At 56.6% G+C, this 115,343-nt stretch carries 77 protein-coding genes, 1 pseudogene and 1 riboswitch (1 of these 79 cut by a window edge); of the genes and pseudogenes, 63 read left to right on the top strand and 15 right to left on the bottom strand.

The genetic code is table 11. The features are described from left to right. The 9 genes from PV433_RS24235 to PV433_RS24195 all read left to right on the top strand — a co-directional run. Nucleotides 1-569 carry the 3' portion of an MFS transporter gene (locus tag PV433_RS24235; RefSeq protein WP_332074606.1) on the top strand. It extends 667 nt beyond the left edge of the window, so the window shows 569 of its 1,236 coding nt (coding positions 668-1,236); the start codon falls outside the window, past its left edge; it ends in the stop codon at nucleotides 567-569. Between the two features lie 395 nt (nucleotides 570-964). Beyond that, nucleotides 965-2,755: a sensor histidine kinase gene (locus PV433_RS24230; protein WP_332074605.1), complete on the top strand. Its 1,791-nt coding sequence runs from the start codon at nucleotides 965-967 to the stop codon at nucleotides 2,753-2,755. Then, a complete protein-coding gene (locus PV433_RS24225) occupies nucleotides 2,730-3,485 on the top strand; it encodes a LytR/AlgR family response regulator transcription factor (protein ID WP_332074604.1) in 756 nt (251 codons plus the stop codon). Before PV433_RS24230 ends, PV433_RS24225 begins: the two co-directional genes overlap by 26 nt. Nucleotides 3,486-3,684: 199 nt before the next feature. Then, nucleotides 3,685-5,478, top strand: coding sequence for a carbon starvation protein CstA (gene cstA, locus PV433_RS24220; RefSeq protein ID WP_332074603.1), 1,794 nt, complete (start codon nucleotides 3,685-3,687; stop codon nucleotides 5,476-5,478). 314 nt (nucleotides 5,479-5,792) lie between these two features. Further along, nucleotides 5,793-7,631, top strand: a complete 1,839-nt coding sequence (locus PV433_RS24215) for a sensor histidine kinase (protein ID WP_332074602.1) — start codon at nucleotides 5,793-5,795, stop codon at nucleotides 7,629-7,631. Then, nucleotides 7,628-9,118 (top strand): response regulator, encoded by a 1,491-nt coding sequence (locus PV433_RS24210; RefSeq protein ID WP_332074601.1) that lies wholly within the window; start codon nucleotides 7,628-7,630, stop codon nucleotides 9,116-9,118. Before PV433_RS24215 ends, PV433_RS24210 begins: the two co-directional genes overlap by 4 nt. Nucleotides 9,119-9,445: 327 nt before the next feature. Next, nucleotides 9,446-10,720, top strand: a complete 1,275-nt coding sequence (locus PV433_RS24205) for an ABC transporter substrate-binding protein (protein WP_332074600.1) — start codon at nucleotides 9,446-9,448, stop codon at nucleotides 10,718-10,720. A 95-nt stretch (nucleotides 10,721-10,815) separates the two neighbouring features. Further along, the gene (locus PV433_RS24200) at nucleotides 10,816-11,769 is read left to right on the top strand and encodes a carbohydrate ABC transporter permease (protein WP_332074599.1); all 954 of its coding nucleotides are present in this window, start codon (nucleotides 10,816-10,818) and stop codon (nucleotides 11,767-11,769) included. Next, complete coding sequence (locus tag PV433_RS24195) at nucleotides 11,766-12,590, top strand: carbohydrate ABC transporter permease (protein WP_332074598.1); 825 nt, start codon at nucleotides 11,766-11,768, stop codon at nucleotides 12,588-12,590. Before PV433_RS24200 ends, PV433_RS24195 begins: the two co-directional genes overlap by 4 nt. Nucleotides 12,591-12,674: 84 nt before the next feature. Here the strand turns inward: PV433_RS24195 and PV433_RS24190 are convergent, their stop codons facing one another. Continuing rightward, nucleotides 12,675-14,660, bottom strand: coding sequence for a beta-galactosidase trimerization domain-containing protein (locus PV433_RS24190; protein ID WP_332074597.1), 1,986 nt, complete (start codon nucleotides 14,658-14,660; stop codon nucleotides 12,675-12,677). 305 nt (nucleotides 14,661-14,965) lie between these two features. Here PV433_RS24190 and PV433_RS24185 point away from each other — a divergent pair, with 305 nt between their 5' ends. Together PV433_RS24185 and PV433_RS24180 are read left to right on the top strand one after the other, a co-directional pair. Then, nucleotides 14,966-15,841 carry an AraC family transcriptional regulator gene (locus PV433_RS24185; protein WP_332074596.1) on the top strand — a complete coding sequence of 292 codons (876 nt, stop codon included), beginning with the start codon at nucleotides 14,966-14,968 and terminating at the stop codon, nucleotides 15,839-15,841. Nucleotides 15,842-16,020: 179 nt separating this feature from the next. After that, on the top strand, nucleotides 16,021-17,571 hold the full coding sequence (locus PV433_RS24180; RefSeq protein ID WP_332074778.1) for an FAD-dependent oxidoreductase: 1,551 nt from the start codon (nucleotides 16,021-16,023) through the stop codon (nucleotides 17,569-17,571). 26 nt (nucleotides 17,572-17,597) lie between these two features. Here PV433_RS24180 and PV433_RS24175 read toward each other — a convergent pair whose 3' ends face one another. Next, complete coding sequence (locus tag PV433_RS24175) at nucleotides 17,598-18,404, bottom strand: AraC family transcriptional regulator (RefSeq protein ID WP_190931188.1); 807 nt, start codon at nucleotides 18,402-18,404, stop codon at nucleotides 17,598-17,600. A 133-nt stretch (nucleotides 18,405-18,537) separates the two neighbouring features. Here PV433_RS24175 and PV433_RS24170 point away from each other — a divergent pair, with 133 nt between their 5' ends. Then, a complete protein-coding gene (locus PV433_RS24170; RefSeq protein ID WP_332074595.1) occupies nucleotides 18,538-19,815 on the top strand; it encodes an ABC transporter substrate-binding protein in 1,278 nt (425 codons plus the stop codon). Nucleotides 19,816-21,177: 1,362 nt separating this feature from the next. Next, the gene (locus PV433_RS24165; RefSeq protein WP_332074594.1) at nucleotides 21,178-22,017 is read left to right on the top strand and encodes an SDR family oxidoreductase; all 840 of its coding nucleotides are present in this window, start codon (nucleotides 21,178-21,180) and stop codon (nucleotides 22,015-22,017) included. A gap of 157 nt (nucleotides 22,018-22,174) precedes the next feature. Here PV433_RS24165 and alr read toward each other — a convergent pair whose 3' ends face one another. Continuing rightward, entirely contained in the window at nucleotides 22,175-23,341 is a 1,167-nt protein-coding gene (gene alr, locus PV433_RS24160; protein ID WP_332074593.1) for an alanine racemase, read from the bottom strand. Between the two features lie 278 nt (nucleotides 23,342-23,619). Here alr and PV433_RS24155 point away from each other — a divergent pair, with 278 nt between their 5' ends. The 25 genes and pseudogenes from PV433_RS24155 to PV433_RS24035 all read left to right on the top strand — a co-directional run bounded on the left by PV433_RS24155 (nucleotide 23,620) and on the right by PV433_RS24035 (nucleotide 60,530). Next, complete coding sequence (locus PV433_RS24155; RefSeq protein WP_332074592.1) at nucleotides 23,620-24,054, top strand: NfeD family protein; 435 nt, start codon at nucleotides 23,620-23,622, stop codon at nucleotides 24,052-24,054. Continuing rightward, entirely contained in the window at nucleotides 24,055-24,990 is a 936-nt protein-coding gene (locus tag PV433_RS24150; protein WP_332074591.1) for an SPFH domain-containing protein, read from the top strand. Between the two features lie 257 nt (nucleotides 24,991-25,247). Continuing rightward, complete coding sequence (locus tag PV433_RS24145) at nucleotides 25,248-27,113, top strand: MHYT domain-containing protein (protein ID WP_332074590.1); 1,866 nt, start codon at nucleotides 25,248-25,250, stop codon at nucleotides 27,111-27,113. A 50-nt stretch (nucleotides 27,114-27,163) separates the two neighbouring features. Further along, entirely contained in the window at nucleotides 27,164-27,988 is an 825-nt protein-coding gene (locus tag PV433_RS24140) for an AraC family transcriptional regulator (protein WP_332074589.1), read from the top strand. 332 nt (nucleotides 27,989-28,320) lie between these two features. Then, the gene (locus PV433_RS24135; protein ID WP_332074588.1) at nucleotides 28,321-29,601 is read left to right on the top strand and encodes an ABC transporter substrate-binding protein; all 1,281 of its coding nucleotides are present in this window, start codon (nucleotides 28,321-28,323) and stop codon (nucleotides 29,599-29,601) included. A gap of 545 nt (nucleotides 29,602-30,146) precedes the next feature. Continuing rightward, nucleotides 30,147-30,422, top strand: coding sequence for a DUF1294 domain-containing protein (locus PV433_RS24130; protein ID WP_442951571.1), 276 nt, complete (start codon nucleotides 30,147-30,149; stop codon nucleotides 30,420-30,422). A 116-nt stretch (nucleotides 30,423-30,538) separates the two neighbouring features. Continuing rightward, nucleotides 30,539-31,165: pseudogene (locus tag PV433_RS24125) on the top strand (siderophore ABC transporter substrate-binding protein); the annotation flags it as partial. 183 nt (nucleotides 31,166-31,348) lie between these two features. Then, the gene (locus tag PV433_RS24120) at nucleotides 31,349-33,097 is read left to right on the top strand and encodes an ABC transporter ATP-binding protein (RefSeq protein ID WP_332074586.1); all 1,749 of its coding nucleotides are present in this window, start codon (nucleotides 31,349-31,351) and stop codon (nucleotides 33,095-33,097) included. Next, entirely contained in the window at nucleotides 33,081-34,964 is a 1,884-nt protein-coding gene (locus tag PV433_RS24115; protein WP_442951570.1) for an ABC transporter ATP-binding protein, read from the top strand. The genes PV433_RS24120 and PV433_RS24115 overlap by 17 nt, the downstream gene beginning before the upstream one ends. A 604-nt stretch (nucleotides 34,965-35,568) precedes the next feature. Beyond that, on the top strand, nucleotides 35,569-37,137 hold the full coding sequence (locus PV433_RS24110) for a sigma-54 interaction domain-containing protein (RefSeq protein ID WP_332074585.1): 1,569 nt from the start codon (nucleotides 35,569-35,571) through the stop codon (nucleotides 37,135-37,137). 290 nt (nucleotides 37,138-37,427) lie between these two features. Next, on the top strand, nucleotides 37,428-39,686 hold the full coding sequence (locus tag PV433_RS24105) for a helix-turn-helix domain-containing protein (RefSeq protein WP_332074584.1): 2,259 nt from the start codon (nucleotides 37,428-37,430) through the stop codon (nucleotides 39,684-39,686). Nucleotides 39,687-40,678: 992 nt separating this feature from the next. Then, a complete protein-coding gene (locus PV433_RS24100; RefSeq protein ID WP_332074583.1) occupies nucleotides 40,679-41,635 on the top strand; it encodes an ABC transporter permease in 957 nt (318 codons plus the stop codon). 15 nt (nucleotides 41,636-41,650) lie between these two features. Further along, complete coding sequence (locus PV433_RS24095; protein ID WP_442951569.1) at nucleotides 41,651-42,544, top strand: carbohydrate ABC transporter permease; 894 nt, start codon at nucleotides 41,651-41,653, stop codon at nucleotides 42,542-42,544. Between the two features lie 83 nt (nucleotides 42,545-42,627). Next, nucleotides 42,628-44,217, top strand: a complete 1,590-nt coding sequence (locus tag PV433_RS24090) for an extracellular solute-binding protein (RefSeq protein ID WP_332074581.1) — start codon at nucleotides 42,628-42,630, stop codon at nucleotides 44,215-44,217. Nucleotides 44,218-44,238: 21 nt separating this feature from the next. Then, complete coding sequence (locus tag PV433_RS24085; protein WP_332074580.1) at nucleotides 44,239-45,534, top strand: sulfatase-like hydrolase/transferase; 1,296 nt, start codon at nucleotides 44,239-44,241, stop codon at nucleotides 45,532-45,534. Nucleotides 45,535-45,640: 106 nt separating this feature from the next. Then, nucleotides 45,641-48,469, top strand: a complete 2,829-nt coding sequence (locus tag PV433_RS24080; RefSeq protein ID WP_332074579.1) for an alpha-mannosidase — start codon at nucleotides 45,641-45,643, stop codon at nucleotides 48,467-48,469. Nucleotides 48,470-48,524: 55 nt separating this feature from the next. Next, on the top strand, nucleotides 48,525-49,793 hold the full coding sequence (locus PV433_RS24075; protein WP_332074578.1) for a glycoside hydrolase family 125 protein: 1,269 nt from the start codon (nucleotides 48,525-48,527) through the stop codon (nucleotides 49,791-49,793). Nucleotides 49,794-49,861: 68 nt separating this feature from the next. Continuing rightward, nucleotides 49,862-51,382 (top strand): sulfatase-like hydrolase/transferase, encoded by a 1,521-nt coding sequence (locus tag PV433_RS24070; protein WP_332074577.1) that lies wholly within the window; start codon nucleotides 49,862-49,864, stop codon nucleotides 51,380-51,382. Between the two features lie 10 nt (nucleotides 51,383-51,392). Then, complete coding sequence (locus tag PV433_RS24065; protein ID WP_332074576.1) at nucleotides 51,393-54,545, top strand: alpha-amylase family protein; 3,153 nt, start codon at nucleotides 51,393-51,395, stop codon at nucleotides 54,543-54,545. 896 nt (nucleotides 54,546-55,441) lie between these two features. Beyond that, the gene (locus PV433_RS24060) at nucleotides 55,442-56,065 is read left to right on the top strand and encodes a hypothetical protein (protein ID WP_332074575.1); all 624 of its coding nucleotides are present in this window, start codon (nucleotides 55,442-55,444) and stop codon (nucleotides 56,063-56,065) included. Between the two features lie 162 nt (nucleotides 56,066-56,227). Further along, nucleotides 56,228-56,395 (top strand): hypothetical protein, encoded by a 168-nt coding sequence (locus PV433_RS24055; RefSeq protein WP_332074573.1) that lies wholly within the window; start codon nucleotides 56,228-56,230, stop codon nucleotides 56,393-56,395. 542 nt (nucleotides 56,396-56,937) lie between these two features. Further along, a complete protein-coding gene (locus PV433_RS24050) occupies nucleotides 56,938-57,630 on the top strand; it encodes a CoA transferase subunit A (protein ID WP_332074572.1) in 693 nt (230 codons plus the stop codon). Nucleotides 57,631-57,633: 3 nt separating this feature from the next. Then, entirely contained in the window at nucleotides 57,634-58,311 is a 678-nt protein-coding gene (locus tag PV433_RS24045) for a 3-oxoacid CoA-transferase subunit B (RefSeq protein WP_332074571.1), read from the top strand. Nucleotides 58,312-58,365: 54 nt separating this feature from the next. Then, on the top strand, nucleotides 58,366-59,355 hold the full coding sequence (locus PV433_RS24040) for a 3-hydroxyacyl-CoA dehydrogenase family protein (RefSeq protein WP_332074570.1): 990 nt from the start codon (nucleotides 58,366-58,368) through the stop codon (nucleotides 59,353-59,355). Then, on the top strand, nucleotides 59,352-60,530 hold the full coding sequence (locus tag PV433_RS24035; RefSeq protein WP_332074569.1) for a thiolase family protein: 1,179 nt from the start codon (nucleotides 59,352-59,354) through the stop codon (nucleotides 60,528-60,530). Before PV433_RS24040 ends, PV433_RS24035 begins: the two co-directional genes overlap by 4 nt. A gap of 143 nt (nucleotides 60,531-60,673) precedes the next feature. Here the strand turns inward: PV433_RS24035 and PV433_RS24030 are convergent, their stop codons facing one another. Next, complete coding sequence (locus PV433_RS24030) at nucleotides 60,674-61,171, bottom strand: SMI1/KNR4 family protein (protein ID WP_332074567.1); 498 nt, start codon at nucleotides 61,169-61,171, stop codon at nucleotides 60,674-60,676. A 295-nt stretch (nucleotides 61,172-61,466) separates the two neighbouring features. On the opposite strand from PV433_RS24030, the gene PV433_RS24025 reads away from it, so the two are divergent. From PV433_RS24025 to PV433_RS23985, 9 genes are all read left to right on the top strand, one after another. Further along, complete coding sequence (locus PV433_RS24025) at nucleotides 61,467-62,192, top strand: ABC transporter ATP-binding protein (protein WP_332074566.1); 726 nt, start codon at nucleotides 61,467-61,469, stop codon at nucleotides 62,190-62,192. Then, a complete protein-coding gene (locus PV433_RS24020; RefSeq protein ID WP_332074565.1) occupies nucleotides 62,185-63,855 on the top strand; it encodes a putative ABC transporter permease subunit in 1,671 nt (556 codons plus the stop codon). The genes PV433_RS24025 and PV433_RS24020 overlap by 8 nt, the downstream gene beginning before the upstream one ends. 289 nt (nucleotides 63,856-64,144) lie before the next feature. Then, a complete protein-coding gene (locus tag PV433_RS24015) occupies nucleotides 64,145-64,612 on the top strand; it encodes a MarR family winged helix-turn-helix transcriptional regulator (protein WP_332074564.1) in 468 nt (155 codons plus the stop codon). 12 nt (nucleotides 64,613-64,624) lie between these two features. Next, nucleotides 64,625-65,896 carry an MFS transporter gene (locus PV433_RS24010; RefSeq protein ID WP_332074562.1) on the top strand — a complete coding sequence of 424 codons (1,272 nt, stop codon included), beginning with the start codon at nucleotides 64,625-64,627 and terminating at the stop codon, nucleotides 65,894-65,896. Nucleotides 65,897-66,288: 392 nt separating this feature from the next. Further along, nucleotides 66,289-67,677: an extracellular solute-binding protein gene (locus PV433_RS24005; protein ID WP_332074561.1), complete on the top strand. Its 1,389-nt coding sequence runs from the start codon at nucleotides 66,289-66,291 to the stop codon at nucleotides 67,675-67,677. Between the two features lie 16 nt (nucleotides 67,678-67,693). Next, the gene (locus PV433_RS24000) at nucleotides 67,694-67,861 is read left to right on the top strand and encodes a hypothetical protein (protein ID WP_332074560.1); all 168 of its coding nucleotides are present in this window, start codon (nucleotides 67,694-67,696) and stop codon (nucleotides 67,859-67,861) included. Between the two features lie 120 nt (nucleotides 67,862-67,981). Beyond that, a complete protein-coding gene (locus PV433_RS23995; protein WP_332074559.1) occupies nucleotides 67,982-69,319 on the top strand; it encodes an ABC transporter substrate-binding protein in 1,338 nt (445 codons plus the stop codon). A 92-nt stretch (nucleotides 69,320-69,411) separates the two neighbouring features. Then, the gene (locus PV433_RS23990; protein ID WP_332074558.1) at nucleotides 69,412-70,401 is read left to right on the top strand and encodes a Gfo/Idh/MocA family protein; all 990 of its coding nucleotides are present in this window, start codon (nucleotides 69,412-69,414) and stop codon (nucleotides 70,399-70,401) included. 52 nt (nucleotides 70,402-70,453) lie between these two features. Next, nucleotides 70,454-77,302, top strand: a complete 6,849-nt coding sequence (locus PV433_RS23985) for a carboxypeptidase regulatory-like domain-containing protein (protein ID WP_332074557.1) — start codon at nucleotides 70,454-70,456, stop codon at nucleotides 77,300-77,302. 352 nt (nucleotides 77,303-77,654) lie between these two features. On the opposite strand, the gene PV433_RS23980 is transcribed toward PV433_RS23985, so the two are convergent. Beyond that, nucleotides 77,655-79,082, bottom strand: a complete 1,428-nt coding sequence (locus PV433_RS23980) for an extracellular solute-binding protein (RefSeq protein WP_332074556.1) — start codon at nucleotides 79,080-79,082, stop codon at nucleotides 77,655-77,657. Between the two features lie 458 nt (nucleotides 79,083-79,540). Here PV433_RS23980 and PV433_RS23975 point away from each other — a divergent pair, with 458 nt between their 5' ends. Together PV433_RS23975 and PV433_RS23970 are read left to right on the top strand one after the other, a co-directional pair. Further along, the gene (locus tag PV433_RS23975; protein ID WP_332074555.1) at nucleotides 79,541-80,863 is read left to right on the top strand and encodes an ABC transporter substrate-binding protein; all 1,323 of its coding nucleotides are present in this window, start codon (nucleotides 79,541-79,543) and stop codon (nucleotides 80,861-80,863) included. 64 nt (nucleotides 80,864-80,927) lie between these two features. Beyond that, nucleotides 80,928-83,339, top strand: coding sequence for a hypothetical protein (locus PV433_RS23970; RefSeq protein WP_332074554.1), 2,412 nt, complete (start codon nucleotides 80,928-80,930; stop codon nucleotides 83,337-83,339). A 271-nt stretch (nucleotides 83,340-83,610) separates the two neighbouring features. Here PV433_RS23970 and PV433_RS23965 read toward each other — a convergent pair whose 3' ends face one another. Both PV433_RS23965 and PV433_RS23960 read right to left on the bottom strand, forming a co-directional pair. Further along, the gene (locus PV433_RS23965) at nucleotides 83,611-84,783 is read right to left on the bottom strand and encodes a MalY/PatB family protein (RefSeq protein WP_332074553.1); all 1,173 of its coding nucleotides are present in this window, start codon (nucleotides 84,781-84,783) and stop codon (nucleotides 83,611-83,613) included. Between the two features lie 47 nt (nucleotides 84,784-84,830). Continuing rightward, a complete protein-coding gene (locus PV433_RS23960; protein WP_190932303.1) occupies nucleotides 84,831-85,487 on the bottom strand; it encodes a GntR family transcriptional regulator in 657 nt (218 codons plus the stop codon). A 244-nt stretch (nucleotides 85,488-85,731) separates the two neighbouring features. Between PV433_RS23960 and ilvD the strand changes: the two genes are divergently transcribed. The 7 genes from ilvD (at nucleotide 85,732) to PV433_RS23925 (ending at nucleotide 96,121) form a co-directional block, all read left to right on the top strand. Further along, the gene (gene ilvD / locus PV433_RS23955; protein ID WP_332074552.1) at nucleotides 85,732-87,468 is read left to right on the top strand and encodes a dihydroxy-acid dehydratase; all 1,737 of its coding nucleotides are present in this window, start codon (nucleotides 85,732-85,734) and stop codon (nucleotides 87,466-87,468) included. A 13-nt stretch (nucleotides 87,469-87,481) separates the two neighbouring features. Then, nucleotides 87,482-89,020 carry a M81 family metallopeptidase gene (locus tag PV433_RS23950; protein ID WP_332074551.1) on the top strand — a complete coding sequence of 513 codons (1,539 nt, stop codon included), beginning with the start codon at nucleotides 87,482-87,484 and terminating at the stop codon, nucleotides 89,018-89,020. Further along, nucleotides 89,004-89,768: an SDR family NAD(P)-dependent oxidoreductase gene (locus tag PV433_RS23945; RefSeq protein ID WP_332074550.1), complete on the top strand. Its 765-nt coding sequence runs from the start codon at nucleotides 89,004-89,006 to the stop codon at nucleotides 89,766-89,768. Before PV433_RS23950 ends, PV433_RS23945 begins: the two co-directional genes overlap by 17 nt. A gap of 37 nt (nucleotides 89,769-89,805) precedes the next feature. Next, nucleotides 89,806-91,551, top strand: a complete 1,746-nt coding sequence (locus tag PV433_RS23940) for a hypothetical protein (RefSeq protein ID WP_332074549.1) — start codon at nucleotides 89,806-89,808, stop codon at nucleotides 91,549-91,551. Between the two features lie 390 nt (nucleotides 91,552-91,941). Then, complete coding sequence (locus PV433_RS23935) at nucleotides 91,942-93,840, top strand: PAS domain S-box protein (protein WP_332074548.1); 1,899 nt, start codon at nucleotides 91,942-91,944, stop codon at nucleotides 93,838-93,840. Between the two features lie 94 nt (nucleotides 93,841-93,934). Beyond that, nucleotides 93,935-94,681 (top strand): type I methionyl aminopeptidase, encoded by a 747-nt coding sequence (gene map / locus PV433_RS23930; protein ID WP_332074547.1) that lies wholly within the window; start codon nucleotides 93,935-93,937, stop codon nucleotides 94,679-94,681. A 201-nt stretch (nucleotides 94,682-94,882) separates the two neighbouring features. Further along, complete coding sequence (locus PV433_RS23925) at nucleotides 94,883-96,121, top strand: ArnT family glycosyltransferase (RefSeq protein ID WP_332074546.1); 1,239 nt, start codon at nucleotides 94,883-94,885, stop codon at nucleotides 96,119-96,121. An 83-nt stretch (nucleotides 96,122-96,204) separates the two neighbouring features. On the opposite strand, the gene PV433_RS23920 is transcribed toward PV433_RS23925, so the two are convergent. The 4 genes from PV433_RS23920 to PV433_RS23905 form a co-directional block, all read right to left on the bottom strand. Next, complete coding sequence (locus PV433_RS23920) at nucleotides 96,205-96,735, bottom strand: glutathione peroxidase (RefSeq protein WP_190932504.1); 531 nt, start codon at nucleotides 96,733-96,735, stop codon at nucleotides 96,205-96,207. A 3-nt stretch (nucleotides 96,736-96,738) separates the two neighbouring features. Further along, on the bottom strand, nucleotides 96,739-97,188 hold the full coding sequence (locus tag PV433_RS23915; protein WP_332074545.1) for a MarR family winged helix-turn-helix transcriptional regulator: 450 nt from the start codon (nucleotides 97,186-97,188) through the stop codon (nucleotides 96,739-96,741). A 211-nt stretch (nucleotides 97,189-97,399) separates the two neighbouring features. Next, complete coding sequence (gene gpmA / locus PV433_RS23910) at nucleotides 97,400-98,128, bottom strand: 2,3-diphosphoglycerate-dependent phosphoglycerate mutase (protein ID WP_332074544.1); 729 nt, start codon at nucleotides 98,126-98,128, stop codon at nucleotides 97,400-97,402. 131 nt (nucleotides 98,129-98,259) lie between these two features. Continuing rightward, a complete protein-coding gene (locus PV433_RS23905; protein WP_190932501.1) occupies nucleotides 98,260-98,565 on the bottom strand; it encodes an antibiotic biosynthesis monooxygenase in 306 nt (101 codons plus the stop codon). A gap of 284 nt (nucleotides 98,566-98,849) precedes the next feature. Between PV433_RS23905 and PV433_RS23900 the strand changes: the two genes are divergently transcribed. After that, entirely contained in the window at nucleotides 98,850-99,587 is a 738-nt protein-coding gene (locus PV433_RS23900; protein ID WP_332074543.1) for a spermidine synthase, read from the top strand. A gap of 629 nt (nucleotides 99,588-100,216) precedes the next feature. On the opposite strand, the gene PV433_RS23895 is transcribed toward PV433_RS23900, so the two are convergent. Continuing rightward, the gene (locus tag PV433_RS23895; protein WP_332074542.1) at nucleotides 100,217-101,224 is read right to left on the bottom strand and encodes an LLM class flavin-dependent oxidoreductase; all 1,008 of its coding nucleotides are present in this window, start codon (nucleotides 101,222-101,224) and stop codon (nucleotides 100,217-100,219) included. Nucleotides 101,225-101,248: 24 nt separating this feature from the next. Continuing rightward, complete coding sequence (locus PV433_RS23890) at nucleotides 101,249-101,986, bottom strand: DsbA family oxidoreductase (RefSeq protein ID WP_332074541.1); 738 nt, start codon at nucleotides 101,984-101,986, stop codon at nucleotides 101,249-101,251. 464 nt (nucleotides 101,987-102,450) lie between these two features. Here PV433_RS23890 and PV433_RS23885 point away from each other — a divergent pair, with 464 nt between their 5' ends. The 3 genes from PV433_RS23885 (at nucleotide 102,451) to PV433_RS23875 (ending at nucleotide 106,109) form a co-directional block, all read left to right on the top strand. Next, nucleotides 102,451-103,290 carry an AraC family transcriptional regulator gene (locus PV433_RS23885; protein ID WP_332074540.1) on the top strand — a complete coding sequence of 280 codons (840 nt, stop codon included), beginning with the start codon at nucleotides 102,451-102,453 and terminating at the stop codon, nucleotides 103,288-103,290. 112 nt (nucleotides 103,291-103,402) lie between these two features. After that, nucleotides 103,403-104,251: a hypothetical protein gene (locus tag PV433_RS23880; protein ID WP_332074539.1), complete on the top strand. Its 849-nt coding sequence runs from the start codon at nucleotides 103,403-103,405 to the stop codon at nucleotides 104,249-104,251. Then, nucleotides 104,229-106,109, top strand: coding sequence for an FAD-dependent oxidoreductase (locus tag PV433_RS23875; RefSeq protein ID WP_332074538.1), 1,881 nt, complete (start codon nucleotides 104,229-104,231; stop codon nucleotides 106,107-106,109). The genes PV433_RS23880 and PV433_RS23875 overlap by 23 nt, the downstream gene beginning before the upstream one ends. Before the next feature lie 998 nt (nucleotides 106,110-107,107). Here PV433_RS23875 and PV433_RS23870 read toward each other — a convergent pair. Then, nucleotides 107,108-108,454 carry an ABC transporter substrate-binding protein gene (locus PV433_RS23870; RefSeq protein ID WP_332074537.1) on the bottom strand — a complete coding sequence of 449 codons (1,347 nt, stop codon included), beginning with the start codon at nucleotides 108,452-108,454 and terminating at the stop codon, nucleotides 107,108-107,110. A 423-nt stretch (nucleotides 108,455-108,877) separates the two neighbouring features. After that, a riboswitch (cyclic di-AMP (ydaO/yuaA leader) is annotated at nucleotides 108,878-109,048 on the top strand. A gap of 324 nt (nucleotides 109,049-109,372) precedes the next feature. Between PV433_RS23870 and gdhA the strand changes: the two genes are divergently transcribed. Further along, a complete protein-coding gene (gdhA, locus tag PV433_RS23865; RefSeq protein WP_332074776.1) occupies nucleotides 109,373-110,743 on the top strand; it encodes an NADP-specific glutamate dehydrogenase in 1,371 nt (456 codons plus the stop codon). A gap of 114 nt (nucleotides 110,744-110,857) precedes the next feature. Here the strand turns inward: gdhA and PV433_RS23860 are convergent, their stop codons facing one another. Next, nucleotides 110,858-111,766, bottom strand: a complete 909-nt coding sequence (locus tag PV433_RS23860) for a LysR family transcriptional regulator (protein ID WP_332074536.1) — start codon at nucleotides 111,764-111,766, stop codon at nucleotides 110,858-110,860. Nucleotides 111,767-112,069: 303 nt separating this feature from the next. Here PV433_RS23860 and PV433_RS23855 point away from each other — a divergent pair, with 303 nt between their 5' ends. Then, the gene (locus PV433_RS23855) at nucleotides 112,070-113,680 is read left to right on the top strand and encodes a glycoside hydrolase family 26 protein (protein WP_332074535.1); all 1,611 of its coding nucleotides are present in this window, start codon (nucleotides 112,070-112,072) and stop codon (nucleotides 113,678-113,680) included. Nucleotides 113,681-113,823: 143 nt separating this feature from the next. Continuing rightward, the gene (locus PV433_RS23850; RefSeq protein ID WP_332074534.1) at nucleotides 113,824-115,218 is read left to right on the top strand and encodes an MFS transporter; all 1,395 of its coding nucleotides are present in this window, start codon (nucleotides 113,824-113,826) and stop codon (nucleotides 115,216-115,218) included. Nucleotides 115,219-115,343 lie beyond the last annotated feature (125 nt).

Here is a 115,343-nt window from a genome sequence, read left to right as displayed (position 1 = left end):
TTCTTCAATTCCAGCAGCTGTTTCTGCTGATCTTCACCTTCAGCGTGACGGAGAACAAGTTCTGGATTGCGGGGCTGAACGCCTTGTACACGCTCGCCACGCTGCTCGGACTGCTCGCTTACCGGAAGCTGCGGCTTCAGGACCATACGCTGCTGGGGGCCGGCTGTCTGCTGCTTGCGTGCGGCTTTCTGATCGTGCTCGTGCCGGTCAAGCCGGTGCTGATCGTTTCGAATCTGCTGACGGCGGTGGGCATGTTTTGCTTTGGGGCGGCGTGGAATACGATGCAGTTCAAGCTGATCAAGCCTTATTCCAAATCCGGTCAGGCGGGACTGCTGGTATGGAGAGAAACGCTTATCTGCGTAACCCGGATCGCGACGCTGCTGATCGTGCTGTCGGTCGAAAGTCTTCGGGGGCCGATTTTCGTCGGCTTGATCGCGATCTCCTTATTGTGCTTGTGCGCGGTGCCTTACTTCGAATACCGGGCCAAAAAAGCAATGCCGGCCCCGGAGGAACAAGCCAGCCAGTCTGCCGGAAACAGAGCCGGAAGAGAAGAAATTGCTTCCGTATAACCCGTTATCCCTTGCCCTGAGAGCGAATGCCGGCCCCCGCCGGATCGGCGCGCTTCGGGCTTTTTGTATGTTGTTGGCCGCCGAACGCGGCGGGCCAGCGGTTTCGATCGAGCGGATCTGTTGATAGCAGGAAAGGTGGGGTATAATAATAGAACTTTTATAGGAGACTGTCGATTCATTGTATAGAAGTGTTAGCAGGCCGTTTCAAGTGAAAAGTTATCTTCTTCTGCTCAAACAGGTTGTCCGGAATCCCTTGATTGAATAAGGATTGTAAGGTAGGGGATTCCAGACAAAACTCGCCAGAAGGTAATCTGTTCCCTTTCCACTTGGTTGTCCACAATGAATCGACAGCCTCTTATAGACACGTTAACAACCCATGGAGAAGGTGAGAAAGCATGATTAGCTTGCTCCCCCTGATGCTGGAGCGGGTAGGCATCCTGCTGATTGTGGCCATCCTGCTCTCGCGCCTGAAATCGTTCCGGAACATTGTCAACCACGAAGACGGCGTCACGGATAAAATCCGGCTTATTGTCATCTTCGGAGCGTTTGGCGTTATTAGCAATTATACCGGGGTGGAGATCCGGGGAGGCAGCCTGATTGCATCGCAAGCCTGGCAGACGTGGATCGAGACGGACGGCGCGATCGCGAATACGCGCATAATGGGCGTCGTCATCGGCGGCTTGATCGGCGGTCCCGCCGTTGGAACGGGTGTCGGTCTTATTGCCGGTCTGCACCGGTTTACGCTCGGCGGGTTTACGGCAGTGGCGTGCGGCATGTCGAGCATACTCGCAGGGATCGCTACCGGGTATCTCGGCAAACGGATTCGTTTGCGGGAGTCCAGCGCGTTATGGCGTGCCGTCGTCATCGGGCTGCTGATGGAATGTACGCAGATGGCTACGATTCTGCTGGTGGCGCGGCCTTTCGAGGCCGCGGCAGCACTTGTGGAAGTCATCGCCGTCCCGATGATTTTCATTAACGGATTCGGCACGCTGCTGTTCATGCTGATCATTCAGTCGATCATCCGGGAAGAGACGAGAACCCGCGCGCACCAGACGCAGCTGGCGTTTGCGATCGCAGATCAGACGCTTCCTTTTTTCCGTCAGGGACTTAATCCGCATTCATGCCGGGAGGCGGCCGAGATCATTAGGAAACAGACTAATGCCGATGCGATCTCGATCACGGACCGGCATCATGTACTGGCCCATATCGGGGCAGGGTCGGACCATCATGTGGCGCTGCAACCTATATCGACACAGCTGACGAGGCAAGTGCTGGAGGAGGGGAGCGCGGGCAAGGCCGCGACCCGCGAGCAGATTCAGTGCAGCAAGCCGGATTGTGTCCTGCAAGCCGCCATCGTCCTGCCGTTGAAAGTGCTCGACCGGACCGTCGGCACACTGAAGCTGTATTACAAAAAGCCCAGCCGGCTCGATCAAGCCGAGGAGGAGCTGGCCGAAGGGTTAAGCAGGCTGTTCTCCACGCAGCTCGAGCTGGCGGAGGCGGAGAGACAGCGCAGACTGCTCAAGGACGCCGAGATTAAAGCGCTTCAAGCCCAAGTGCATCCCCATTTTCTGTTTAATGCGTTTAATACGATATCCGCTCTGTGCCGGATGGACCCGGAGAAGGCAAGAACGCTGCTGCAGCAGCTCAGCGTATTTTTCCGCAGCAATCTGCAAGGGGCGCGCCAGACGGTCGTCCCGCTGTACAAAGAGCTGGAGCACGTAAGAGCGTACCTCAGTCTCGAACAAGCCCGGTTTCCGGATAAATATTCGATGCGAATGGAAATCGATCCGGCGCTCGAAGAGATCGGCGTCCCGCCCTTTACGCTGCAGCCGCTGGTGGAAAATGCGCTGAAGTACGCATTCCCGGCTCACGCCGAGCCGGGGAGAAGCGAGATCACCCTGCGCGCCTATCGCGAGCAGGACAAAATGGTGCTCGTCACCGAGGATAACGGGAGAGGCATTCCCGGCGAGCTGCTTGCGGCGCTGGGCAGCCGGACCGTCGAATCGCTGGAAGGGACCGGCACCGCTTTATATAATATCTGCAAACGGATCGATGAGTTATACGGGGCGGAAGGAGATTTTCGCATCGAGAGCAAGCCGGGAGCCGGCACGAAGGTAACGATCCGGTTGCCGATTCATCACTCGCACTGGGGGGAGACGCATGTTGAAAGCTTTGATCGTGGATGATGAACCGCTGGCGCGGGGCGAGCTGGCTTATTTGCTGCGGCGGACCGGATTGGTGGAAGTGGTAGGCGAAGCCGACCGGCTGGAACAAGCGATCGAACGGGTCCGGGAGCTGGAGCCCGACGTCGTCTTCCTCGATATTCAGCTCGAGGGAGAGAGCGGCCTGGACGTCGCGAAACGGCTGGCCGAAGGAATGGGCGGACGGCGGCCCGAGATCGTATTCGCCACGGCGTATGACGAATATGCGCTGCAGGCGTTCGAGCTGGAGGCGAGCGATTATGTGCTGAAGCCTTTTGAGGAAAGCCGGATCGAGACGGCTGTGAGCAAAATCGCCAGACGGTTGGAGCGCAAGGAGCACCAGCCGCCGGGTGCCGCATCCGGTCCGTCCGGCAAGCCGCCGGGGCGGATCGAGCGTCTGCCGATCTCGGTCGACGACCGGATCATGCTGATCCCGATCGATAAAATTCTCTACATCTGCTTCGAGGATGGCAAGACCAGCATCGTGACCGAGGATCGCCAATACCGGGTAAACGACGCGCTGACCGCACTGGAGCGCAAGCTGCAGCATTCCCCGATCGTCCGGGTGCACCGCGCGTATCTGGTCAATCTGGACAACGTCATCGAGATTCAGCCCTGGTTTAACTCGACCTGTACGCTGATCGTGCGCAGCGGCAATTCGATTCCCGTTAGCCGGACGTTTATGAAAGAGATCAAGCAGCTTCTGAACTTTTGAATATCAGGCTCTCCACGTTAAATCGTGTTGCGTCGAACGTACACTCTGAGCGATGCCGTTCAAATGCCGGATCATGCATTTCAACCAGTCATCTGTGCAACTCGCCTTCCCTCTCCTGCAACTTAACCTGAAAACGGCCATCGCGCGTTTTCAAGTTTTATAATCGGGTTACAAACGAGAGAAGGGGTGCAGCACGACAATGAATGCGATTACAATCGTCATTGGCTCGATCTGTATACTGATGATTGCGTACCGGTTGTATGGAACGTTTATGGCGGCCAAGGTGCTGAAGCTAAACGACGCCAATCAGACGCCGGCTCATGCGATGAACGACGGAAAAGATTATGTCCCTACGAACAAATGGGTGACGTTCGGTCACCATTTTGCTGCGATTGCCGCGGCGGGACCGCTCGTCGGCCCGATATTGGCGGCGCAGTTCGGCTACTTGCCGGGACTGCTCTGGCTGCTGATCGGAGCGGTGATCGGCGGCGCCGTCCACGATATGGTCGTCTTGTTTGCCTCGATGCGCAAGCAGGGCAAATCGCTTTCCGAAGTGGCCAAAGATGAGCTCGGGCCGGTTGCCGGATTTTGCACCGGACTGGCGATGCTGTTCATCATCACGATAACGATGGCGGGATTGTCCATGGTCGTGCTGCACGCCTTGGAGAACAACCCGTGGGGGACGTTCGCGGTAGCGATTACGATTCCGATCGCGATGGGCGTCGGGCTGCTGTACAAAAAGACGGGCAACCTGAAGGTCGCTTCCACGCTCGGCTTCATCCTGCTTATGGTCGGCGTATTCGCAGGTCCGTCCATTCAAGGTACGGCTCTCGGAGATCTCTTGACGCTCGATTCGAAGACGCTTGGCTACATTTTGCCGATTTATGCATTTTTTGCGGCTGCGCTGCCGGTCTGGCTGCTTCTCGCGCCGCGGGATTACTTGAGCAGCTTTATGAAGATCGGGGTATTCATCGCTCTGATTATCGGCGTATTCATTATTAACCCGTCCATCAACTTCCCGGCGTTCACGGAATTTGTAGGCGGCGGCGGTCCGATCCTCCCCGGTCCGGTCTGGCCGTTTATCTCGATCACGATCGCCTGCGGCGCGATATCCGGCTTCCATGCGTTCGTCGGCTCCGGTACGACGCCGAAGATGATCAACCGCTGGAGCGACATCAAGGTTGTAGGATTCGGCGCGATGCTGGTGGAATGTCTGGTCGGTATTATGGCGCTGATCGCGGCGACGGCTCTGCAGCCGGCCGACTATTTTGCGATCAACTCGACGCCCAAAGTATTCGCGACGCTCGGTATGGATGTCGTCCATCTGCCAGAGCTGGCTGAGAAAATCGGGCTGAACCTCGAAGGCCGGACGGGGGGAGCGGTTACCCTGGCGGTCGGCATGACGTACATTTTCACGAAAATCCCTTGGTTCAGTCATTTGTCATCGTATTTCTTCCAGTTCGTCATTATGTTCGAAGCGGTGTTCATCCTGACGGCGATCGATGCCGGAACCCGCGTGGCGCGTTACTTGATCCAGGACTTCTTCGGCGAAGTATACAAGCCGCTGAAGCGGGTCGATTGGGTGCCTGGCGCGATATTCGCAAGCGCGCTTGCCTGCTTCATGTGGGGTTACCTGCTTACGTCGGGCGATATCGGTTCGGTATGGGCGCTGTTCGGCGTATCGAATCAGCTGATGGCTTCGATCGGGCTGATCGTCGGGGCGACGGTCATTCTGAAAATTGCGGACAAACGCTGGTATATGCTGACCTGTCTCATCCCGCTCGCCTACTTGTTCGTTACAGTCAACTATGCCGGCTTCTGGATGGTTAAAAACGTCTATCTGAACAAAGCCGTCTCGGGCTATAGCGTTCTGAACGCCTCGCTGTCCGTCATCATGCTCGTGCTGGGCATCATCATTATGATCGCGGCGATCAAAAAATGGATCGAGCTGTGGAACAATCCGCAGGTGAAGCTGCAGGCGAAAGCGGCATAAACGGCCAAACCAAGCGTAATCGGCTGCAGCCGTCGGCTAAAACATGAAAGGCCGTCTCTTGATGACGGAGGTTCGCCTCGCCGTCCGAAGGGACGGCCTTTTTTAATGCGCAGAAACGGAAAAGGCTGCAAGTTGTCCGCAAGGCTGACGCAGACTCTCCCGAAACGTTAAGATTTCATAGAGGTATTGTCCGCGGCAGGAGGCGAAGATAGAATAGGGAGAGGTTCTGGCTGCCCGATCATTGATTGTGCGTAAACGGCCGCGGCGGATCTAGCATAATAATCGGCGCAAGTTGACAAGAGGGCGGGGATGGATTGACCAGTTTTTTCAAATCCGATAAACAATCAAAACCGATATCGTTCCAGAGCAAGCTGCTGTGGTCTTACATCCTGATCTTGACCGTGCCCGTCTTGTCGGCGCTGTTGCTGTACGGGGTCAATTTGTATTACCAGACACGGAGCAATTACGAAAACGTGCTGCGTCAGCTGAACAGCCGGACTAACGTTATCCTGAGCGATTTTGTATCGACCGTGTCGAGAAATACGTTTTTTTATTTAACCGATACGAAGCTGCAAGCGATTATGAATAAAAACGAATCACAGACCGGCAAAGAATATTTGGACGATTATTTGTACGTCCAGCACGCGATGGATCAATTCGTGCTTATGAACGGAAACATTTCGGCGATTACGCTGCTTGCTCCGAACGGTATGATTTACAACAGCACAAACGCAAGAGTGCCGGATATCGGTCAGGTCAGTGCGCTGTTTGGCGACAGGGAGACCGTCGGCGGCAAAATTCTGGTATCGGCTCCTTACAAGAGCAGCACCGTAAAAAACGAAGATCAGTTCGTATCCGCGCTCCGAACGTTGACCGATCTGAATGCCGACCGCAAATCGAACAGCTTCATTAAGGTCGACATCAATTTCAAGTCGATCATCAATATTTTGGGGAGCGCTTCCGATCGAAGCTCAAGCCGCTTTTACGAACCGGGAACGATCGTCGTCGCGGGCGATCAGGTGATTTACCACTCGCATGAAGCGGGGGACAACCGGGACTACCGGCAGATGACTGGTATCGCCGCTTTGCTGGAGCGTGACGCGAACTCTGCGGGGATCTCGATGAAAGCCGATCTAGGCAGAGGGGAGCAGCGGTATATGTTCAGCATGGTCGTGAACGAACAGACGAATTGGAAAATTATTCAGTACATTCCGGCTCAAGTTATCGACCGGTCGTTTTTGGTAAACACGGGTAATTATATGCTGCTCAGTCTTGCATGTCTGCTGGCCGCTTTTCTGCTGAGCGTCTGGATGACCAAACGGTTTATTCGCCCGATCAACAAGCTGAACCGGGCAATCAAGCTCGTCGATTCCGACAACTGGGATTTGGTAACGCTCGAGACGAAACGCAATGACGAGATCGGACGGCTGATCGGCAGCTACAAGGATATGATCGCCCGCCTGAAGGAAAGCCGGGAGAAGGAGCTGCTGTCCGGACAGCTGCAGAAGCGGGCCGAGCTGAATATGATGCAGGCGCAGATCAATCCGCATTTTTTGTACAATACGTTAAACACGATTCATTCCATTGCGGAGCTTCAAGGCTCGGAGGAAATCGCAGCCGTATCGAGGAGCCTGTCGAGCATGTACCGGTACAATATTAAAGCGGGCGATAGGGTGGAGATCGGACAGGAGCTGGAACAGATCCGCAACTACATAACGATTCAGCAGATCCGGTTTTTCGGAAAATTCGAGGTCCGCTATTCGATTTCGGAGGAGTTGTACCCGTATAAGATACTCAAATTTCTGCTCCAGCCGCTGGTGGAAAACTCGTTTTACCATGGTCTTGAGCCAAAAGGGGGAAGAGGCCTGCTCATGCTGTCCATGGAGCTGAAGGGGCAGTTCGTCGAGATCCGGATCGAGGACGATGGTGTCGGGATGGATAACGACAAGCTGGAGGAACTGAACGGCATGTTCGCCGAGCCCGGGGCGCCGCAGACCGACAATCCGAGTCCGCACTTGGGGCTGCAAAATATACATGGGAGAATTAAACACTACTACGGACCGGAATATTGGATCAGGGCGTCGCAGCGGCCTGAGGGAGGCACCTGCATCGAGATGGCGATTCCCGCTGTGAAAGGAGATGGCATGCGATGAACATCATGGTCGTCGATGACGAATATTTTGCCCGCAAGGCGCTTGTGCAAACGATACGAAACTGGAATCCCGAGGCGGAAGTAATGGAAGCGGAGGACGGCTTGCAGGCATGGAGCCTGTTGAGCGAGCGTCCAGCCGATCTCGTGCTGTCCGATATCCGAATGCCGCTGCTGGACGGAATCGAGCTGGCTGCACGCTTGTATCTCAGCTATCCGGATACGATCAATGTCATTATAAGCGGGTTCGATGATTTTAATTATGCGCAGCAGGCCATCCGGTACAAGGTGGAGCGATATTTGCTAAAGCCGGTCGACAAGGCGGAACTGTTGGAATTGCTCGAGCAAATTAGGGATAAAGCGCTTACCCTTTCGGAGAAAAGGCTGGAAAGTCAATTTGCCTCCTGCTTGTACGATAACGAAGACCCGCCGGCGGACTTGTCCGGAAGTTATGCGCTTGCGGTCGTTCGATTCGAAGCTGGCGAGCGGGATTGCATCAAACGGCTGCTGATCGGGAAACTTCGCGAAAGCGGCATTCGGGCGGTCGCGACCCACTCGAGACGTTACGGGAATCTGATCGTGCTTCACCTGAAAATTCCGTCATCGCCAGACGGCGGCCGGGAGGACGCAGGAGTCAGTCTGCTCGCCGGTCCGGTTCGCCGCCTTTCTGACCAGGCCGGAGTCAGGATTGATGTCGGTTTAAGCCGGTGCCGGGACGACCCCGGCGAGCTTGGATCGGCGTACCGGGAAGCCAGGGAGGCGCTGCTGCACCGGTTTGTGTGCGACAGGAGACTTGTCGTATACGCTCCCCAGGAGCCAGCGGCAGTAAGCGGCTTCAGTCATACCGAGCTGGACGAGTGGCAGTCCTCCTTATACCGCAAAGCCTGCAGAGGCGCCGGCGATGAGGCCGGCAAGCTGGTCCGCCAGACAATCCGGCAAATCGTAGACCGCGAACTTCCTCCCCGGCTGTTGCTGGAAATTGCGGACCGGACGACCCGCGTCGTCAATCTGCTGAACGAACTCGCAAACGGCAACGGTGAGCCGACCGATTCGTTCATGGACACTCCCGATTGGCACGGATTCGGCAGTGCCGGCGAAGCGGCGGATCTGCTCGGCGACTCGGTGGAAAAGGCGGCGGCCAAATGGAAGCTGTCGATGACGAAAAACGATATGGGCGATCGGCTGATCGGTTATGTCGAGCAGCATTACCGGGACGATATCGTGCTGGAGCAGATCGCAAAAAACGTATTTTTTACCGATCCGACTTATTTGAGCCGAATATTCAAGAAAAAAACCGGAGTCCGCTTCTCACAGTATGTATTGTCGCTTCGCATGAGCAAGGCGAAGGCGATGCTGGAAAGCGACGGTTCGCTTCCGGTATCCGAAGTGGCGTCTTCGGTAGGCTTCAACGATTACTCCTACTTCATCCAGATGTACAAGAAGGTGTACGGCGAGACGCCGGGGCAAACGAGAAAGCAGCCTGTGACGTAAGGGGAGGCATTCGAGCTTCGAGCAAGGAAAGGAGAGATTCCTTACCAAGAAAAACTACAGCTAAATCGCGGTCGTTCACCCGTGCTTTACATCGAATAGTCGTTTTTCTTAACGCTAAGGAATCCCAACGGTTCCCGGGAATAACAAGGGAAAGGAGAGATTCCTTACCAAGAAAAACTACAGCTAAATCGCGGTCGTTCATCCGTGCTTTACATCGAATAGTCGTTTTTCTTATATTCACCCAGTCACTTCTATCCTATTGGCCCATAACGCATTACTCTATACTGAACTTGTCAGACGAACATGAGGAGGAAGGGGTCAAAGGTAATGAAAACATCGCATCAGAAGTGGACGGCAGCCGCACTCGCTTCTCTGCTCGCCGTCGTTACGGGCTGCTCGGGCAGCAGCGGCAGCGGCGAACAGGAGGGAGCTACCAAGTCGGGAGGGTCCGAGAAGGTCAAGCTTGAGTTTTTCCAAATGAAAGCGGATGCCGTCGATATCGACAATCAGCTGATCAAGACGTTTCAGGAGAAATATCCGAACATCACCGTCGAACAAAACAACGTTCCGAATCCGGAGAACGTTTGGACGATGCGCGTGTCTACGAACGACGCACCGCAGGTGTTTACCCATTACCCGCATAACGCGGTCTTTCAGCAAATGTCCAAGGAAGGCAACGTCGTGGATTTGACCAACGATCCGCTGCTTGCCAACGTTCAGCCCGCGATCGTCGAGCTCAGCAAAATCGACGGGAAAAACTATGTAGTTCCCGTAGCGCTGGCAACGCTTGGCGTATATTACAACACGAAAGTATTTAACGATCTCGGTTTGAAAATTCCACAAACGTACGACGAACTGATCAAAACGGCGGAAACGATCAAAGCCGCCGGCATTACGCCTTTTTATTTCCATGACAAGGACTGGAACGGCATCCGGCAGGAGGTCGTCTTCAAAATGGGTCTGATGCTGCCGAACATCGAGTCGTCTCTGGACGATGTTATGAAGGGCAAAGCGCATATTACTGACCGCGCGGATATGAAGCCGTTCGCCCAAAAGCTGTACGAAATGCGGAAGTATTCGCAAAAAGATGCGCTCGGTACCGGATACGACGACGCGCTTCGCGAATTCGCCAACGGTAAGTCGGCGATGTGGTTTACCGGCATTTGGGCCATCAAGTCCATCAAGCAGGCGAACCCGAACCTCGAATTTGCGATGTTCCCGATGCCGCCGGAGAAAGCGGAAAACGCCAAAACGCAAGTGTCCGTCGACACCGCGATCGGCCTGCCGGCCAACGGCAAGCATAAGGAAGAGGCGAGGAAATTCGTCGAATTTATGGTGTCCAAGGAATCGGTGCAGCGTTACGTCGACTTCGGAGGTTACCCGGCGGCGATCAAAGGCGTTAATAACGGCGTGAAGGAATTGACGACTTTGAACAGCCTGATCGAGGCGGGCAAAGTGTATCCGACGATCGAACGTTTATGGCCGGCGGGAGTGAACGCAGACGTCGGCAAGGCTACCCAGGAGCTGTTCGCGACGGGAGACATCGACGCGTATTTGCAAAAGCTGGATTCGATTTTCTATAACAAGCTGAATAAGAAGTAAACGGCGCTACAACAGCCGTTGTTAAGGCCCCCTCGAGCCTTCGGAAGCCGGGTTGCCGGTCCGTGTCCGCAGCTGGAGGGGGTTTGTTGTGCCCGTTGGACTATATCAATATCCGGAGGTGGATGATGGAGGCGATTCGTTCGACCGGGACCAAGGCCCGGAGGAAGAAGCCCTTTGCCGGAATGAAGGCGGGATCAATCTTTTTTCTGCTCACCGTTCCGGCACTTGTCCTGTATGTGCTGTTTTTCGTTTTCCCGGTAGGAATGGGGATTTACTACAGCTTGACCGATTGGAACGGCTTTTCCAAAACGTACCGGTTTATCGGACTGAGCAACTATATCGAGCTGCTCCGTGACAGCCGGTTCCTCCATTCCTTGAAATTTACGTTTGTGTACACGGGACTCGTTGTCGTCCTGAAGCTTGGCGTTGCGCTTGCTCTGGCGCTTTTGCTGACAGGGCCGCTGAAGCTGCGCGGCTTGTTCCGGTCGATATTCTTTTTTCCGGCCGTCTTGAGCATGATTACGGTCGGTCTTATTTTCAACCAGATTTTTTTCTCCGTGCTGCCGCCGATCGGCGAGTCGCTAGGCTTGGAATGGCTGTCCAAGAACATATTGGGGAGCAAGGATACGGCGATATTCGGGATCGTGCTGACCAACGTCTGGCAGGGCTTTGCCGTTCCGATGGTTATTTTTATCGCCGGTCTGGCCAGCGTGCCGAAAGATTTGCGGGAGGCGGCCACCATTGACGGAGCTTCGCCGGTGCAGCGTTTCTTCTCGGTTACACTGCCGTTTCTGATCCCGATGCTTAATGTGAATCTGGTGCTGGCGATAAAGGGCGGGCTTACCGTATTCGATACGATCGTCGCGATGACGGACGGAGGCCCGGCGCAGGCGACCGAGTCGATCGGGTTTCTGATCTACAAGCACGGACTCAGCGAAATGAAGTTCGGTTACGGAACGGCCGAAGCGATCTATGTCTTTTTGCTGATCGCGCTGATTTCTTTTGTCCAATTCAAGTTTTTGAACCGGAAGGAGGCAGGTCAGCAATGAAGAAGGGAGCGCTTCGTTTTTTGCGGTATGCGGTGCTGTCGGTCGGTTCGCTTTTTATTATGTTTCCGATGTATTTGACGATCGTCATTGCGATGAAGACGCAGGCCGAGTCGACCGCCAGCTTTTTCTCGCTGCCTTCCGGCTTTTACTTGGGGAATTTCCGGCAAGTGATTCAGAAGGCGAATTTCAGCACTTATTTGCAAAACTCGGTATCGATCACTGCGATTTCGGTGCTGCTGATGCTGCTGCTGATTCCGATGCTGTCATACGCCATCTCGCGCAATATGAACAAGACGTACTACAAAGCGTTGTACTTTCTTATATTGTCCGGAATATTCGTTCCGTTTCAGGCTGTCATGCTGCCGATCTACCGGCATATGAGCAATTTGCAGCTGCTGGATCAGACCGGCCTCATCCTGATGTACGTGACGCTTTCGTTTGCACAGGGGATGTTTTTGTGCGTCGGATTTTTGAAAAACGTTCCGATCGAACTCGACCAGGCGTCCAAAATTGACGGCTGCGGCGTGTGGCAAACGTTCGTGCGGATCGTATACCCGATGATGCTGCCGATTGTCGCTACCGTACTGATTCTGAACAGCCTGTGGATATGGAACGATTTCCAGCTCCCGCTCATTATGCTGAACCGGCACCCGGATTTCTGGACGCTGCCGCTGTTCATCTACAATTTCAAAAGCGAATACAGCTTCGACTACAATTTGGCGTTCGCCGGATTTTTCCTGACCATGCTGCCGATCCTCGTGCTGTACGGATTTACGCAGCGGTACATTATCGGAGGTCTGGCGGAAGGAGCACTGAAATAAACGTCGGCACTCGAGCCATTATGTGTAGGAACATGAAAACGACCCGCGGCCAAGCGATTGGCCGAACCGGGTCGTTTTTATTTATTAGATGAGCTCGACCACGACCATCTGGTGGCAGTCCAGCTTGGGCACAGTGTACGTAATGACGCCGTCCTGCTCGGAATACGGCAGCGGCTCCATTTGCGGAGCCAGGTAAACGGTCTTCACCGGGCGTTCTGTTCGCAGCGAACAGGAGATGTCGTACAACGGCACGATATCTTCGATTATTTCGATTTTCTCCCCGCGTCTCACCGGCGTTGCGTACAGCAGATGATGAACGAGTCGGTTATGCCCGTCCTGACGCTGTACGGTCGTTACGCCTTGAGCCGGAAGCGTAGTCGTCAAAGTAGGCCTCTCCCCAAGCAGACGGCTTAATGCCGCCGACACGGTGTCGCGTAAAAACAGGCTGCCCTTGGCCGCATAATCCTCGAATACGTCCCAGGCGATATAGATGCCGGCCGATCCTTCCGTCATGCCGGGTCCGCCGCTTTGCTTGCTGTTCGGCGTATGCTGGTGCGAGCAGAAGGCGAAGGCGTCGCGGTTGAAATACGGATTGTGGCGCTCTCCCAGCACGGTGCCCCCGCCTGCCGCCGCGATCTGCTGGCCTTCGCTGTACATGACGTAAGCGGTGCCTTCGGGTGCGGCCGATCCGCCTGGAAGCGCCAACTGCGGCAACCAGTAGTCGGGCCGGTACGGGGCCGTGCCGATCCAGCTGGCGCCGAGATCGATCGCGAAGCCTCCGCCGTCCTCGCGCAGTCCCGAACGGCCGGTAGCGAGCACGCGTCCGCCCTGCTTCACGTAATCGAGCAATTTTGCCTCCAGCGACGCGTTCAGCCGGATCCGATCCGGAAGGATGAGGACGGGGTAACCGTTCCAGTCCGACTCGGGGTCAACGACGTCGAACAGCCAGTTTCCTTCGAGCAGCATCCGTACTGCTCCTTGGTCGGCCTTCGGGCACCGGCCCTCGCCTTCCGCTTTGCAGTCGGCCGCCTCGGTCGTCAGCAGCGCGATGTCCGCCACGTTGGAGACGGCTTCGCACCAGGCTTCCTTCGCCTCCACCTCCCGGTAGGCGGCTCCGATCAGCCGGTACGTCGCTTCATCCATGAGACCGTCCGGATGGAGCTGGTCGCCGATCGAGCAGCGCGCGCCGTTCGCCAGGCTGAGCGCCGTCTCGTAGCGAAGTGCATTCGGATGTTTGTAGCCGCCGAATTCGCCCCAGGTCGTATGGAATTTCCCGGTCATGCCGAGATAAGGCATCCCGAGTCCTTGAACATATCGGGCCGACAGCGGGAAGTGGTCGTATCCCCAACCGCCCGTCGGCAGCGATTCCAGCTCCAGGTGGGTATTGCGCTTCGCCAGATCGCGTCTGCCTTGCGGGATATGTCCGCCGTTGTGGAACACCGGCATGCCGGGTTTATGCTTTTGCGCCGCCTCATTGGTCCGTTCCGTATAGCGGGCATACGTTTCTTCCCAGATCGGCATCATATCCGGCTTCACCCGGGGATCGACGCCCCGTTCGCGGGCGGTCCGGATACAGGAGTGGCAATAACATTCCTTCACGCCGACGATGTCGAGGAAGATACCGTCCGCGTCGTAGTTCCGGACCACTTCTTCGATCTGCTCGACCAGCACATCGAGGTACGGGCTGTTCATGCACAGCGTATGGTAGCCCGGCGACAGAAAGTCGGGCGCCCAGTTTGTCTGCTCGTTGCGTCTGCGGGACAGCCATTCCGGCCGCTCGCGAGCCGTCTTCTCGTCGAGTCCTGCCGATAAATAAACGGGTGTTTTTACCCCGATTTCATGGGCGGCTTCGATCTGCGCGCCGAGCAAGTCGAACGACAGCTGCGGATGCATCCGGTTCGCCTTGGATGGATGATAGGCCCAGCCGTGATGACATTTGGAGAACACGGTGATCGAATCGACATGGCCGAGCTTCAGCATGTCCTGGAACTGCTGTTTCGAGAAGCGGGCGCCGATGCCGGCAATCGCTTCGGACGTATGGAAATCGAGATGCACCTGACGAAATCTCATGTGGACAACCCTCCTGGGCGTAATCGGAGTTAGGATCGTTCTGTTGTGCGTCTAAGGTGAAAGCAAGCCTGCCGGACAGCCCCGTATGAGAGCGATACCTGTCCGAACGGCCGCCGGATGCGATCGTACCCCTGCTGGTACCAGTGTACCTCCGATCCGGGACGTGAAACAGGGACACAACCGACCAAAACTAGCACAATTTCGACTTCCGCAGCCGGCCCGGATCAGGTACGATAGAGCTATCGGCTGTGGACGGACGAGCGATTGCCCGCAGTCTAAAGTTCCGGATAAGGAGAGTCGGACGTATGGAGTGTCTGGAGTGGAGCGTGTCGCCGCTGCCCCAGCTCGTGACCGTGGGACATGCGGTATGGCGGCCCGGGATGCGGCATTTCTCGCGGCAATTCGGGCTGTATGACGTGTTGTTTGTGAAAACCGGCTGCTTGTATATGGCCGAGGAAGGGACGGAATATGTGATCGGCGCGGGGCAGATGCTGATGCTGGAGCCGGGGCGCATGCATGTCGGGTACCGGGAATGCGAAGAGGATACGGAGCTGTTCTGGCTTCATATTCAGCATGAATCTGCACAAAATCGCTTGCCCGCCTCCGACATCCCCTGGTCGCTTGTGCTGCGCAAAGGAACGGATCTCGATCCGGCTCCTCCGAGCCGGCCGATCTATATGCCCAAGTACGGAGCGCTGGAGATGGAGGAAGTATGGGCGATCTTATCCGAGATGGACCGGCTGCACAACCGGCTGAATGTGGATACCGTGCTGCAGCTTCAACTGCACTATGTCCGCCTGCTGGCCAAGCTGCAGGAACTGATCCGCTCCTCCGGCTCGGAGAGCCGTTCCGGCAAGCTGGCTGCAGCGGTGGCGGCTTTCCTGAGACGGTATGAGGACGTCCCGTACGAGGCATCGCAGCTGGCGCGCGAGTTTCACTACAACCCGGATTACATCACGCGTTGTTTGAAGCGCCACACCGGCATGAGCCCGCTCGAATATTTGCGCCATATCCGAATCGGCAAAGCTTGCAGGCTGCTGGAGCAGCGGGCGGAGCTGACGGTGAAGCAGATCGCCGAAGCGGTCTGCATGCCCGATCCGAACTATTTTTGCCGGATGTTTCGCAAAGAGACCGGGATGTCGCCGGCCGCGTATCGGAAAAAACGGTTGGGTTACAGCTGACCTTTTATTTGCGATTCGCATGGTAAATATGTCCAATTGTCCGTCGGGCCTCCCGGCGGTTCTTGATGTTGGAAAAGTGCATAGGACGATTTGAAAAATGCATGGGTTGCCGCCGGGAGCGGATGTATAGTGGGGAGGAGCGTGACGATAGCGGACAGAGAGGGGGCTGCGTGGAAACGATGGCAGCGGATTTTAGCAAACTGTACTATTACAAGCCGGATCACGGAGAGGCGATGCCCGAGACGGTAACCGCCGATTTATGCGTGTACGGAGCGACGCCCGCAGGGATAACGGCGGCGGTGCAGGCTTCGCGAATGGGGCTTGCAGTCGTCATCGCCGAGGCCGGTGACCGATTGGGCGGAGTGACCGCCAGCGGACTGGGCAAGACCGATTTCGGCATCAAGCGGACGATCGGCGGACTCGCCCGGCAGTTTTACCGGGAAATCGGCCGGAAGTATGGCGGCGAGGAGGAAGACGGAGCGGCTTTTCTTCTGGAGCCCAGCGCCGCAGAGGAGATTTTCGGGCGATGGGTGGACGAGGCCGGGGTGCGCGTCATGTACCGGCAGCATCTGCAGCAGGTCATGAAGGTGGCGGACCGGATAACGGGGCTTCGCATGGAGAACGGCAGCGTCATCCGTGCGGCCATGTTCATCGACGCCACGTATGAAGGCGATCTGATGGCAAGGGCGGGCGTATCGTATACGATCGGCCGGGAGGCGAACGCTGTCTACAAGGAGTCATTAAACGGCATCCAGTTCGGCTCGCCGAACCACCGGTTTAATGCGTGGATCGATCCGTATGCCGTTCCGGGCAAGCCGGACAGCGGTCTGCTGCCGGGTGTGTCCGACGAAGCTCCGGGCGTTCAGGGGCAAGGGGATCGTTCCGTTCAAGCCTACAACTTCCGCATCTGTCTGACGAACGTGCCGGACAATCGGCTTCCGTTCCCGGAGCCGCCGGGCTACGATCCGGACCGATTCGAGCTGCTCCGGCGTTATTTACAGGCTGGCGTATGGGAGGCGATGCAGCTCAATCTGATGCTGCAGAACGGCAAAACCGACCTGAACAACCGGGGAGCGGTGAGTACGGACCATATCGGGGCCAACCACGGATGGCCCGGCGGGGATTACGCGGCGAGGGAGATCATCTTCCAGGATCATGTCCGGTACAATATGGGAATGCTGTATTACTTAAGCTACGACGAGCGAGTTTCCGCGGAGATCCGCCAGGAAATGAGCCAGTGGGGGCTTCCGGCCGACGAATTCACCGGGACGGCGAACTGGCCGCATCAGCTCTATATCCGCGAAGGCAGACGGATGGTATCGGATCTCGTCATTACCGAGAATCATTGCCGCCATTATGTAAGCGAGCCGGACTCGATCGGGATCGCTTCCTACAAGATGGACTCGCACAACTGCCGCCGGATCGTGCTGGACGGCTGCTGCGTGAACGAAGGCAACGTCGAGACCCCGACCGCCGGTCCTTATCCGATCCCGTATCGGGCGATCGTACCCAGAGGCGACGAATGCACGAATCTGCTCGTGCCGGTATGTTTGTCCGCCTCCCATATCGCTTACGGATCGCTACGCCTGGAGCCGGTGTTCCTGATCCTCGGCCAGTCGGCCGCAGCGGCGGCGGTACTGGCGCTCGAGAAAGGAACAAGCGTACAAGAGGTCGAGTACGGGGCCCTTCGCGACCGGCTGATCGCGGACGGACAGCTGCTGCATCCGTAGCGAGGGCACGAGCGGGCGGCGGAGATTCAGGGATAGCGCGGGGCGTGCCGCTTCCGGTATTCCGACGGATTCGTGCCGGTCTCCTTCGTGAAGATGCGGCTGAAGTAAAAACCGTTGTCGTAGCCGCACAGCTGGGCGATATGATCGATCGTGTAGTCGGATTGGCAGAGCAGTCTCTTCGCCTTCTCGATGCGGCACTCCGTTACGTAGCGGGAAGGCGTCACTCCGAAGCAACTGCGGAACCGGCGGGCGAAATGGACCGGATGCAGATGAAACCGGGAGGCGGCGTCGGCGATCGAGCTTTCCTTGTCCAAATGGAGCTCCAGCCATTCCTTCGCTTCCAGCATCAGTTTGTCCCGGATGCCGCTAATGCGGGACAGCCGGTTCGATTCGCGCTCGATCTGAAGCCACAGGTCGTTCACCAGATGGTTTTTCCACGCCCTCTCGGGCTCGCTTAACCGTCCTGCCGCTTCCTGGAGGCAGGAATAATTGCTCCGCAGCCGATCCGAATCGCCGATGGTCACCTTGTAGGCGAACAAGTCGTGCAGCCGGTCCTGCAATTCGAGATGCCGATTGGCGTTCGGCGCGGTCCAATTGCATTTGATATAATGAAACGTCAGTGGTGTAAGCGTTTTCCGATGGAAATCGAGATAGGGCGGGCAAACGACAATGTCGCCTGTACCCGCTTCGCCGCGGGCGCCCTGAATCCGGTATTCGAACCGGCCGTGCTCGACGGCCATTAACGTCCAGGCGGGGTTGGCGGCGCAGCGCAGCATGAATTCGCGCTTGTCTTTTAAATATTGGTGATCGCTGAGGGTAACCGCATATTCCATCCATGGTACCTCCATTCGACGCGTTGCTGGTAGTCTCCAGTATACAGACAGAGGAAAGCAGCGGGCAAGATGATTCCTAAGCGGCCGAGAATGCTGCTGGGCCTGCGATGATGATGACAAGGGGGGAACGAAAATGAAGACTTGGTACCGAACATGGGGAGTGGCCGTGATGGCCGCCGCTTTGACGCTGTCCGCCTGCGGTCAGACGGACAACAAGCCGGAGCAGCCTGCGGCGAAGGAAGAACCGGTCACGCTGAATTTTTTCTATAACGGGTTCTCGGAAAGCTTGACCAACCAGTTGAAGGCCAAAATCGAGCAAAAATATCCCCATATCACGATTCATATGATTCTTCACGGCACCGGGACAACGATCGACGACACGATCGCCGCTGGCACAAAGCTTGATTTGGCAGCGTTTACAATGGGGCAGCTGTTTAAAGTGATGGAGCTGAAGCTCGTCTCCGATATGTCGGACCTGGTGAGCAAGCACGGCTTCGATCTGAACCGGCTCGCTCCGGGCGTACTGGATGCGGTGAAGGGCTATTCCGAGAAAGGCGAAATTCTCGTCATGCCGTACGAGCTGAACAACAGCGTGCTTCTGTACAACAAGAGCATCTTCGACAAGTTCGGCGTCGCGTATCCGAAGGACGGCGTTACTTGGGATGAAGTGACCGAGCTGATCCGCAAAACGTCGCGGACGGAGAACGGGGTGGCGTACAAAGGATTCAGCTACAGCGGCGCGAACCCTGTCTACAAAAACCAGTTCGGCCTGCCGTTCGTCGATCCGCAGACGAACAAATCGGCGCTGTCGCACGACGGCTGGCAAAAATGGCTGGGCGCGATGACCTCGTTTTATAAAATCCCGAACAACTCGCTCGAGGGGAACGCCGACAACGCGTTCTTCAAAAACAAAACGATGGCGATGCGCACCGGTCCGAACCCGCTCGATCTGCTGCCCGCCGCTATCGAATCGGGTCTCGATTGGGATGCGGCGACGATGCCGAAGTTTCCGGCTAACGAGAGCAGCGGCTCCCAGTTGAACGCGCCGTTCTATTTGATCCCGCCGGCGAGCCCGCACCGGGACGAAGCATTTCAAGTAATCGCCTACCTGATGTCCGACGAGATGCAGACGTGGAACGCCCGTCAGGGGCGGGTGCCGATCGTCAAGAGCGAAAGCGTCGTTCAGCAGTTCGGAGCCGATCTGCCGTTCCTGCAAGGCAAAAACTATACGAACGCGGTATTTAAGGAAGTGATCGCCAAGCCGGTCCGCGTCACAAGATACGACGGTATCGTCCGAACCGAGCTGGCCGCGGCTTTGGCGGAAGTCGCCCAGAAAGGAACGGACGTCAACACCGCCTTGCGCAGCGCCGAGGAGCGGGCGAACAAACTAATCGCCGAGCAGATGAAGTAAGACCGTTAAGTGTGAAGTGCTGCGCAGAAATGGCAGGGTGAGAAGCGAAGATGTGCTCATTCGGGCCGCTAGGAATAGCGCACTGCAGCCGTAGCGCTTCCATCGGGGGAGCTTAACTGGTGCATCCCTTCTTCATGGGGAGCAAGAGTCGGATAAGAGTGGTTTTGGTACTGGCGGAAAAGGTGGAGGGGTTAACCGAGCAAATCGCAGAGGAAGGCTCCAGCAAAGAGCGGAAGGAGCTGCGCAAACAGCGCAGTGCTTTCAAGAAGCCGCTAAAGCTGATTCAAGAGGGCTTTCTTCCTCGGTTAGCTCTATGCCGCACAGAAAGCCCTTTTTGGTACTGAAATGTTCGCATAATACAGGTAATTATTCCAGAATTTATTTTAGTTTGGCTTAGTGCCAGAGCAGCTCCAACTCATTTAAATCGCCTTCAATTAGTAGGTAAGCTGATCGTTTTTTTGGGTTCATCATCAAAAACCCAAGGCTTGCGTATTTCTACAACAAGTCGATCATCGGGGATTTTATTCCGTAGTATTTGTCGATTAACTCCCCGAGATCTTCGATGCAATCATCGATTCAGCTGCCTCCGGCCATGTAGGCCACTCAAGCATGGCAGCACCACGTTCCGGAATGTGCGGCCGCGATGCGAGTGAACTCGTGTCGCGGCTTTTTGCAGGATCGGAAAGGATGACCGCGAAACGACGAATCCGTATTGCACGGAAAGCGGCGGAACCTGGGAAAAAAGTAAGAATAGGCTGGTGAAGTCGCCTTCAATCACAACTTAGATTGGTTGTATGCGGCCGACCGACTGCTGTATGCAGCGCAACACCGCATGTTAGGGAGCCCGCGTTGTGCGCCGGATTCATCAGCCATTCATCATTAGCGGAAACGTGACTTCCGTAATTCCACAAAGTACGTACTTTTCACGCTATAATGGAAGTTCGGTTTCCTTTATTTTGGCTTTTTTAGGGGATAGAGGCGATTCTACTTGAAATAACGGAACAATTTCTTCCGTTAGATGTCTATAACCTGCTGTGAGCAGCAAATAACGGAAGTAAAGCTTCCGGAAGAAGCTTGCAGGGGCTGCATTGGAGGCCGGTCGTTTCCACAAGGTCCCGAATCTGCAGCACGGCTGTGCATGAACGTCCGGAGCGAAGGGAGCTATTATCTCTTGCACACTCACGTAAGGATTTACACATCAAGGACTATCCGCCGCCCGGCACTTTTCCTGGACGTTTATCTTGCACCCGGGATCTGCGGAAAGGAACGGTGATCGCAGGCGTTTGGCCGAACAAGCAGGAATAGGCCTAGTGGAAGCGAATGATGAGGGAAGGAGTCATAACGGAAAAGGGGGAATCATCGATGGGAAAAGTGGCGTTCATTACAGGCACGTCGAGCGGCTTCGGCTTGCTGACGGCCGTCGTTCTCGCCGGGAAAGGGTACAAGGTTGTCGCTACGATGCGGGATTTGTCCAAGCGAGAGGCGCTGCTTCACGAAGCCGCCCGCGCCGGTGTAGACGCGGACGCGCTAATCGAGACGGTGCGTCTTGACGTGACTGACTCCGAGGAGGCGGCGCGCGTCGTCGCCGATGCGATAGCCCGGTACGGGGCTATCGATGTTCTGGTCAACAACGCCGGATTCGCTCTCGGCGGGTTCGTTGAGGAGGTGCCGCTGGAAGACTGGCGGCAGCAGATGGAGACGAACTTCTTCGGGCTGATCGCCTTGACGAAGGCGGTGCTGCCCTCCATGCGGGAGCGCGGGAGCGGCACGATCGTCAACATCGGCAGCGTGAGCGGACGGATTGCGTTTCCGGGGTACGCCCCGTACGCCGCTTCCAAATTCGCCGTCGAAGGGTTCAGCGAAAGTCTGCGCCACGAGATGGCTCCGTTCGGCGTACGGGTTGTTCTCGTCGAGCCCGGCGCCTACCGGACGGCAATATGGGGGAAAGGGATCGCCGCCATCCGGACGAGCGAGGCTTCGCCGTATGCCGGTCCGATGAAGGCGATGATGAGCTACTCGCAGCGGGCGGCAGAGTCCGCTCCCGATCCGCGCGAAGTCGCCGAGCTGGTCGGCCGGATCGCGGACGCCAGATCGCCCCGCCTGCGCTATGCGCTCGGCAGAGGCTCCGCGCTGCTGCTGGCGGCGAAGGCGGTGCTGCCATGGAGCTGGCTCGAAGGCGCAATACGCCGCGCGCTGCGCTAACCGAGCCCAGCGTCCTTATATGATGCGGCGGCTCGTCCGGCGGCCGCTGCCAGCCAGGGAGCCGGACATCCGTCCCTCGGCTCCGTCCTCACACAGGGAATGCCTGCATTCCGGCGAACACGCTTGCCACCGGCGGGCTAAGCATCCCGCCCCCGGCTCATACGTGCCCGCATCCGGCATATACCCTCGGCACCCGCCGGCCCAGCATACATACGACCTCATAGTGGATCGTATCCAGCTTGTCGGCGACTTCGCCGATCGGGATGTACCGCTCCGGCACGCCTGGCGTTCCGCCGAACAGCACCACTTCGTCGCCGATGCCGGCGTTAGACAGCGCGGAGACGTCGAGAATCGTCTGGTCCATGCAGACGCGGCCGACGATCGGGACCCGCACGTTGCCGACGAGTGCGCTGCCGTTGTTGGACAGCCGTCTGGACCAGCCGTCGGCATACCCGATCGGAATCGTCGCGACGGTCATCTCCCGGCCAGCCGTAAACGTCCGTCCGTATCCAACCGACTGTCCGGCGGGAAGGCGCCGCACGTCGGTTATTCTGGTCTTCAGCTGCATCGCCTGCCGCAGCGGATAGTCGTCCTCCGCTCCGGCCACCGGCGGCAGTCCATATAAAGCGACGCCCACCCGGACCATATTGAGATGCATATCCGGATAACGAACCGTCGCCGCGCTGTTGCAGCAATGTTTGACGGGAATGTCGATCCCGTGACCGGACAAATAGCCGGTCCAGTCCAGAAACGTGCGGAACTGCCGCTCGGTGTAAGCCGGGTCCGGGTTGTCGGCGTCGGCGAAGTGGGTAAACACGCCCTCAAGCCGCACCCGGTCCGACGATAACGCCAGCCGCGCCAGCCGCAGGGCGTCTGTTTTGCTTGTTACGCCCAGCCTGGACATGCCGGTGTCCAGCTTCAGGTGTACAACTGCTGTTCCATTCGCCTTCTCTGCAGCGGATATAACCGCCCGGACGGATTCCTCCGTATACACGGTCAAAGCGATTCGATGCCGGACGGCGAGCGGAATAGCGGCAGGCGGCGTGCTTCCCAGCACCAGAATGGGGCAGCCGAGCCCCGCTTCCCTGAGCTCCAGCGCCTCTTCCAGTATGGCGACTCCTAGCGCTTCGGCGCCTGCGGAGAGCGCTGTTTTTGCCGTTTCCACCGCACCGTGTCCATAGCCGTTCGCTTTCACGACGGCCATCAGCCGGCAGCTCTCGGCGATTCTGGTGCGGAACAGCTTCGTATTGCGGGCGACGGCGTCCAGCGACACTTCGGCCCACGTTTCCCTGTAGAAGAGGGGATTCAGTCCGGTTTCATTCATAACTAACGGCACTCCTGACTTTCCGACTTTCGGTCCTCGTTCCAGTATAGTTCGATTGGAGGGTCAGCGCATTATGGGTCGTCTACAAAAACAGGGTTGGTTATTTGTTAACATTCACAAACGGACGCATACGCCCTTGCTTCATTATACGTATCGGCCGGGTTCCGGCAACACCGGATCGGCTGCACGGCATAGAAACAAAGGGGACGCGTTGCGGCAAAAAAGAGGAAATAAGCGGCTCCGTACCGAATAAACTTAGGCAGAAAGGGGGCGGCTCCATGGAGATATGGGCGATCTGGCTAATCATAGCCGGTGTGCTGCTGATTGTGGAAATGCTGACACTTACTTTTTATTTATTATGGTTCGGTCTGGGCGCGTTGGCTGCCGCTGCAGTCGCCTGGCTGTTTCCGGAGTCGTTCGTCGCACAGGCGCTCACGGGCAGCGTGATCGTTATCGTGCTTACGATCTTTACGAAGCCGCTCACCCGGCGGTTTCGCAAGTCGCGCGGATTCAAGGACGCGGTGGACGATCTGGTCGGCAGGCAGGGAATCGTTGTGGAAGATATCGCGGCGGATAAGCCGGGGATCGTCAAGATCGGCGGCGATACGTGGAGCGCTGTAGCGGATGAGTTTGTGGGCAAAGGGGAGACCGTTGTTATCGTGAATCGCGGCAGCGCGGTACTCGAAGTACGCAGATGGGGAGGCTCGGTATAAATGGGTGTGTTGGTTACTATTATTATTTTGGTCCTTGTGATCGTTATTGCGGCGTTATCGATCAAGATCGTACCTCAGCAAAGGGTCGGAGTCGTGGAGCGGTTGGGCAAATTCAACCGGCTGCTGACTCCGGGCGTCAATATTCTCGTTCCGATCATCGACCATGTACGCACATATCACGATCTGCGCATCCAGCAGGCGAACGTGCCACCGCAGACGGTAATTACGAAGGATAACGTACAGGTGCAGATCGATACGATCATCTTCTATCAGGTGACCGGACCCGAACAGGCGACCTACGGCATCTCCGATTATGTGTACGGGGTGCGGAACATTAGTACGGCGACGATGCGGCAGATTATCGGGAAGATGGAGCTGGACGAGACGTTGTCCGGCCGGGAGAAAATCTCATCCGACATTCGTATAGCTCTGGACGAAGCGACGGAAAAATGGGGCGTTCGCATCGAGCGGGTCGAAGTCATCGATATTCAGCCGCCCGTGGACATCCAGGAGGCGATGGATAAGCAGATGAAGGCCGAGCGCAGCAAGCGCGCGATCGTGCTGGAAGCGGAAGCGGCCAAGCAGGATATGATTTTGCGGGCGGAAGGCGACAAGCAGAGCAAGATTCTGAAAGCGGAAGGCGACAAGGAAGCGAGAATCCGGGAAGCGGAAGGGCTGCGGCAAGCTCAGGAACTGGAGTCGCTCGGTCAGGCGAAAGCGATCCAGCACGTCGCAGAGGCCGAAAAGTCGAGGATCGAGATGCTGCGGGCGGCCGGTCTTGACGAGCATGTACTCACCTACCGCTCGCTGGAGACGCTGACAGCCATCTCGAACGGCCCGGCGAACAAAGTATTTATTCCGACCAGGGCTGTTGAAACCTTGGGCACCATCGGCGCCATTGGCGAAATGCTGGGAGCGGTCAGGAAGGATAAATAACGACCTTGCACGGCAAGCAAGAATAAAGGAATAACCGCTTCCGGTGGCAGCGGTTATTCGTCCGGGCACGAAGCGGTGCGTACGCGTTACCGATTGCTTCCCTGCCGCCTTCCTTCCCGATCGGAACTCCGGCTTGTACGTCCCGCCGGATCACAGAAGCGAAGGAGGTGACAGTTACCAACATTTACCCGCGCGGTATGAACAACCTGCTACGATCCGTACCAACCTGCGGTACAGCAAGAGAAAGGGGGAGTATGATGGAATATGCGCATGGTCACTATAATTACGCCCTTGTGGTCCTTTCGGTCGTTATCGCCGTCGCGGCGTCCTACGGCTCGCTTGACCTGACAGGTCGGGCGAGCAAGCTGCACGAACGCAGCAGGAAATACGCACTCATATCGGTTAGTGCGATTACGCTCGGGCTTGGGATCTGGTCGATGCACTTCGTCGGAATGCTGGCGCTGAAGCTGCCGCAGCCGGTTACGTATCATTTGATGTGGACGCTGTTTTCTTTACTGCTGGCCATCGGCTCATCCTTCCTCGCAATCCTGCTTGTCTGCCGCAGCGAGCTGAGTTTGTTGCGGTTTAGCATGGCCGGTTTGTGTATGGGCGGAGGGATTGCGACCATGCATTATGTCGGGATGGAGGCGATCCGCAGCGGCTGTACGATTCACTATGAGCTGCTGCCGTTCGTGATCTCGATCCTGATCGCGATTGTCGTTTCTTACTGGGCGCTTTATTTGACGTTCCGTCTCCAGAAAAAGGACTCTCCGCCTATCGGCGACAAGGCGAAGACCGGCGGCGCTCTTTTGCTCGGAGGCGCTATATCCGGCATGCATTACACAGGGATGAAAGCGAGCCATTTCATGAGCTACTCGCCGCCCTATCCGGAAGTTTCGCTGTCCGAGTCTTGGCATTTCCTGCAGACGCCGCTCAGCCCCGGTGTGTTATCCGTGTGGATGGGCGTTACCGTGTTTTTTCTGGTCGTCGTCCTGATCGGCGGCGCTTTTATCGATCGCAAGCTGGCGCTGGAGTCGGCCAAGTCCAGCATTTTGCAGTTCGACGCGTTGTATAACAACAATCCGGATCTCGTCTGCACGTTTGATCTGGAAGGGAAGTTTCTCCATGCCAATCAGGCTGCAAAGCGGTTGACCGGGTATACCCAGGAGGAGCTCCGGGGCCGCAGCTATCGTTCGCTCCTGCCACCGGACCGGATTGCCGCCTCGAACCGGCTGTTCGAAATGGTGAAGCAGGGACAGGCGCAGCATTTCGAATCGGTGTTTCTTCATAAGCACGGGCATCTGCTTGATCTGAGCGTTACCGGCATTCCGATGAAGCAGGGCGAGCGGGTGGTCGCCGTCATTGCGATTTTTAAGGATATTACGCAGCACAAGCAAAATGAAGAGCATTACCGCAAATCGGACAAGCTGGGGATGGCGGGACAATTGGCGGCAGGTGTCGCTCACGAGATCCGGAACCCGCTGACTACGATCAAAGGGTTCGTTCAGCTTTTGCGCGGTGGCGCGGTAAAGGAAGAGTTTTATGAGATTATGAGCTCCGAGATTATGCATATCGACCGGATCATTACCGAGTTTCTGCTGCTCGCGAATCATCAGCAATCCGAATACGTCCGGACGAATCCTGAGGAACTGATGGGACAAGTGCTTACGCTCGTGCAAAGCCAGGCGAATATGAACAACGTCGCGATCGAAACGCGATTCGAACCGGAGCTGCCGGAGCTGCTGGTCGACCGGAACAAGCTGAAGCAGGCGTTCGTCAATCTGGTGAAAAATGCGATCGAATCGATGACGATGAGCGGCCGGGGCACCGTTAAAGTGGAAATTAGGAGAAAGGGCGGGACGGACATGCTGTTCCGCATTACCGATGAAGGAATCGGGATTTCTTCGGAGATGAAGGCAAAGCTCGGGGAGCCGTTTTACAGTACGAAGGAGAAAGGAACCGGCCTCGGGCTTATGGTATGCTACAAAATCATTAACGAGCATCAGGGTCATATCGAATATTTCGACGCTCAGGTCCGCGGGACGATCGTCGAGGTGACGCTGCCGGTCCCCGGCGTCGCAGGCGGGGAATGTACTGGAACATCGGGAACGAACGACGTATAATTCGACTATAGACAGGGGAAGCGGCGTATTTCGGAGGAGGGGATGATATTATGCGGATCCGATCATTTAATATGCACACGCTCCAGCGTAATCATACGGGCAAAAGCGGAGGCATCCACCCGTACGGCGAATTGCTCTGCGTGCGCGCGGGACATGCCGTGCTGGAATGGATGGGTACCGAGTATACGGCCTCTTCGCCAAACTTGTTCGTACTGGCGCCGGATACGCCGCACCGGATCATCCGGGTTTCCGAGCCGCTGCGGTTCTGGTACGTCGAGCTCGATATGGAGCCGAACGAGTCTTTCTTTTCGGTGGAGCAAGCTATGCTGTGGAATCGCTTTCAGAAAACGGCGGATTATACGTCCTCCTCGCTTTGGCTGATCGGGCAGACGCTGGAGCATATCTCCTACTCGGCGGATTGTCTCAGGTCGGAGCCTGCGGCCTATGACGAAGAGCTGGTCCGGCTGGATTTGGAGAAAACGATACGGCTGATCCGCAGACAGCTGCAGACGGCCGATACCGCTTCCGGTTATGCCGATACTTCGACGAAAGCGTTCGTCCAGAGGCTGATGCGTCATATGGAGACCAACTATTATGAACCGATCGATATCGAAACGTTATCGAAAAGAGTTCATTTGAACCCGTCTTATGTCATCCGTTCGTTCAAAAGCATAGCCGGGGTTACGCCGATCCAATATTTGCACAAGCTCCGGCTGAATGCAGCGATCAGTTTGCTGTCGCATACGGATATGGCGGTTCACCGGATCGCGGAGGAGACGGGTTTTAACAGCGTTCATTATTTCTCGAGACTGTTTAAGCAAAAGCATGGAATCAGCCCGCAGCAATGGAGGGATGAGCGGCAGGGCAAACGATAGGAGCGGATGATTCGGCCTTGGCCGGATGATCCGCTTTTTTTTGGAGCATGGAGGATTCGGTGTGTTCGCAGACGCAATGTTTTCATCCAACCGGTTAGGGTAGACATAACCGTCTGTCCGGTGGGAGACCGGGCGGATCTGCGCCGAGATCCGGCGACGGAGAGACGGACAATGTCAAAATCGTTCAACGCCGGCAGGCAAGCTTAGACGGTGCATGGAACGGGCGAACGGGCCGCTTTCGCATATCGGACACTATTCTGCAACGACCGGACGCGGATATTTTTATAAGATAGAGTCGTAAGTTGCGTGCTAACGACAAGGGGGATAACCAAATGAAAACGTATCGTCGAGTGGGTAGTGTTGCGGCGCTTCTGGCCGTTATACTGGCGGGCTGTGCCGCCAAGGAATCAACGTCGGGCGGAGAGGCGGGGAAAGAACAACCGAAACCTCCGGAGCCGGTTACGTTGACGTTGTACATGCAATCGGCGTTTCCGATTCAGGATCTGATCGTAGACGCGGTCCAGAAGAAGTACCCGCATATTACGCTCAAGCCGCTGCTGCGGCAAAAGGGCCAGCTTCCGGCCGACCTAGTGGCTGCGGGGGAGTTTCCGGACCTGATCTACAACAGTACGCCCTGGTACGCCGAGTATATCAATCTGAACGTGCTGCAGGATCTGAATTCGCTGGTCAGCTCGAACGGATTTGATCTGAACAAGCTGGACCCGCTGGCGGTCGAGGCGATCAAGCTGTGGGGGACGAAGGGCGAGCTGTACGCGATCCCGATCTACCGCAATTTTGCCGTCGTGTATTACAACAAAGATTTGTTCGACAAATTCGGGGTACCGTATCCGCAAGACGGCATGACCTGGAGTCAGGCGACGGATCTGGCGCGCAAGCTGACCCGGACGGATGGCGGGGTAGAGTACAAAGGACTGGATGCCAGCGACATCACGTCTGCCGTATCGCAGCTGACCACGCCTTTCGTTCAGTCGTCGGGAAAAGCGAATCTGGAGGCGCGCGGGTTTGAGACAGCGCTTAACAATCTGCAGACGATCTACAGCATCCCGGGCAATAAGCGCGGCAATAACATGCAGGATTTCTACAAAGGTACGGTTGCGATGTCGACGTTCTGGAACGTGCTCGCGAACTTTGAGGAGCAGCACTTGAAAGGCGCGGCGCTGAACTGGGATATGGTCTCGATGCCGACCTACGATGAGGCGCCGGGCAAATCGTATCAGGTCGATTCGCACAATATGAGCATATCTTCGCTGAGCAAGCATAAGGAAGCGGCTTTCCAGGTAATCGCTTACCTTACGTCCACCGAGATTCAGCAGGATATTGTCCGGGGCGGCTATGTGTCCGCTTTGGTCGATCCGGCCATGGAGAAAAACTTCGGCGCCAATCTGCAGTCGTTGAAGGGCAAAAACGTGCAGGCGATCTTTAAGCTGAAGTCGGCCCCGCTGTATCAAGTTTCGGTGTACGACTCGCTCGTCCGCGCCGAGCTGACCAAAGCGATGAACGAGGTGCTCGGCGGCTCGAAGGACGTCAATACGGCACTGCGGGATGCGAACGACAGGGCAAACAAAGTGCTGGACGCCGAGCGGAAAAAGTAAGTCGGGATCGTTGGTATGCGGCTGGGGCTGGGAGGAAGGCGTGCCGTTCGCGTTGAAAATCCATGAACCGGGTGTGGCCGCGCCGCTTCGGTGGCGCTCCTCTGCCCCGGCTTGTAGGATCTGGTACTGAAAACGGGATCGCTCGGATGGTTAGTTTCAGATCCAGTGCCGAGGCTCAGTGGTGGCAAAGCCAGAGAGCCGGAGCCAGAGAGCTGGGGAGCCATAGAGTAAGAGAATAAGAGAGCCTGAGCTAAAAGCTAGAGTGCAAGCTAGAGCTAGAGCCAAAAGCCAAAAGCCAAAAGCCAACCCCGGACCCAAACGCCGTACGCTGCACCCGCACCCCGCAACTCAAACCCAAACTCAAACCCAAACTCAGACCTAGGCATTTCCAGTCCCGGATAGGCCGCTTGTCCTGGTCGCCGTTTGGGTTTCAGATTGTCCACGATAAGCGTTCGAACGCCATTTGATGTTCAGCGCGTCACCTTTCCGTAACCTGCATAGTTTGGTAGAATGATAGAATCAGGTTTGTGGTACGGAAGGGGGACGTGCGATTGGCGTTTATTATTCTATATCTGGTAATCATTAATGTCGTCGGTTTTTTTATGTTTGGTTACGACAAGTCGATGGCGGTCCGGAAGCGCCGGCGTGTGCCGGAGAAGCGTTTATTTCTCGTTGCGGCAATTGGCGGGGCGGCTGGAGCGCTGATCGGGATGCGTGCGTTCCGGCATAAGACGAAGCATTTGTCGTTTACGATCGGAGTTCCCGCCCTAATCGCGGTGAATGTGGTCTGCGTCAGTTTGATTATTAAAATGTTCGGCTAACCCCAGCGCAGAGCAGCGAAGACCAAGCTGACAACCGGCACATGCAGCATATGCTGCATGTGAGATATAGTAGATAGCCTTTCGGCGCCGATTACCCGGCGTACCGCAAGCGAACCGAGAAAATCAGCGCGATCAAACCGGACCTGATCATCATTTCCGGCAGACAGCAAACCGCCTACGAAGAGCTCAGCAAAATCGGCACGACGATTTTCCTTGGCGTAGATACAGCGAAATATATGGAATCCTACACGGAAAACTCCAAAATCGTCGGACAAATCTTCGGCAAAGAGCAGCAAGTGGAAACCGAACTGAAAGCAGTCAGCGATTCGATCCAGAAGCTGAACCAAAAAGTGAAAGTAAGCGGCAAAAACGCCTTGATCGTACTCGCCAACGAAGGCTCGATCAGCGCTTACGGCGCGGGTTCCCGCTTCGGCATCCTGCATGATGTCATCGGCTTCGAACCTGTGGACAAAAACATTGAAGTTTCGACGCACGGCAAGCCCGTCTCGTTCGAATATATCGCCGAGAAAAACCCGGACTATCTGTTCGTCATCGACCGTGGAGCGGCTGTCGGCGGAGAACCGGCAGCGAAGAAAACGATCGAAAACGAGCTCGTCAAAAAGACCAAAGCGTTCCAAAACGGCAATATCGTGTACCTCGACCCGAACTACTGGTATTTGTCAGGCGGCGGGTTGATCTCGGTCGCCGAGATGGTGAAGGAAGTCGAGAAAGGCGTCAAGTAACCGGCATAATGGCGCAAGGAAGCGTATGAACGAACAGAGCTGTCCCGTCAGGTCTCATTCATGACCGGGGTGACGGCTCTGTTTTTTGGCTGAACCGATAGGTAGTTAGGTAATGATGTGATACCTCTTTGCCGGTTATGGATGTATAATAACGGTAGCGCTAATAGGTGAGGAGAGATCGGGTTGCAGTTTTTGAACGTGTATGTCAAAAAGTATTGGAAGCTGTTTTGCGTAGCGGTCTTCTTTCTCACGATTGAAGCGCTGTGCGATCTCATGCTGCCTACGCTGATGGCGAGCATTATCGATGTCGGGGTAGCCGAGAGCCGGATGGATTACATCATGCGGATCGGAGGTCTGATGCTGCTTATTACGGCGGTCGGGGCGTTGTCCGCCAGTGCGCGCAATATCATCGCCAGCCGCGTCTCGCAGAAGTTCGGCACCGAGCTGAGGGCCGACTTGTTCCGCAAGATCCAAAGCTTGTCGTTTACAAGCATCGATCAATTTGAAAGGGCTTCCTTGGTTACCCGGCTGACGAACGACGTGACGCAAGTGCAAAACTTCGTGAACGGACTTATGCGTATTTTCGTAAAAGCTCCCTTGCTTTGCATCGGCAGTTTGATTATGGCCGTCCGGCTGAATCCGCACTTGTCGACCGTCCTTGCCGTCGTCGTCCCCGTCGTCGCTTTGCTCGTCGTGTTGAACATGAAGATCGGCTTTCCGCGGTTTATGAAGGTACAGAAGGCGCTGGACAGGGTCAACGGCGTCATCCGCGAATATTTGTCAGGCGTGCGGGTCGTGAAGGCGTTCAACCGGTTCAACTACGAAACGGACAAATTCGACAAGGCGAACGGCGAATACAAAGACCGCTCGGTCCAAGTGATGAGAGCGATGTCCGTGTTTAACCCGGCCATTATGCTGACCGTCAACTTCGGGATCGTCGCCGTCATCTGGATCGGCGGCATCCGGGTGGACAGCGGTCAGATGCAGGTCGGGCACGTGCTGGCCTTTATTAACTATATGACCCAAATCTTAATGTCGCTGCTGATGATCTCGATGGTTTTTAACATGTTCGTCCGTGCGCGGGCTTCCGCTGTGCGGATCGGGGAAGTGTTCGCCGAGATGAATACGATGACGTGGAAGGAACAGACGATCCGGGACGTTCCGGCCGCGAGAGGGAGAGTCGATTTCGAAAACGTGACGTTTTCGTACGACGGCCCGTCGGGCGAGCCGGCGCTCCATCGCATCAGCTTCACCTGCTTGCCGGGGCAAACGGTAGGCATTATCGGATCGACCGGTTCGGGCAAGAGCAGTCTGATCGGACTGATCCCGCGTTTTTATGATGCCGATTCGGGTACGGTCAAAGTGAACGGAACGAACGTGCTGGAGGTCGATCCGAGCGCGCTTCGGGAGAGGATCGCGATCGTTCCACAGAAATCGGTGCTGTTCTCCGGTACGGTGGCGGACAATATTAGGTGGGGCAAGGACGATGCAACCCGCGAAGAGATCGAGCATGCGGCCAGGCTCGCCGAAGCGCACGAGTTTATCGCCGCGTTCCCCGAAGGCTACGACACCGTACTCGGCCAGCGCGGAGTTAATTTGTCTGGCGGGCAGAAGCAGCGTGTCTCGATTGCGCGGGCGCTCATCCGAAGGCCGGATATATTAATACTGGACGACTGCACCAGCGCGGTAGACGTTGCTACTGAAGCGAAGATCAAGCAATCGTTAAAACAATACGCAAGCAACGTAACGTGCCTGCTCATCGCACAGCGGATTACGTCGGTCATGGATGCCGACCAGATTATCGTGCTCGACCAAGGGGAGATCGTCGGAATCGGCCGGCACGGGCAGCTGTTGCGGGAATGCAGCGTATACAAGGAAATCTACGAGTCGCAAATCGGGAAGGAGGTGCAGCCGAATGTCCAAGCCGAATGAACGGACGGATGAACAGCGAAGCCAGGCTGATCTGGCGATGCCGCCGGTGCCCGGCCGGCATCCGGGGGCAGGAGGATTCGGGGCGCGGGGTCGAGGACCGGTCGTAAAGCCGAAAAACTTCAAAGCGACAATGGCAAAACTGTGGAAGTACCTCGGCGGGGAACGGAAGCTGCTGACGGTCATTTTCGTCTTTTTGCTGATCAATGCCGGGATCGGGCTGGCCGGACCTTACTTGATCGGGCTATCGATCGACACGATGACGGTTTCTGGCGGCGCTGTGGATTTCTCCGTGCTGCAAGTCATTCTGCTTGCGATGATCGCCGCATACGTCATGGACGGACTGCTCACCTTGTTCCAAGGCTGGATGATGGCAGGCGTCTCTCAGCGAATCGTGATGAAGCTCCGGGGCGCGATGTTCCGCAAGCTGCAGAAGCTTCCGCTTGCCTTTTTCGATTCGCGGCCGAGCGGCGAAGTGATGAGCCGGATGTCCAACGACATCGACAACGTCAGCAATACGATCTCGCAGTCGACGGTGCAGCTAATGTCCGGTTCGATCGCGATTGTCGGCTCGCTGACGATGATGCTCGTGCTGAGCCCGATCCTCACGCTCGCGAGTCTGATTACGGTGCCGCTCGTTTATATGCTCGCCCGCACGATTACGAAAAAAACGAGCGTATTGTTCAAGGAACAGCAGGCCCAGCTCGGCAAGCTGAACGGGCATATCGAAGAAACGGTATCCGGCCTGCAGGTCGTAAAGGCGTTTAATCGCGAACAGCGTTCAGTTGAAGAGTTCGATGAGGTGAACGCCAAGCTGTACGAAGCGGGGTTAAAGGCGCAGATCTGGTCCGGCTTTATGATGCCCCTGCTCAGCGTCATCAGCAATATCGGGTTCGCGGCGGTTGCGATCGTCGGCGGAATTCTCGCCGTACAGGGAGATATTACGGTAGGGATTATCGCCAGCTTCCTCAGCTATTCCCGCCAGTTTGTACGTCCGCTGAACGAGCTGGCGAACTTGTACAACGTGCTGCAGTCCGGGGTAGCGGGCGCAGAACGCGCATTTGAGGTGCTCGAGGAGACGGAGGAGACCGAGGACCGGCCGGATGCGGTCGTCTTGGCGAATCCGAAGGGACATGTCGTCTTTGAGAATGTCAGCTTCGGCTACCGGCCCGACGTTCCGATCCTGAAAGATGTCAGCTTCGTCGTTCCCGAGGGCAGCAGCACGGCGCTCGTAGGGCCGACGGGAGCGGGGAAAACGACGGTCGTCAACCTGCTGACGCGGTTTTACGACGTGACGGGCGGTACGATCTACATCGACGGCCGGGATATCCGGACGTATACGAGGGACAGCCTGCGGCGCTGCTTCGGCATCGTCCTGCAGGATACGTACTTGTTCTCGGGTACAATCCGGGAGAACATCAAATACGGCAGGCCGGACGCGACCGAGGAGGAGATGACACGGGCGGCGGCTATGGCGAACGCCGACGTCTTCATCCGCAAGCTGCCGAACAAGTACGATACGATGCTGACCGAGAACGGCGGCAATTTAAGCCAAGGCCAGCGGCAACTGCTCGCGATTGCGAGAGTGATGCTGGCGGAGCCGTCGATCCTCATTCTCGACGAGGCGACGAGCAGCATCGACACCCGGACGGAGCTGCATATTCAGGAAGCGCTGCTTCACATGCTGCAAGGACGGACCAGCTTCATCATCGCGCACAGGCTGAACACGATCCGCGATGCGGATACGATCATGGTCGTGGACCGCGGCGAGATCGCGGAGAAGGGCAGCCACGACGTGCTGATCCGGGAGCAGGGCGCTTATTCGCGGATGTTCCACAATCAGTTCAAAAATATCGAGGGGACCAGCTAGGGACTCTGATTAGGCGTGACGCGACGCGAGGGCCGGATCGCTCAGGCGTGTTGACGTGACTGGGTGTCATAGGAGTAACATTAGATGTGGCTGAGCGTGATTTGACGCGATGAGAGGTAAACGGACGTTGTTGCTCTACGTGACTGGGCGTACTAGGAGTAGCTTTAGAGGTAGCTGGGCGGATTTGACGTGATGAGGGGTAAGCGGACGTTGTTGCTGGACGTGATGGGGTGGTTGGGCGTAACTTTAGCGCGAATTAGCAGTCTTTTGGGACTCTTATTTTTCACCATTCGCCCGTTCTGGAGTAAATAAGTGATGTTTGGGGCCGTTATTTCGGACGCTATAAGCGAAATGACTGACTGGCCTCGATATAAGAGTCCCAAACGTCCTCTAATTTGCTCAGACTGCCGAATTTCCAAGAAATAACGGTCCCCAAAAGCTCTTATTCCACTCAGCAACCTCCTGTCTGTCGAGCAAGCGCTTATCCGCTTAGCACCGCCTGACTATCCGCCCAGTTCCGCCCTCTTTCCGAATGACTACGGACCAAGTCTCGCCTCTCGTGCGGGCGACAAACACTTATTAACTTCCGGCAGGAGAAGAAGCGATGAGAATATCGAAGGGCGGCTGGGTTTCCCGGCTGCTGAAGCAGTCGGCCCGGGAGAGAGACCGTGCAGTGCAGGAGCTGCGGCTCTACAAAGTGGCGCTGGAAAACGCATACGAAGGGCTCGTCATCTGTGATCGCGAGGGCCGGATTTTGTCGCTGAACGACACGTACGCGACGCTGCTCGGAGTGCGGGCGGCCGACGTGATCGGCAAGCCGGTGGCGGACGTCATTGAGAATACCCGGATGCATATCGTGGCCGAGACCGGCAAGGCGGAAATCGCCGACCTGCAGCTCGTGAAGGGGCGGTGGATGATCGCGACGCGGATTCCGATCCGCGACCAGGCCGGGAACGTAATCGCGGTAGCGGGCAAAGTCGTGTTCCAGGATCTCGATAATTTGTTTCAGATGAACACCCGGTTCAAGGAAATCCGCAAACAGCTCCACCATCCGGCGGATAAAGAGAGAAGCGCCGCTTCCGCGAAATACGGCATGTCGCACATTATCGGAGACGGCGAACCGATGCGTTCCGTGAAAGCGATGGCGATTAAGGCGGCGAAGACGAACGGGGCGGTGCTGATTACCGGCGAGAGCGGAACCGGGAAAGAACTGTTCGCTCATGCGATTCACCGGGAAAGCTCCCGTTACTTCGGCCCGTTCATTACGGTCAATTGCGCTGCCGTACCGGAGCCGCTATTCGAGTCGGAGCTGTTCGGCTATAAGGAAGGCGCGTTTACCGGCGCTGTCAAGTCGGGCAAAAAGGGGAAGTTTGCACTGGCCCATAAAGGCACCCTGTTTCTGGACGAGATCGGGGATATGCCGCTCCAGCTGCAGGCGAAGCTGCTTCGCGTCTTGCAGGAAAAGGAGATCGAGCCGGTAGGAGCGGCTTACCCCGAACCGGTGGACGTCCGAATCGTAGCCGCGACGAATCAAAATCTGGCCCGTCTGGTCGAACAAGGCAAATTCAGACGGGACTTGTATTACCGGCTCCACGTGATCGAGCTGCGTCTTCCCCCGCTGCGCGAGCGAAAGGAGGACATCCCGGTTTTGGCCGAATTCATCCTGAAGAAGCTGGCGCGGGACAACGGACTCCACACGGTGCAGGCCGACTCCGCAGCGATAAGAAGACTGCAAAGCTGCGATTGGCCGGGCAACGTCCGGGAGCTGAGCAACGTGCTGGAACAGGCGCTGCTGTTCATGGAAGGCTCGGTCATCCGGGAAGAGGATCTCGGCCTGCCTCCGCTCGCGCACGGGGCTGACGGTGCTGCGGCAAGCGGGACTTCCGAATCGGACGAAGGCGGGATACGGGCAGCGGCGCTACAGGAGAAGGACGGCGATCCGGGGAGGATCGTATCCGCGCAAAGAGTAACGTCGGGCGGGGTGCCGGACAATACGGAAGCTTCCCCGGCTTACAGGGAACGAGAGCCGTTGAAGGAACAGGTACGCAGGCTGGAGAAGGAGCTGATCGCCGGGGCGCTCCGGCTCGAGAACGGCGACAGCCAGGCGGCGGCCCGAAGACTCGGTATGGGCAAGTCGAGCTTTTATAAGAAGCGCGGCGAGTACGGACTGTAACAGATGGGCGTTCCGGCGAATACGGCTGGGAACGCGTCTCCCTCGCCGAAATCCCTTTCCTCTAAAAAACAGGAGGAAAGGGATTTCGAACTTTTTCACCGGTTATTACTGACAACGCTGGCGGAGGACAAGTCGCGCTTCGCTTAGAACTGGTCTGCATCCGTTTCATTAGGAGCGATCCGCTCGGCGTCCATTGCCGGACAACCGGCCGCTGGGCGTCTGATTGTACGAAGAGAACTTTTTTGCTTATAATGGACTACGACGACTGACCGCGAAAGGAGGACAACCCGGTGAAACAAAGCGGAAAGCGCTCCCGTTTATTCAAGCAAATTTTATTGTCGCATGTGCTCATTTTCGCGATCCCGTTTATCGTCCTTAGCAGCGTCGTCTACTATAACGCCGTTGTCCGTTTTAAGAGCGAAACCGAGTCGTCCAGCTTGTATAAGCTGACTCAGGTTATGAATACGTTCGACCTGATCGCGCGCGGATTGGACAACACGGCGTCCCGGATATCGATCGATACCCGTTTGACCCCATTTATGGTGAAAAGCGGAATATATAAAGAAATTGAAGCGATCGAGGAGTTGGGCAAGTATAAAGCCAACAATACGATCGTTGACGATCTGGCCCTTTATTTTCACGGGGATGAGCGGCTCTACTCCTCAAACGGCATGAATTCGCTGGATACGTTTACGAAGCAAGTGTACCGGTTCACCGATCTGGACGGAGCCCGGTTGGGCGCGCAGCTGAACGAAACCCGCTTTCCCGCGATCCGCCGGGCTCAAGCCCAGTTGTCGGGAAGCGAGAACGCGCAAAACGTGCTGACCTACATGTTCCCGATCCCGCGCAACAGCCAGTCGCCCTATGCGACGGTTCTTTTTCTGATCCGCGAGTCGATGCTGACCGATCTGGTCGGGCCGATTCTCGGCGATTTTAACGGAAGCGTATACGTATCCGATACGGAAGGGCGAATCATCGCTTCGCGCAGCCGTGAGATCAAGCTGACCGATGCCGAAGCGGCCAAGCTGTCTGAGGCTTACGTCGGAGAAGGCGTCCACGACGTCTCTTACGATAACGAGCGCTACTCGCTGATGAAGGTCAAGTCCGAGGTAAGCGGCTGGTCGTATGTCGTCGTTATGCCGACAAGCCAGTTTCTCGGGCGCGTGCTGGAGATGCGTACCTTTATCGTTCTCATTTGTCTCGCTGTCGTCGCTTTCGGGATCGCCACGGCGGTCCTGCTCTCTACAAGACAATACCGGCCGATTCGCCATATCGCCGAGCATGTGCGTCCGCTGGCCGGACGGCTGCAAGGAAGCGGGGAGCGGCGCGGCAACGAGCTCGATTTGATCCGCGATACGGTGCGGGCGACTAAAGATTTGATGGAGCAGATCGATGAGCAGCGTCCGATCGTGCGCGAGCAGTTTTTCGTCAAGCTGCTCAGGGGTGCGCTGCGCGACGCTAGCGAAGTCGATACTTTTATAGAGCGGGAAAATCTGGCGATTTCCGGAAAAACATGCTTTGTGGCCGTTGTATCGATGGAAGGGAACGACTATGTCTCAACGCAAAACCGGGAGGAACTGCTCTGTTTATTAAGCGAAGTGGAATTGCCTCAAGCGGTCGGCTACGGAGTCGAGATGATTCAGGACAACGCCATCGTCATCCTGGTCGCCTTTACCGGCGGGGAAGAAGCAACCCGAGAGCTTCAGGAGCACATTGCCCGGGAAATTGCCCGGCAGTTCGAGGCGTGCTGCGGCATCAAGCCTGCGATCGGCGTCGGCACTCCGGTATCCGGACCGCTTGAGGCCAACCGGTCCTATATCGAGGCATCTGCGGCGATCGAGCACAATATGCGGGCTCATAGAGGTGACATTATTTTCTTCGACGAGCTGTCGCAATGGCAGGAAAGCAATGACTGGTATTCCGTCGAGGAGCAGATCCGTCTTGTCCAGAGCATGAAGCAGGGCAACAAAGAGGCGGCCGGAGCGGCACTCGACAGCTTGATGAACGATTTGCGGGACAAACAGGTGTCATTGTTTTATTTGCGCTGCATGTGTTTTGATTTGATCAACACCTTCCTGCGGACGATGAACGAATTGCAGGTGAATATTCAACCGGAGCACCGTCAAGGCTTGACCGAATTTACGACACTGGAGCAGCTCGGTGCAGGCATGTACAGTTTAATCGAAGATATATGCAACCATGTGAATGCCAATAAAGAAAACAAAAACAGCGAGCTTGGCGACCGGATTCGGAGTTATGTGCAGGCCAATTTCAAAGATTACGATCTGAACCTGGAGAAAATATCCGATCATTTTCAAATGTCGCTTTCTTACTTCAGCCGCTTTATGAAAGAGCAGACCGGCTATACGTTTACCGATTATGTCACCCATCTGCGCATGGAGGAAGTGAAGCGCTTGCTCAAAGAGACGGATATTCCGATCAAAGATATCGTTGCGAGCGTAGGGTATGCAGACGTCCCTAACTTTATGCGTAAATTTAAAAAGTCGGAGGGGCTGACCCCTGGACAGTTTAGAAAGCTGTATTCTTAATCCAGGGCGGAGCGGGTCACCCTCCAGTTCTTGCACCAACATAACGGGACTGTCGGCGTGCATGGAGCCAAATCGGACCGTGTTGCGCAACAATTAATCCGGTGAGTATCCATCATTGGCGAAGGAATGGATCGTAAAGTGTCGAATCTATCTTGCGGAGGTAATTTCGGACACTTATAAAGTGTTACAAGGTATTAAGGTTATCTGTTGCAGCTGTATGATAGTTAAGTCCGTTTTTCATGGATTTTAGTGGGTTTGCATATTAAGGGGGGTTCCACATCGATTTAGAAGGTTTTATTAATTTGAGTTTGCTGGCAATCGTGTTGATTGTGCCTGTATGTTTTGCGATCTTTAGAGGAAGCAAGGTTTTTAAGAAATCCGCTTTATTGGTACAGTCGCTTGCTGTAGGGTTTGGGTTATATGTGATCGCTTCCATTGTGTCGTTTTTTGTGTATACCGACTCCTTGAATATACTCGTCTTCTTGGTTCTTTACACGGCAGCTTTTATATTGAGCAGTCTTGTAAATGTCGGTATCATCTTCATTCGAAAACGTAAAGTGTGATAGTTGTACGTAACACGTCCCCGCTTGGCTTCCGCTGGCGGGGAAATCTTTTTTATTCGCTCCCGGTCCATACAGCAAGCAGCATACTTGGCGCCGGAACGCGTTATCGTTCAAGAAGCCGGTCTCCCGAATCTCGTTTTCGGGGAGCCGGCTTTTTGTCGAACTTTGTTCACCGGATACGCTCCGGTCCGGGACTTTTCTCATTGTCCGAAACGGTTGAACCTCTCAACAACCACCCGAATATGCCCGATTCGGACAATTTTCCGAATGACAATCGGCCTCAAAATTTACATATATACACCGCAATCCTTACTGCCGCAACGGATGTCATGGGAGACAAGTCGGCTGCACGAACAACAAATTTACGAAAGCGCTATCCCGGGATAAGCTTGCTAACATAGACCGCGAAGGTGGAGGGGAGAAACATCCATGACAGTCAAAACGGAGCCGCTCGCTCAAGGCACCGAACGCGCATCGCGGCGAAACAGCGGTTGGAAGTCGATTCGCAAAAACTGGGAGCTGTATATATTCGTACTGCCGACAATTGCTTATTTTATCGTCTTCCATTATTTCCCGATGTACGGTCTGCAGATTGCATTTCGGGATTACACGCCAAGTCTTGGCATATGGAACAGCCCATGGGTCGGGCTCGAACATTTAAAGCGATTTTTCGATTCTTACTACTTTTGGACCCTCATTAAAAATACGATCGGGATCAGCCTGTACGAGCTGATTGTCGGTTTTCCGGTACCGGTCCTGCTGGCCTTGGCGATTAACGAGCTGAAAAACGGAGCGTTCAAAAAATGGGTGCAAACGATCACGTACGCGCCTCACTTTATATCCGTAGTCGTTATGGCCGGGATGATCATCGCATTTCTAGCGCCGGGAAGCGGTATTATCAATCTGGTGATTAAAGCGCTGGGCGGCGAGCCCATCCCGTTTCTGACCGAGCCGGGCTGGTTCAAGACCGTATTCGTTATGTCGGGCGTGTGGCAGAATATGGGCTGGGGGACGATCATCTACTTGGCCGCGCTCGCCGGCGTCGATCCGCAGCAGCATGAAGCGGCGATGATGGACGGAGCAACCCGGCTGCAGCGTGTCTGGCATATCAATCTGCCCAGCATCGTGCCGACGATGGTCATCCTGCTTATACTGAATGTCGGCAGCTTCATGTCCGTCGGATTCGAGAAAGTATTTTTGCTGCAAAACCCGTTAAATCTGCAAACATCGGACGTCATCTCCACTTACGTATACCGGAGCGGACTCGTCCAAGGCCAGTTCAGCTTCTCGGCTGCGATCGGCCTGTTCAACTCGGTGATTAACTTTATCCTGCTGCTTACCGTAAACCGGATCGCCAGACGGGTAAACGAAACGAGCTTATGGTAAGGGAGGGTGGTAATAATGATTAGAGAATCGTGGTCGGACCGCGTGTTCAATCTGATTAACAAATTGTTTCTGTTGGGAGTGCTTATTGCGGTATTGTATCCGATCATCTATGTCATCAGCGCTTCGATCAGCGATCCGGTCTATGTCAATCAAGGGAAGATGTGGCTGTTCCCGCGAGGTATTACGTTCGAAGGATACAAGCGCGTCTTCCAGAACCCGGAAATCTGGTCGGGGTATCGCAATACGGTGCTGTACACGCTGGGCGGCACGTTCATCAACCTGTTGTTTACCGTTCCCGCCGCCTATGCGTTATCCCGCAAAGATTTGCTGGGACGCGGGCCGATGATGGGCCTGATCGTGTTTACGATGTTTTTCGGCGGCGGACTCGTGCCGACCTTCTTGCTGGTCAGCGAACTGGGCATGCTCAATACGGTATGGGCGCTCGTCATTCCGAATGCGGTTGCCGTGTACAATCTGATCATCTGCCGCACATTTTTCCAGATGAATATCCCGCGGGAGCTTCAGGAGTCGGCGGAAATCGACGGCTGTTCCAATACGATGCTGTTCATTAAAATCGTGCTTCCCTTGTCCGCTCCGATCATCGCCGTAATGGCGCTGTATTACGGGGTGGCGCACTGGAACAGTTACTTCAGCGCGATCATTTATTTGAAGGATCGCAGCTTGTACCCGCTTCAGCTGATCCTGCGGGAAATTCTCGTGCAGAATCAGATGAGCGACGCGATGCTGATGACGGGCGACGACATGGAAGCGATGGCGAAGCAGGCACGGATCGCGGACATTATCAAATACGCCGTCATGATCGTATCGAGCTTGCCGATCATTATCGTCTATCCGTTTATGCAGCGCTTCTTCATGAAAGGCGTGCTGATCGGTTCGGTCAAAGGCTGAGCCGCAGCCGCCGTCTAAGTTCGTGAACTACGGCGATTAGCCGTTCTTCATATAGATACCGATATGGGAAGGGGTTAAGCAAGATGAAGAAATGGTTGAAGACGATTATGGTTACGACTGTGGGAGGCGCCGTGCTGCTGGCCGGCTGCAGCGGGAAAACCGAGGAGCCGAAGGCGGAGAACGGACAGGCGAAAAATTTCAATGCCGAAGGATACCCGGTCGTAAACGAAAAAATAACGCTGAACATGATGGGATCGAAGGCGGCTATCCACGGACCTTGGAACGAAATGGTGTTGTTCAAGGAAATGGAAAAAATGACGAACATCCAATTCGAGTTCAACACTCCGCCACAGGCGAACTACCAGGAGGCGAAAAACCTCGCGTTTGCAAGCCGCCAGCTGCCCGACGTCTTTTTCAACTCGCTGCTTACTCCGGACGATGAAGTAACCTACGGCAGCCAAGGGTATCTGATCCCGCTTGAAGAGCTGATCGAGAAATATGCGCCTAACCTGAAGAAACGGATGGAAGCTAATCCGGATATTAAGAAGTCGATCACGACGATGGACGGTCATATTTACGCGCTGCCGCTCATTATCGACCAGCCGCGGGCGTTCGTCCCGAACCGGCTCTGGCTGAACGGCGACTGGATGGAAAGCCTCGGCATTACGAAGGTGCCGGAGACGACGGACGAGTTCTACGAATTGTTAAAGCAGTTCAAAAACGGCGATCCGAATAAAAACGGCAAAGCCGACGAAATTCCGATGTCCAACGTTAAGCTGAACAACCTCGATGGCATCCTGCTTCCGGCATTCGGCCTGCTCGGCCGCGAAGTGGAAGTGAAGGACGGCAAAGTCCGCTTCAACCCAGTTCAGAACGAATACAAGGAATATATAAGCTACTTGAACAAGCTGTTCAGCGAAAAGCTGCTGGACAACGAAATGTTCGTGCAAACGTCCCAGCAAATGGCGGCCAAAGGCAATTCGAATCAAATCGGCGCGTTCGTAGGATCGGCTCCCGATCTCGTGCTGAAGGTGGCCAAGCCGGAGGACAACTACAAGCATCCGATGCTCGCTCCGCTTACGAGCAAGTTCAACAGCGAAAAGCTGACGAAGCGCGCATCGAATATCCGCCGCGGTACGTTTGCGATCACGAGCAACAACAAACATCCGGAAGCGACGATGCGTTGGGTCGATTACTTGTATTCGGACGAAGGCAGCCGGCTCGGCTTCCTGGGCAACAGCTACAAATGGCTCGACGACGCCAAGACGAAATGGACGTTCGTTTCTCCGGAGGGCGTGAATCCGGAGGAATACCGCGCCAAGCTTACGCCGGACGTAGGCGGCCAGCTTCCGCTGATCAAGGAGAGAGAGTTCGACTCGAAGCGCGACAACGGCAATGGTTTGGATTACAACAAGATGGTCGACGAAAAGTTGAATCCATACGCCAAGATGGATTACCCGGACGTGTACTTCACCAATGAAGAGCAAAAGCGTCTGAACGTCGTCAAAACCGACATCAAGACGTATGTGGAGCAGATGGAAGCGAAATTCATCGTCGGCCAGGAGCCGTTCGCGAAGTGGGACGACTATGTGAACACGATCAAAAAGATGGGCCTCGACGAAATGCTGAAAATTTACCAGGACGCTTACGACCGCTGGAACAAAAACAAATAATGCTGTAAAGGTGTGATCGCTATGTCAAAGCCGAATATCGTAGTCATTTACTGCGACGATTTGGGGTACGGCGATTTGGGGTGTTACGGGTCCGACGCGATTGGGACCCCCCATCTGGACGCGCTCGCGGCGGATGGGGTGCGCTTCACCGACTGGTACTCCAATTCGCCCGTCTGCTCGCCGTCCCGCGCTGCTTTGTTGACCGGACTGTATCCGGCAAAAGCCGGAGTCAGCCATATTCTCGGCGGCAAGCGGGGAACCGGAGGACTGAAGCCGGAGGCGAAGACGCTGGCCGAAAGGCTGAAGCCGGCCGGTTACCGCACGGCGCTGCACGGCAAGTGGCATCTCGGCTCCGCGGAAGGCGCCAAGCCGAACGCCCGCGGCTTCGACGAATATTTCGGCTTTCATGCCGGCTGTATCGACTACTACTCGCATATCTTTTATTGGGGCGTGCCGCATGTGAATCCGGTGCACGACCTGTGGAGCAATCGCGAGGAAGTATGGCACGACGGCGAATATATGACGCATCTCATTACCGACAAATCGGTCGAATTTATCGAGCGCAACCGCGAGCAGCCGTTTTTCCTGTACGCGGCTTATAACGCTCCGCACTACCCGATGCATGCGCCGGACAAATATATGCAGCGTTACAGCCATCTGCCGCGCGACCGTCAATTGATGGCGGCGATGATCTCGGCGGTGGACGACGGGGTCGGCGACATCGTAGCCGCGTTGAAGCGGGCCGGGGTATACGAGAATACGATCGTCTTTTTCTCGAGCGACAACGGTCCGTCTTCGGAGGCGCGCAATTATTTGGACGGCACGGAAGACGTCTATTACGGCGGCAGCGCCGGCATCTTTCGGGGACATAAGGCGAGCCTGTTCGACGGAGGCATTCGCGAGCCGGCTATCCTCGTCTATCCGGACCGGATACCGGCCGGGCAAGTATGCGAAGAAGCCGGGATGATGGCCGACTTCGTGCCGACCGCGCTCGAATTCGCCGGGCTGGCGGCTCCGGCGGCCGGAGAGATCGACGGCAGCAGCGTCGTGGCGATGGTGACCGAGAAGGCCGCTACGCCGCACCGCCAGCTGTTCTGGGAATACGGCAGCCAGCTCGCGGTCCGCGAAGGCAAATGGAAGCTGGTGCTCGGCGGCAAGCTGGACTTCGACCGGACGCAGCCCGACGCGGTTCATTTGTCCGATCTGGAAGCGGACCCCGGCGAACGCGTTAATCGGAAGGACGAATATCCCGAACTGGCGTCGCGTCTGGAGAAGGATGTGCGCGATTGGTATGCGGGACTTGTTCCCGCCGAGTAACGGAGTATTTGGCAGATTCGCCTCCCTCGCTGAGGCGGCTTACATGAAGAAGGTCGGAGAAGAGAGGGGCTCGCCTCTCTTTTCTCTTTCACAAGGAGGAATCGGAATGGATAGCAGCAAGCAAACCGCCCACATTATTTCGCATTCGCATTGGGACCGCGAATGGTATTTGCCGTTCGAGACGCACCGTCATTTACTGGTTAAACTGATGGATACGCTGCTCGATACGATGGAGGCCGATCCGTCGTTCCGCAGCTTTCATCTGGACGGGCAAACGATCATATTGGACGATTACTTGGCGATTCGCCCGGAGCAGCAAGAGCGGCTGGCCCGCCATATCCGCGAAGGACGTCTGATTATCGGGCCCTGGTATGTGCTCCAGGACGAATTTTTGACGAGCAGCGAAGCCAACGTGCGCAACCTGCAATACGGCCATAGCGACGCCGCCAAGTACGGAGAGGGAGTCGTGTGCAAAATCGGCTATTTCCCCGATTCGTTCGGCAATATGGGGCAAGCGCCCCAGCTGCTCCTTCAGGCGGGCATCGATACGGCCGTGTTCGGCCGCGGCGTAACGCCGACCGGCTTCAATAACTCGGTAGGGGATGCGGGTGAGTACGAGTCGCCGTATTCCGAGATGATGTGGAAGTCTCCGGACGGCTCGTCGGTGCTCGGCATTTTGTTCGCCAATTGGTATTGCAACGGCATGGAAGTGCCTGTCGATCCGGAACAGGCGAAAGCTTACTGGGACTCCAGACTGGACAAAGCGGAGAAGTTCGCTTCCACGCCGCACCTGCTGTTCATGAACGGCTGCGATCACCAGCCGGTACAGACCGACTTGACAGAGGCGATCCGGACGGCGGAGCGTCTGTATCCGGATACCCGGTTCGTCCACTCGAGCTTCGAGGAGTATGTGCAAGCGGTGAAAGCGACGATGCCGGAGCGTCTGTCCGTGATCGAGGGGGAGCTGCGCAGCCAGCGGACCGAAGGCTGGTATACGCTGGTGAATACGGCATCTGCGAGAGTGTATCTGAAGCAGATGAACCATAAGGTGCAGACGTTACTGGAGAAAGCGGCGGAGCCGCTCGCCGTATTCGCGGCTTCTCTCGGCCATCCGTATCCTTCGCATTGGCTGGAATACGGCTGGAAGACGCTGATGCAAAACCATCCGCACGACAGCATATGCGGCTGCAGCGTCGACGAGGTGCACCGGGAGATGGTGACCCGCTTCGAGAAAAGCGGACAGGTGGCGGAGAACGTTATCGCCGAAAGCTTGCAGGCGATAACCGGCCATATCGATACGTCGGCATTTGCCGGGTATGGAGCGACAGGCGAAAGCGCGTTTCCGTTCACCGTATTCAACACGTCCGGCTGGGAGCACGAAGGAACGGTTTCGGCCGAACTGACGGTCGGACGCAGCTATTTCAGCGAAGGCGCACCGGACCGGCTCGCCCGTGAGCTGGGCGCTCTGCCGCTGCCGGCGGGGTTGCTCGTGGACGAGAGCGGCCGACCTGTTCCCCATACGCTGGAAGACCTCGGCGTCCAGTTCGGGTACGACTTGCCGGACGACAAGTTCCGTCAGCCGTACATGGGCCGCCGCATCCGTCTGACATTCCATAGCGGAGCGGTGCCGGCGCTCGGATACCGGACTTATGCATGGGTAACGGGGCAAGCGGCGGATCAGGTCGACGGGACCGAGGCTGCTGCTGCGGCAGTCGCCGGAGATCGGGTAACGGCCGGGGAACGGACGCTGGAGAACCGGTATTTGAAAGTAGAGATCGAAGGCGACGGCTCGCTGACTGTGACCGAAAAACGCACAGGACGCATTTATGCGGGGCTCGGCGTTTATGAAGATACGGGGGATGTCGGTAACGAATACATTTACAAGCAATCCGCCGACGGCTCCGTATGGACGACCGAAGGAGGCGCCGCCGACATCCGCCTGACGGAGAATGCAGGTTACCGCGCCGCTTTCGAAATCGTTCATCGCATCGAGCTGCCCGCTTCGGCGGACGAGCGGCTGGAAGCGGAAATCGCCGGCATGGTCCCTTTCACGAGCCGGAAGGCTTGCCGTTCGTCGGCGACGGTGCCGATGGAGCTGCGGCTGATCGTCGCGCTGGAAGCAAACGGCAAAGGCGTCCGCCTGTTGTCGTCCTTCGACAACAAGGCGAAGGATCACCGTCTGCGGATGCTGTTTCCGACGGATTCGCGCTCGAACGTTCATTATGCCGATTCGATCTTCGAGGTGGCGAGACGGGACAACGAACCTTCGGCGGAATGGAAAAACCCGAGCAACTGCCAGCACCAGCACGCCTTCGTCAGTGTGCATGACGAGACGAGCGGCCTGACCGTGGCGAACCGCGGCCTGCAGGAGTACGAGCTTGTACGTGACGGCCGGTCGACGATTGCCGTTACGCTCGTCCGCTCGGTTGCCGAGCTGGGCGACTGGGGCGTCTTCCTGACGCCCGAGGCGCAATGTCTGCGGCCTTGCACCGCCGAGCTGTATGTCATTCCGCATGACGGCGGCGGGGAAGAGCCGGCGTTCGCCGCTTACGAGGAAGCCTACAAATTCCAGATTCCGTGGCAGACGATCCAGATCCGGGAGAACATCTCTGCGGCTGGACGGGAACTTGCGGATCGCCATCCGCTGCCGGCGTCGCTGTCGTTCCTGCAATGGAGCGGTGCGGGCATGGCGTTCTCGAGCCTGAAGCTTAACGAGCAGACGGGCGACTGGATGGCGAGATGGTACAACATGGGCCAGCGCGGCACGGAGCTTTCGTTCCGGATGAGCGCGGCGATCGGAGCCGAATCGGCTTACCGGAGCGGAATTTTGGAGGATGCCGGTGCCGAGCTGGCGACAGCGAACGGAGCGGAGCTGACGGCAGGCGGCTGCGAAATCGTAACGGTCGGCATTCGCCCGGCGAGCGTATCCCGCTGACACCGGTTCGGACTGAACCGTAAAATCGGAAACATCGACAAGGGAGAGAGACACGATGACGATGCCCCCGGCTGTTCAACAGCTGCTGCGCGAGGCCGAAGCGAAACTGGCCGACCGCCCGAAGCTGCTTCGTTTATTCAAACAATGCTACGTCAATACGCTCGAAACGACTACGAAACGGCTGGCCGACGGCACGACCTTCGTCTTTACGGGCGACATTCCGGCCATGTGGCTGCGTGATTCCAGCGCCCAGGTCCGCCACTATGTGCCGCTGGCTGCGGAAGACGAGGAGCTTCAGGCGCTGATCGAAGGATTGCTGCGCCGCCAGTTTTTTTACATCGGCATCGACCCTTACGCCAACGCGTTTAACGAGGAACCGAACGGGCGGCGTTACGAGGAAGATCTGACCGAGCTGAGCCCGTGGGTATGGGAGCGCAAGTATGAAATCGACTCGTTGTGTTATCCGCTGGAGCTGGCTTACGCGTATTGGAAGGCGACCGGGCGGGCAAGCGTGTTCGATGAATCGTACCGGGCGGCGGTCCGCTCGATCATCCGCCTGTGGACGACCGAGCAGCGCCATGGCGAGCAGTCCGGTTACCGGTTCACCCGGCTGACCGGTCCGAAATCGGACACGCTGCGCAATAACGGCCAAGGCATGCCGGTGCAATATACGGGCATGACCTGGTGCGGCTTTCGTCCGAGCGACGACGCGTGCACGTTCGGCTACTTGATTCCGTCGAACATGTTCGCGGCGGTGGCGCTCGGTCATGTGGCGGAAATCGCCGAGGCCGTCTTTCAAGACGATTATTTGAAACGGGATGCGGCCCGGCTTGCCGAGGAGATCGAGTACGGCATCGAAACGTACGGCACGGTGTACCATCCGGAATTCGGCAAAATGTACGCTTACGAGACCGACGGATTCGGCAACCATAACCTGATGGACGATGCGAATGTGCCGAGTCTGCTCTCGATTCCGTATATCGGCTACCGGAGCGCGGACGACGAGGTGGTGCAAAATACGCGGAGATTCATCCTGAGCAAGCGCAATCCTTACTACTACGAAGGGAGCGCCGCCCGGGGCATCGGAAGCCCGCATACGCCGGACCGTTATATATGGCATATCGCCTTGTCGATGCAGGCGCTCACGGCGACCGATCCGGGCGAAGCGGAAGCGCTGATCGAAACTTGCGTATCGACCGACGCCGAGACGGGATTTATGCACGAAGGTTTCCATGTCGACGATCCGGGCCAGTTTACGCGTCCTTGGTTTGCCTGGGCGAACAGTCTGTTTGCCGAAGCTGTATACAAGTGGATGAAGCCGTAACAGCCGCAAGCCGCACGCCGGAAGACACTGCCATTATGAAAATCGTTATAACCGGAAGGAGCCAACGTATGTCTACCCCAACGAGCCAGAAAAAGACGGAGAGCCGTCGTCCGAATATATTGTTCATCCAGACCGACCAGCAGCGTGTCGATACGTTGAAAAGCTACGGGGGCCGGGTGTGTCAAACCCCGCATTTGAACCGGTTGGCCGAAGAAAGCGTCGTGTTCGACAACGCCTATACGAGCTGCCCGGTATGTACGCCGGCGCGCGCTTCGATGCAAACGGGTCTGTATCCGTTCAAGCACGGCATGCAGACGAACAGCTATGGCATGGGCAGCATGGTGCAGGAGCTGCCGGATACGCCGCGGCTGCTGAGCCGGCAGCTGGAGAAGCAAGACTACAGCCTCGGTTACACCGGCAAATGGCATCTCGGCTTCGGGCCGGAGATGGGCCAATATTTGCGGGGCAATCTCGCGCATGTGCAGTTTGCGGATATTGCCGCGGGCATCAAGTCGCTGCCGACCGACGTCGGCTATGAAGGCGACGACTTCGCCGGTCATGGCGGCGGGGGAATGACCTACCCGCAGTTCCGCCAATATTTGCAGGACAACGGCTTGACTTGGCAAGAGGAGAACAAAGTGAGCGGTCATTTCGAATGGCATTATGCGTCCGAGCTGACGTCTCCGGTCGAGTCGACAGTCGAATATTTTCTGACCGAGCGGGCGATTCATTATATCGACGAGTTCCGCCAGCGGGACAAGCCGTTTTTCTTCTCGCTGAACTTCTGGGGACCGCACGAGCCTTATATCGCGCCGACCCGCTTCCTGGACCTGTACCGAGACGTGGAGCTGGAGCCTTGGCCGAATTTTTACGACGACCGTTCGGACAAACCGTCCATTCACAGCATCAAGAGGGGCAACACGAAGGAATGGGCCGATTTTGTTCCGTATATCAAGCATTATTATGCGGCGATGAGCAGCATCGACGAGCAGATCGGGCGTCTGTTTGATTATTTGAAGCGCCATGATCTGTACGATAATACGATTATTATTTTTACCGCCGATCACGGCGAATCGCTTGGCATTCACGGCGGTTTGTGCGACAAGTCGTTTTTCATGTATGAGGAAACGTGCCGCATTCCGTTGATCGTCAAGCCGGCTGCCGGACTGGACGGCTCGCGCAAGGAAGCCAGCTTCGTCGGCACGTGCGACATTCACGCTACGATTCTCGATCTGGCCGGGGCGGGAACGCCGCCGGAAGGAACCGACGGCCGCTCGTTCGCGCCGATGCTGGCGGGAGAAACGGTCGAGAACTGGCCGGACAGCATCGTCACCGAAGGGGCGGGGTTGGAGGCGGCGATGTTTACGCAGCGCATGATCCGCAAGGATCATTACAAATACGTGTTCAACTGCGGCGATCTCGACGAGCTGTACGATCTGCAGGCGGACCCGTACGAGATGACCAATCTGGTCGGCAAAGAGGAGTACGGGGATCAATTGGCCGGGATGCGGCAGGCGCTGGCGGATTGGATGACGTTGCACGACGACGGGCTGCTGCGGCAGTACAAGCGGATGCGTATCGAGCAGTAAGGAGGAAGAAATGAACCGTACGATTTTATTTTACGAGCCGGGCTTCCCGATGGCGTCCGAGGCTCCGGATATGGGGCAGCTCGAACGGCTTGCCGCCGCCGGCTCCCTGGTCGACGCCGAAGGGCTGGCCGAGGCGCTCGACGATTGCGAGGGCGGCTGCTTCGTCAATATGCACGCTCCGTATTTTCCGAAGCTCGCCTGGCGTGCGATTCTCCAGTTTCTGAAGCGCGGCGGCGGTTTGGTTAGCGCGGGCGGAGCGCCTTTCCGCCTGCCGGTAAGCCGCAAGGACGGAGAGTGGGCGGTGGAGGCCGAACAGACGGCTTACCATCGCCAGCTGCTGATCCATGAGGCGATGCCGGTCGACCCGTTGCCGATCGAACGGCTCGCGCCGAACGAGGATATTCCTGTCGCCTCCCCGTACATCGATACGTTGACGATCGAGCCGACCTGCAGCTTGATTATGCACGTCACCCGGCAAAGCGATATTCCGCATGAAAGCGGATCGGCGGGACCGATGGACGCGCGTCTGGTTCCGCTTGTGAAGGGCGTTGCGGCGGACGGCCGCGAGGTGGCGGCGCCGGTCGTGCTGCTGGAGCATGCGAAGGGCGAATTCGCCGGCGGCCGCTGGTTGTTCGTGAACCAGCGGCTGACGTCCAGCTTCTGGGCGAAAGCGGGCGAGGAGGCGATTGCCGCATGGGCCCGCTTCTGCTCGTACGGCGTCGCCGAGATGTGGCTGCTGCCGCTGTATGCCGCTTATGAACCGGGAGACCGGGCGAAGTTTCGCTGCCAGATGCAGCAGCTCGGCCGGGGACGGGCGGATGGGGCTGGCGCAGGCGCCGGAAGCGGCTGGAGCTGCACGTTCCGCTTCGGCAAGCCGTCGCCTGACGGCGGCATCGCGCCGGAATGGACGCATACGTTCGAGTGGAACGGCTCCCGGGAGATGGCGGTCATTCCGCTGCACGTTCCGGTCGAGCTGAGCCCGGGGCTTTACAGCGCCGAGCTGACCGCCGTCTCTGACACAGGAGAGAAGCGCGTGCTGCGTCAGGCGGTGTGGGGGTTCGACCGCGAGCTGCTGGCGCAGGGCAAACCGCTCGTATGCGGCCGCGACTATTTCCGCAAGGAAGGCCGGCCGCTGCCGATCGTCGGGATGACCTACATGACGTCGGACGTGGCGCGCAAGTTTTTGTTCCTGCCGAACGTAGCGGTATGGGACCGGGACATGGCCGAGATGAAGCGCGCCGGGATCAATCTAATCCGCACCGGGCTGTGGACCGGCTACCGCAATGTGATGTACGAGGACGGACACCCTTCCGAGGAGGCGCTGCGGGCGATCGACGCGTTTATTTTGACCGCCAAGCGGCACGACCTGGAGGTGACGTTTAATTTCTTCGCCTTTACGCCGGAGCTGTGGGAAGGGACGAACCCGTACCTCGATCCGCGCAGCGTGGCGGCGCAGAAACGGTTTATCGCGGCGATCGTGTCGAGGCATCGCGAGACGACGAACGTGCATTGGGATTTGATCAACGAGCCGTCGATGTTCGATCCCAAACGTATTTTCGAAGGACCGCGAAGCAGCGGGGATGTTTATGAGCAGGCTGCCTACATCGGATGGCTGAAAACCCGCTATGCGACGATCGGCGAGCTCCAGGAGCGATGGGGGTATACGCCGGCCGAGCTGCCCGGTTTCGAAGCGGTGCGGCCGCCCGAACCGTCGGAGATCAATTTCGACATTCAGGATATGCATTCCGGCAAAAGAGGGACGCGCTGGCTCGACTACTCGTTGTTCGGCATGGAGATGCTGAACCGGTGGACGGAGGAGCTGAGCGCCACGATCCGCACGCTCGCTCCGGACCGGCTGATCACGGTCGGTCAGGACGAGGCGCTCGGCGCCCAGCGGCCTTCGCCGTTCCTGTACGAAAGCGCAGTCGATTATACGACGAATCATTCGTGGTGGCTGATGGATCAGCTGGTGTGGGACGGAATATTCGCCAAAGCGCCTCGTAAGCCGAACCTGATTCAGGAGACCGGCATCATGTACGTCGAGACGCCGGACGGCCGGGCGAAGCGCTCGGAAGCGGAGCTGCGCAACATTTTGGAGCGCAAATACGCGTACGCGTTCTCGACCGGCGGAGCCGGCGCGGTGCAATGGCTGTGGCATACGAATATGTATATGAACAACGTTAACGAATCGAATATCGGGGCATTGCGGGCGGACGGCACCCAGAAGCCGGAAGCGGACGTGTCGTACGACTTCGGACGGTTTATGGCTGCCATTCGCGATCTGTTCGAGGACCGGCGGCTGGAGGAGATCGTCGTCGTGTTCCCGTATTCGAACGATTTGTCGAACCGTAGGCTCGCGGTCGAAGCGACGAGCCGACTGACGAGGGTGCTCGCCTACGAGCTGAATGTGCATTTCCGCGCCTTGGGCGAATACGAGCTGAGCGCGCTGAAGGATCATCCGCCTAAGCTGATCGTCGTCCCGAGCGCGCACAATTTCAGCGACGCGGCGCTGCGGCAGCTAATGGATCATGTGAGCGAGGCGGGAGGCACGCTGCTGTTCACCGGACCGGCCGGGCTGAACGAGTATTGGCAGCCGGTCGATCGGCTAACGGACCGGCTCGGGCCGCGTATGCTCGGGAATGTTCTGCGTGAAGAGGAGCTGGCTGTCGGGGAATCAGTCGTGCGCTTATCGTTCGGGGAGCGCAAGATCGCGCAGCTGTGCAAGGAAACCGTCACGGTCTCCGGTTCCGGGCGGGAAACGGATGAGGCGGAGGCGCCGTCCGGACTGACGGAGGTCGCGCTCGGAGCGGGCCGGCTGCTGTGGACCGGCTTGCCGGTCGAGCTGAACGACCGGAGCGAAGCGGTGAACGCCCTGTACGGGCACGTGCTTGCGGATTGCGGTATCGCCCCGGAATTGGAGTGGGAGCTTGGCGGAGGGTTGCCCGGCGTATACGGCCGCAAGCTGGAATTCCGCGACGGATCGCTGTACGTATTCGTATCGGAGTACGGCCGCAGCGCCGCAATCCGGGTGAAAGATCCGGTTTCGGGCCGCACCTATGCCTTCAAGCTCGAGAGCGAACGCTCGATGCTGTTTGCGACGAACCGCGCAGGCGAGCTGCTGGCCGTGTACCGGCCGGATGAGGTCGATGTAAAGGTCGGCTGAACCTTCGCAGTCCTTTCAATCGTTCGCCGGCTACGGGCTGCAGTTCCTCTGCCAGACACGTTATGCTGATGGATTTGTTATGCTGATAGACTTGTTATGTTGATAGAGTCACTATGTTGATAGACTTGCTGTGTTGATAGAGTCGTTATGCCCCAAGACGTCTCCTGTTCCGCTTCACTAGCGGACTTGGAGACGTCTTTGCATCTATTCGAGGCTGGCTCACCTGCGGGGCACTCCGCTTTCGGGGCTGCGGCTCTGATCTACTGGTTAACATTCTGCGAAGTCTCCAGCCGATCATGCTCATACCCGTTACTTTGGAATGGTAACATTACAGGACTCGCCGACTAACAAGACACATAGGGAGAAAGCAAAGTAACAAAGTAACAAAGTAAACAAGGCAAACAAGGCAAACAAGGCAAATGAGGTAAAACAAGATACACAAAGCACACAAAAGGCGCACCAATCCACCGCCGCATCCTGCTACCCCGCAACTGTCCCCGCCCCTGCCTCCTACGCAGAGTCAGGTGTTTATAGCAATCTCCGAGTGGGTTCTAAGATTATGGACTTAGGACTTGTCCTTTGCGGCAAAGATGCAAAGTTCCTAAGCACACACTCAACGATCAAGCATTGGAATAACTCCGGGCTCCCAAGTGAAAGCACCTTAGTGAACCAAACAGATAATTTGTAAAGTCTAATAAACAGAAGGCGGAAATTCATGTAAGAGGTTTTCCCTTTTTTTAATCTTTAAGAAATTCGAGAATGCAGCAACTTATTTCTTGAAAAATCAGTTATGAAATGTTGGGTATCTCGATACGTTGGCGGTAGTTTAGGTTTTACTCCGGAAAGGTAATCACAAAATGATAATTAATAATGAATTTCCTGAACAGGAGGATAAAATGAAAATCAAAATCGGACTACTGTCATGTGCTGCTGTATGTTTAATTTTGAGTGGTTGTGTTTCAGCAAAGCCGAATAAGTTTGAGCAACCTACCCCCGCCAATTCGACAAGCAATGAAAAAATTGAAGAAACCAAAACGAGGCCCATTGAACGAGGACCGGGGCCATTAACTAAAGAGAACACCTCGATCGGAGGCGTTCATATTGGAGACTCACAGGATAAGGTAAAAGCATTACTGGGGGAACCGAGTAAAAAAAGCCAAGTCCATTCGACACCCGAGATTGAATGGTATTATGAAAAGGAGAATATGGGAGTACGTTTTTATCGTACTAGTGAGAAGGAGCCTTTAGGCGGAGTTGAAAGCATCATATTGCACAGTCCCTCAACCATAAAAACAAATACGAACATTGGTATTGGTGATTCCGGAGATAAGTTGCTTAAGAGTTACGAGAAAGTTGAGATATCTAAAGATAAAGAAAAACCAACGGGCTACTGGGTTACAGGCAGTACCTATACAGAAAATGTATATCACCCGTATCTAATGTTCAGAGTTGATGAAAACAATGTTATCCAAGATATAGAATTATCAAATTATTTAATTGACCCAGCTAAAACCAAATAAGAAAAGGAGGGGAGTTACCCCTCCTGTCCCTTTATGGGAGAAGTTCTTCTTTAGCAGCCCATCCGGAGCTATTAAGGACTGCATACTTGTTACGCTGATAGTATTGGAGCGCAGCAGCTGGTAGCGGCAGGGGAGAGGTTCCGGGAAATCGCTGAGGACGAATTGCCGGTTTATGATGGCGATCGGTTGTTTCTGCTTGTCTCGGGCGAAGCTTCCTCGAAGCGGAAAGCGCATCTGCTCGCCGACATTGCCGCTTGGCGCAGCTTGCACGCCTTTCGCGGCGGCAACATTCATCTGGCCGAGGCGAAGTGGAATTACGACGACTCTTGACCCGTGAACGGGTGCTTGCCGAACTGCCGCACATTTTGGCTGCGCGGATCTGATCGTACGGTCGGCGGCCCATCGCTATAAATCGCAACACCACGCATCGGGAACTGCCCGGGGAGCGACGAGGCAATTTTTTAACGAAAAGATCTTAACATCCGCGGTAACGTGGAGACTGAGATCTTTTTAAAAGGCCTAAATGTTCCTTTTCTTCACCATACTGAAGCGGGTAAAGGCCCCCCTTACTTAGTTGTTTCCGCTAACCGGGAATGGAATTCCGGAAATGAGGAATCGTTCCTTCAACCGGGTAAATTCCTCACCTTACTTGAAACGGGGCTGAAGATCCGGAGCGGTTATTTCGAGCCTGCCCCAAGTTACTTTCACATAAGCATAAAAAAGCGGAGAGCAGTTATCCGGACTTAGAAAAGCTGCCGCATGTGAAGGGACGTTTGTCGCGCGCGGAGAACGCTTCGGCTGGATGCTTTTCGAATTGGCACGATATTTGCATACCTCTATAAGCTGAACACGTGAGAAGGAAGGTGGAGCGTTTGAAACGAGTATACGAATCATACCGCGAAGCGATTGCGGACATCCCGGATGGCGCCACGATTATGGTCGGCGGTTTCGGCCTCGTCGGCATTCCGGAAAATCTGATCATGGCCTTGTCCGAATCGGGGATATCCGGGCTGACCGTCATCTCCAACAATTGCGGCGTGGATGACTGGGGACTCGGACTGCTGCTGCGCAACCGGCAAATCCGCAAAATGATCGGTTCCTACGTCGGAGAGAACAAGGAGTTTGAACGCCAGCTGTTGTCGGGCGAATTGGAGGTCGAGCTGCTGCCGCAAGGAACGCTGGCCGAGCGGATTCGCGCCGGAGGGGCGGGCATTCCGGCTTTTTACACGCCAGCGGGGGTTGGGACGCCGATTGCCGAAGGCCGGGAAGTGAGACGGTTCGGGGAGAAGGACTACGTGCTGGAAACCGCGCTGACCGCCGATTTTAGCCTGATTCGCGCGATGCGGGGCGACCGGATGGGGAATTTGATCTACAACAAGACGGCACGCAATTTCAATCCGGTGATGGCGGCAGCCGGAGCGGTCACGATTGCCGAAGTCGAGGAGCTGCACGAAGCGGGAGCCTTCGATCCGGACCGCATCCATACGCCCGGCGTTTATGTGCAGCGGCTTGTGACGGGCGCCCAGCAGAAACGAATCGAAAGACGGACGACAAGGAGCGGATGATCGATGAAGGCACAAGCTTTTGGCAAAGAAAACGTTCGGGAGCGGATCGCCCGCCGGGCGGCGCGAGAAATCCGCGAGGGGTATTACGTCAATTTGGGAATCGGGATGCCGACGCTGGTCGCGAATTATCTGGAAGCGAACCGCGAGGTGCTGCTGCAGTCGGAGAACGGACTGCTCGGCATCGGCCCGTATCCGCAGGAGACGGAGCTTGACCCGGACCTGATCAATGCGGGCAAAGAAACGGTTACCGCTGTGACGGGGGCCGCTTTCTTCGACAGCTCGGAGTCGTTCGCGATGATTCGCGGCGGTCATATCGATCTTGCCATACTCGGCGGCATGCAGGTATCGGGCCAAGGTGACCTTGCCAACTGGACGATTCCCGGACAGATGGTAAAAGGAATGGGCGGCGCAATGGATCTGGTGCACGGAGCCAAACGGGTCGTCGTTATCATGGAACAGGTAGCCAAGGACGGCAAGCCGAAAATTGTCCGGACGTGCAGTCTGCCGCTGACCGGGCAAAACGTGGTGCACCGGATCATCACCGAACGTGCGGTGCTGGATGTGACGCCGGAAGGCTTGCGTCTGGTCGAGCTTGCGGCGGGTTATACGGAAGACGACGTCCGTTCGGCGATGGAGCCGGAGCTTATTGTGGACGGCGACGTTGTGACGGATTCTTATTGACCGCCGGCCGAATATGCGGAGAAAATGGTCTACAGAGAAGGAGCGGTATACACGATGGAACAAACGATAGCCGTCCTCGGCGCGGGTACGATGGGACACGGAATCGCCCAGCTGTTGGCGCAATCCGGCAGTCGTGTCTATTTGTACGATCCGTCGGAGGAGGCGCTGGAACGCGCCATGCAGAAAATACGATCCAATGTGGCTGTCATTCGTTCGGAACGATGGGGCGATTGTCCGTCTGAAGACCGGGTACTGGGCCGGATCGTATGTACGCCTGACCCGGTGGCGGCGGTGGCCGGCGCTTCGATCGTAATCGAGGCGGCGCCGGAGAAGCTGGAGCTGAAGCGGGAGCTGTACCGGTTGATAGAACGCGGAATCCGGGCCGATGCGATTGTCGCTTCGAACACGTCGTCTTATGTGCCGGAGCAGTTGGTGGAAGGAATGACGTTTGCGCATCGGTTTGTCGTGGCGCACTTTTTTAATCCGGCGCATCTCGTGCCGCTGGTTGAGATCGTGCTTCACCCGCAGACGAACCGGCAAACGGCGGAGCCGCTGATCCGGCTGCTGGAAGCGTGCGGCAAGTCGCCGGTTGTGCTGAGTGCGAACGTCGCAGGTTTTATCGCCAATCGTCTGCAGGCGGCATTGCTCCGGGAAGCGGTTCACCTGCTGGAGAGCGGCGTGGCCAGCGCCCGCGAGATCGATCTGGCGGTGACGGAAGGCCCGGGCTTGCGCTGGGCGTTAAGCGGTCCGTTGGCAACGGCCGATTATGGCGGTCTGGACGTATGGGAGCGCGTATCGGACCGGTTATTTCCGGAGCTGGATACGCGAACGGAAGCTCCCGAGTCGATCCGGCGTCTTGTACGCGGGCAGCGGCTTGGGGTGAAATCGGGCGGCGGATTTTTTGAATATCCGGACGGTGATGCGAACGGCGCGGATCACGGACTTCCGGACGGCGTACAAGACGCTGTGGAGCAGCGCGACCGCAAGCTGATTCGGCTGATGATGGTTAAAAACGATACTTGGACAGGAGGCGACGCCCAATGAAGGAAGCGTACATTCTGGATGGAGCCAGAACCGCATTTGGCGGCTTCGGCAAAAGTTTCAAGGAGACGTCCGCGACACAGCTCGGAATCGCGTCCGCGAACGAAGCGCTCAAGAGAGCCGGTGTCGAGCCGGCCGAAGTCGAGCAGGCGATATATGGCAATGTGATCCATTCCAGCGTATCGGCCGCTTATGTGGCAAGGCATGTAGCGCTGCATGCGGGCGTTCCCGAGACGGCGCCGGCGATGCTCGTCAACCGACTGTGCGCATCCGGCATGCAGGCGGTCGTCAGCGCCGCGCAGAGCATCCGGCTAGGCGAAGCGGATCTCGTGCTTGCTGGCGGCATCGAGAACATGTCACAGTCGCCTCACGTGGACTTCGCCAGCCGGTTCGGCTCCAAGCTGGGACCGGTCGTGCTGGAGGACATGCTGCAGCAGACGCTCCACGATGCGTACATCGGCTGCGGCATGGGCGTCACGGCGGAAAATTTGGCGGAGCGGTACGGGTTTAGCCGGGAGCAGCAGGACGAGTACGCGGTCGTCAGCCATCTGCGCGCGGCGTCAGCGGAGCAGAGCGGCATTTTGGCCGAGGAAATCGTCGGCATCGAGGTACGTGACGGCAAGTCGGTCCGGATCGCGGACCGCGACGAGCAGATTCGCGCCGATACGAACGCGGAATCGCTCGGACGGCTGAAGCCGGCGTTCCGGCAAGGCGGAACGGTTACGCCGGGCAACGCGAGCGGCATTAACGACGGCGCCGTATCGCTGGTTATTGCGGGCGAGGACGGCTTGCGCGGCCGTCAGCCGCTTGCGCGCATCGTCTCGTGGGGGATCGCCGGAGTCGATCCGTCGATTATGGGCATCGGCCCGGTCCCGGCTTCGCGGATTGCGCTCGGGCGGGCCGGACTTGCCATGGCCGACATGGGGCTCGTCGAGATCAACGAGGCGTTCGCGGTCCAGTATTTGGCGGTGGAACGGGAACTGCAGCTCGACCGTGCGGTCACGAACGTCAATGGCGGCGCTATCGCGCTCGGCCATCCGGTCGGCGCTAGCGGCGCGCGGGTGCTGTTGTCGCTGGCGTACGGGCTTCGCCGGACCGGGCGCCGGTACGGGCTGGCCTCGCTGTGCATCGGCGGCGGGCAAGGAATGGCGGTCGTGCTGGAAAATGCGGGTATATAGCCGGGAGAAATCTCCGGGGGCTCGTCCCGATTTTTAAACGAAAGGACCTCAACTTCCACTGCAGTGTGGAGGCTGAGGTCCTTTTTTTCGAGGAAAACCGGTTCAAAGCAGGGCGCCCAAAAATCGCAAAGCGGCCTGTTTTTTCACCGGAGCTTTATTGTATTTGACATAATGAATTCCAGAAATTGTTCAAAACTAGTTGCCACTGTTTCCACTTCTTCGAATTCAGGCTCAGATCCGCGTACGACAGCGCCTTTGTTCCCCGCTACATCAATCGCATAGAAGGCATATCCATCTTCGACCGACATTACTATGGGCAAGTAACGATCCCACCACGCGGTTATTTCTGATTTCCAAATCTCATCATCCTTGGCCGCTTCCAGGCTGAGCATTTCACATTCGTTCCATTGGTACGCAGTATCCGATTCGTTATTGAATTCATCCTCACAAATAAACCAAGTCTGCTCATTGGGGGAGACGCATTGTTTGACCGCGCTTAAAAAATCCAAATATGGATTCGGAATTTCTTTATATCTAGCTGTAACGCTGCCGTCTAAATGTAATCGGAAATCAGATTTTCGGGTGAGATCCCAACCGTTTTCATGAGCCCAAACTATAAACTCGTCAATTTTATTATTCATAGCTCACCTACTGAACCATTTGTCATTTCTGTTCGTATAACTACTATAGAACAACGGTTCGATTTATTCAAATATCCAAATAGTCATTTATCAGAGTCGGGCCTTACAGAGATTCCGCGGGAACGCCTTCCTTCATTTTTGGCTGTTTGCTTAAGGAAGACCGCGAGGAAAAGGCCGGAAATAGGGGTAAGGCAACCGGTTCGCAGCTTATTAGAAAGCGATTTTCGCGCCCGCCGGGCCCCCTCTGTTACTTGGAAAACGTTGTGCTATAATAGCAGGGAAAGGGGCGGGACGAATGATCGAATTGACGAATGTCACGAAAAGCTACAATGGAAAAGTAAAAGCGGTGGACAATCTGGATCTGATTGTCCGGGGCGGAGAAATATTCGGATTTCTCGGGCCGAACGGCGCAGGCAAAACAACGACGATTAAGATGATTACGGGCATCGCCAAACCGGACAAAGGCAGCATTACGATCAACGGCCACGATATTTCCCAGTCGCCGATCGAAGCCAAGAAGCAGTTCGGCTACGTGCCGGACAGCCCGGACTTGTTTCTGCGGCTGAAAGGGCTCGAGTATTTGAACTTCATGGCCGATATGTACGATGTGCCGAAGGAAGTCCGCAAGGAACGGATCGATGCGCTCGCCCGCCGATTCGACATGTCGCAGGCCATATCCGATCCGATTCAGAGTTACTCCCACGGGATGAGGCAAAAAATCGTCATCATGGGCGTGCTTATCCACGATCCGGCGGTGTGGATTTTGGACGAGCCGCTAACCGGTCTCGACCCCAAGTCGTCCTACACGCTGAAGGAAATGATGCGCGAGCATGCGGATGCGGGCAAAACCGTCTTTTTCTCCACGCACGTGCTCGAAGTGGCCGAGAAGCTGTGCGACCGGGTGGCGATTATCAATAAGGGCGAAGTGTTGTTTTGCGGGACGTTCAAGGACATGCAGGAGCGGTTCCAATCGGATCTGTCCCTGGAGAGATTGTTCCTGGAGTTGACGGAAAATGAATAAGACGCTGGCGTTAACTCGCATTCTGATCAAAAACGGCTCCGGACAGTTTTCCAAATCCGGTAAGCGCGGCAAGCTGCCGACGCATATTCTTTTGCCGATTCTGCTCGCTGTCGCCTTGCTTCCCTTTGCCTCCATATTGGGCGGCTTCGTCGCCTTTTTGTACGACGGATTGAAGCCGATCGGCCAAGAGGGCGCTGTGCTGGGGCTAGGGTTGTCCATCACAAGTTTAGTCGTGTTTATGTTCGGGATTTTCTACATCATCACCGTTTTTTACTTCGCGCAGGATGTCGAGTATTTGCTGCCGCTGCCTTTGAAGCCGTCGCAGATCGTCTCGGCCAAATTTTTGACGGTGCTGTTGTACGAATATTTGACCCAGCTCGTCCTGCTGGCGCCTCTGCTGATCGTCTTCGGCGTCAAGGACGGCGCCGGAGTGATGTATTACGTGTATGCCGTCATCACCTTTCTGGCGCTGCCGATTTTGCCGCTCGTGGTCGCTTCTGTTGTGGCGATGGCGATCATGAGTTTTTCGGGCGTAGCCCGCAACAAGGACCGCTTCCGGCTGATCGGCGGTACGGTCGCCGTTTTGTTCTCGCTCGGCTTGAATTTGTTCATTCAGCGGTCCGTCCGGAGCACGATGACGCCGGAGGAAGTCCAGAATATGCTGCTTGGCGGAGGCAATACGTTCCTCGATCTGGCGACCCGTTCGGTCCCGAGTGTCAAGCTGGCGGCGAATGCGATGCTCAAAGAGGCGGAGCTGGCGGGACTGGCGTTCATCGTTTTATTTGCCGGTTTTTCGGTGCTGCTGTACGTCGCCTTTGCGTTGCTTGCCCAAACATTTTATTTCAAGGGCGTCATGGGCATGTCGGAATCTTCCGCACGGCGTATTCAGCTAAGCGGCCAGCAGCTGGATAAGATGACCGTGCAGCAATCGGCCGTCCGGTCGATGCTGATGAAGGAACTGCGCATCTTGCTGCGCACGCCGCCTTATTTCCTCAACTGTGTGTTTATGACGCTGATGTGGCCGATCATTATGCTGATTCCGCTGCTCTCCCAGCCCGATCTGGCGGAGATGCTCGGTCAAGCGTCGCAGTATCTCGACCAGGGCGGCATCGGTTCGATGGTGCTGGCCGGGGGCGTCGGCGTGTTCCTGTTCATCTCCGGGGCGAATGCGACGGCATCGACTTCGATATCGAGAGAAGGGGCCGGATTTTTCGTGCTGAAATATATTCCGGTGCCTGTACCTCATATTCTGACCGCCAAAGTGATGAGCGGATGGCTCGTTACGATGATCGGTACGATATTGATTCTTGGCGCTGCGTATTTCCTGATCCATCTGCCGATTGCGCTCATTTTGCTGTTGCTGATGCTGGCGGTGCCGGCCACGCTGTTCACCTGCCTGACTGGCGTATGGGTCGACCTGTTCCGCCCGGTGCTGAATTGGGATAACGAGCAGAAGGCGGTCAAGCAAAACATGAACAGCGTGTTCAACCTGCTCATTTGCGTAGCGTTTGCCGGCCTTTTGTTTTTCCTCGTGTCCCGTCTCGGTTTAAGCTTGACGATGACGGCGATCGTGCTGATGCTGATTTTGGTTGCGGCCGATTTGCTGTTGTACAGATTGCTTCAGACAAAAGGGCAAATCTGGTTTACGAAAATTGAAAACTGACGGACTCGAAATCAGGGTGAACCAATCCTTCGGAAACCTGCGCGGATGCGGCAGGTCCGGAGGATTTTTTTAATTTATCAGTATAACGTGGAAGTGGCTCTAAATCCCGGTAAACGCCAGCGTCAAAGACGCGGGTAGGCGTTTATCCTTGGCTCGTTCGCTGTATTCGCATCTTTTCGAAAGGAGAAGAGAGATGATATCTGCCATTGCACTTATTGGTTGCATCAAATATAATTGCATAGACAACTAATTGATTTCGATTTCGGATGAGAAGGTGAAGGAATTCAAGATGGAACAGGAACATGCTGCAACAACGGTTAATCTGCTGGAGCGATCGGTCGGTTTTATGATGGGCGTCACATACCGCAAGCTGTCCAACTTGCTTCAGCACAGGTTGAAGGAATACGACATTACTCCGGAGCAGTGGTCGGTATTGTATCAGGTGGATCGGGCGGAAGGGCTGATTCAGAAAGAAATTGCGGAGCGCACGTGTAAAGATAAACCGACGACGACGCGGATTCTCGATCATCTGGAGAGCAAAGGGCTCATCTATAAGCAAACGGGCAAAAACGACCGGCGTTCGTTTCTCGTTTACGCCACCGACAAAGGATCGTCGTTGATCGGGCGGACGGCTCCGGTCGAGCAGCAGCTGATCGAAGAAATCAAGATGTGCGTAACGGAGGAAGAGTACGCGATGCTGATGGAGCTTATTATACGCATCAATCACCGCGCTGCCGAACTGACAGACCAAGAGTAGGAGAAGATTCGAATGCAACCAGAACAATCAGCGAGACTATGGACGAAGCCGTTCGTCGCTTTGACGATCTGCTCGTTTTTATTGTTTTTGAATTTGCAGATGCTGCTGTCGTCGTTCCCCGCCTATGTCAAAAACGAATATGAGGCCGGAGACCTGACCGTCAGCTTGACGACAAGCGTGTTCGCTTTATCGGCGATCGTAACCCGATTTGCGACGGCGGCTCTGATGCGTTACGTGCACCGCAACTTCATTTTGTATGCCGGGCTGGCGATTGCCGCCTTAACGACCGGTATTTATGTATATGCCGGTTCGGTAGGGGGTCTGCTGCTAATGCGCGCCGGCTATGGCGTAGGCTTCGGGATGGCGAGCACGATCATTCCGACACTCGTCTCCCAGATCATCCCGTCCCGGAGAATGGGCGAGGGGATCGGTTATTTCGGATTGTCAACCAGTCTGGCGATGTCCGTCGGGCCGATGATCGGGTTAAATGTGATGAACTTGTCCGGCTTCGGCACGCTTTCCATAATGGGGACCGCTGCCATCATTTTGATTTTTCCGCTTTTGCTGCTGATTCGTGCGGCGCCGGCCGATTCCAGGCGGAATACGGACTCCGTGCCGGCGTCCGCGGTCCGGACTCAGGTCAATCAGACGAACCAGACCAACCAGTCGGGCGAGAAACCGAGATGGAATACGAAGTTATTATTTCCCGCCTTGCTTAATGTTATTTTAGCCGTAACTTACAGCGGTTTGCTCAGCTTTATCGCTTTGTACGGAGAATCGGTCAAGCTGGAGCAGGTCGGACTGTTTTTCTTATTTAACGCGATTACGATCATTTTGATCCGCCCGATCTCCGGCAGAATCTTCGACCGGAAAGGTCATGGAGCGGTTCTCGTCCCGGCCGCGGTTAGTGTCATCGCCAGCTTGCTTCTGCTGTCGTACGCGCACACCATTCCGATGCTGTTTGTGTCCGCCTTGCTGTACGGGCTCGGCTTCGGAGCAATTCAGCCGACCATTCAGGCGTGGATGCTGCGGGTAACGCCGAGAGAGCGGCACGGGTCGGCCAACAGCATGTATTACAACTCGACCGATCTGGGCGTCGCGGCCGGGGCGATGATTCTCGGAGCGATCTCGTCCGTATCGAATTATGCGGTCATGTACCGGTATTCCGCCGGCTTTATGGTATTATTTCTGGTCGTATATGCTGTTGCCGCTATGGCGGCCGCCCGGTTCGGGGCACCTCGGGCGAAGAGTAGCGCGGATATTATTTACGAGCATAAATCTTGACGGCTGCCCCTTCCCCATTGAAGGGGCTTCTTTAATTTCCGCGTAAAATTATGGAATTACTCATTCTAGTAAGATGAGAGGAGTTCCTCCCGATACCGCAACCTTCACAGCGTATAATACGGGCTTTTCTAATGCAACCATTTGACTCTTATAATATTTATAAATCTTTAATCTGACTTAGATAAATATGGATTGACATCCGTTTTTCGGTCATTTATGATGAAATTGTGCTTTATCAATGTTTTATTTATAACATTGACTCACATATTAACTACAATTTTTAGAGTCAAAAGGCGGTTTCAGGGGTTACTTATGCAGATGGGGAGGCGGGACGTATAAGTTCATGATAAACTAAGCGGTAGTTGAAATGACCGACATTGGAGCGTTGAACGATGGGGATACGACCGACCAAGGAACAATTTAACCGGCAACTGGAGCAAATTGCCGGCACGCTGCGCAACGAAATGATCGAAGGCCGCTATGCCCTAGGCGAATATTTGCCGACGGAGCGTACGCTGATGGAACGATTCCGCATGAGCAACAACGCGGTGCGCACCGCATTGGAAACGCTCGTCCGCGAAGGCTGGATCGAGAAGGTGCCGAGAATCGGGAACCGGGTGGCGGCCGGACGTCCTCCGGTGAAGCTGGTGCTGGCCCGCAACAACGTTGCGCAGCGCAATCTCGAGCTTTCCGGGCTGCTGGACAACTTCCACCGGCAATTTCCGTGGATTTCGGTGGAGACCCATAAGATTGATGGGCAAGGGAATACGGGGGACGCGGATTTGGTGATGGTGGATAATTATCAGTTTCAGAGCATGGTCGAGGACGGAGCCATTAAGAAGCTGGAGCCGCTTACCGGGCGCGAGGACACGTATCCGGGACTTGCCAGGCAGTTTGTGGTTGAGGGAAGCTTGTACATGAGGCCGGTCGTGTTCTCGCCGATCGTGCTTTGCTACAACAAAGCGCATTTCCGCGAATGCGGGCTGATGGAGCCGGACGGAAGCTGGACATGGGACAACTTGCTCGACTGTGCAGAGAAATTGTCGGACGGCAAAGGCAGATACGGATTCAGCTTTCACGCGCAGGATATGAATCGATGGCCTCTTTTTATGCTGCAAAGCGGTGAACGGTTCGAATGGAACGCAGGACAGTTGAACGATTTGCGCGGCACCCGGCTGCTGGAGAGCATGAAGGTGTACAAACGGATCATTCATAACCGGAAGGCGTTCCCGCTGTTTCTGTCCGAGAGCAATGGCGATATTATGCAAATGTTCGAGGAAGGCAAGCTGTCGATGATTTTGAACACCTACATGGGGCTGAACTTGTGGAAACATGCGAATCTGGAGTACGATGTGGCGCCGGTTCCGTTCATTTACGAGCCGCGGACGCTTATTATCGTTCTCGGCATCGGCATAAGCGCCAAGTCCGCACACAAGGAAGAAGCGCGGCTTCTGGCCGATTATTTCGTTTCGGCCGGTGCGCAGAATTACATTTACGAGCATACGCTCAGCATTCCGAGCACGCAATTGCCCACTTATTCGCCGGCCGCCTCGACGTCTGTCGGCATCAACCGCCCGGAGCGTTACGCGTTATTTCGCGAGATGATGTTTTCCTACCGCACCCATAGCGATTTGGGCATCCCGGTTATGTCTTTGCCCAAAATATTTCAACCATTGAAAGCGTATTTGGCCGATATGATTGACGAAAACGAATTGTGCGACCGGATTCGCAGCGCGTTGTCCGACGAAACGCGGGCGGGCGCGAGCGAAGCGGGCGACTGAACTTGTGGAGGGATCGATGATGGCTGCTTGCCTCCGTACTGGCGGCAGCCTCGCTGACGGCTTATGCCGGCGGCGAAATGAAAGCGGTAACAAAGTGACTGAAGCAACCGATCAGGCGCCGGAGCAAAAACAACTGATGGATCTGGTGTTTTATTCAAACTCAAAACGTCTCTCGCCGACCTGATCGACGAGGACGAATTGGACGCCCGGCTGATCGAGCGGCTGTCGGGTCCGTAGCAGGAGCAAAGGGCAGGGCGGAAGTTTACAATGAGAATTTCAAATTTTCAAATTAGGGGGTTGACCCATGAAAAACATGAATAGGTGGTTGAAGCTGGGTATGATCGGTATGGGAACGGCGGCCATGCTGAGCGCTTGCGGTGGAGGAGCCGGAAGTAAATCGGAAGCGGGAGAAGCGACGGCCGGAGGAACGGAGCCGGTTGCGCCGGCGAAGCCGAGCGGTCCGGTCGAGATCAACCTCGTGACACCCGATGCGACGATTACGCCGGAATTTCTCGAACGGCTGGCCAAGAAGTTTCCGGACTACAAGATTAACCGCTATAACCAGGCTACGAAAGGATCGACGATTACCGATCTGCTAACCAACGGGACGCCGATCGATATTATCGGTCGCGCCGCGACCGTCTTCGAGAACGATGTAGTCGTTCACAAGCTGCAGTACAATATGGAGCCGCTGCTCAAGCAGGCCGGCGTTCAGACGACGGATTTCGAACCGCAATTGGTTAACTACGTCCGCAGCATTTCCGACGGCGGCATGTATGGCATCCCGGGCGGAAGCGCTATCAACCATGTGCTCTTTTACAACAAAACGTTGTTCGACCAATTCGGCGTAGCCTATCCGAAGGACGGGATGAGCTGGGAGGAGACGATGCAGCTCGCGGCCAAAATGACCCGCAACGAGGGCGGGAAACAATACTACGGATTCGCCGGAAATACCGGCATTATGACGGCAACGAATCAGTTATCGATCCCGTTGGTTAACACGAAAACGCAAAAGCCGACGATCAATACCGATGAGCGCTGGCGCTCGTACTTCCAGATTATTTACGGCAACTCTGTTCTGAATGATGCGCTCAAATCGAACAACAAGGCGTTCAGCGGCGGGGCGAAAAATCTGACCGAAGGCGACACGGCGATGCTTTTGTTCAATGCCAATATCGGCATTATCGACAAGGCGCTGCAGGAGGAAAAAATCAATTGGGATATGGTAGCGTTGCCGAGCTTTAAGGAAGCGCCGAAAACCGGCAGTCCGATGAACTCGACGCTTTGGGGATTGACGAACCAGACCCGGAATCGGGAAGCGGCGATAGATGTGATCAAGTATATGGTCTCGGATGAAGTTCTCGGCGACCTCGCCAAGCTTGGTTATCTCGTGCCGAAGCAGACGGATGCGATCAAGCGCGTATTCGCAACCGAAGCGAAACCGGCAGGGAAAAACTGGAATGCGGTCAATTATAATAAATTTGCGGCTTTCCCGGAAATGACGGTCAGCGATGCGGCCATTGCAGCGCTATATTCCAAGCAGATCGAAGTCATCGTCAAGGGCCAGACGGACATGAACACCGCGTTCCGCACCATTGAAGAGGAAGCAACCAAAATCATCGAGGAAAACGCGAGGAAATAAAGAAGAAGTTTTTATTTTGCAGAAGTAGCAGATACAGAAGTCTGGGGAACACATCGAAAACTTGTTCCCCGACATATAGAGGAGATGGAGAGATGCATACGTTACGTGCAGTTGTCGTCGGAGCGGGGACGATCGCGGGCCTTCATTTGCGGACGCTTGCGGCAAGCGAACGAACCGAGCTTGTAGGCGTCGCGGATATTTCCGGGGAGCGGGCTCGCTTGGCGGCCGAAGCTTACGCGATCAAGCCTTACACGGACTACAAGGCGATGGTACGGGCGGAGAAACCCGACATTGTCGTTATTACGCTGCCGCATGTTTTGCACAAAGAAGCGGCGATTTGGTGTGCGGAGCAAGGGTGCCACGTGCTGCTGGAGAAGCCGATGGCGATGAATGCGCGCGAATGCGCGGACATCAACGCTGCGGCTGCCCGCTGCGGCATTGTGCTGGCCGTGGGGCATATGCAGCATTATTTTGCGGAAAATGTGAAAGCAAAGCAACTGATTCAGTCCGGCAAGCTGGGGCGGCTTGTGACGATCATCGATCGGCGGTACGGGTATTATTATGACGAGAAGCGTCCGGCGTGGTTTTTGGATAAGGCGGCTTCCGGCGGAGGGATCGTCATCAATATCGGCAGTCATTCGATCGATAAAATCCAGTGGTTGACGGATTGTCAAATAACGAGCGTAAAAGCGGAACTGACGTTTTACGGCGAACGGGGCGATGTCGAAGGAAGCGCCAACTTGCTTATGCGCACTTCGCATGGAGCGACGGCTTCCGTCTCGCTCTTCGGCTATCGCGGCGTGCCGCCGGCCAATGAGACGGAACTGCTGTTTACGGACGGAGCGCTGAAAATCGTGGCGAGAAAAGGGCTTTGGATCAGCGGGGCAAACGGCTACGAGCTTGTCGACACGGGCGCAAAGGGCGAACCGTTCACCCCGCAGTGGGACGATTTGCTGAACGCCATCGGGCACGGCTCGGAGCTGTCGATAACGGGAACGTATGCCCAAACCGTCTCCGCCGTCGTCGATGCCGCCTATCGCTCCCACGAAACCGGCAGAGCGGAGGAAGTTGCCGTCATCTGATATTGGCTAGCCGCAGACGCTCGAAGATAACGTGTTCGAGGAGGAATGGCAATTGCGCAGATGGATGGTCTGGACCGTGGTGTTGATGATGATTGTGCCGTACGGTTTGCTGGGCCCGGGAAATCGGACATCGGCCGCCGGACAAACGATTGTTGAGGAAGGTGAAGCTCCGATCGAGGTGTATACGAATAAATGGAATGTAGTTCCCGCATGGACCGCTGCTCCCGTCATCGATGGAAAATTGGATGAGGCGGCATGGAGCGGCGCCGCGCCGCTGGACGATTTCCGAACGGCTTATTACAACGAGCCGGCGACTGGCGGGATTGCCTACAAGGCGGCCTTCGACGAGACGAATTTGTACATCGGAGGAACGTTTGACGAGGAAGAAAGGGACGTACTGGAACGGATCGAAATCGTGATCAGTCCGCAGACGGCAGGCGGGCTGCATTATGTGGCGTCCATCCCGGTCACTCCTTCGGGAAGAACGTTCACGACGGTCTGGAACCAGACGCTCGACGGTGTAGACCCGCAAAGGGTGAAAGTCGGCGTCTTCTCCCATGAAACGTCGTTGGCGGGCGGTGTCTTTACGGTCGAAGCGGCCATTCCGTTATCCGCCTTCGGGTCCGCCGTCGTCTCGCCGGGCGCAGAATGGCGGATGAATATCATCCACTTGCATCATCTGAATACGAAGCCGCTTTCCTCCTGGGTACCGATCCGCACGTCGAGCTTCTGGGATACGTCGGGGGCTGTAAAGGTGCCGGCCAATGTCGTGGACGAAGGGCGGCTCGGCTCCGTCTTTTTCGAACGAACGACGCAGGGCGTTGCTTGGACGCTGCTCGAACCGGAGCTCGACTATACCGGTTTTGCGACGAAGCAGTTATCCTTTGACGGAACCGGTCTGGAACCTGTTGATACTGTCTTTGAGCTGAAATGGATAGATCCGCTCGGCAACGTGACGACGCTTGACGACGTGCAGGCCGCATGGGAAGGAAGCCTCAGCGTGCTGACGTTCTCGCATCCCGGGCCGCTTCGCGACGGCATGTACCAGCTGCAAATACTGGCCTGCGAAGACGATCCGGCCGATTGTCGGTTCGCCGCACTGACCTTCGACAGGGACAGCCTGATCGATGCGGGCATCGAAGACGAGGAGCAGGCGTCGCCCGCCGGCGATGTCGTTCCGGTGACGCCGGCCCCCGCCTCGGCGGCCGTCGAGAACATACTCGAATTGATCCCGGACCGGGTCGGCTTCCGCTTCGCCGGCTTGCCGGAAATGCCGGAGCTGAATCCGGACGGGTTATATACGCTGTCCGCCGACGGCAAAAGCATGGTTGCGCCCAAAACCGGCACGGCGTATCCGAACGCGCAGTATCCGGAAACCGGCACGGTGACCGCCGTCAACCGAAAAGGGGAAACGCTGGAATATCCGTATTACGAAGACGCCGAAGGCAAGCGATACTTTTTATCCGCGCATTTGTGGTATTTGCAAAAAGCGTATACGCTCAATCAGACGAATGCGATCGCCAAGACCGACCCGCTCGGTGCGGCCCGCCTGCTGTACCGGTTTGCGCAAGTGTACGAAGGCTACGTGCCGACGACCGATTATAATTGGTATAACTATCCGATCAACATCACCTCCGGCCCGCCGTTCAACTATTGGGGCGGCATGTGGAACCGCTGGTCGGTATCCGACCTGAACAGTCTGCGCCCGCTCCTGCAAGCTTACACGGAAGTGAAGAAGACGGACGCCCTGCAAGTGCTAAGCCAGGAAGTCGGGGAAGACGTCGAGAAGAAGCTGGTCGAGCAAGTAGTGATGCCGTCCGTCGATTATGCGCTCAGCTATCCGACGACGCTCGGCAATATGGACTATACCCAATGGCTCGGCCTGATCGACGCCGGCAAGGCGATTGGACAGCCTGACTACATTCATAACGTTGTGGAATGGATGAGGGAATATGTCGACAGGCGGTATAGGTCAGACGGCTTCTGGTACGAAGTGGCGCCCTCCTACCACGTGCAGTCGACCGACGGTCTAAATTTGGCGATCGGGCAGCTGCAGGGGTACAGCGACCCGACCGGGTACGTTTCACCGCGTTCGGGACTGCATTTCGACAATTTGGATATGTATAACGATTTTCCGATCATCGGCAAGGCGAAGGAAATCCCGAACCTGCTTTCCTTCCCGAACGGCCAACTGCTGCCCGTCCAGGATTCGTGGGCGTCGGACAAAGCGAAGGCGCCGCGGTCGGACGTCGGCTCTATGCTGCTGCCCGATGCCGGCATTGGCCGACTGTCCGGCGGAACGGGCGCGGACCGGACACAGCTTTACCTGGAGTTTACGCCGAAGACCGGGCATACGCACTACGATCCGTTGAACTTGAATTTGTACGCGCAGGGCCAGGAATTGCTGCCCGATCTCGGGTACACGTATACGAAATACCGCTATTTCACCCTGTCCACGCTCGGCCATAACACCGTCGTCGTCAACGGCAAAAACATGACCACGGCCGGCGCGGGCAAAGACGGCGGGGCGATTGAGGCCTTCGCCTCCGTCGGCGCATTCCAGGCCATGCGGGCAACCGAAGAAAACGCTTACGCGGAGACGGAAACGTACAGCCGGGAGCCGTGGTTCGTTCCGTTCGACGGCGGGAATGGCGGCGAAGGCTACGTGCTCGATCTGTTCCGCGTAAAGGGCGGCAGCCGCCATGAATATACGTTGCAGGGCGATGCGAACCTTGACGCCGAATTCGAGACGGACTTGCCGCTTGAATCGTACGGCCCGTACTTGCTGCCGCCGGGAACGGAAGTGCACGAAGCGGAATCTTTCAACGAGAGCGGCACGGCGGCAGGGAATTATCCCGCCTACATTTATGTGAACGATGTGCAGAAGGCCGAACTGTCGGGCGACAAGTACGAAGTGACGCTGGAGACGTCCGACAACGGGGCGGACAAAGCGAAGCTGAAAATTACCGGTTTGCTGGAGGAAGGGAACAACGAGCTGTATTTGGGCCGTTCTCCTTCCATTCGCTCCACACGGTTGTTCGGGAAAAGCAAGGACACGAACGACGAAGCGGTCTTATACGACATGCCGAAGCTGGTGTTGAGACGGGAAGCAGCCAACTTGAACAGCACGTTCGCGACGGTGATGGAGCCGTATGCAGGCGCTGCCGGGCCGAAGATCGATTCGATCAAACGGCTGGAGCCAAGCCAGTCGCCGGAAGGCGCAGTGGCAGTGAAGGTGACGTACGGCGATGTCACCGACTATTTGCTCAGCTCGCCGGAGCATTCGGACCAGCCGCTCGTCGTCGGAGACATCACGATGCGAGGAGAGATGGGCTTTATCCGGGTGGAGGACGGCGTCGTACAGAACATGTACCTTGTCGGCGGGACCGAACTGAAGAAGGGAAGCAAGGAGATCAGCGCGCAAGGCTCCGTCACCGGGACGATTACCGGCACGAAACGCAAGGCGAACGGCGATCCGTACGACGCGATCGTGACGAGCACGCCAATTGATCCGGCGATTGCCGCCCTCCTGAAAGGGAATTACGTCATCGTAACGCATCCGGACGGATCGACGAACGGTTACAAAATCGGGGACATCCGCAGCGTTGCGGGACAAACGGCGATCGTCCTGGCCGAATACGATCCCGGATTCGAGCTGAAAGCGGACGGGACGTCGCAGATGATGTTTTATCCGGCGAAAAGCTGGACCGGCGCGCATACGTTCAAAATCGCCAACGTGGAAGCGCTGGACCGCAATCCGCTGCAAGCCGTCACTGTGGAAGCGCCGCAGCGGGATTTGCCGAAAGGCGAGAAGGTTCCGCTGGCCGTGTACGGGGTGAACCGGGACGGCAGTCCCGCGGTATTGTCCGCGGGAGAAACGGTTTTTACGAGCAGCGATCCCGCCGTCCTGGCGGTCGACGCAAGCGGAAACGTCACGGCGGTCGGTGACGGGACCGCCACGGTGAGCGTCGAGGTGACGTTGAACGGAGTGACGAAGACGGCAAGCGTCGTCATGTCGTCGCAATCCCGGTCGCTGCAAACGTACAATATCGTCGATCTGAACATCGCGGAGCAGACGGTGCCGACGCTGTACGTTACCGATACGAATACGGTGCAGCTTGAAGCGAATGCGGGCGGACAGAGCATTGCGTTCGACTTCGAGGTGGCGGAGGACGCCGCGTACGCCATCGGGATCAAACCGTTCAAGGCGGGCAGCTACGGGAAGTACAAGATCAGCGTCGACGGCACGGAGCTCATGACCTACGACTTCTACAGCAGCATCGGCGGAGCGAGCACCGCGTTCGAGACGATTGGAACGATGCCGTTAACGGCGGGCACGCACCGGATCGCGCTGGTGGGTGACGGGAAAAATGCGAGCTCCAGCAACTACAAATTCGGGCTGATCCAGTTGGAAATCAAGGAGTCGCTGCCCGACGCTCCGGCTTTACAGGCGGCGGCCGGGCCGATCTATCCCGGGCAGGCGTTCGCCATGACGTTCGCCGATTCGGCCGCATGGCGGAGCGAAATATCCGGCGTGACGGTTGACGGCGTCCCGCTGGCGAGCGGCCAATATACCGTCTCGCCGGGCAGCATCGCCTTCGCTGCGGATGCGCTGCCGGCCGGAGAAGGCGCGGCCTGGATCGTCGTGCAGGCGACGGGGTACCGGCACGCGGCCGCGGAACAGCGGATCGCATCCGCCGCCGCGCTGAGCGGGCTTGCGGTCGGCCCGGGCACGCTGAGCCCGCCGTTTGCGCCGGAGACGCGCGACTACGCCGTGCTGGTCGACGAAGACGTGTCCGCGCTGACGGTCACGGCACAGACGTACCGGCCCGACGCCGTCATCACGGTTGGCGGGCAGACATACGGCAGCGCGGCAACGATCCCGCTCGCCCTCCAGCCCGGCGCCAACCCGCTGTCGCTCGGCATTGCTGGTTCGGACGGCAGTTCCGCCATCTATACAGTGACGGCTTACCGGGATGTCCGCGAATTCGAGCCGATCGGCACTGTAGCGGGGACCGTGTACGGTGCGGGCGGCGCTCGTTTGGCCGGAGCGGTCTTGCGGTTCGTCGGGCAAGCGGAAGTCGCTGCGACGACAGACGAAGACGGCCGCTTCGCGATTGCAGAAGTGCCGAACGGGAGCTGGCAGCTTGCGGTGACGAAGCTGGATTATCTGGATGGGCTGTCTAACGTATTCGAAGTGACGACGAGGCAGACAACGTCCGTCGACGTGACGCTGCAACGGTCGCCGGTGCCGGTTTTGTACGGCGTGACATACGGGGCGGCAGCGATCGGCAACCCGGTGTCGGCGACGATGTCGCGTGGCGGTGTGCTGCATCTCGTCCCGACCGGAACGGCGGCGACGCAGGCGGCGATTGAAGCGGCGTCCGTCGTCACGGTTGGCGGGGCGGTGTACGGCGCTCGGGCGGCGGCTGCGGCGGGAGTCGCGGCCGCGCTGGACACGACCGATTTCGCCTCCGGCCTGTACGTGGCATACGCGATCGACGGCGCCGGCAACGTGTCCGCGGCGTCGGAGCGAATTGCAATCATTCCGCGCAGCCTGGCCGCGATCGACAATACGAGTCCGTTCGTGATGTATTCCGGCTCCGGGACGACGACGACGAGCGCCAGCCTCCTGTACGGCGGCAGCGAATGGATCGGCACGGCGAAAGGCGCGACCGCGCGGGTGCCGTTTTACGGGACGCGGGGGCAAGTGCTCGCCACGAGGGCTTCGAACGGCGGCTTGGCGGACATTTACGTGGACGGCGTTTACCGGACGACTTACGACTTCGTCAAGCGCGGTACCGCGCAATACCAGGCGGTTGTATTCGACACAGGGCTTTTGCCGCTTGGCGCACATACGGTGAACATCGTGTCCAAGGGAGAAATCGGGGCAAACTCGCAGAATAACTGGATTCGGTTCGACGCGCTTCTGGTCAACGGATACGAGTCGATCGGCACTGTAACGGGGGCTGTGTACGGTGAGGAGGGCGCTCCGTTGACCGGAGCGGTTGTGCGGCTTGTCGGGCAAGCGGAAGTTGCGGCGACGACGACGGATGAAAACGGCCGCTACACGATCGCGAACGCGCCGGGCGGAAGCTGGCAGCTTGCCGCGACGAAGCTGGATTACGTGGACGGTTTGTCTGACGTATTCGTCGTGGAGAACGGACAGACAACGTCCGTCGACGTGATGCTGCAACGGTCGCCGGTGCCGGTTTTGTCCGGCGTGACGTACGGGGCGGCGGCGATCGGCGACCCGGTGTCGGCCACGATGTCGCGCGATGGGGTGCTGCATCTCGTCCCGGCCGGTACGGCGGCGACGCGGACCGCGATTGAAGCGGCGTCCGTCGTCACGGTTGGCGGGGCGGTGTATGGCGCGCGGGCGACGGCTGCGGCGGGCGTCGCGGCCGCGCTGGACACGGCCGATTTCGCCTCCGGCCTGTACGTGACATACGCGATCGACGGTGCCGGCAACGTGTCCGCGGCGTCGGAGCGGATTGCAATCATCCCGCGCAACTTGGCGGCGATCGACAATACGAGTCCGTTCGTGATGTATTCCGGCTCCGGAACGACGACGACGAGCTCCAGCCTGTACGGCGGAAGCGAATGGATCGGCACGGCGAAAGGCTCGACCGCGCGGGTGCCGTTTTATGGGACGCGGGCAAAGGTGCTCGGAACGTTGGCGCCCAACGGCGGTTTGGGCGACATTTATGTGGATGGCATTTACCGGACGACGTATGATTTTATGAGGCGAGGCACTGCACAAATCCAGTACGTCGTGTTCGATACGGGCGTTTTGCCGCTTGGTGCGCATACGATTGAAATACGGGCGACAGGGGAGAAAAACCCGGACTCGCAGAACATTTGGGTCCGGTTTGACGCGCTGCTGGCCAGCGGATTTTAGCCTATAAAGCCGCAAAACGAAACCACAACCTCCGGCCGTCCGTTTATAACGGCATGGGGGTTGTGGTTTTCAGTGGAAATGAACCCATTCATCAAAATGTGGATACTTCTACCCCTTCCCCATTGAGGCTTCGTGAATTTCCATGCAAAATTATGGAACTACTCATTCTAGCAAAGCGATTTTCGCTTCGATCCTCTTCCAGACATGCCGGCTCGCAAAATCTTTCGCCAGCTTAAGTATCACATTACGGCTATGCCGAATGAGTGTAGCTTTCAGCAAGGCCGTTTTCTTATGGTTTATTATCAAGATTAGAATTTAACATAGCCAATCTATAAAGAATCAAGCCGCGTCCCTACTTGGGGATAGCGGCTTGTTGCGGTTCGGGTCGCGCCGGATAACGGGATGTGATCGCATCGATTTCAGCGCGCAGCGTGTCCTCGCCGATCAGCCCGGTCCAGTAGGTTTTAAGTGTCTCGTGCAGCTCGCGGAACGCTGGAGCCGACAGCTCCAAATCCCGGTACGTCCGAAAAGCGGGGATGATGTCCCGGAACAGGTGAAACCGGGGTGGCCGGTTGAGCGTTCGCTCTCCTTCGTCCGGAGCTTCGGCGGCCGCTTTCAAGGCAGGGATGCTGAGCGTATGTTCCCGGATAAGCCGCTGTGCCCGGGGTGATGTTAAATAATCGGCGAGAAGCTGGGCTTCCTCCGGATACTTGGTAAGCGTATTAACCGCAATCCCCGTGCTTGACAGCAGCGTCCGGGGGTCGTGCATATACGGCAGGGAAGAAATATCGTATTCGAGCGGCGAGGAGGAGAAACGATTCAACGCCTCGTAGCCGGTAATAATCATGGACGTTTTGCCTTGCAGAAACAAAGTGCCTACATCGTTCTCCGAGCTGAACAGAAGATTTGGGAAATAAGTGTGGTTCCCCATCATTTCTTTACTGAGCCGAATCCCGTCGAGCCAAGCCCCGGAGCGGTTACCCGCGGCCGAAGAGCCGGTCCCCTGCAGCAAAAATAGCGGCCAGCGTTCATGATGAAGCGGCTGAAAATGAAAACCGTAACGCTGGCCCGGTATGGACAGTCGTCCGGCCTGAGCCATGGCGTGCTCCCACGTCCACCCCGAATCCGGCTCCTGTACGCCGGCCTCGCGAAAATGCCGCAAGTTATAGGCGAGAATGAGTGGAGAAAACTGAATCGGCAGCGCATACAACACGGAGCGTTCGGTAAACACTTTGTTCAGAAAAGGATAAACGTCTCCGCTCGGCTGCTGCGGCTTCAAAATGTCCTCATATCCTTCGCCGGAGACTTCCTCGAAATGGCGGTCCTTGATCGTGATCAGGTCGACCAGGCCGTTATCCATCATAGGACGCATCGTCTTGACGAATGTCGGATACGAGTTGACGGCTACGGCTTCGACGTGAATCTCCGGATGCAGCTGTTCGAAATCGGCGAGAAGCCTGGATAATCCGAGCTCCAACTCGTCCTTCAAATAACAGCCGAGCATAAGCGTAATCTCCGGTTTCCCGGACGGTTCCCGGCCGGAGGCGATGACCAGGCTGCCCACTCGCGGAATTTTCTCGATCAGCCCTTCCTCCGCCAGCTCCTCCAGCCCTTTGCGCACCGTTTTGTTGCTGAGCCCGAATTGTTTGGCTAAGTTTTTTTCGGGAGGCAGGTAGGTTCCCGTCTTATAGATGCCGGTATGAATACCGTCGCGTAGCTGATCGACCATATCGTTCAGCCGGGATTGAAACGTTCTTCTGCCGGACTCTGATGAACTCATGCATCATTCCAACTTTCGCTTGATGTCGTAAAAAATTGACGTGATCCGGCTGACGCCGTCCGTCCGTGGCTCCATACCGCTTACGGCAGGCGGCCGCAGCCGGTTGATTCCCTATGCCGTAAGCGGCTATTCTTACTAGTATCATACCGAAAAAGAAAACGGTTGTATAGGGAGAGAGACTGCTAAAACGCTGATTAAATTCCGATTGCTTCCCGCAAATAAAAATGAATTGACAGCATATCGGGTTCGGTTTTATGATAAAAGTACATCAAGGGGAATTACAGTATTCATCTATTATGAAAGTCAATGTTGAGGAGGGTGTGCAGCCGGTAATCGAAATTTTAGTTATGAATTGGAACCAAGGGGAATCAAAAGGTATCGCTTTAACAAAATCAAATCAAGCGATCGGCCATGCAAGCAAGCGGCCTGACTATCAGAGAAACGAAGGAGAGATTGCGATGAAGCGGGGAACTGGGAAAACGGTGGCGGTAAGTTTGTTGACGGCGCTACTTGTAAGCGCTTGTGGCGGCAATGCGGATAAGGGAGCCGGGAATCCGGAACCGGTGAACGACAAAGGGGCTGCGGAAGTAAAGGAAACCAGCTATCCGCCGGCTAAGCTGGTCATTTATTCGACGAGCGGCTGGACGGAAGAAGTTTTTAATGAGCGGTTTGGCAACGCTATCAAAGCGAAATTCCCGCAGCATACATTTGAGTATATCCAATGGAAAAACGGGACACGTTATCCCGATCTGATAGCCTCCAAGCAGGAAATCGACATCGTCTGGGAATCGATCGCCAAATTTGCAAGCGGTCCGCTGGCGTTTAATATGCAGATGGATATGACGGAGCTGATGAAGACGCATAAGGTCGATACGAGCCGGATCGAGCCTACGCTGATGGACTTGATGAGGGAAATGTCCGGCGGCAAAATGTACGCGCTGCCCGTACAGAACAATACGACCGTGCTTTACTACAACAAAGACATCTTCGACAAATTCGGCGTTTCTTATCCGAAAAACGGCATGACCTGGGACGAAGTGTTCGAGCTGAATAAACGTCTGACGCGGACGGACGGCAATGTGCAATATGTAGGGCTAGCGATGCAGCATTACTTCCCGACCAATTCGTTGTCGCTCGGGTATGTCGATCTGAAGACGGAGAAGCCGACGATCTCGAGCGAGAAGTGGAGGTCCTTGTACGAAGTGTACGGGAAACTTGCGGAGCCGCAAGGCTACAAGGATAAAATCAGAGCCGGCAAGAAGATACCGGAAGTGATCTCCTTCGTCAAGGATAAAGACGTCGCCATGCTGGCGGCGCTGGCCAACACCCATATGACCCAGGACATGTCCTCGATGAACTGGGACGTCGTCAGCATGCCGGTGTTCAAGGAAGCTCCGCAAACCGGTCCGCAAGGCTATCCGACCTACTTCGGCGTATCCGCGATCAGCAAAAATAAAGATCAGTCGATGGAAGTGATCAAATATTTGATCTCCGACGAGTTCCAATTAAGCGTATCCAAGACGGGAGCGCTGCCGGTAGTTAACACGAAGGAGATCAAGGACGCGTTCGCCAAGGATACGAACTTCAGCAGCAAAAACGTGAAGGTAGCTTTTTATGAAAAGTTTGCTCCGATCGCGCCGAAGACGATGTACGATCCCGGTGTCGAATCTGCCTATAACAAAAACATTATCAGCTACGCGCTGGGCGAGATGGACCTGAATACGCTGCTGCGCCAAGCCGAAGAAGCCGCTACGAAATCGATCGCAGACCAGAAAAAATAAAGAAACGGTGCGTGCGGTCTGAACAAAACGAACGATTGACCCGGAAGGAGGAGCGGGAGTGACCGTGACTGATGCAACAAAAAAGTCCGAGCGGATAGCCGGTATCGAGGATTATACGAGGTTGCTGGAAAGATGGGTTCGGGGGGCAAAGTCTTATCTGTTCGCTTGCCCGGATCGCCCGGAACTGGCCTGTTACGGTACGGGAGAAAACGGCTGGGGCGTCCAGACGAATCAAAAGGCATTTGCCGCGTTCGCTGTGCTGGCGGAAGCCCCGCAGTTCGATGAGCGGCGGGCCGGCATCAGCCGGCTTGAGGTCAGAGAGACCGCACTGAGCCTGCTGCGTTACAGTCTTCATACGCATGTGGCCGGAACGTACACTTGTACGGACGGTACCGCGTGGGGCAATACGTGGATCAGCGTTCTGGGAATGGAGCGGATGATGCACGGGGTCGAAGCGGTCGAGGGGGATATGACCGACGAGGAGCGACTGCTGCTGAGACGGGTCATGCTGTCGGAGTGCGACTGGCTGCTCGACCATTATGAGATCGTCGCCGGCTTGACGGCGAAGGAAGGACGCAACAAGCCGGAGAGCAACTTGTGGAACGGCGCGTTTCTGCACCGGACGGCGATCCGTTATCCCGACGCCCCGAGAGCCGGGGAGTACCGCGAGAAGGGTACCGACTTCCTGATCAATTCGGTGTCCGTTCCGGCAGATGAAAGCAGCGAAGAAATCGTCGACGGCCGGAAAGTGTCGGAGCGATATGTCGGGGCGAATTTCTTTCCTTCGATGGCGCTGAATCATCACGGCTATCTGAACGTCGGTTACATGGTCATCTGCTTGTCGAATATGGCGATGCTTCATTTCGACTGCCTCCGCAAAGGAATACGGGCGCCGGAGTCGCTGTACCGGCACGCCCGGGAGCTGTGGGATGCGGTGAAGACGTGCACGTTCCCCGACGGCCGGCTGCTGCGGATCGGCGGCGATACGCGAATTCGCTACACGTATTGCCAGGACTACGTGATTCCGGTCTGGCATATGATCGCGGACTTGTTCGGGGATGCGGAGTGCGCGAAGTTCGAGGACGGCTGGCTGCGTCAAATTGTCAAGGAGATGGACGCCTCGGGGGACGGCACGTTCCTGTCGTTCCGCTGCGGCGCTCTGCTCCGCGAATCGCCGCTTTACTTTACCCGGCTCGAATCGGACCGGGCGGCGGCGTTGTCGATGGGGCTTGCCTGGCGGGAGCTTGCTTACCGCAGCTCCTCGCAGGGCGCGTCGGCCGCGGAAGCCGTGCCAGCTGTGCAACCCATGCAACCCATGCAACCCATGCAACCCATGCAACCCATGCAACCCATGCAACCCATGCAACCCATGCCAGCCGATGTCAACAAGCCGCTCCGCGAACCGGAAGAAGTTCCGGGGACGGCCGGGTCCGCGCGTCCGGACTCATGGCATGACGCCTACCACGGCGCGTATTTGCAGAGGGGCAAGCAGCGGATCGCTTCATGGGTATGGGAATCGGCGGAGAAGCCGCAAGGGCTCATCGTGCCAGCCGGCTCCAGCGACATGGCCGAATGGCGCGAGAACCTGTCCGGACAGCTGCAGGGATACGGCCTGTTTACGGAGCAAAAGCTGGATGGGCATACGGGGCACCTGTTTCCGGGCGGATTCGTTACGTCAGGCAGTACGATCCTATTCACCCGCGGGCTCCTCGCGGAAGGACAGCAGGATCAGGAGCTTGCCCGCAGCCGGCTCGTATGCGCGGCGCTGCCCGACGATACGCATATGCTCGTGCTGCAATATGCCGCCGCATCGGGGCAACGGACGATGCTAAGATCGGTCAAAGGGTTGAACCTGCTTATTCCGAACGATCTGTTCAACGGCGGACGCCGCGACTATTACCATGAGCACGGGGGGCGTTCCGTAACTGGCCTTGTTAACGGGGAGGAGATCGTCTCGACCGGGTCCCGCTGGCTTAATGTCGATGACAAGCTGGGAGTCGTAGCGGCCTACGGGACGGACGGGATCTCGATCCACAGCCCGGGCCGAAGAAATGTCGGTCTGAAGACCAATCTACGGACGGTGGGGCTGGAGAAGACGTTATATGCCGACACCGTCTGCGGTCCTTGCCGGACAGAAGCTATATCCGTACCGGCGGGTGAACCGCTGCTCGATACGGGGTATCTTCTGCAAGCCGGTCTTCCTAGGCAGAAGACTGCCGCCTATGCCGGGGACGACCGTCTCTTGTCCGTGATCCGGCATGAAGCCGGAGTGATCCGGGCGGTAAGCGTCCGGGGAGCGGACGGTCATCAGTACGTACTCGCGGCGAATTTCGGAACGGAAGACGGCAAGCTTCCTATTCCGCTGCCGGGAGCGGCGGCCGATCTTGTTACCGGGGAGGAGCTGAGCGCAGATCTTGACGGCACGCTCGTGGTGGAGCTGGCAGGGGGAACCGCACGGCTGCTGAGGATGTTCTAGTCGGAGGGTCCGGCCGGTTCGTTTCGTCTCTGACTTGCAGAGATGCCGAAAATAGAGGGTGCGAAAGGCTGTATTCTTTGTCAAACCCGCAAGAGGATACGTGTTCAGCGCTCCTGCCCCTCCCCCTCCGATCACCAACAAGCTGCCGATCCGATGTTCCTTGAGAAAAAGGACCTCAATTCCCACTTCACCGTGGAATTTGAGGTCCTTTCGTTCGGATGCGGGGACGTTCCCGTCGCATGCGAACCGAACAATCGGGACATTCCCCTTCTTACCGGTCGTTCGCCGCCCTGCAGAACGCCTCCAGCGCTTCCTCGACGATCGAGCGCGGGCAGCCGAGGTTGATGCGCAACCAGCCCTCGCCGTCCGTACCGAATACGGAGCCTTCGGTGAAGGCGACTTTCGCCTTGCGGAACATCAAGTCCTTCAAGCCGGCGGGATCGAGCTTCAGTGCCCGGCAGTCGACCCACAGCAGATAGGTGCCCTCCGGCCGCATCGGCTTTACTTCCGGCAGATGCTCGGCCAAATAACTGATCGCGAATTCGACGTTGCCGGCGACATACTCCTTCATTTGCTCGAGCCAGTCTTCCCCGTGGTTAAATGCCGCCTCGACCGCATCCTGGGCAAAGTGCTGCGCCATATGCAGGCTGAGCGCCTTGAACCGCTGGTCCAGCTTGCGCCGTTTGGCCGGATCGGAGACGATGATGAACGACGTATGCAGGCCGGGCATATTAAACGTTTTGGTGGCGGCCAGGCACGAGATTGTAATCTCCGCCAGCTCCGGCGACAGCGAAGCGAGCGGGCGATGGGTATAACCCGGCAGCGCGAGATCGCCGTGTATCTCGTCGGAGACGATCGTAACGCCGTATTGCCGGCATAGCTCGCCGAGCTTCCGCAGCTCGTCCTCGCTCCATACGCGGCCGCCGGGATTGTGCGGACTGCACAGCAGCATCAGCTTCGCTCCGTCTTGGAACAGCTTCTCGAGCTGGCCGTAATCCATCTCGAACCGGCCGCCCTGGTGCAGCAGCGGATTCATGGCGACGGTACGCCCGTTGTTGCGAATGACGTCGTAGAACGGATAGTAAACCGGCGTCTGAATGACAACCGCGGCTCCCGGCTCGCTGAACAGCTCGACAGCCAGCGCCAGCGAGGTGACGACGCCCGGCGAATCGATAATCCACTCCGGCTCCACGGCCCATCCGTGATTGCGGCGGTACCAGTCCACGATCGCCTGCAAATAACCGTCATGGCGGATCGAATAACCGTACATCCCGATCGCCGCCCGTTTCTCGATCACTTCGCGTACGGCCGGAGGGCTGGCAAAATCGGTATCGGCTACCCATAACGGCAAAATGTCTTTATCTCCGAACAGCTTCTCGCTTTGATCCCATTTGTAGGAGCGTGTGTTTCTCCGGTCGATGCGGCGGTCGAAATCGTATTTCATGTCGGGTTCCTCCAAGTGATGTGGTTTCTCGTTCGATTCAGTTAAGTTTAGTTGACATCTTCGGACCGGTACGTTCCGACATGGTCGGCCCAAGCTTCGGCTATCTGCTCCGGGTCGCCCTTGCGGATCGACTTGAGCAGCAGCTCGTGTTCCTTCCACAGCTTGTTCAGATCGTCGTAGGCACGGCCCTGGATCATAAAATGAAGCCGGATCCGGTTGTAGATCGACGTCCATGTGCCGAGCAGTCCAGGCATATCGGCAAGGCTGATCACGTATTCGTGAAACATCAGATCGTTGTCCACGATCCGGGTCAAGTCCCGCTGCGCGGCGCCTTCCTTCATGGCGGCCACGAATCCGGCGAGCCTCTCGAGCTCGCGTTCCCCGATATTCGGCAGCGCCTTGCGGATGGCGAACGTCTCGATGATCAGGCGGATCGGATTCAGCACGTCGCGCACTTCTTCTCCGCTGATATCCGCCACCGTCGTTTCTTTATAAGGAAGCGAGACGAGCAGCCCTTCCTGCTCCAGCATCCGGATCGCCTCGCGGACCGGCCCTCTGCTGACGCCCATCTGCTTCGAGATTTCCACTTCGCGCAGACGGTCGCCGGACTTTAATTTGCCTTGAAAGATCGCCTTGCGGATATCGTCGGTAATTTTGTGACGCAAGGAGGTCGCTTTTTGCTCGTCAAATCGGAAATCGGACATCGGGTTCGCACTTCCTTCAATATATGGTTCACTTTATTCATAGTAAGGGAATCCAGCTTGATTGTAAACATTCGGACATCGGCACGGACTAGTAGGAATGAAACCGAGACACGGTCTTCCACACTCAGGGATGATGATGACGCATTCAAAATATTGTTGACAATCGTACAATAATATCGAATACTGGTAATGTCAGCTAATGTCAGCTATGCATTGGAGCATGCGGAGAGAGGGGAAGTCGAAATTGAGTGATACCGGTAATGAGCTGCGCAGCCAGAAAGTGCGGAGCATGAGCTTCGAAGGAGACGCTTTACGCATGTCGATGGACTGGACAGTGGCAGACCTGGACAAGGTGCAGGTGCTGGTGGAGAGCACGGCCGGCTCGAGTCATCCGAGTTCGTATCATCTCGATGAACTGGTAGCCGAATCGGAGAAAGGTGTGTTGCAGGCGGGAGGCAAGCCTGCCCGCTATACGACGACAGATATATGCGACGGCATCGCACAAGCGCACGAAGGGATGCATTATTCGCTCGCTTCGCGCGATTTCATAGCATCTATGGTAGAAATTCACGTGAAGGCGACGCCTTTCGACGCGATGGTGCTCAGTTCGGCGGGGGATAAAGCAGTTCCAGCCCACCTGATGGCGATCGCGCGTCTGGACATTCCGGCCATTCACGTACCGGGCGGGGCGATGGGAGCAGGGCCCTGCATGAAGTCGAACGAGGAATTGTGGCATATGAGCGTGCAGGTCAAGGAGCAGACGATGACGAAGGAGCAGTTTCTCGCCTTCCAGCGGGCCTGCTGCCCGACGTGCGGCGCCTGCCAGTATATGGGGACCGCTGCGACGATGCAGGTGATGGCGGAGGCGCTCGGCCTCGCGCTCCCCTGGTCAGCGCTTATACCGGCGACGAACGCCGAGATTCGGCGGATGGCGAGAGCCGCAGGCCAGCAAGTGATGGAGCTTCACAAAGCCGGAATCCGACCGTCGGATATATTGACGAAGCAAGCGTTCGAGAATGCGATCATGATCCATTCCGCAATCGGCGGCTCGCTGAACGCAGTTATGCACTTGATTGCCATAGCCCGGGAGATCGGCATCGAGCTGGAGGCAGAGACATTCGACGCGATTCACCGGACGATTCCGGTGCTTGTCGATACGAAGACGGCCGGGAAGTATCCGACCGAGCTGTTCTGGTATGCGGGCGGCGTGCCGATGGTCGTGAAGGAGTTGAAGTCTTACCTGCATCTCGATTGCATGACCGTTACGGGCCGGACGCTCGGAGACAACCTGGAGCTGTTCGAACGCAGCGAGATGCCGAATTATGCGGAGATGTTTCTGGCCAATTACAAGCTGAACAAGCGGGACGTCATCTACCCGATCGGGAAACCGCTGAAGGCGGAAGGCTCGCTGGCGCTGTTGAAAGGGAACTTGGCGCCGAACGGAGCGACGATCAAAAAATCCGCCGTCGTGGAAGAAATGATGGTGCATGAAGGCCCGGCCAAAGTGTTCGACAGCGAGCCGGCGGCGGTCGAAGCTTATTTGAACCGCGAATTCCGCCAGGGCGACGTTATCGTGATCCGCTATCAAGGGCCGCGGGCGACGGGAATGCCGGAAATGTTCTACATGTCCGAGCTGATCGCCTCCGATCTGGTATTGTCCAGAACGACGGCTCTCGTGACGGACGGGCGGTTCTCGGGCGCCACACGGGGACCGTGCGTCGGTTATTTGGGACCGGAGGCGGCCGACGGCGGGCCGATCGCCTTGATCGAGACGGGCGATATTGTGCGGATCGACATTCCGGCAAGAACGCTCGACATCGTCGGGATTAACGGTGAGCTGCTCGGGCAGCAGGAAATTGGGGATGTCCTGGAGAAACGAAAAGCACAGTGGAAACGTCCGGATATCCGGCACAAGGGAGCTCTCGGGCAATATACGAGGCTGGCAAGGCCGGCTCTGGAAGGCGCTTCGATACACGAATAAAGGGGAGTCGCATATGAGAATCGTCGTGGGCGGGCTGCTTCAGGAAAGCAATACGTTTAGCGAAGCGAGCAGCACCTTGCAAGATTTCCGGAAGTATTACTTTCGACTCGGCGAGCAGCTGCTCCAGCCGCAGACCGCGGAAAACGAACTGACCGGATTCATCCGGGCGGCCGCCGAGGAGGAACGGGAGCGGGCAGGGGAAATTAGACTGCTGCCGACGATGTTTGCACAATCCGTCTCGTCGGGACGAGTTCCGCGGCGGACGCTGGACGAGCTGAAACAACTATTGACCGGCCAACTGGCGGGCCTCCCTTCCTGCGACGGCATCCTGTTCGCGCTGCACGGCGCATGGGCGGCCGAGGATCACGACGATGCGGACGTTGAAATCATCGAGGACCTGCGCCGCTGGGCCGGGCCCGATGTGCCGATCGTCATCACCCTCGACTCGCATGCGAACGTCACCGACCGCATGGTCCGGCTGGTCGACGGCATCGTCGGCTACCGGACATTCCCTCACGTCGATTGCGAGGAGACCGGTTACCGTGCCGCGAAGCAGCTGTTCCGGATTATGCGCGGTGAGACGAAGCCGCATCTCAAGCTTAAGAAGGTGCCGATGATCGTGCCGGCCGAGAGCCATCAGACGTACCGCGGGCCGATGTACGAACTGTGGGAGGAAGCCCGCGCGGGCGAGCGCGAGGACCCTTCCCGGCTCACCTCGCTGTTTCTCGTCCAGCCTTGGCTGGATATCGAGGAGATGGGCTGCTCGGTAATCGTTCAAGGCGATGACCCGGACCGTACGGAGGCGGAGGCGGACCGTCTGGCCGGGCTCATGTGGAGCAAGCGCAGCGAGTTCGAGGTGGACCTGTACTCGGTGCCGGACATTATACGCAAGCTGGAAGCGGACCCGGACCGCAGCCTGCCGTACATCATCTCCGACTCGGCGGACAGCCCCGGCGCGGGCTCTCCGGGCGACAGCAACTTCGTGCTGCGGCGTCTGCTCGAGCTCGGAGCGGACCGCCGCTGGAATTGCCTGCTCTCGATGCTCGACCCCGATGCGGCGGCAGCCGCAGTCTTGGCAGGAGAAGGCAGCGCCGTGAAGCTGCGCCTCGGCCATTCGGTCAGCCGGTCCGTCGGCGAACCGCTGGACATCGAAGCCGTCGTCGCTGCGATTGGAACCGGGAAATTCCGCTTTGGCGGCGGCACGGCGAACCGGATGGAAGCCGATATGGGACGCTGCGCGGTCGTGCGGATCGGGACGATCTCGCTGCTGCTGATGGAAAACGCAACGTTCACCGGGGACCCCGCGATGTACCGGAGCGTCGGGCTGGAGCCTGCGGAGGCCGACCTCGTGCTGGTGAAGTCGGCCAACCAGTTCCGGGCTGAATACGAGAAGCTGTCGGACCGCATTTTTATTCTCGATACGCCGGGAGCGAGCACCGCCAAAATCAAAAGTTTGACGTTCGAGCGCATCCCGAGGCCGATGGTTCCGTTCGACGAAAATTTCGCATGGCCGGCCAGGGAAGGGGAGAATACCGATGCGACTGCAAAATAAAACCGCGCTCGTAACTGGAGGCTCGACCGGCATCGGCCGGGAGGTCTGCCTGGCCTTTGCAGCCGAAGGAGCGAAGGTCGCGGTTAATTATTACGGAACGGAAACGAAGGCGAGGGAACTCGTCGCCGAGATCGAATCCCGCGGCGGGCAGGCGATGGCGCTCTACGGGGACGTCAGCAGCGAAACGGACGTGGCGGCGATGATCGATACGGTGAACCGCTCTTGGGGCGGTGTCGATATCTTGGTTAATAACGCAGGGATTTATCCGCGTAAGGAATGGTACGAGATTACAGGAGACGAATGGGACCGCGTCCAGGCGGTCAACCTGAAGTCGTGTTTTCTGACGAGCAAGGCCGTATTTCCTCATATGCGCGAGCGCGGGTACGGGAAAATCATTAACGTGTCGTCGGTAACGTTCCTGCGGGGGAACAAAGGATTCGTGCATTATGTCGCCTCCAAAGGCGGCGTCGTCGGCTTCACCCGGGCGCTCAGCCGGGAAGTCGGCAAGCACGGCATCACGGTTAATGCGATCTCCCCGGGCGCGGTGATGACCGAGCAGGAGCTGCTCGATATGCCCGATCCCGCCGAGCAGGAGCGGACGCGGGTTTATTTGGAGGAAGAGCAGGCGATTCCGCGGCGGCAGCTGCCGCCGGATATGGTCGGTGCTTTTTTGTTTCTGGCTTCGGTCGAGAGCGACTTTATAACAGGCCAGACCGTGAATGTCGACGGCGGATGGGCGATGCACTAAAGATGGCAGCCCGTGAAGGGCGGATGGGGTGGAGCGAATGCGACTTTTGGAACTGGAATGCCGTTGTCTCCTTGCAGAGGCGGAAGAAGCGGCGCGAATTGCGGCGGAACGGATCGCGGAAATAACCGGCGGCGGCGCTCCCGATAGGTTGCGGATCACATTCGATTCGGTCCGGACGGACGGATTCGTGCTGGAAATAACGGAGGATCGCAACATTTTCATCGGTGCGCCCCGGACCAGAGACTATGTGGCGGGTCTGGGCGAGCTGCTGAACCGGCTGCTTGCTGCGGCGGACCGCGCAGGGGCGCTCGGCGCGGAGGCGGACCCGTCGGCGGGCGGAGCGGCAATCAAGGCGGAGCTGGCGCCCGGCAGGTGGGAGATTGCGCCTGCCCTGACGGACCGGATTCATTATATGCCGGGCCATTTCGGCAATTCGTTCGAGGTGTGCTGGAGCGGGGAGATGCAGCGCTACCTGGAAGATCTGGCGCTGGCCGGGGCTAGCGGCTATGGGGACTGGTTCGATCCGAACGATATGCCGGACCCGTATCATTCCCATGTATATCACAGCAGCTCGATGTTTTTGTGGCGGAGGAAAAAAGAATGGCTGAAAATCAGCCAGCGGCTCGGGCTGGATAACATCCTGGTCATTACGCCGAACGTAGGCTACGTCGACCAGATGCGTCCGGAATGGGTCGGGGTACGCGATCACAAGCTGCGCGTTCAAGGCCAGGTGCTGTGCCCGTCCAATCCGGCGGCGCGGGAAGTCATCCTGAACAACCATCGCCAGCTGTTCGACGATCTGAAGGAGAGCGGGATTCGCATCGAGAAGATCGTCTGCGTCCCTTATGACGACGGCGGCTGCGCCTGTCCGTCCTGTCAGCCGTATTATCCGGTGTTTCTGGAGCTGGTCCGGGATGTGTACGGGACGGTAAGCGCCTTCTATCCGGAGCTGAAGGCCGATATATGCGGCTGGTGGACGTCGGACGAGGAGCTGCTGCAGCTTCAGCAATTTATCGCCGGCCCCGCCAAAGACTGGTTTGGCGTCTACCAGTTCAGCGCCACCTATGGCGTATTCGAGCTGCCTGACGTGCGCGAGCGGATCGGGGACATGCGGCTCGGCTGCTTCCTGCATATCGGCTTCTCGCATGACCGGAGAGACGTGTATACGAAAACGGGCGTTCACAGCGCTTCCCGGCGGATCAGCTCGGTGCTCGGGTCGTTTGCTCGTCAGCAATGCACCGGCTTTATGAGCTACAACGAATCGTTCGGGGATCATTTCAACGCTTTCGCGGCGAGCAGGCTCGGCTGGAATCCGGCGGGCGGCGTACGGGATATCGCCGAATTTTACGGACGGCTGCTGTTCCGGCTCCAGGGGGATACGCTGAACCGGTTTGTTGACGTGCTGCTGGAGATGGAGATGTTGGAAGAGCCTAAGGCGGCGAGGTGGCAGCGGGAGCTGGAGGCGATCGAGCGGTACGCGTCGGTCGACGAGAACCGTTCCTGGTCGTTCGCCCAGATCCGGCTGAAGGCGGAGCTGATGGCGCTCGATTATACGATCGCGTCGCAGATGGATAGCAGTGGCATCGAGGCCGCCTACCCGCTGATGAAGCGTCGGGTGCAGCGTACCGAGCGGCTGTGGCGCAGCGTATACGGCTTCGGCGTGCTCCGGCACATCCTCATTCCCGACAACATGATGCCGCAGTGGTATAAAGCTTACACGAACTATGCGAATACGGGCGCTGCCGGATCGATTCGCAGCGGTGTGATGAGCAGCGAGGCTTAAGCGCGGGATCGTCCGCGTCCCTGTGCCTGATGATCGCCGGCCGGTCCCGCAGATCTGATACACGATGGCACAGGTTTCGCAATATGTCCAAAATAATAGGTGCATGAGCGGCTTCCCGACCCACGATCTCGTGGGGTCCGGGAAGCTTTTCTGCGTCCCTGCTCCCGAGTAAAAATAGCCGCCAAGAGGCGGCGATCCATGCAGCCGACCGAATCTTCGACGCGGTCCGGACAAACAGCCGGAGAACCGCTCGCGCCGGCAGTAAGCATCGACAAGGTCTGTTTTTGGCAGAAACGTTTTTATCAATTCCTTTCTTTTCCGGTTGACGGAGGAAAATCGGCAATCTCTCGCGAAGAAATTACGGACCAGCTACGAGCGGGAGGTTCAATTATGACGAAAGATCGATTCCATCTTCAAGGGGAAGGCTGGTTTGCCCAAGCGTTTGCTCACGCCCCGGTCGGCATGGCGCTCGTCTCCGCAGACGGCCGGTGGCTCACTGTCAACGAAACGGTCTGTTCCGTCATCGGGTATGCCGAGGACGAGCTGATGGAGATGACGGTCCGTTCCATCGTTCATCCCGATGAGATGGACGTGCTGTTGGCTTCGCTGACGGGTCTGCTCGACGGGACGCAAAACTCTCTGCATCTGGAGATCCGCGCTCTGCATAAGACGGGCTGCACCGTTAGGGTACAATTGTGTACCTCCCTGGTGCGGGACGAATCGGAGCAGCCGTGCTTCTTCGTACTGGTGCTCCAGGACGTGTCCTGCCGGAAGACGGGGAGTCCCTTCGAGCGATTACCGGCGATGTCCGGCGATCGGCCGGAGTACGACAGCAGGCTGCAATCCCAACTGGAGCACAGCAACCGGATGTACCGCCTATTCTCGGAAAACTCGCAGGATGTCATAACGATTACTTCGAATGACGGGACGATTCTCTTCATATCCCCGGCTTCCAGAAGCGTGATGGGTTACGAGCCCGAAGAGCTGATCGGCCGTCTTGCCACGGAGCTATGGCATCCGGAAGACAGGGCGGTCTTCGAGAGCTCCGCTCCCGATTTGATATCCGGAGGCAGCTCATTCGAGTGCCGCGTTCGCCACAAGAACGGCTGCTATTTCTGGTTTGAATCGACGGTGAAACCGTTGGACGATGCGGACGGCGGTTCCGAGCACATTCTGGGGGTTGGAAGGAACATTACCGACCGGAAACGGGCGGAGAAAAAGCTGCGTGCGGCAAAGGAGCGAATGGAGTCCTTTATCCGGAACAATGTAGACCCGATAATGATCATGGATTCGGAAAGTATAGTACTGCAAGTCAACGAAGCGTTCGAGAACCGGTTCGGCTGGAGCGGCGATGAAATCGTCGGACGCCCGCTCGGCGAGCTTGGTTTGATTCCGCCGGACAGGAGCGAAGAGATTCAGCGGAATATCCAACGGTTAACAAGCGGCGAATCACTCAAAGGATTCGAAACGGTTCGGCAATGCAAAGACGGGACGAAGCTGAACGTGCTCGTGACGGCGTTTCCGATGAATGACGAACGCGGCCGGCTGTCCGGCTGGTCCGTTTCGCTGCGCGATATGAGCGACCGCAAGCACGCCGAGGAGCTGATGATCAACTCGGAGAAGCTGTCGCTGGCCGGGCAGCTGGCCGCGGGGATCGCGCACGAGATCCGCAATCCGATTACCGCGATTAAAGGTTTCGTGCAGCTGATGAGAAACGGATACGCCGAGAAGAAGGAATACTTCGATATTATCGCATCGGAGATTACGCGGATCGAGATGATCTTGAACGAGCTGCTCATTCTGGCCAAGCCGCAGACGGTCAAGCTCGAGCGGCAGGATATCCGGGTGCTGCTGGCGCAAGTAACGACGCTGCTAGATACACAGGCGATTCTGAACAACGTGCAGATCGTCACCGAATTTTCGCCGGGCATTACCCATATCTCCTGCGACGAGAACCAGTTGAAGCAAGTGTTCATTAATTTTATTAAAAATGCGATCGAGGCGATGCCCGGAGGCGGGGAGATCGTCATCCGGCTGAAGCGGGAAGGGACGGACCGGATTCGGCTGAGCATCATCGATCAGGGCTGCGGCATTCCGGAGCACGTGCTGGGCCGGCTCGGGCAGCCCTTCTACACGACGAAGGAAAACGGGACCGGTCTCGGGTTTATGGTCAGCAAGCGGATCATCGAAAATCATCATGGCACGGTAAAGGTGACAAGCTGCGAAAATTCGGGCACGACAGTCGACGTGGTGCTGCCGCTCGCTCACGAGCAGCAAACCGGAATTTGAATTATTCGCACCGGATGCCCTATAATGAACAGTAAGTATCGGAAGCCGGGAATGCAGTCCGCATTTACCGGCTTTACGTTTGCAGGAGGTACGTATGATCGTCATCAAAACGAAAGAAGAGATTGAACACATGCAGCGTGCGGGCGAGCTGCTCGCTTCCTGTCACCGGGAGCTTGCGGCCTTGATCCGGCCCGGGATCACGACACGGGAGATCGACCAGTTTGCCGAGGCGTACATTACGAGCCGCGGGGCGGCGATGGAACAAAAAGGATACCGGGGCTACCCTTATGCAACGTGCGCTTCGATAAACGACGTCATCTGCCATGGCTTTCCCGGCGAAAGGAAGCTGGAGGACGGCGACATCGTGGCCATCGATATGGTCGTGAATCTGAACGGCTGGCTCGCCGATTCCGCCTGGTCGTATGCGGTGGGCAATGTGTCTCCGGAAGCGCAGAAGCTGCTGGATATTACGAAAGAGGCGCTGTATCTCGGAATCGCGCAGGCGGTTGTCGGCAACCGGATCGGCGATATTTCCCATGCGATCCAGACGTTCGCGGAAACGAACGGGTACTCGGTGGTGCGGGATTTCGTCGGCCATGCGATCGGTCAGGCGATGCACGAGGAGCCTCAGGTGCCTCATTACGGACCTCCGGGCCGGGGCACGCGTCTGAAGGAAGGGATGGTCATTACGATCGAGCCGATGATCAATATCGGTTCATACAAGTGCAAGATCGACCCGGACGGCTGGACCGCGAGGACGATCGACGGCAGTTTGTCGGCGCAGTACGAGCATACCGTGGCGATTACGGCCGACGGCCCGCTCATATTGACGAAGCAATAAGCGGGAAGTGAAGCCGGGGAGCGGCCGCTCCTGAACTCCAGCCGCCCTGGGCGGTGCCTGGCGTCAGATGGCCGTGGCCAACCGCATGCCCCGGCGCTTCCGCTGCCGGCTGCAGGAGGGAACGATGCCTTCTCCATGTACCCCGTACGGAGCGGAGCGTACGGCAGAGGCCGTCCCTAATTACGAATAGGTGGAGCTGTTATGATCGTGTACCGTCTGTATCACAAATACAAAGATCGTGAACTTTTTTATATCCTTCCGCTTGTTGTGCTGTCGTTGGCGGTGAATTTGGGCTATTTTTATAAAGTGATGGTTTCGCCGGAAGGGTTCCCGACTTCGGATGACAGCGAATGGTACTTGAATTACGCCTATTCGATGCTGGACAACTTTCAGATCAGCCTGCATATGAACGACATTTTATATATGGGCTACAATATGCTGCTTACGCTCCTTCTGGCTATCTTTAAAGACCCTGCTGCGGTTTTGTTTCTTCAGGCGGCTACGACCGGCTTGAGCGTGATGCTCGTGTATGCGATCGCCAGCCGATTGTTTAACCGGACGACCGCCGTGATCGCTTCGGTGTTTTATTCGTTTTCCTCGGGGATTATCCGCTGGACGACTTATGTGATCACGGACAGCTTTTTCATCAGCCTGCTGCTGTTATGCGTCTATCTGGTCCTGCGTTGCTTCGAATCGGACAAGAGGAGGTACAAGGCAGGGTTTGCGGCTGCGGCGCTGCTTATGGTTATGTTCCGGCCTGCGGGAATTATCACGTTGGCATTTATGATGGTATATATTCTGGTCCGGTTAGGCCGGACGACGGTGTTTGTTTTTCTCAAGCGATACCGGTTCGTGCTGGGCGGGGGAGTCGCCGCGGCGGCCGCAATCGGCGTTTATTTATTAACCAGCGGCAAGCTGGACCCGCTGCTCGCTTCCATGGAAGAGAACATCCGGATGGTGCTGTACAACATTTACGCCACGGGCTGGGTGTATGACAAGTCGACTCCATACGATCATGTGTATACGCCGAATTACGAGATCAATATCATGAACAGTCTGATCGTCAGCTTCCTGATTAACAACTGGGACCACATCTTGATCCTGTACGGCAAACGGATGATATCCTTCCTGGGCTGGTGGGTGTGGCGAGCGGATTTTGGCAGCTTGTGGGGAGTCGCATCCTTTGTCCGGCACGCCTTGCCGACTTTGCTGTTCGTGATCGGCAGCGCGGCGGCGATAACAGCCGGACGGTTTCGCCAAGCTTCGGTATTGTGGCTGGTGATCCTGGCTGTATTCGTATTTTGCGTCATCTTTTTTATCGACGTGATGTACCGGTATAAAGCGCCGGCTTTGCCGTTTATCGCGATCGTTTCGGCTTATGGGGCGGATCGGGTAGTAACAGTCGCTCTCGGCTTGTTCCGGAGATGGAGACGAGGCTGAACATCAAAGAACCGCAGGAGCATCAAGGAGACTCCTGCGGTTCTTTGTGCAGCAACGGCCGTCTGCGGGGGTGTTCGCCAGCGTTACAGAAGCGCTTCGATTGCCGGCTTCATCTGGTCCGTCTCGACGGTAGATTCGAACCGCTGAGCGACGTTGCCGCTGCGGTCGATCAGAAACTTGGTGAAGTTCCACTTGATGTCGTCGCCCTCCAGCAAGCCTTGCTGCTGGAGGAAGGTGGCGAGCCGGCTCTCCGGATCTTCGAATCCCTGGAACGGGGCTTGTCCGGTCAAATAACCGAACAACGGATGCTGATCGGAACCGCGAACGTCGATCTTGTCGAACAACGGGAACGTCACGCCGTAGTTCAATTGGCAGAACGTATCGATTTCCTCGTTCGTACCCGGCTCCTGGGCGCCGAACTGGTTGCACGGGAATCCGAGCACGACCAGTCCCTGGTCTTTATACTGCTCGTACAGCTTCTGCAGATCGCCGTATTGTCTTGTAAATCCGCATTTGCTGGCCGTATTGACGATAAGCAGCACTTTGCCTTCATAGTCGCTTAAGCTTTTTTGCGTCCCTCGAATCGTATTCGCCGTATAATCGTAAACTCCCATCGTTCATTCCTCCCGTGTCGGTTGATGAATGTTCCGCAGCAAGGCGTTCAGCCCGGCATGGAGCGATCGCGCCTGTTCCCCGCTAAGTCCGGTGCGGGATACAATCCGGCCGGGCAGCCCGGACGCTTGTTCCTTGAGCCGGACACCGGGGCCGGTGAGCCGGATGCGGACGTTGCGCTCATCGCGCGGATCGCGGATTCGTTCCACGAGACCGGCAGCCTCCAGCTTCTTAAGAAGCGGCGTCAACGTCCCGGAATCCAAATACAGCCGCTCGCCCAATCGCTTCACCGTCATGTCGTCTTCCTCCCATAGTGCGAGAAGCGTTACATATTGCGTGTACGTAATGCCCATCTCGTCGAGATAGGGCCGGTACAGCTTCGTAATCTCGCGGGAGCAGGCGTATACGGCGAAACAAATCTGGTTGTCGAGCTTCAGTATGTCGTCCCGGTTCATAGCGGCCTCCTGCGGTATTTGAATCGTGCTCAATTAAATTGCATGCAATGCATTGGTGACAAAATAAAATTAACAAAATACCGGATTAAAGTCAAATTACCTGCATGAAGAAGTGGATAGTAAAGCGGCAGCGTAGTTTGAATTTTTGGCAGAGGGCCCTTCCGAAGCGGAAGAGCCGGGGAGAACCGGCTTGGGAAGAAGACGGAACGGCTTAAGGAGAGATCCGGTCCGGAACCGTCCGCTCGGCAAGCTCCCCGTCCATCCCCAAATAATAATGCCGGATCGGCTGCAGCATGTCGTTCAGTTCGTAGACGAGCGGGAGTCCGGTCGGGATGTTCAGATCGGCCACTCCGTCGGAAGGAAGCTGATCGAGGTATCTCACCAGCGCCCTGAGCGTATTGCCGTGAGCGGATATGATGATTTTCCGGCCGGCGCGCAGTGCCGGGGCGATGCTTTCGTTCCAGCAGACTAACGCGCGTTGCTCGGTGTCGGCCAAGTTTTCCGCCAGCGGAGCGGGCACGCCCGTATATCTAGGGTCGTTTCCTTCGTACCGCGGGTCGTCCCGGGCGAGCAGGGGCGGCCTTACGTCGACGGACCTTCTCCACAGATGGACTTGCTCCTCGCCGTATTGGGCTGCGGTTTCCGCTTTGTTCAAGCCTTGCAGGGCGCCGTAATGTCTTTCGTTCAGCATCCACGTTTTGTGAACGGGAATCCACATCAGATCCATCTCGTCCAGCACGAGCCATAACGTCCGGATCGCTCTCTTCAATACCGACGTATAGGCGGCGTCAAAAAGGAACCCGTTTTGCTTCAAAATTTGCCCGGCTTGCCGGGCTTCCTGAAGACCGTTCGCCGACAAGTCGACGTCGGTCCATCCGGTAAACCGGTTTTCCTGGTTCCACACGCTTTGACCGTGGCGGATCAGCACTAGTTGAATCATCCGGGCACATCCTTCCGACAAGGAACGGGATTATGGAAAGCGGCTGTTCCCAGGTGCCGCATCCTGCGGGCGTCATAAACCAAAGCGCCCGCTCCGTACTGGAGAGAAGGCGCTTTGCATACATATTCCGATCAAGAACCGGAGACGATCAGCTCGTATTTGTTCAGCGTCGCTCCAAGCATCACTTCTTTGCTGTCGGACGCTCCGCGGTGCGAGGCACGGAACGATTCGCTGGACGTCCAGTTTTTGAACGCTTCTTCGTTCTCCCAGACGGTGCACACTTTCAGCTCTTCTTCGCCTTCCTGGCCGGCTCCCAGCCATACTTCCAGACGCACGAAGCCCGGCATCTGCTGAACGCCCTTCGCTTCGGCGAATCTTCCGGCCACCTGCTTGCCGAATCCGGCCTTGATCCGGATCGTATTCGTAACGACTAACATAGGTTTCGCCTCCCGACAGTATCGTTTCTTTTCTTTTTCCATACTTATTATACCAGTTTGAATTAGCTAAGCCAAAACGGGGGCGGGCGGAGGACCGGTCGTGTAGCTGGTTCGGCTGCGTTGCAGGCTCGGATTTCGGAAAGGTTCGGAAGGAAAACGCAGCCGGATTGCGAATGTCTGAAAGACAGCTTTTACACAAAGGAGACAGGGAACTTCTAACGTAAGCCCGATTATCGAACGGCTGAGATAAGTTTCACGCACAGCAGCAAAGGAGACCGAACATCTTGCATCTGTTGGTTAAAGAAACGACCGCGCTAAATGAAATATCCGTCTATGAGAGTACCGAGCTGTACGGAGAGCTGGGAAAGTTCCGGTATTTGCAGTTTTCGGACGATGCGGTGCAAGGCGCCATCGATCTGAAAGACCCGAAACGCATCGTGCTGGAATATCCGAGGGCGATCATACACCTGATGGAAAGCAACCATCCGTCGTTCGGGAGCGTATTCGTGATCGGACACGGGATCGGCACGATTGCGGGCCGTTACCCGGACAAGCGGTTAATAGTAGCAGAGATTGACGAAAAGGTCGTAGAGCTGAGCCGGTTGTATTTCCATTACCGGGGCGACCATGTCCGGATCGGGGACGGACGGCTGCTCCTGGAGCAAGCGGATCTGCATTCGCTGGATTACGTGGTTGTGGATGCCTTTACCCAAAAGGGGACTCCGCGTCACCTCACATCCTCGGGTTTTTTCCGCTTGGCCAAGGAAAAGCTCATCTCCAGGGGAGCCGTCATTCTAAACCTGATGGGCAAGCCGGGAAACGACAAACGGATCAATGCGATCTATACGACGCTCCACGAGCATTATTTGTACGCCAAAGCGTTTTATCTCCCCGGAACCGACGGGGCGGACATTCACAATATGATCCTGATCGCCGGCGACCTGGAGATTCAGGTCCATCCCGGCGAGATGGCCGGCTTTCAAGAGGTCGAATTGGAGCCGGGGTACGTGATTGTGGATTAAAGGAAGCCGCCTTGAGGTGCGGCTTGTATCTTGGAGCAGCCGGGGCGGTCGGAGCACCCGGAGCTACTACGGTTATTGGGGCAATTGGAGTAACTGGAGCAGTTGGAGTAGCTGGAGCAACTGGAGGGCGACGGGAGCTATTGCAACTGGGGCTAGGTAACTGGAGCAATGAGATTAGCGAACCTTAGCGGTCTTTTGCAACTCTTATTTTTCGAAAATGTAAGCTGGGCGCAAAATAAGCGTCTCTAGCAGCCGTTATTCGAAGCCCGTCGGCCGGATTTGCATATTTTTGTGAAAATAAGAGCCCCTATCATCCTCTATTTCAAAAATTTTACCGGATTCGAGCAAATTAAGAGTCCCAAAAAACTCTTACTGTGATCGATCGACGACCGTCGCGTCATGCGGCGAAACAACGTCATTTGCAATTTTTGCGCCCCATTTAGACCGATTTTCCTCGAAAAAGGACCTCAGCCTCCACTTTGCTGTGGAAGTTGAAGTCCTTACGTTTGAAAACGGACGTTCACCTGTCATGTGAACACTTTAGGGAGAACCCCTTTCACATCGCCCGCTGCAGCCGGCCTGCTACGAAGACAATCCAATCCGAATCTCTACACGCGAGCCGGTACGCGCTACAAAGTCAATCCGAACGCCTCCGCGACTAGCCGGTATGAAGCGATGCGCGCTTCCATGCTGTGGACCGGCGTGTTGATCATCAGTTCGTCCGCGCCGTACCGCTCGCGCATCTCCAGCAGTTGGCGCTTCACCTTGTCCGGCGTGCCGATAATCCGTTTCTGCCGGTACTGGTTAATCCGCATATAGTCGTATTCGGTGTACGGATAGTGCAAAGCCGTTTCCACAGATGGAAGGCTCGTCTGATTGATGCCTTTCTCCAGCCGGAGAAAGAACAAGTCGGAGCTGGTGGCGAGCAGGTTCGCTTCCTCTTCCGTATCTGCACAGACGACGAGTGTCGCGACCATGGAATGCGGCCGGTCGTTCAGCACAGAAGGCTGGAACTGGGCTCTGTAGATCCGCATCGCCTCCTCACCGCCGGGCGTGCCGAAAAATTGCGCGAAAGCGTAAGCCGCGCCTTGGCTGGCGGCGATTTTGGCGCTTTCGTCGCTGGAGCCGAGCAGCCACATCTCGGGCGTATCGGAGATGACCGGCGACACCGGCAGGCCGGCGAACGGATGGTCCGGCGGCAGCGAATCGTAGAAATAACCGACGAGATCTGCGACCTGCTGCGGATATTTGCGAATATCCACGGTTTTGTCCTCCTGGAGAGCCCGGGTGGCCAGCGGATAACCGCCGGGGGCGCGGCCAAGGCCGAGATCGATCCGTCCGGGATGCAGGGCGACGAGCAGCCGGAAGTTCTCGGCGACCTTATAGGCGCTGTAGTGGGGAAGCATAACGCCGCCGGAGCCTACGCGGATGTGCGACGTAGCCGACGCTAGATGGGCGATCAGCACTTCCGGGCTGGAGAAGGAAAGCATCGGCGAAGCGTGATGCTCCGACACCCAGAACCGCGAATAGCCTAGCCGTTCGGTCTCCTGGGCGAGCTTCGTCGTCTCGCTTAATGCATCGTACGCGGTCCGGCCTTCGCATACGTGGGATTGGTCCAGGACGCTTAGCTTCGTCATGGGGCATCCGCCTTCCGTGTCGGTTTAGTCGTTACTTCCAGGTTTCTCAACCTTCGGCTCCGGCGATACGCCGCAGAAGCCGTCCTCGCATATCCCTTCCGCACCTTCGTTCATGAGGATGATCGGGTTTTCTTCGCTCCACGCTTTATCCAGCGCTTCGGCGAACACCTCGCTCGGCTGAGCTCCGGATACGCCGTATTTCCGGTTGATGACATAAAAAGGGACGCCGCGTACGCCTAGAGCCTGTGCTTCCTGCTCGTCAGCACGCACTTCCTGCGAGCCGGTATGGCCCGCCAGCACCTCGGCCGTTTCGGCCGGATCGAGGCCGACTTCGGCGGCGAGAGCGACCAGCGTCTCCCGGTCACCGAGATGTTTGGACTCTGTAAAATACGCATGGAACAACCGTTCGGACATCTCCTGTCCGAGTCCGCGCTGTTTGGCATATTGCGTGAGGCGGTGGGCGTCGAACGTGTTCGTCAGCACCATCGTATCGAAGCGGAAGTCGAGCCCGACGGACCGGGCTTGTTCGCCTACATTGGCATTCATCGCGATCGCCTGGTCGCGGCTCATCCCGTATTTGGAGGAAAGCATCGTATGAATATCAGTGTCGATATCGCGTTTGGCGTTGGGATCGAGTTCGAAGCTTTTGTACACGACTTCGATCTCGCCGCGGTGAGGGAACGACTCCAGGGCGGCTTCAAACTTTCTTTTGCCGATATAACAGAACGGACAAGCGTAATCCGACCATATTTCCACTTTCATCCTAATCGCACCTTTCCGAATAAAATGTACTTACGAAGCTCCCGAACGTCCCTTTAGCGACGCGACCGGATTGGGGCTCCACTGGCGGCCATTAGTTGTGCCCATTATATAAGCTTTCGTCCGCCCGGGCAAGCTCGTCGCCCTCCGTCCATTTGGAATGCCGGATGCTGCACGGCTGCGAGCAGATATGCCTCTTTGCCGATGACCCGGGGCTGGTACGGATAACGAATGAAGAACCAGTTCCAGTTGAGGTGAACCGCTAACTTGCTTGCTCTGCGGATTGCCGTCCACTCTCAAGGTATAGGGTGCGTGCCGGGTTCGCGGTATGGAGGAAAAGTAAAAAATATGGAGAAATATTGGATAGAAGATCTTTCAAACATTAATCCATATATTCCGATTAATCCTCCATTTTATGTGAGTGGAGAAGCGAATATAATCAATTTACGGAACAGGGGGGATTCGTTATGGACAACACTTTCTTCTCGCGTTTTCACCCCCGGGTAATCGATGTGCTTTTGCGTGATCACCGGTTCTGGTTTCAGCTCGGGAAACCGACCCGGACGATTACATTTGAATCCACGGTCATACGGAATTTCATGTTCGTCGTTCGGGGATCGGGGATGTTGTCTGCGAACGGGGCGGAGTATCCGCTCACTGTCGGTTCCGTGTTTTATTTTCCATATCGCAGCAAAGTCCGGATTTCTTATACTTCCGAGGAGCCGATGCAGTTTTATTCCGTTCATTACGATTACAAGCTGATCGAGTGGGACGGGGGCTCGGTGATCTGTTCAGACCCGCAGGAAAGCCATATGCCGATTCCGATTGTGACCCAGACGACCGATATCGAGAGCTTCTCCAGATCCATGCGGCAGTTGTACGAACAGTGGCACGGAAAAGCGGCGGATTACGAATGGCAGTCGCGGCTGATGTTCTTAAGTCTCGTGAACGAAGTGCGCAGGCTGTACTTGCAAAGAAACGAAGGCGATCTGGTCCGCCGCGCCATCAACAAAAGCATGGACTACATCCGGAGCCGCTACACAGAGCCGCTGGAAAGGGAGGAACTGGCGGAGGTCGCTTCGCTGTCCATGAGCTATTTCTCGATTATGTTCAAAAAAGTGGCGGGCTGCACGCCGACGCAGTACATTACGAAGGTCAGACTGGACAAAGCGAAGCAGCTGCTGCAAAGCAGCGAGTTGACGGTGTCGGAAGTTGCCCGGCAGGTCGGTTTTCAGGACCCGCTATATTTTGCCAGAGTATTCGCTCAGCATGCGGGCATGCCTCCCCGGGAGTACAGAAAAGGCTGACGGACCGGGCGGAGCGGGCTTATCTCCGGCTGCCAGCCGATCACAATGAACAAGCAGGACGAATGTACTTTTGCAACGGATTCTACCGCAGTTTTGAAAAGGAGGGTTATCGGTGGACCGCACAGATTGCTCTTTACTGATTTGCGGCGCAACGTTCGCCGGCCTCGGCGCGGCGGCAGCCGCTAGGGAAGCGGGGCGTAACGTCGTCGTCGTCGAGCGTTCGGCCTCGGTCGGGCGCGAGTTTATCGAAGCAATGAATCCGGGGAGCGGCTGGAGAGATCCGGATACGGACTTCGGGCGAAATTTGAAGAGGGAGTGGCTCCGGCGCAACGTGATGGAAGAGGGCGGACCGGCCCACCTGCCGGCGCTGCATCCGCTGTTATGCCATCTTATTAAGCAATCCGGGCTGCAGGTGAGGTTTCTTACCGAGATCGTCGGAGTGAAGGAACGGGACGGACAATACGAGGTCATGCTGCACGACGCTTCCGGCTGCACTCCGTTACTTGTCCGCGAGATTGCAGATACGACATCGGAACGTCTTACCGTTCCGGGCCGGCTCACCGTACCGCCGCGCAAACGGCTGAACGCTTATCTTCATCATCCCGATCCGTCCGGCGCGAGCATCCCCGCTCCCTTCGACGACAGGATGTCGGTCGTCCGGGGAAGGTTTTCATCCGAAATGATTGTAAAAGTAGAGGTCGATCCGGGCGACAGCTGGCTGCAAGCGAGACAATATCTGCACCAGTACTGGCGGGCAAGGCCGGAGGAGTGGGCGTCATGGACGATCGCCTCCGTAGCCGGATGCTTCGAGTCGGACGTTCCAACAGGCCTGTCCCGGCTCGGAGCGGGGTGGAGCTGGCAACCCTCGGAAGCGTATTCAAACCCGCTCGCCGCGATCGACCGTGGCTACGATATGTACCGGAAGGGGGAGGTGGCCCATGATGCGGCAAAAGCCAACTAACAGCGACATAAACCATAATGCTCCGGATTCCGGAACGGCGCCGGAAGCCTATGATGTGATCGTCGTCGGATTGGGGACGGCCGGGGCGATTGCGGCCATTGCGGCTGCAAGGAAAGGCCTCCGCGTCCTTGGCATTGACCGGCATACCTGTATGGGCGGGGCCGGGACGGCGGGCGGCGTGCTCGGGTATTATTTCGGCAAGCGGGGCGGTTTATTCGAAGAAATTGACGCTAAAGTGCAGCATACGGAAAAAAGTGTATACACGCCGTCCTATGGAGTCGGGGCGGAAGGCAAACAATATGTGCTCGAACAGGAAGCCGTCCTGGCCGGTGCAGTGATCCGTTACGATACGACTGTGACCGGGGTGCTGACGGAAGGACGGACCGTGACCGGACTGCACTGTTTCTCTCCCGAACTCGGTTCCCGCACGGTGATGAGCAAGGTAGTCATCGACGGCACGGGCAATGCGGACGTATGCCGGCTGGCCGGCTGCGAACTGCAGGGCGGACGTGCGTTCGACGATCAGCCGCAGCCGTTTTCCAACGCTTTGTTCAAGCTGGACGGGAACCGCGTACGCGCTTATTATACGGATTCCGGCTATGTCTTTCCGGAAGATCCGCACAGCATGTCTGCCGCGATAGTCGATTCCGCCCTGCTGTCCACTCATCTTATGGACCGTTACGACAACGGGACGACGTACATGCGGATCGCTCCGCAGCTTGGGGTTCGCGAGAGCCGGTTTATCGTCGGAGAAGAGCAGGTGACGCTGGAGCGGTTTTTGCGGGAGGATTATTCTCGGGAACCGCTGTTTATGGCTTATTCCAATCTCGATAACCATAGCAAGGACGTTGCTTTCGAGAGTGAGCTGCAGCGGGATTGGACGGTAGCCGCGAGTTTGTGGGGACTGAAATTTACGGTTCCAATTCCGCTCGGAGCGCTAATCCCGAAAGGGTATGACGGCTTGCTCGCCACGGGGCGCTGTATCGCTCTGGATCACGATATGGCTTCGCTCGTCCGGATGAAGCGGGATATGCAGAAAAGCGGAGAAGCTGCGGCATACGCCGCTTACCTGGCGATTACCGGCGGAGTTCCGCTGCGGGACGTTCCGTATCCCGAGCTTGCGCGGCTGCTGCGGGAAGCGGGCTGCCTGGAGGAAGGCGATAAGGTGTATTTTGAGCACCGGGTCGCCCAAGCGGACGCGGCTCATTCTCCGATACGCTGGCTGGAGGACCCCGCGGACATCCGCGAAGCGCTCTCCGGCGTGAAGCCCGGCGTTGCGATCTGGTCGGCGAAGCGGCTCGGGGAGACGATCCGGGGGCACCTGCTCCAATGGATCGGCCCGGCTGGGCCGGAGCATCTGCGCAGGCATAGCGCGATGGCGCTGGCGCTGATGGGGGCGCGCGAAGCGGCGCCGATCTTGCGGGAGATGGTTCGGGAGCGGGACCCGTTCGTGCCGCAGACGAGTCTGAAATACAATCAGGCTCGCGGATACGCAGCCGTGTATTTGCTCGGCCGGCTGGCCGACAAGGAGGCCGTCCCCTTGTTGCTGGATTTGTTGAAGTCCAGGGAAGGGTTTGCGTTTATCGATGGAAATAAAGAATTTTTGTCCGATGAAGCGGACTTGCGCTTTCAATATGTGTCCTATGCGCTGATGGCGCTGACTGCGATCGGAAACCGCCACGAGGAGAATCGTCCGGCGATCGCGGAGGCGTTCGGGCGATTCGAGCGGGAGCTCGACGGAACGCTGGTCATTTCCTTCAAAGGAAGCTCGGAAATCCGCAACGTCATGGACGATAAAATCCGGAGGCTGATCGACCGGACGATTCGCGGTTGGCAAAGCCCGGCCGCAGTTTTGTAAGATCAGATGTACAGTTCTTTACCCGCAGGTGGTTGTTCATCTGCACATAGACGCCCGATCCGCAAGGATAGTAGGGCGTCTTTGCTTTGCGACAAGGGGGAGCGGGGAGTTAAGTAGTTGGTGGTCGAAGAGAGCTGTCTCCGAATTTCCGGGATTGGGGGGAGGGTACCGGGCAGCAGGCAGCAACGGACGGATGCGGTTTCTTGATTCTTATGTTGGATGGAGGTTTAGCGGCGGCTTCTATGTATACGGTCAGGATAAGGTTGGACAGCCGACATGTGACCGGGCGTTTGCGAGCCGGGAGTCGCGCGCTGTACGAAAATCAGGTTTACGGTATAAGGTCGTGGAGTAGTGGAGCAGTAGAGGTGGTTGATGGGGCGGAGTGGAGGTAGCGGTGAAGGTAGCTGATGGGGGCGGAGTTGAGGTAACAGGGGTGGGGACAGCTTGCGATTGACTTGTGACGGGTCTGTTGCTCCTTGTATAAAAAGAATAACGGAAGTTTCATTTCCGTTATTCCGGCGAGGAGGCGCTCCGGCTGTCAATAGCGGAAGTTTTGTTTCCGTTATTATGGATTTCGGTGCACGATTATCCGGTTTTCCCCCGAAATAACGGAACAATTATTTCCGTTATCATCGGTTTTTAGCTTGGATTGTACAAATAACGGAAACGATATTTCCGCTGATTACTATAAACCGACCAACCGGAAGAGCCAACCGAACAGCAAACCCAAACAAACCAACCGAACCGATCAACCGGAAATGCCAACTGAACAGCTAACCCGACTGACCAACAACCGAACCGACCGACCAAACGGCAAACCCGTACAAAACCAACAGAACAAACCAACCGGCTGGACAGGCCAACCCAACTGAATCTTCGGTCAAACAAACCTGACCGACCAAACGACCCGACCAACCTACGGACACCCCACCCGAATAACCCCCAGACCCCAAAAAGCCACCGCCCGGGGATCACGGCTCCCAGGCGGTGGCTTATCGTTACTTGCTTTTCGCTTCGCTGATCGCTTTGTTGATCTTCTCCTCCGCTTGCCGCAGCATCGTGTTCACGTCAGTACCCGAATTGATCATATCGCCGAATTCCTTGTTAAGAATCGAGTTGGCGTTGACGAGCGGGGCAAGCTTGGTGTTTGCGGGCGGCATGGTAGCGAACTTGTTGTGGAACATAACCTTGAAGTTTTTCCCTTTGGACTTGCTCTCTTCCCCTAACGCGGCGCGAATCGTCTCGTTTTTCAGAATGGGAGGACGGCCTTCCTTGCTGCTCATCAGTTGGACTTCGTCGGAGAGAAGCTGGGTGACGGCGAGAAACGCTTGCTCCGCCTTTTTGTTCGCGTTGCTGATAAAATAATAAATCGTGTTCGCCTGGAACCCGACGTCCGGCTTATCGGCGAAAGTCGGGGCCGCCACCAGATCCCAGTTGAGGTCCTTGTCGTTTTCGAATCGTCCATAGCCGGACATCGGGGCTACGACCATTGCGATGTTTTTGTTTTTGTAGAACGAGTCCAGCTCGGCGTCCCCGTTAAAGGCTCCCTCCGGCTTATTGTCGATGATGTCATAGATCCCTTTGTACGTGCGGAAGAGCTTTTGGAATTCAGCCGTGTTGACGGACGCTTTGTCGCTTTTCGGATCGATAAAAGGCAGGGAGAGTTGATTTTCCGTGATCATATTGCCGGAAAATAGCGACATTCCGCGATAACGGATTCCGTCGACCGTACGTGTCATTTGGGCGGCCAGCTTGGTCGCTTCGTCCCAGGTCATCCCGCTTTTTGGATACGCCACCCCGAATTTATCAAAAATGTCTTTATTGTAAAACAGGACGACCGTGTTCGTATATTTCGGCAAGCCGTACAGAGCACCGTTATCCGAAGCGTTGCGTAACGAATCCAGCGTGGACGGCTCGATGCGCGACAGGTCGTACTTATGCTTTTGGATCAGCTCCGTAAGATCGTATTGAAGCTGGAAAGGGATGACGTTGCTGTTCATTCCGCTGATCGAGGTCAGAATAATGTCCGGCGCGCTTCCGCTCGCCACGAGATCGCTGATCTTGGCCTGTGCTCCGCCGATCACATAGGTCAGTTTGACATTCGGATATTTGGCTTGCACCGGAGCCTCGATGGTCCGCTTGAATTCTTCTTGGGTGACCGAGGGAACTACGGAGTAAATGCTCAGCTCGACCGGTGCGGCCATCACGGAGGAATCGGGCTGCCCGGACGCAGCGGAAGGTTGGCCGGAATCGCCGCCGCCTGCACACGCCGGCAGCAGTGCCAGACACACAGCGGCTGTCATCCATGGAACGGTTCGAATCGAATGGATCATGTTTCGGATCATCGTAAACATTCCCCCTGGTTCTGGATAAGTTAATATCTAGGAAAGCCCTTACCTGCAAGCAACTTTAATTATATGTAAGCGATACCAATAGTAAATGGAGTAAAAAAAGAATACATGGATAATTAGTTATCCGGACTTTTTCTCGAACAGGAATCCATGTTTTTGAATGTATCTCCATAATCAGGGCTTGATCTGCGGGGAGCGAAACGTTTCATATCCGGGGTCCTGGTGTAAATATTGTCATATCACCTCGAAGGAAGCGATCCGGAGATTGCGTCAGCGCGCGCCAGAGATCGGAAGATTACTTCGTCTGAAATCGTTGCCGACGGTACCGGAAGGTCGCTGGGCCGGCGATACCGGCGAATGCTTCGCTTTACAGTCCCGCGAACGAGGAGTATGATACCTAACAAGATAGCAATCCGTAGTCTGTTATCGCTGAATTCTGTTTCATTCAGAAGCGGGGGAACCAACGAAGCTATGGTCCGATGTGCCGGAGCTTCACGGGGTGAATCGTTTTGTTAGATGGACAAAGCGTAGGGCGACTTCAGCGCCCGAATCCGTCAGCTAACCTCGCAAGCGTATTGGAGAGACTGCCGTTAACGCGTTTCTGATCATGGCCGTGACGTCATGTTAGAGCCGCGGGAAGGGTCCTCCTTCCTGCGGCTCTTTTTGTCGTGATTGCGGAGGGGCATCACCGCATTCGGACTCTGATCGGGCGTTCGGACTTGCGTTTATCGTCCGTTTTGAGGGATACCGCTTTCCCTTATATCAATCCGGCATGAAGATGATCTAAATCACGTATTGTTTATGCCGCACCTTGCATAATAAGATACATGTAATGGAAACCGACGCCACAAGTTTAATCATATAGGGAGTCCGGATTCATACAAGCGCGAGGAGGAATTGGAAGTGGCAGTTATGGAAAAAGAGCTGGACAACGTTGCGGCAGCGCGCCAATACGTTCAAGACGTGTATGAGACGGTTATTCGCAGAAACCCGAGTGAAAGCGAATTTCATCAGGCGGTAAAAGAGATCGTGGATTCTCTTGTGCCTGTATTCGCCAAACATCCGAAATATATGAAGGCTGGCATCTTGGAGCGTATCGTCGAGCCGGAACGGGTTATTTCCTTCCGCGTGCCATGGGTGGACGATCAAGGCAAAGTGCAAGTAAACCGCGGCTTCCGCGTTCAGTTCAACAGCGCGATCGGTCCTTACAAAGGCGGCTTGCGGTTCCATCCGTCCGTTAACGCCAGCATTATCAAGTTTCTCGGATTCGAGCAAATCTTCAAAAACTCGCTAACCGGACAGCCGATCGGCGGCGGTAAAGGCGGTTCGGACTTCGATCCGAAAGGCAAATCCGACAATGAAATTATGCGCTTCACGCAAAGCTTCATGACCGAGCTGTACAAATATATCGGTCCCGACGAAGACGTGCCGGCCGGAGATATCGGCGTAGGCGCGAGAGAAATCGGATTTATGTTCGGACAATACAAGCGGATTCGCGGCGGCCATGAAGCGGGCGTCCTGACCGGCAAAAGCATCGCGTACGGCGGCAGCTTGACCCGGACCGAAGCGACAGGCTTCGGCGCCGTCTACTTCGTAGACGAGATGCTGAAGTCGATCGGCGAGAGCTTCGAAGGAAGCACGGTAGTCGTATCGGGCTCCGGCAACGTATCGATCTATGCGATCCAAAAAGCGCAGCAATTCGGCGCCAAAGTCGTAGCTTGCAGTGACTCCAACGGCTATATTTACGATCCGAACGGCATTGATCTGGAGACGGTAAAACGTCTGAAAGAAGTAGAGCGCAAGCGGATCAGCGAGTATGTCATCGACCATCCGCATGCAACCTATCATGAAGGCTGCACGGGAATTTGGACGATTCCATGCGACATCGCGCTTCCGTGTGCAACGCAAAATGAAATCAACGAGCATTCGGCGAAGATCCTCGTCGAAAACGGCGTGAAAGCAATCGGCGAAGGGGCGAACATGCCTTCTACGCTTGAAGCGATCGAAGTGTTCCTGGAGAACAAAGTATTGTTCGGTCCGGCCAAAGCGGCCAATGCTGGCGGCGTAGCCGTATCGGCGCTCGAAATGTCCCAGAACAGCATGCGTTATTCGTGGTCGTTCCATGAAGTCGACGACAAGCTGCACGGCATTATGAAAAACATTTACCGTCAAAGCGTAGCAGCCGCCGAGGAATACGGATGCTCCGGCAATCTCGTAGTAGGCTCCAACATCGCAGGCTTCCTGCGCGTAGCTGACGCTATGATGCTTCAAGGGATCGTATAAGCAATCGCAGTCCCGCTCATCCGCGCCTGCAGGCGTACTTCCGCCTGCGGATGCGGTTCGACACCAAAAAAAAGGAAATGAACGCTTGAAGGCGTATCGTTTCCTTTTTTTGGTTTATCCAATATTAAATTGGCCGATTGTCGCGAAGTAGTTTTTCAGAAAATCGTAAAACAGCTTTTCCGTAGGAGGAAGCTCGCGGTTGTTCGGTGTAATGACGCCGACGCTCCGCGTGACTTGCGGGTCTTCGAGCCGAACCTTGACGGTTGAACGGGGAACGTTATCGTTCAGAGCGATTTCGGGCAGCAACGTGATGCCGAGACCGGCGGCCACGAGTCCTTTGATCGCGTCGATATCGTCGCCTTCGAACGAGATTTTCGGTTCGAACCCCTGAGCGGTACAAGCCCCGATTACGAGATCCCTTAAGACGAAACCGGCGGGAAACAATACGAACATATCGTTGCGCAGCTGACTTAGCTTCAGCGACGACTGCTCGGCCAAAGGGTGGCTCGCCGGCAGCAGCGCGACGAATCGTTCCAGAAACAACGTGTCGCCCTGAATCTGCTTGTCGTGCTTCGGTACCGGACCAATCAGCGACAAGTTCAACGTCCCCTTGATGACGGAATCGATCAATTCCCGGTATGAACCGTGCTGCAGCTGAAAATGAACCTGCGGATAATGATCGCGAAATGCGGATATGACCATTGGAAGCAGATGCGAAGCCAGGCTGCTCGGGAAACCGATCCGTACGGTGCCCCGCTCGGGGTCGAGAAACTCCTGAATTTCCTGCTGCGCTTTCTCGATGACTTGAATCGCCTGTTCCATATGACCCAGAAACATTTTGCCGATCGGAGTCAATCTTACTTTACGGCCGTCCCGTACGAACAGATCAACGCCGAGCTCGGCTTCCAGCTTGAAAATTTGCCGGCTGACGGCCGACTGCGCCACGTGAAGTACATAGGACGCTTCCGTAACGTGCTCCAGCTTGGCAACTTCTATGAAATATTGGATTTGTCTTAATTCCACTCTATATAGTCACCGCCATTACTTATCACGCCGTGTGAGGTTTAGCGCTTCCCTTATTGTACAACAAACCGGCCGACAAGGAAACAGCCTATCGGTTTATAGGGAAGAGGGGGAATGCGGGAAGTTTTGTCTCTAATGGGTCTCTAATTGGTTGTGCCGGCCAAATGATAGAGTTCGCATTTCGCAGGAAGTTCATTCAAATCTTTCGTTTCCATCTTGAAACCGTTTTCCTTCAGGCGCGTATCCATAGTAGAATAGAACTAGAGAACCGGGATCGACAGGTGAAATGGGGGAGCGGGCAAGATGAAGAGCAAATATGGACGGCTTTCGGTCGTGGCCGTCTTTTTGGCCGTAGTCTGCGTGTACTGGTATGTGAGTGCGGACGGCAAACGGGACAAGGATATTCCGGCTGCCAGCGGGCCGGATGCCACCGGCGGGAATGAGAAACAGCCGCTGACGGAGCCCGTACAGCTGCTGAACTGGTGGGAGCAACGCCTTGAGGCGGCGACGTCTGCAGGCGATTACAAGGTGGCCGGCGACTATGCCACCCGCAAAGCAAGCTACTACCGGAGCGTCGGGAACGAAGCCGAGGCGGCCGCATGGTACGAAACGTCGGCTTCATACTGGGCGAAAGCCAAGGCGGTAGACCGGCGGTTTTACGATGATGTGCCGCCTTCGGCCCACGAGGTGACGATTGAGCCTTACGTCAGTGTCCCCGCCGGAGCGGATAACCGGAAGCTGGCCAAGTTCGAGCCGTCATCCGGGACCTACCTGGGCCTGTTCGGCTTGTTCGACTGGCCGGCCGTTGAACCCGAGTTCGGACAGTATCATCCGATCGGGCTCACGTATTCCGGCTGGCGCAAAGACGAGAACGATATGCGAAACTACTTTCCCGTCCGGTTTATGAACAGCATTAAATCAACCGCTTCCGGCGCGCTGCAGATCGGCTGGGAGCCGCATTACGGGCTGGACAGCGTTAAGGACGACGATTATGCCCGGTCGTTCGCCCGCCAGGCGAAGGAAGCGGGAATTCCGATCTTTATGCGGTATGCGTCGGAGATGAACGGAGCCTGGGTTCCCTGGTACGATGAGCCCGCCAAATACATCGAGAAATTCCGCCTCATGTCGAAGGTGATGAAGGAAGAAGCTCCGAATGTCGCGATGGTCTGGTCGCCCAACTTTTGGCCGAACGATAATATAGACGATTATTATCCCGGAGACGAGTATGTCGACTGGGTCGGGTTTTCGCTGTACGCGACTCCTTTTTTCGGGGAGAATGAAGATTTCAGCAAAAATCAGATCGATTACTTCGCTCCGCTGTATGAGAAATATGCCCATAAACCGATTATGATCTCGGAAGGAGGCGTCACCCACTATATCCGCAAGACCGGAAAGGATTACGCGAAATGGGGGGAAAGCCAGCTCGCCAACATGTACGCGTACTTGCCGCGCATGTTCCCTCAGGTGAAAGCGATCACGTATTTCAATATAGCCAAATCGCGAAGCGAGACGCTGAATGCCGATTACATCTACGACATTAGGGAAAATACGCTTATGTACGATCTGTACCGCCGGCAAGTGCAGAGCGACTATTATTTGACCCAGGTCGAGCAGGGCGCGGCTACGGAGGATAACGTCAAATACGTTCCGCTGCCATCCGCCCAAGCGGAAAGCCTGACGGGCAAACGAAAGCTGTTCGTCTACGTCAAAATGCCGATGGAGGTCCAGCCTTTCGCCGTAGCGGTGTTGCAGGGCGACCGCCGCCTTGCGATTTCGTATGAGGTGCCGTGGGAGGTGGAGCTTGATTTCTCGGCGCTGCAAGCCGCGGAGCCGTTAACGGTGGCCGTTTATAACAGCAAGCATGAGGAGGTCGCCCGACAACCGTTCGAATGGAGCAAGGCGAACCTGAAGTGAACTTTTTCAATAATAGACAACTAATGTGCTTTTCAATCCGGGCTGGCGGATGTACAATCAGGCCAAAGAGGTTAATGTAAAGGTCTGGCCTTCAGAACGACTGCCGTTCAATCATTCCGTCAATCAGGAAAGGAATCCGGAAGATGTCCGCTTCAAGGGTAAACAAATGGGGAATACTGCAAATCGTCAATATGGGGACGCTGATCTCCACGCTGGACGTCGGGATCGTCAATGTGTCGCTGCCGATTATGGCCAGACAGTTTGACGTCTCGCTGGCTCAGATTCAGTGGGTGGCTACAATTTATTTGCTGACGATGGTCGTGCTGCTGCCGTTCATGGGCAAGCTGTCCGACCGGCTGGAGCGGCGTACCGTGTACAGCTACGGATTTCTTATTTTTGGAATCGGCTCGTTGTGCATCGCCGTATCGACCGGCTTCGTTGCGCTATTGCTGGCCAGATGCCTGCAGGGCGTCGGGGCGACAATGATTATGGCGAACAGCCAGGCGATGGTGCGCCAAGTGTTTCCGGATCATGAACGGGGCCGCGCGCTCGGGGTGAATGCGATCGTCATATCGGCGGGCACGTTGTCCGGTCCGGCTCTCGGTGGGCTGCTGCTTGAATTTGTAGACTGGCCTTGGCTGTTCTGGGTGAACGTGCCTATCGCGTTAGCCGCCTGCCTGCTAGGCTACCGCTGGTTTCCGAGAGGCAAAAGCGATGCGGCCAAAACCCGGTTCGACTTCGTAGGGACGTTCCTGCTCGGCGCCGGAGCCTGTCTGCTGATGATGGCGGCGGAGTCGGCCAAGGAAACTTCGTCGATGTCGATAGCGGCCTGGATCGAGGGTGCGGCCGGCATCGGGCTGCTTGTCGCCTTGTGGCTGCATGGCCGAAAAATCGACTACGGCATTATCGACCGGGAGCTGTTCCGTCATCGCAAAGTATGGCTGGGCAACACGAGTTCGTTTCTGATTAATCTGGCCCAGACGGCGACGCTAATTCCGGTTACGTTCTACATGCAGAGCCAGCTCGGCTACTCGGCCTGGACGACCGGGGCGCTGCTGATGCTGCAGCCGCTGCTGATGGGCATCGTAGCGCCGTTCGCCGGCTGGTTCCGCGATAAATACGGAGGCTCCTTTCCGATCACGGCGGGAGCGCTGCTGTGCTCCGTCTCGATGCTGTTCGTCGTGCTGCTGCCTGACGTGTCTGCGATCGCGATCGGATTGCAGCTGGCCGTATTCGGGATCGGAATCGGTCTGTTCCATGCGACGAACAACGCCGAAGTGATGAGCGCTTCCCCGTCCTCCAAAAGCAGTCTGGCGGGAAGCTTGCTCGCGCTCGTCCGTTATCTCGGCCAAATAGCAGGCATCGGACTGGCGACGCTGCTGGTCGGCTCGATGGGATCGTCCGCCGATGCCGCGGAATCGTACGGAGTACCCATCCGGATTTTGTTCGGATTTTGCTTTGTGTTTTGTATGGCTGTAGCGTTGGCCGGAAAGTTCCTCCCGAGAGAAAAGCCGGAGGCCGGCAGTTTGTCCGCTTGAAGCCGAAGCGCGGAATGATACGTATCATCCTAGTCCCTGTCGGAAGGAGTCCGGCAGGGGCTTTTACGTTTTTCGGAATAAGTAAGAAGCGGGGGCGGAAATCGCTGGAATCCGATTGAACCGCA

The organism is Paenibacillus sp. GYB004, from assembly GCF_036577605.1.
GTDB lineage: Bacteria > Bacillota > Bacilli > Paenibacillales > NBRC-103111 > Paenibacillus_AB > Paenibacillus_AB oceani.
This window is presented reverse-complemented; position numbering and strand designations above follow the sequence as displayed.

Bases quoted from the DNA above. Each gene is read 5' to 3' on its own strand.
- PV433_RS23890 (WP_332074541.1), bottom strand. From the start codon at position 101,986: ATGAAAGTGGAAATATGGTCGGATTACGCTTGTCCGTTCTGTTATATC.
- PV433_RS23935 (WP_332074548.1), top strand. From the start codon at position 91,942: ATGACGAAAGATCGATTCCATCTTCAAGGGGAAGGCTGGTTTGCCCAA.
- PV433_RS24090 (WP_332074581.1), top strand. From the start codon at position 42,628: ATGAAGAAATGGTTGAAGACGATTATGGTTACGACTGTGGGAGGCGCC.
- PV433_RS24170 (WP_332074595.1), top strand. From the start codon at position 18,538: ATGAAGACTTGGTACCGAACATGGGGAGTGGCCGTGATGGCCGCCGCT.
- PV433_RS24145 (WP_332074590.1), top strand. From the start codon at position 25,248: ATGGAATATGCGCATGGTCACTATAATTACGCCCTTGTGGTCCTTTCG.
- PV433_RS24045 (WP_332074571.1), top strand. From the start codon at position 57,634: ATGAAGGCACAAGCTTTTGGCAAAGAAAACGTTCGGGAGCGGATCGCC.
- PV433_RS23920 (WP_190932504.1), bottom strand. From the start codon at position 96,735: ATGGGAGTTTACGATTATACGGCGAATACGATTCGAGGGACGCAAAAA.
- PV433_RS23895 (WP_332074542.1), bottom strand. From the start codon at position 101,224: ATGACGAAGCTAAGCGTCCTGGACCAATCCCACGTATGCGAAGGCCGG.
- PV433_RS23885 (WP_332074540.1), top strand. From the start codon at position 102,451: ATGGACAACACTTTCTTCTCGCGTTTTCACCCCCGGGTAATCGATGTG.
- PV433_RS24010 (WP_332074562.1), top strand. From the start codon at position 64,625: ATGCAACCAGAACAATCAGCGAGACTATGGACGAAGCCGTTCGTCGCT.
- PV433_RS24230 (WP_332074605.1), top strand. From the start codon at position 965: ATGATTAGCTTGCTCCCCCTGATGCTGGAGCGGGTAGGCATCCTGCTG.
- PV433_RS23975 (WP_332074555.1), top strand. From the start codon at position 79,541: ATGAAGCGGGGAACTGGGAAAACGGTGGCGGTAAGTTTGTTGACGGCG.
- PV433_RS24030 (WP_332074567.1), bottom strand. From the start codon at position 61,171: ATGAATAATAAAATTGACGAGTTTATAGTTTGGGCTCATGAAAACGGT.
- PV433_RS23925 (WP_332074546.1), top strand. From the start codon at position 94,883: ATGATCGTGTACCGTCTGTATCACAAATACAAAGATCGTGAACTTTTT.
- PV433_RS23915 (WP_332074545.1), bottom strand. From the start codon at position 97,188: ATGAACCGGGACGACATACTGAAGCTCGACAACCAGATTTGTTTCGCC.
- PV433_RS24000 (WP_332074560.1), top strand. From the start codon at position 67,694: ATGATGGCTGCTTGCCTCCGTACTGGCGGCAGCCTCGCTGACGGCTTA.
- PV433_RS24225 (WP_332074604.1), top strand. From the start codon at position 2,730: ATGTTGAAAGCTTTGATCGTGGATGATGAACCGCTGGCGCGGGGCGAG.
- PV433_RS24205 (WP_332074600.1), top strand. From the start codon at position 9,446: ATGAAAACATCGCATCAGAAGTGGACGGCAGCCGCACTCGCTTCTCTG.
- PV433_RS23870 (WP_332074537.1), bottom strand. From the start codon at position 108,454: ATGATCCGAAACATGATCCATTCGATTCGAACCGTTCCATGGATGACA.
- PV433_RS24070 (WP_332074577.1), top strand. From the start codon at position 49,862: ATGTCTACCCCAACGAGCCAGAAAAAGACGGAGAGCCGTCGTCCGAAT.
- PV433_RS23965 (WP_332074553.1), bottom strand. From the start codon at position 84,783: ATGAAATACGATTTCGACCGCCGCATCGACCGGAGAAACACACGCTCC.
- PV433_RS23950 (WP_332074551.1), top strand. From the start codon at position 87,482: ATGAGAATCGTCGTGGGCGGGCTGCTTCAGGAAAGCAATACGTTTAGC.
- gdhA (WP_332074776.1), top strand. From the start codon at position 109,373: ATGGAAAAAGAGCTGGACAACGTTGCGGCAGCGCGCCAATACGTTCAA.
- PV433_RS24210 (WP_332074601.1), top strand. From the start codon at position 7,628: ATGAACATCATGGTCGTCGATGACGAATATTTTGCCCGCAAGGCGCTT.
- PV433_RS24165 (WP_332074594.1), top strand. From the start codon at position 21,178: ATGGGAAAAGTGGCGTTCATTACAGGCACGTCGAGCGGCTTCGGCTTG.
- PV433_RS24185 (WP_332074596.1), top strand. From the start codon at position 14,966: ATGGAGTGTCTGGAGTGGAGCGTGTCGCCGCTGCCCCAGCTCGTGACC.
- PV433_RS24155 (WP_332074592.1), top strand. From the start codon at position 23,620: ATGGAGATATGGGCGATCTGGCTAATCATAGCCGGTGTGCTGCTGATT.
- PV433_RS24095 (WP_442951569.1), top strand. From the start codon at position 41,651: ATGATTAGAGAATCGTGGTCGGACCGCGTGTTCAATCTGATTAACAAA.
- PV433_RS23850 (WP_332074534.1), top strand. From the start codon at position 113,824: ATGTCCGCTTCAAGGGTAAACAAATGGGGAATACTGCAAATCGTCAAT.
- PV433_RS24065 (WP_332074576.1), top strand. From the start codon at position 51,393: ATGAACCGTACGATTTTATTTTACGAGCCGGGCTTCCCGATGGCGTCC.
- PV433_RS23875 (WP_332074538.1), top strand. From the start codon at position 104,229: ATGATGCGGCAAAAGCCAACTAACAGCGACATAAACCATAATGCTCCG.
- PV433_RS24085 (WP_332074580.1), top strand. From the start codon at position 44,239: ATGTCAAAGCCGAATATCGTAGTCATTTACTGCGACGATTTGGGGTAC.
- PV433_RS24060 (WP_332074575.1), top strand. From the start codon at position 55,442: ATGAAAATCAAAATCGGACTACTGTCATGTGCTGCTGTATGTTTAATT.
- PV433_RS24100 (WP_332074583.1), top strand. From the start codon at position 40,679: ATGACAGTCAAAACGGAGCCGCTCGCTCAAGGCACCGAACGCGCATCG.
- PV433_RS24080 (WP_332074579.1), top strand. From the start codon at position 45,641: ATGGATAGCAGCAAGCAAACCGCCCACATTATTTCGCATTCGCATTGG.
- PV433_RS23960 (WP_190932303.1), bottom strand. From the start codon at position 85,487: ATGTCCGATTTCCGATTTGACGAGCAAAAAGCGACCTCCTTGCGTCAC.
- PV433_RS23940 (WP_332074549.1), top strand. From the start codon at position 89,806: ATGCGACTTTTGGAACTGGAATGCCGTTGTCTCCTTGCAGAGGCGGAA.
- PV433_RS24190 (WP_332074597.1), bottom strand. From the start codon at position 14,660: ATGAGATTTCGTCAGGTGCATCTCGATTTCCATACGTCCGAAGCGATT.
- gpmA (WP_332074544.1), bottom strand. From the start codon at position 98,128: ATGATTCAACTAGTGCTGATCCGCCACGGTCAAAGCGTGTGGAACCAG.
- PV433_RS24020 (WP_332074565.1), top strand. From the start codon at position 62,185: ATGAATAAGACGCTGGCGTTAACTCGCATTCTGATCAAAAACGGCTCC.
- PV433_RS24135 (WP_332074588.1), top strand. From the start codon at position 28,321: ATGAAAACGTATCGTCGAGTGGGTAGTGTTGCGGCGCTTCTGGCCGTT.
- PV433_RS24075 (WP_332074578.1), top strand. From the start codon at position 48,525: ATGACGATGCCCCCGGCTGTTCAACAGCTGCTGCGCGAGGCCGAAGCG.
- PV433_RS24115 (WP_442951570.1), top strand. From the start codon at position 33,081: ATGTCCAAGCCGAATGAACGGACGGATGAACAGCGAAGCCAGGCTGAT.
- PV433_RS24110 (WP_332074585.1), top strand. From the start codon at position 35,569: ATGAGAATATCGAAGGGCGGCTGGGTTTCCCGGCTGCTGAAGCAGTCG.
- PV433_RS24040 (WP_332074570.1), top strand. From the start codon at position 58,366: ATGGAACAAACGATAGCCGTCCTCGGCGCGGGTACGATGGGACACGGA.
- PV433_RS23990 (WP_332074558.1), top strand. From the start codon at position 69,412: ATGCATACGTTACGTGCAGTTGTCGTCGGAGCGGGGACGATCGCGGGC.
- PV433_RS24035 (WP_332074569.1), top strand. From the start codon at position 59,352: ATGAAGGAAGCGTACATTCTGGATGGAGCCAGAACCGCATTTGGCGGC.
- PV433_RS24180 (WP_332074778.1), top strand. From the start codon at position 16,021: ATGGCAGCGGATTTTAGCAAACTGTACTATTACAAGCCGGATCACGGA.
- alr (WP_332074593.1), bottom strand. From the start codon at position 23,341: ATGAATGAAACCGGACTGAATCCCCTCTTCTACAGGGAAACGTGGGCC.
- PV433_RS24150 (WP_332074591.1), top strand. From the start codon at position 24,055: ATGGGTGTGTTGGTTACTATTATTATTTTGGTCCTTGTGATCGTTATT.
- PV433_RS24140 (WP_332074589.1), top strand. From the start codon at position 27,164: ATGCGGATCCGATCATTTAATATGCACACGCTCCAGCGTAATCATACG.
- PV433_RS23980 (WP_332074556.1), bottom strand. From the start codon at position 79,082: ATGAGTTCATCAGAGTCCGGCAGAAGAACGTTTCAATCCCGGCTGAAC.
- PV433_RS24005 (WP_332074561.1), top strand. From the start codon at position 66,289: ATGGGGATACGACCGACCAAGGAACAATTTAACCGGCAACTGGAGCAA.
- PV433_RS24195 (WP_332074598.1), top strand. From the start codon at position 11,766: ATGAAGAAGGGAGCGCTTCGTTTTTTGCGGTATGCGGTGCTGTCGGTC.
- map (WP_332074547.1), top strand. From the start codon at position 93,935: ATGATCGTCATCAAAACGAAAGAAGAGATTGAACACATGCAGCGTGCG.
- PV433_RS23905 (WP_190932501.1), bottom strand. From the start codon at position 98,565: ATGTTAGTCGTTACGAATACGATCCGGATCAAGGCCGGATTCGGCAAG.
- PV433_RS23945 (WP_332074550.1), top strand. From the start codon at position 89,004: ATGCGACTGCAAAATAAAACCGCGCTCGTAACTGGAGGCTCGACCGGC.
- PV433_RS24015 (WP_332074564.1), top strand. From the start codon at position 64,145: ATGGAACAGGAACATGCTGCAACAACGGTTAATCTGCTGGAGCGATCG.
- PV433_RS23855 (WP_332074535.1), top strand. From the start codon at position 112,070: ATGAAGAGCAAATATGGACGGCTTTCGGTCGTGGCCGTCTTTTTGGCC.
- PV433_RS24175 (WP_190931188.1), bottom strand. From the start codon at position 18,404: ATGGAATATGCGGTTACCCTCAGCGATCACCAATATTTAAAAGACAAG.
- cstA (WP_332074603.1), top strand. From the start codon at position 3,685: ATGAATGCGATTACAATCGTCATTGGCTCGATCTGTATACTGATGATT.
- PV433_RS24025 (WP_332074566.1), top strand. From the start codon at position 61,467: ATGATCGAATTGACGAATGTCACGAAAAGCTACAATGGAAAAGTAAAA.
- PV433_RS23995 (WP_332074559.1), top strand. From the start codon at position 67,982: ATGAAAAACATGAATAGGTGGTTGAAGCTGGGTATGATCGGTATGGGA.